The organism is Mycobacterium venezuelense, from assembly GCF_054919535.1.
The window spans coordinates 57222-141406 of the sequence record NZ_JBONDW010000021.1; the positions used below are offsets into that span (position 1 = coordinate 57222).

At 66.2% G+C, this 84185-nt stretch carries 75 protein-coding genes (1 of these 75 only partly in view); 43 read left to right on the top strand and 32 right to left on the bottom strand.

Annotated elements, in window-relative coordinates; all coding sequences use genetic code 11:
- The 3 genes in view from ACRCUN_RS27845 to ACRCUN_RS27855 are tightly spaced (each overlapping or abutting the next) and all read right to left on the bottom strand, a layout consistent with a single transcriptional unit that may run on beyond the window.
- Positions 1 to 724, bottom strand: partial view of a transglutaminase family protein gene (locus ACRCUN_RS27845; RefSeq protein ID WP_462144853.1) — the 5' portion only. The gene continues 197 nt to the left of window position 1, outside the view; 724 of the gene's 921 nt are visible here — the first part of the coding sequence; its start codon is at positions 722 to 724; its stop codon lies beyond the left edge, outside the window.
- Positions 721 to 3402 carry a circularly permuted type 2 ATP-grasp protein gene (locus ACRCUN_RS27850; protein WP_462144854.1) on the bottom strand — a complete coding sequence of 894 codons (2682 nt, stop codon included), beginning with the start codon at positions 3400 to 3402 and terminating at the stop codon, positions 721 to 723. The genes ACRCUN_RS27845 and ACRCUN_RS27850 overlap by 4 nt, the downstream gene beginning before the upstream one ends.
- Entirely contained in the window at positions 3402 to 6764 is a 3363-nt protein-coding gene (locus ACRCUN_RS27855) for a transglutaminase family protein (RefSeq protein ID WP_462144855.1), read from the bottom strand. The genes ACRCUN_RS27850 and ACRCUN_RS27855 overlap by 1 nt, the downstream gene beginning before the upstream one ends.
- Positions 6765 to 6929: 165 nt before the next feature.
- Here ACRCUN_RS27855 and ACRCUN_RS27860 point away from each other — a divergent pair, with 165 nt between their 5' ends.
- A complete protein-coding gene (locus ACRCUN_RS27860; protein ID WP_462144856.1) occupies positions 6930 to 7667 on the top strand; it encodes a GAP family protein in 738 nt (245 codons plus the stop codon).
- Here the strand turns inward: ACRCUN_RS27860 and ACRCUN_RS27865 are convergent.
- Positions 7664 to 8587 (bottom strand): DUF389 domain-containing protein, encoded by a 924-nt coding sequence (locus ACRCUN_RS27865; RefSeq protein ID WP_462144857.1) that lies wholly within the window; start codon positions 8585 to 8587, stop codon positions 7664 to 7666. The two genes, ACRCUN_RS27860 and ACRCUN_RS27865, sit on opposite strands and share 4 nt — an antisense overlap.
- A 23-nt stretch (positions 8588 to 8610) precedes the next feature.
- Here ACRCUN_RS27865 and ACRCUN_RS27870 point away from each other — a divergent pair, with 23 nt between their 5' ends.
- Positions 8611 to 9000 carry an MmcQ/YjbR family DNA-binding protein gene (locus ACRCUN_RS27870; RefSeq protein ID WP_462144858.1) on the top strand — a complete coding sequence of 130 codons (390 nt, stop codon included), beginning with the start codon at positions 8611 to 8613 and terminating at the stop codon, positions 8998 to 9000.
- Here ACRCUN_RS27870 and ACRCUN_RS27875 read toward each other — a convergent pair.
- Positions 8992 to 9471, bottom strand: coding sequence for a winged helix-turn-helix transcriptional regulator (locus ACRCUN_RS27875; RefSeq protein WP_462144859.1), 480 nt, complete (start codon positions 9469 to 9471; stop codon positions 8992 to 8994). The genes ACRCUN_RS27870 and ACRCUN_RS27875 overlap by 9 nt on opposite strands.
- A 95-nt stretch (positions 9472 to 9566) precedes the next feature.
- On the opposite strand from ACRCUN_RS27875, the gene ACRCUN_RS27880 reads away from it, so the two are divergent.
- Positions 9567 to 10751, top strand: coding sequence for a thiolase family protein (locus ACRCUN_RS27880; protein WP_462144860.1), 1185 nt, complete (start codon positions 9567 to 9569; stop codon positions 10749 to 10751).
- A 67-nt stretch (positions 10752 to 10818) separates the two neighbouring features.
- Here the strand turns inward: ACRCUN_RS27880 and ACRCUN_RS27885 are convergent, their stop codons facing one another.
- The 3 genes from ACRCUN_RS27885 to aspS all read right to left on the bottom strand — a co-directional run bounded on the left by ACRCUN_RS27885 (position 10819) and on the right by aspS (position 13529).
- Positions 10819 to 11214, bottom strand: a complete 396-nt coding sequence (locus tag ACRCUN_RS27885) for a nitroreductase family deazaflavin-dependent oxidoreductase (protein WP_462144923.1) — start codon at positions 11212 to 11214, stop codon at positions 10819 to 10821.
- Positions 11215 to 11307: 93 nt separating this feature from the next.
- Entirely contained in the window at positions 11308 to 11757 is a 450-nt protein-coding gene (locus ACRCUN_RS27890) for a nitroreductase family deazaflavin-dependent oxidoreductase (protein ID WP_462144861.1), read from the bottom strand.
- Positions 11754 to 13529: an aspartate--tRNA ligase gene (gene aspS, locus ACRCUN_RS27895; protein WP_462144862.1), complete on the bottom strand. Its 1776-nt coding sequence runs from the start codon at positions 13527 to 13529 to the stop codon at positions 11754 to 11756. Before aspS ends, ACRCUN_RS27890 begins: the two co-directional genes overlap by 4 nt.
- Before the next feature lie 77 nt (positions 13530 to 13606).
- On the opposite strand from aspS, the gene ACRCUN_RS27900 reads away from it, so the two are divergent.
- Both ACRCUN_RS27900 and ACRCUN_RS27905 read left to right on the top strand, forming a co-directional pair.
- A complete protein-coding gene (locus ACRCUN_RS27900; RefSeq protein ID WP_462144863.1) occupies positions 13607 to 14494 on the top strand; it encodes an oxidoreductase in 888 nt (295 codons plus the stop codon).
- 38 nt (positions 14495 to 14532) lie between these two features.
- A complete protein-coding gene (locus tag ACRCUN_RS27905; RefSeq protein WP_462144864.1) occupies positions 14533 to 15045 on the top strand; it encodes an SRPBCC family protein in 513 nt (170 codons plus the stop codon).
- On the opposite strand, the gene ACRCUN_RS27910 is transcribed toward ACRCUN_RS27905, so the two are convergent.
- The gene (locus tag ACRCUN_RS27910) at positions 15039 to 16517 is read right to left on the bottom strand and encodes a carboxylesterase/lipase family protein (protein WP_462144865.1); all 1479 of its coding nucleotides are present in this window, start codon (positions 16515 to 16517) and stop codon (positions 15039 to 15041) included. The two genes, ACRCUN_RS27905 and ACRCUN_RS27910, sit on opposite strands and share 7 nt — an antisense overlap.
- A 74-nt stretch (positions 16518 to 16591) precedes the next feature.
- Between ACRCUN_RS27910 and ypfJ the strand changes: the two genes are divergently transcribed.
- The 8 genes from ypfJ to ACRCUN_RS27950 all read left to right on the top strand — a co-directional run bounded on the left by ypfJ (position 16592) and on the right by ACRCUN_RS27950 (position 24097).
- On the top strand, positions 16592 to 17482 hold the full coding sequence (gene ypfJ, locus ACRCUN_RS27915) for a KPN_02809 family neutral zinc metallopeptidase (protein ID WP_462144866.1): 891 nt from the start codon (positions 16592 to 16594) through the stop codon (positions 17480 to 17482).
- Positions 17475 to 19109, top strand: coding sequence for a DUF885 domain-containing protein (locus ACRCUN_RS27920; protein ID WP_462144924.1), 1635 nt, complete (start codon positions 17475 to 17477; stop codon positions 19107 to 19109). Before ypfJ ends, ACRCUN_RS27920 begins: the two co-directional genes overlap by 8 nt.
- 20 nt (positions 19110 to 19129) lie before the next feature.
- Positions 19130 to 19666, top strand: coding sequence for a DinB family protein (locus tag ACRCUN_RS27925; RefSeq protein WP_462144867.1), 537 nt, complete (start codon positions 19130 to 19132; stop codon positions 19664 to 19666).
- A 98-nt stretch (positions 19667 to 19764) separates the two neighbouring features.
- Complete coding sequence (locus ACRCUN_RS27930; protein ID WP_462144868.1) at positions 19765 to 20619, top strand: RNA polymerase sigma-70 factor; 855 nt, start codon at positions 19765 to 19767, stop codon at positions 20617 to 20619.
- A 10-nt stretch (positions 20620 to 20629) separates the two neighbouring features.
- A complete protein-coding gene (locus ACRCUN_RS27935) occupies positions 20630 to 21091 on the top strand; it encodes an SRPBCC family protein (RefSeq protein WP_462144869.1) in 462 nt (153 codons plus the stop codon).
- Positions 21092 to 21123: 32 nt separating this feature from the next.
- On the top strand, positions 21124 to 21711 hold the full coding sequence (locus ACRCUN_RS27940; protein WP_462144870.1) for a TetR/AcrR family transcriptional regulator: 588 nt from the start codon (positions 21124 to 21126) through the stop codon (positions 21709 to 21711).
- Positions 21708 to 23273: a flavin-containing monooxygenase gene (locus ACRCUN_RS27945; RefSeq protein WP_462144871.1), complete on the top strand. Its 1566-nt coding sequence runs from the start codon at positions 21708 to 21710 to the stop codon at positions 23271 to 23273. The genes ACRCUN_RS27940 and ACRCUN_RS27945 overlap by 4 nt, the downstream gene beginning before the upstream one ends.
- Positions 23270 to 24097 carry a mycofactocin-coupled SDR family oxidoreductase gene (locus ACRCUN_RS27950; protein ID WP_462144872.1) on the top strand — a complete coding sequence of 276 codons (828 nt, stop codon included), beginning with the start codon at positions 23270 to 23272 and terminating at the stop codon, positions 24095 to 24097. Before ACRCUN_RS27945 ends, ACRCUN_RS27950 begins: the two co-directional genes overlap by 4 nt.
- 16 nt (positions 24098 to 24113) lie before the next feature.
- Here the strand turns inward: ACRCUN_RS27950 and ACRCUN_RS27955 are convergent, their stop codons facing one another.
- Positions 24114 to 25010, bottom strand: coding sequence for an acyl-CoA thioesterase (locus tag ACRCUN_RS27955; RefSeq protein WP_462144873.1), 897 nt, complete (start codon positions 25008 to 25010; stop codon positions 24114 to 24116).
- Positions 25011 to 25026: 16 nt separating this feature from the next.
- Positions 25027 to 25872, bottom strand: coding sequence for an LLM class flavin-dependent oxidoreductase (locus ACRCUN_RS27960; RefSeq protein ID WP_462144874.1), 846 nt, complete (start codon positions 25870 to 25872; stop codon positions 25027 to 25029).
- A 110-nt stretch (positions 25873 to 25982) separates the two neighbouring features.
- Between ACRCUN_RS27960 and ACRCUN_RS27965 the strand changes: the two genes are divergently transcribed.
- From ACRCUN_RS27965 to ACRCUN_RS27980, 4 genes are all read left to right on the top strand, one after another.
- A complete protein-coding gene (locus ACRCUN_RS27965; protein ID WP_462144875.1) occupies positions 25983 to 26609 on the top strand; it encodes a TetR/AcrR family transcriptional regulator in 627 nt (208 codons plus the stop codon).
- Positions 26610 to 26729: 120 nt separating this feature from the next.
- Entirely contained in the window at positions 26730 to 27959 is a 1230-nt protein-coding gene (locus ACRCUN_RS27970; RefSeq protein WP_462144876.1) for an amidohydrolase family protein, read from the top strand.
- Positions 27960 to 27993: 34 nt separating this feature from the next.
- Positions 27994 to 29151: an acyl-CoA dehydrogenase family protein gene (locus ACRCUN_RS27975; protein WP_462144877.1), complete on the top strand. Its 1158-nt coding sequence runs from the start codon at positions 27994 to 27996 to the stop codon at positions 29149 to 29151.
- Positions 29148 to 30413, top strand: a complete 1266-nt coding sequence (locus ACRCUN_RS27980) for an acyl-CoA dehydrogenase family protein (protein ID WP_462144878.1) — start codon at positions 29148 to 29150, stop codon at positions 30411 to 30413. Before ACRCUN_RS27975 ends, ACRCUN_RS27980 begins: the two co-directional genes overlap by 4 nt.
- Positions 30414 to 30419: 6 nt before the next feature.
- On the opposite strand, the gene ACRCUN_RS27985 is transcribed toward ACRCUN_RS27980, so the two are convergent.
- Together ACRCUN_RS27985 and ACRCUN_RS27990 are read right to left on the bottom strand one after the other, a co-directional pair.
- On the bottom strand, positions 30420 to 31436 hold the full coding sequence (locus ACRCUN_RS27985) for an Rv2578c family radical SAM protein (protein WP_462144925.1): 1017 nt from the start codon (positions 31434 to 31436) through the stop codon (positions 30420 to 30422).
- Between the two features lie 55 nt (positions 31437 to 31491).
- Positions 31492 to 32508, bottom strand: a complete 1017-nt coding sequence (locus tag ACRCUN_RS27990; protein WP_462144879.1) for a LacI family DNA-binding transcriptional regulator — start codon at positions 32506 to 32508, stop codon at positions 31492 to 31494.
- Between the two features lie 166 nt (positions 32509 to 32674).
- Here ACRCUN_RS27990 and ACRCUN_RS27995 point away from each other — a divergent pair, with 166 nt between their 5' ends.
- Genes ACRCUN_RS27995 through ACRCUN_RS28015 form a run of 5 tightly spaced genes read left to right on the top strand, consistent with a single transcriptional unit; the run spans position 32675 to position 38545 of the window.
- The gene (locus tag ACRCUN_RS27995) at positions 32675 to 33586 is read left to right on the top strand and encodes a nitrilase family protein (protein WP_462144880.1); all 912 of its coding nucleotides are present in this window, start codon (positions 32675 to 32677) and stop codon (positions 33584 to 33586) included.
- 9 nt (positions 33587 to 33595) lie between these two features.
- Positions 33596 to 34729, top strand: coding sequence for a hypothetical protein (locus tag ACRCUN_RS28000; protein WP_462144881.1), 1134 nt, complete (start codon positions 33596 to 33598; stop codon positions 34727 to 34729).
- A 2-nt stretch (positions 34730 to 34731) separates the two neighbouring features.
- Positions 34732 to 36084, top strand: coding sequence for an amidase (locus tag ACRCUN_RS28005; protein ID WP_462144882.1), 1353 nt, complete (start codon positions 34732 to 34734; stop codon positions 36082 to 36084).
- Positions 36081 to 37724 carry a FumA C-terminus/TtdB family hydratase beta subunit gene (locus ACRCUN_RS28010; protein ID WP_462144883.1) on the top strand — a complete coding sequence of 548 codons (1644 nt, stop codon included), beginning with the start codon at positions 36081 to 36083 and terminating at the stop codon, positions 37722 to 37724. Before ACRCUN_RS28005 ends, ACRCUN_RS28010 begins: the two co-directional genes overlap by 4 nt.
- Complete coding sequence (locus ACRCUN_RS28015) at positions 37721 to 38545, top strand: alpha/beta fold hydrolase (RefSeq protein ID WP_462144884.1); 825 nt, start codon at positions 37721 to 37723, stop codon at positions 38543 to 38545. Before ACRCUN_RS28010 ends, ACRCUN_RS28015 begins: the two co-directional genes overlap by 4 nt.
- Positions 38546 to 38805: 260 nt before the next feature.
- On the opposite strand, the gene ACRCUN_RS28020 is transcribed toward ACRCUN_RS28015, so the two are convergent.
- Entirely contained in the window at positions 38806 to 39231 is a 426-nt protein-coding gene (locus ACRCUN_RS28020) for an Rv2576c family protein (RefSeq protein ID WP_462144926.1), read from the bottom strand.
- 268 nt (positions 39232 to 39499) lie between these two features.
- Here ACRCUN_RS28020 and urtA point away from each other — a divergent pair, with 268 nt between their 5' ends.
- From urtA to ACRCUN_RS28055, 7 genes are all read left to right on the top strand, one after another.
- Positions 39500 to 40768, top strand: coding sequence for an urea ABC transporter substrate-binding protein (gene urtA, locus ACRCUN_RS28025; protein ID WP_462144885.1), 1269 nt, complete (start codon positions 39500 to 39502; stop codon positions 40766 to 40768).
- A gap of 7 nt (positions 40769 to 40775) precedes the next feature.
- On the top strand, positions 40776 to 41660 hold the full coding sequence (gene urtB, locus ACRCUN_RS28030; protein WP_067845008.1) for an urea ABC transporter permease subunit UrtB: 885 nt from the start codon (positions 40776 to 40778) through the stop codon (positions 41658 to 41660).
- Positions 41657 to 42766, top strand: a complete 1110-nt coding sequence (gene urtC / locus ACRCUN_RS28035; protein ID WP_462144886.1) for an urea ABC transporter permease subunit UrtC — start codon at positions 41657 to 41659, stop codon at positions 42764 to 42766. Before urtB ends, urtC begins: the two co-directional genes overlap by 4 nt.
- The gene (urtD, locus tag ACRCUN_RS28040) at positions 42763 to 43596 is read left to right on the top strand and encodes an urea ABC transporter ATP-binding protein UrtD (protein WP_462144887.1); all 834 of its coding nucleotides are present in this window, start codon (positions 42763 to 42765) and stop codon (positions 43594 to 43596) included. The genes urtC and urtD overlap by 4 nt, the downstream gene beginning before the upstream one ends.
- The gene (gene urtE / locus ACRCUN_RS28045; RefSeq protein WP_462144888.1) at positions 43596 to 44288 is read left to right on the top strand and encodes an urea ABC transporter ATP-binding subunit UrtE; all 693 of its coding nucleotides are present in this window, start codon (positions 43596 to 43598) and stop codon (positions 44286 to 44288) included. The genes urtD and urtE overlap by 1 nt, the downstream gene beginning before the upstream one ends.
- Positions 44289 to 44404: 116 nt before the next feature.
- Entirely contained in the window at positions 44405 to 44953 is a 549-nt protein-coding gene (locus ACRCUN_RS28050; RefSeq protein WP_462144889.1) for a hypothetical protein, read from the top strand.
- 133 nt (positions 44954 to 45086) lie between these two features.
- The gene (locus ACRCUN_RS28055) at positions 45087 to 46121 is read left to right on the top strand and encodes an MBL fold metallo-hydrolase (protein ID WP_462144890.1); all 1035 of its coding nucleotides are present in this window, start codon (positions 45087 to 45089) and stop codon (positions 46119 to 46121) included.
- 6 nt (positions 46122 to 46127) lie between these two features.
- Here ACRCUN_RS28055 and ACRCUN_RS28060 read toward each other — a convergent pair whose 3' ends face one another.
- The 3 genes from ACRCUN_RS28060 to ACRCUN_RS28070 all read right to left on the bottom strand — a co-directional run bounded on the left by ACRCUN_RS28060 (position 46128) and on the right by ACRCUN_RS28070 (position 49222).
- The gene (locus ACRCUN_RS28060; protein ID WP_462144891.1) at positions 46128 to 47120 is read right to left on the bottom strand and encodes an amidohydrolase family protein; all 993 of its coding nucleotides are present in this window, start codon (positions 47118 to 47120) and stop codon (positions 46128 to 46130) included.
- Positions 47121 to 47243: 123 nt separating this feature from the next.
- The gene (gene hisS, locus ACRCUN_RS28065) at positions 47244 to 48524 is read right to left on the bottom strand and encodes a histidine--tRNA ligase (RefSeq protein WP_462144892.1); all 1281 of its coding nucleotides are present in this window, start codon (positions 48522 to 48524) and stop codon (positions 47244 to 47246) included.
- Positions 48521 to 49222, bottom strand: a complete 702-nt coding sequence (locus tag ACRCUN_RS28070) for an MBL fold metallo-hydrolase (RefSeq protein WP_462144893.1) — start codon at positions 49220 to 49222, stop codon at positions 48521 to 48523. The genes hisS and ACRCUN_RS28070 overlap by 4 nt, the downstream gene beginning before the upstream one ends.
- Positions 49223 to 49356: 134 nt before the next feature.
- Between ACRCUN_RS28070 and ACRCUN_RS28075 the strand changes: the two genes are divergently transcribed.
- From ACRCUN_RS28075 to ehuA, 7 genes are all read left to right on the top strand, one after another.
- Positions 49357 to 50229: a peptidylprolyl isomerase gene (locus tag ACRCUN_RS28075; RefSeq protein WP_462144894.1), complete on the top strand. Its 873-nt coding sequence runs from the start codon at positions 49357 to 49359 to the stop codon at positions 50227 to 50229.
- Between the two features lie 9 nt (positions 50230 to 50238).
- A complete protein-coding gene (locus ACRCUN_RS28080; RefSeq protein ID WP_462144895.1) occupies positions 50239 to 51207 on the top strand; it encodes a peptidylprolyl isomerase in 969 nt (322 codons plus the stop codon).
- Between the two features lie 32 nt (positions 51208 to 51239).
- Positions 51240 to 52313, top strand: coding sequence for a preprotein translocase subunit SecD (locus ACRCUN_RS28085; protein WP_462144896.1), 1074 nt, complete (start codon positions 51240 to 51242; stop codon positions 52311 to 52313).
- 99 nt (positions 52314 to 52412) lie between these two features.
- A complete protein-coding gene (gene ehuB, locus ACRCUN_RS28090; RefSeq protein ID WP_462144897.1) occupies positions 52413 to 53306 on the top strand; it encodes an ectoine/hydroxyectoine ABC transporter substrate-binding protein EhuB in 894 nt (297 codons plus the stop codon).
- Between the two features lie 10 nt (positions 53307 to 53316).
- Positions 53317 to 54051, top strand: coding sequence for an ectoine/hydroxyectoine ABC transporter permease subunit EhuC (ehuC, locus tag ACRCUN_RS28095; RefSeq protein WP_462144898.1), 735 nt, complete (start codon positions 53317 to 53319; stop codon positions 54049 to 54051).
- Positions 54051 to 54710, top strand: a complete 660-nt coding sequence (gene ehuD, locus ACRCUN_RS28100) for an ectoine/hydroxyectoine ABC transporter permease subunit EhuD (protein WP_462144899.1) — start codon at positions 54051 to 54053, stop codon at positions 54708 to 54710. Before ehuC ends, ehuD begins: the two co-directional genes overlap by 1 nt.
- A 1-nt stretch (position 54711) precedes the next feature.
- On the top strand, positions 54712 to 55476 hold the full coding sequence (gene ehuA / locus ACRCUN_RS28105) for an ectoine/hydroxyectoine ABC transporter ATP-binding protein EhuA (RefSeq protein WP_462144927.1): 765 nt from the start codon (positions 54712 to 54714) through the stop codon (positions 55474 to 55476).
- Between the two features lie 11 nt (positions 55477 to 55487).
- Here the strand turns inward: ehuA and ACRCUN_RS28110 are convergent, their stop codons facing one another.
- The 6 genes from ACRCUN_RS28110 to yajC all read right to left on the bottom strand — a co-directional run bounded on the left by ACRCUN_RS28110 (position 55488) and on the right by yajC (position 63705).
- Positions 55488 to 57827 carry a RelA/SpoT family protein gene (locus ACRCUN_RS28110; protein ID WP_462144900.1) on the bottom strand — a complete coding sequence of 780 codons (2340 nt, stop codon included), beginning with the start codon at positions 57825 to 57827 and terminating at the stop codon, positions 55488 to 55490.
- Positions 57828 to 57871: 44 nt separating this feature from the next.
- Complete coding sequence (locus ACRCUN_RS28115) at positions 57872 to 58417, bottom strand: adenine phosphoribosyltransferase (RefSeq protein ID WP_462144901.1); 546 nt, start codon at positions 58415 to 58417, stop codon at positions 57872 to 57874.
- Positions 58414 to 60033, bottom strand: coding sequence for an ABC transporter substrate-binding protein (locus ACRCUN_RS28120; protein WP_462144902.1), 1620 nt, complete (start codon positions 60031 to 60033; stop codon positions 58414 to 58416). Before ACRCUN_RS28120 ends, ACRCUN_RS28115 begins: the two co-directional genes overlap by 4 nt.
- A 53-nt stretch (positions 60034 to 60086) precedes the next feature.
- On the bottom strand, positions 60087 to 61367 hold the full coding sequence (secF, locus tag ACRCUN_RS28125) for a protein translocase subunit SecF (RefSeq protein WP_462144903.1): 1281 nt from the start codon (positions 61365 to 61367) through the stop codon (positions 60087 to 60089).
- A gap of 4 nt (positions 61368 to 61371) precedes the next feature.
- Positions 61372 to 63276 (bottom strand): protein translocase subunit SecD, encoded by a 1905-nt coding sequence (gene secD / locus ACRCUN_RS28130; protein WP_462144904.1) that lies wholly within the window; start codon positions 63274 to 63276, stop codon positions 61372 to 61374.
- Between the two features lie 72 nt (positions 63277 to 63348).
- Positions 63349 to 63705, bottom strand: coding sequence for a preprotein translocase subunit YajC (gene yajC / locus ACRCUN_RS28135; RefSeq protein WP_462144905.1), 357 nt, complete (start codon positions 63703 to 63705; stop codon positions 63349 to 63351).
- A 264-nt stretch (positions 63706 to 63969) separates the two neighbouring features.
- Between yajC and gabT the strand changes: the two genes are divergently transcribed.
- Positions 63970 to 65310: a 4-aminobutyrate--2-oxoglutarate transaminase gene (gabT, locus tag ACRCUN_RS28140; RefSeq protein WP_462144906.1), complete on the top strand. Its 1341-nt coding sequence runs from the start codon at positions 63970 to 63972 to the stop codon at positions 65308 to 65310.
- Here the strand turns inward: gabT and ACRCUN_RS28145 are convergent.
- Positions 65307 to 65939 carry a hypothetical protein gene (locus ACRCUN_RS28145; protein ID WP_462144907.1) on the bottom strand — a complete coding sequence of 211 codons (633 nt, stop codon included), beginning with the start codon at positions 65937 to 65939 and terminating at the stop codon, positions 65307 to 65309. The genes gabT and ACRCUN_RS28145 overlap by 4 nt on opposite strands.
- 68 nt (positions 65940 to 66007) lie before the next feature.
- Between ACRCUN_RS28145 and ACRCUN_RS28150 the strand changes: the two genes are divergently transcribed.
- The 4 genes from ACRCUN_RS28150 (at position 66008) to ACRCUN_RS28165 (ending at position 76529) form a co-directional block, all read left to right on the top strand.
- Positions 66008 to 66643, top strand: a complete 636-nt coding sequence (locus ACRCUN_RS28150; RefSeq protein WP_462144908.1) for a maleylpyruvate isomerase N-terminal domain-containing protein — start codon at positions 66008 to 66010, stop codon at positions 66641 to 66643.
- A gap of 192 nt (positions 66644 to 66835) precedes the next feature.
- Complete coding sequence (car, locus tag ACRCUN_RS28155; RefSeq protein WP_462144909.1) at positions 66836 to 70339, top strand: carboxylic acid reductase; 3504 nt, start codon at positions 66836 to 66838, stop codon at positions 70337 to 70339.
- Between the two features lie 208 nt (positions 70340 to 70547).
- On the top strand, positions 70548 to 74018 hold the full coding sequence (gene car, locus ACRCUN_RS28160; RefSeq protein ID WP_462144910.1) for a carboxylic acid reductase: 3471 nt from the start codon (positions 70548 to 70550) through the stop codon (positions 74016 to 74018).
- Between the two features lie 150 nt (positions 74019 to 74168).
- The gene (locus tag ACRCUN_RS28165) at positions 74169 to 76529 is read left to right on the top strand and encodes an arylsulfatase (RefSeq protein WP_462144911.1); all 2361 of its coding nucleotides are present in this window, start codon (positions 74169 to 74171) and stop codon (positions 76527 to 76529) included.
- Here ACRCUN_RS28165 and ACRCUN_RS28170 read toward each other — a convergent pair.
- The 5 genes from ACRCUN_RS28170 to ACRCUN_RS28190 form a co-directional block, all read right to left on the bottom strand.
- Positions 76526 to 76912: a DUF1304 domain-containing protein gene (locus ACRCUN_RS28170; RefSeq protein WP_462144928.1), complete on the bottom strand. Its 387-nt coding sequence runs from the start codon at positions 76910 to 76912 to the stop codon at positions 76526 to 76528. The two genes, ACRCUN_RS28165 and ACRCUN_RS28170, sit on opposite strands and share 4 nt — an antisense overlap.
- 5 nt (positions 76913 to 76917) lie before the next feature.
- Positions 76918 to 77976 carry a Holliday junction branch migration DNA helicase RuvB gene (ruvB, locus tag ACRCUN_RS28175; RefSeq protein ID WP_462144912.1) on the bottom strand — a complete coding sequence of 353 codons (1059 nt, stop codon included), beginning with the start codon at positions 77974 to 77976 and terminating at the stop codon, positions 76918 to 76920.
- A gap of 3 nt (positions 77977 to 77979) precedes the next feature.
- The gene (gene ruvA, locus ACRCUN_RS28180; RefSeq protein WP_462144913.1) at positions 77980 to 78567 is read right to left on the bottom strand and encodes a Holliday junction branch migration protein RuvA; all 588 of its coding nucleotides are present in this window, start codon (positions 78565 to 78567) and stop codon (positions 77980 to 77982) included.
- The gene (gene ruvC / locus ACRCUN_RS28185; protein ID WP_462144914.1) at positions 78564 to 79118 is read right to left on the bottom strand and encodes a crossover junction endodeoxyribonuclease RuvC; all 555 of its coding nucleotides are present in this window, start codon (positions 79116 to 79118) and stop codon (positions 78564 to 78566) included. The genes ruvA and ruvC overlap by 4 nt, the downstream gene beginning before the upstream one ends.
- 72 nt (positions 79119 to 79190) lie before the next feature.
- Entirely contained in the window at positions 79191 to 79508 is a 318-nt protein-coding gene (locus tag ACRCUN_RS28190; RefSeq protein ID WP_462144915.1) for a hypothetical protein, read from the bottom strand.
- A 79-nt stretch (positions 79509 to 79587) separates the two neighbouring features.
- Here ACRCUN_RS28190 and ACRCUN_RS28195 point away from each other — a divergent pair, with 79 nt between their 5' ends.
- Both ACRCUN_RS28195 and ACRCUN_RS28200 read left to right on the top strand, forming a co-directional pair.
- Positions 79588 to 81129 (top strand): adenylate/guanylate cyclase domain-containing protein, encoded by a 1542-nt coding sequence (locus ACRCUN_RS28195; protein ID WP_462144916.1) that lies wholly within the window; start codon positions 79588 to 79590, stop codon positions 81127 to 81129.
- 66 nt (positions 81130 to 81195) lie between these two features.
- Positions 81196 to 81846: an SDR family oxidoreductase gene (locus ACRCUN_RS28200; protein WP_462144917.1), complete on the top strand. Its 651-nt coding sequence runs from the start codon at positions 81196 to 81198 to the stop codon at positions 81844 to 81846.
- Positions 81847 to 81849: 3 nt separating this feature from the next.
- Here ACRCUN_RS28200 and ACRCUN_RS28205 read toward each other — a convergent pair whose 3' ends face one another.
- The 3 genes from ACRCUN_RS28205 to tesB form a co-directional block, all read right to left on the bottom strand.
- The gene (locus tag ACRCUN_RS28205; RefSeq protein ID WP_462144918.1) at positions 81850 to 82605 is read right to left on the bottom strand and encodes a YebC/PmpR family DNA-binding transcriptional regulator; all 756 of its coding nucleotides are present in this window, start codon (positions 82603 to 82605) and stop codon (positions 81850 to 81852) included.
- A gap of 146 nt (positions 82606 to 82751) precedes the next feature.
- Positions 82752 to 83333: a pyridoxal 5'-phosphate synthase glutaminase subunit PdxT gene (gene pdxT, locus ACRCUN_RS28210; RefSeq protein ID WP_462144919.1), complete on the bottom strand. Its 582-nt coding sequence runs from the start codon at positions 83331 to 83333 to the stop codon at positions 82752 to 82754.
- Positions 83330 to 84175: an acyl-CoA thioesterase II gene (gene tesB / locus ACRCUN_RS28215; protein WP_462144929.1), complete on the bottom strand. Its 846-nt coding sequence runs from the start codon at positions 84173 to 84175 to the stop codon at positions 83330 to 83332. Before tesB ends, pdxT begins: the two co-directional genes overlap by 4 nt.
- Positions 84176 to 84185: the final 10 nt, after the last annotated feature.

The window sequence follows — 84185 nt, forward strand, 5'->3', positions numbered from 1 at the left end:
TCCACACCGATGCCCAGGCATGCGTCGCGTCGACGCCGATCATGCGTTCTTTCCCCGGCGGCGGATCGGTGGCCAGGTAGCCGGACACGTAACTGGCCGCCAAGCCGTTCGCGCGCAGGCACGCAATGGCCAACCGGGCGAAGTCCTGGCACACCCCTTCACGCGCCTGCAGCACCTCGGCGACCTGAGTGGACACCGTCGTCGATCCGGATCGATAAGTGAAATCGGTGTAGATCCGCGACGTCAGCTCCCGAAGTACCTCGATGAGAGGCCGGCCGGCCGCGAAACTCGGTGCGGCGTAATCGCGCACGGCCTCGGTGATCTCCGGAGGTTGCAGGTCCATGGTGAATTCGGCGGCCAGCGCGCCGTCGGCACCTACCGGCCGGGCGAGCTCCCACGGCGCCTTCGCGGACGCACCCGTGTAGTGGTCCGGCGCGAGCGGGTCCACCTCGACCACGGAATGGCTCGTGATGCTGAGCGTGCGGTGGCGCTCGGTGACGTGGAAGTACGAGCTCAGATTGCCGTAGGCGTCACGGCTGGTGGAACTGTCCGCCGCGTCCGGGTCGATCAGCAATTCGTGAAACAGGCAACGTTGCCAGGGCAGATCTCGCGGTGTGAGAAAGCCACGCCCGTAGGAACTGGTGACATCGTCGGAGTATCGGTAGACCGTGCGATGGGTGATCTCGTAGCACCGGGTGGCGCTCCCGGTGTTCGCCGCGGTCATGGGACCATTCTGCGCTCATCGGGCCCCCACAGCGGTTGCATACCGCCCGGCAGCGACAGGTGGGCCGTGGTGATGAGCCCGGACAGGTCACGCAGGGCGGCGTGCATACCGTCGAGGAGGTCGGCGAGTTCGCCCCGAACGCCCCCGGAATCAACCTCTTCCAGATCGGCCGGGTCGAGCCGGCGCAAGCGGGTGGCGATCTCGTCCACCAGCCGCTCCGGACGCGACGACCCTGACGAGCCGGGCAAGGCTTTGAGCTTGGCGCGCAGCCGTTCCAGCTGATAGATCAGCGATCGGGGATTCTCGGCGTCGAACAACACCAGTTCTGCGATCGCGGCGACACTGATCCGCCCGGGATTGCGCCGCCGGTAGATCACCGCCGACTCGCACGCGACGAGCGTCGATTCCGTGACGGCACGCTCGGCAGCCGTGCTCCGCACCGTTGTGAGCGTGGCGCGCAGCAGGGCGGTCAACGCCAGCCCGCGCTCGATCCGCTTGCCGATGTCCATCATCGTCCAGCCGATGTCCTGCACCATCGACTCCGCCGCGACCCCGGACAGCGCGAGCATGCCCGCCAACGTCTGGCTGTGCGCGCTCGCGAGGTAGGCCTCACCGGCGGTCTGGGACTCGGGTGGCGAATCCGACCCACGCAAGACTGCTCGCTCCACCGCGGCCAGGACCATCCAGGTGTCGTTGGACATCTGGTCGCGAACCGCGCGGGCAGCCAATCCGAGCCGTTCGATTGATTGCGCCAGTGAACCCGGCCGCTGCCGGTCGGCGGTGACCGACCACAGCGTGGTCGGTGCGATCGCGATCATCTCGTGGTGGTCGCCGTCGGCACCGGTGTCCGTGCCCGTGATCGCGCCGATCGCCGCGAGCAGCACTGGAACACACTGGCTTTCGTCGAACTCCTGCCGGTACCGGTATTCGTGGTAGCGCTCACGGGTTACGGTCAGGAGCCGCGCCATGTTCTCGGCCCGCTCGGAGTAGCGTCCCATCCAGAACAGGTCCGCCAGCACGCGTGGCGAACTGACCGCACGGGTGGGACTCGGACTCATGGCAGGCGCGGCGAGTTCGACCGGCGCGGGGATGCGTTCGGCTGTCACCCGGGTCGGCGTCCGCACCCAGACGTCTTTCGCGGCAACGGTGTTCATCCGGTAGGCGGCGTTGCCCGGCGCCATCAGGTAGCCCAGCCCACCGATCATCGGCGCATATCCGCCACGCTGCGCAACGGTGAACAGCCGAATGCCGACGCTGCCTGCCGACAGGCCCCCTGACCGATGGTCGGTGGGTGCGGTCGAGAACTGTGGCAGCTCCTGCCCGATCCACTGCCACGGTGTGCTCTCGATCCGCGCCGTGAGAGCTTCGCGTTGGGCGGCCGAAAGCTCCGGCCCGACGATCGGTGCGCCACCGCTGACCGAGCGAATCAGCAGCGTCGGCAGCTTGGTCAGCAGATGTGAACGCTCGAGGTCGATGCCGCCCCAGTACATCGGCGCGGTCTGGAGTTGCAGCGTCTCGTCGAGCAGCAACTCCGCCAGTTTGGGCAGAAAGCGTTGCAGCCCAGGGCTTTCGAGGATTCCGCTGCCCAAGGTGTTGACGACTGTCACCGCACCGCGCCGCAACACCTCGACGAGTCCGGCGACGCCGAGGCGGGAATCCGGGCGCAGATCCAGCGGGTCGACGTAGTCGGCGTCGACGCGCCGCAGCACCACATCGACCCGCTTGAGGGTGCCCAGCGAGCGCATCCACAGTTTGCCGTCGCGGACGACCAGGTCGGCGCTCTCCACCAGCGGAAAACCCAGCAGCCCGGCCAGGTAGGCCTGGTCGAAGGCGGTCTCGGAGTGGATGCCGGGGCTGAGCACCACGACGACCGGTTCCTCAGCGGCTTCTGGCGCGGAGTCGATGAGCGCCAGCCGCAGCGCCTGCGCCCACGGCGAGGCCGGCCGGGGGCTGATGCGCTCGTAGAGGTCGGGCACGGCGTGTGCGATGACGCGACGATCGGCCAAGGCGTATCCGGCGCCCGATGGCGCCTGCGTCCAGTCCGCGTTCACCGAGAACGAGCCATCGGTGCCGCGGCTGACGTCGCAGCCGTGCAGGAACAGCTGGTGCCGTCCGGGCACCACGATTCCGCGGGCGGCCCGAACGTAGCCGGGGTGTGCGAACAACAGCTGCGCGGGCAGGACGCCGCTGGTGATCGAGCGGCGCGGCCCGTACAGGTCGGTGAGGACCGCGTCGAGCACCCGGGAGCGCTGCAGCAGGCCGGCCTCCAGCACATCCCAGTCCTGCGTCGAGATCACGAGCGGAAGCGCGTCCAAGTGCCACGGACCCGGCATCGCTGTGCCGTCCCCGTCGGTGACCACCTCCCCGTGACGGTCGACCTGGATGTAGTCGATGCCGTCGTTGTCGACCAGGCCGCGCACCTCGGCGCGCAGGCGATCCAGCCCGTGGCGGCCTCGCTCGGCGACGCACTCGGCGAGTTCGCGCCAGGCCGGCCGGACGTTGCCCGCGACGTCGACGAACTCGTCATAGCCCGAACCGGCACCAGAGCCGCGAACGTCGAAGAGCGCCTGCTGCGCTCGCGTCCGGCGGTAGGCCGCCAGGACGCCGTCGGCGTCGTCGCCCACGCCGGTGACACCGGTTGCCCGGACGGGATCCGGTGAGCTTGCACGAAGAACCATCAGTGGAGCACGGTACGCACCCGGCGCAGATCCAAGATGCCCGGTGCACCGACATCGGTCGATTGGCGCGCCTGCTTCTCCCTGATGTCGGACATGTCGACCCGGCCGGGGGTGAATCCGGTTGCCTCGAATCGCCTGCTTCGGCGCGACTCGGCCTCGACGGAGTTGACCGGCGGGGTGTCGTAGGACCTGCCGCCAGGGTGTGCGACGTGATAAGTGCAGCCGCCTCGCGACGTCGCTGCGGTGGTGTCGACGAGTTCGAAGCGCAGCGGTCCGTCGACGGTGATGGTCGGGTGCAACGCTGACGGCGGCTGCCAGGCCCGGAACCGCACCCCGCCGACCTGGACGTCGGGGTTGTCGGTGGCCAGCAGTGGGATGGGATGGCCGTTGGCGGTTACGACGTAGCGGTGCCGGTCGGCCCCGATCAGCCGGACCTGGACGCGTTCGACCGATGAGTCGACGTAGCGGGCGGTGCCGCCCGCGGTCGATTCCTCGCCGAGGACGTTCCACGGTTCGATGGCGCCGCGCAGTTCGATCTCCACACCGTCGAACACAGCGGTGCCGATACGCGGGAACCGAAATTCGGTGAACGGGTCGAGCCAGCTGGTGTCGAATTCGATGCCGTGCGCCCGCAGATCTGCGGCCACATCGGCGATGTCGTGAATCAGGAAGTGCGGCAACAGGTAACGCCCGTGCAGATTGGCGCCGTGCCGGATCAGCGGGGCCCGCAGCGGCTCGTCCCAGAACCGCGCCACCAGTGCGCGCACCAGCAGCGACTGCACCATCGCCATCTGGAAGTGGGGCGGCATCTCGAAGCCTCGCAGCTCCAACAGACCGAGCCGTCCGCGCGCGCTGTCGGGGCTGTAGAGCTTGTCGATGCAGAACTCGGCGCGGTGGGTGTTGCCGGTGATGTCGGTGAGTAGGTGGCGGAGGGCCCGGTCGACGACCCACGGAGCGACGCTTGCGGAGCGACCATGATTCGGAGCGACGCTTGCGGAGCGACCATGATTCGGAGCGACGCCACTGCCGCCGGTGAGCCGCGCGATTTCGGCGAACGCGATCTCGAGCTCGTAGAGGGCCTCTGAGCGCCCCTCGTCGACCCGCGGGGCCTGTGACGTGGTGCCGATGAACCGGCCGGCGAACAGATAGGACAGTGCCGGATGGCGCTGCCAGTACGTCAGTAGCGACACCAACAGGTCGGGCCTGCGCAGCAGTGGTGAATCGGCCGGGGTGATGCCGCCGAGCGTGATGTGATTGCCGCCGCCGGTGCCGCCGTGCGTGCCGTCGACATCGAACGATTCGGTGGACAGCCGCGCCAGCCGGGCCTCTTCGTACAGCGTCTCCAGCTGTGCCTGCTGTTCGGCGAAGCTGGCGGTCGGTGCGACGTTGACCTCGATGACGCCCGGATCCGGCGTGATCGTCGTGGACGTGACACGTGGGTCGGGGGGCGGGCCGTAGCCCTCGATGACGACGGGCGTGCCGGTCTCGGCGGCCGCGCCCTCGATCCGCGTGACGAGGTCGACGAAGTCGTCCAGCTCCTCGGTCGGCGGCAGGAACAGGTACAGCAGGCCGCCTCGGATCTCGGCGACGAGGGCCGTCGTCGGCGCGTTGTCGGCGTCCTCGACCACCGCCGCCGCCGGATCGGCCCGCGGCGCTCCGTGCGGCACGAGTGGGTCGGCGTCGTAGGTCGGCCGCGGTGGCTGCCAGCTGATGGAGTTCAGCGGCAGGCGTAGCCCGGCGGGCGAATCGCCCTCAAGCAGGACGATGCGACCACGCCGCAGCTGCCAGTCCGCGCTCGCCCAGCCCGTGCCGTCGTCGCGCCGGTGCAGCGGGAGCACATAGGCGGCCGGCTCGTCGACCGACGCCTCGAGCCGGGCCAGGAGTTGGGCACGCGTAACCGGGGTGTCTTCGGCCAGATCGTCCTTATCACCTACGGGATCACCCGCGGGCTGGCGGACGGCACCGGCCAGCCGGCTCAGCGCGTCCTCGAAGGCGGGTCGCACCTGTGTGTCGGGCAGCCCGAAGTCGGCGGCCAACGCGGACAGGATCTTGAGCCCGGCATCTGCTGCCGCGGTAGGTGTCTCGCCGCTCCACGGGTCGGCGAGCAGCGTGTCGTCGGTCCACAGCGGGCGGCCGTCGGTGCGCCAGAACAAGCTGATCTGCCACCGCGGCAGCGGTTCTCCCGGATACCACTTACCCTGGCTACGCTGAACCAATCCGCCTGGCGCCCAAACCTTTTTGAGTCGTGCGGCCAGGACCGACGCCCGTTCACGTTTGTGCGGGCCGTCGGCTTCGGTGGTCCACTCGGGGTCGACCTGATTGTCGATCGACACGAATGTCGGCTCGCCCCCGACGGTGAGCCGGACGTCGCCGTCGGCCAGGCGCTGATCGACTTCGGCGCCGAGCTTCGTGATCGACGCCCACGCCGACTCGGTGTAGGGCAAGGTCACCCGCGGGTCCTCGTGTACACGGGTGACCAGGTTGGCGAAATCCATCGTGGATTCGCACGGCCCGGTCGCGCCCGTGATCGGCGCGGCCGAATCCGGATGCGGCGTCGCCGACAACGGGATGTGACCCTCACCCGCGAACAAGCCAGAAGTCGGGTCGAGGCCGATCCAGCCGGCACCGGGCACGTACACCTCGGTCCAGGCGTGCAGGTCGGTGAAGTCGGCAGCCGGCCCTGACGGGCCGTCGAGAGCCATCACATCCGACGTGAGCTGCACCAGGTAGCCGGACACGAAACGCGCCGCGAGGCCCAGTTGCCGCAGGACCGACACCAGCAGCCACGCCGAGTCCCGGCAGGAGCCGATGCCGGTACGCAGCGTGAAATCCGGTGTCTGGACGCCAGGTTCCATCCGCACGCTGTAGCCGACATCGGCGTTGACGGCCCGGTTCAGCGCGACCAGGAAGTCGATCGTGCGGGTATCCGGCGGCATCGTGAAATTGCTCACCCAGGACTTGGTCAGCTCGCCTGGCCCGGAGCCCTCGCCCTCCTCGTCCACCGGGCGCAGGTACGGCTTGAGGTCTTCGAGCAGCGCCGCCGGGTATTCGAAGGGAAACGTCTCGGCATATTCCTCGATGAAGAAGTCGAACGGGTTGACGACCTTGAGGTCGGCGATCAGTCCGACCGTGATGGTCAGGTTTCGCGCCCGATTCGGAAAAACCAAGCGCGCCACGAAATTACCGAAGGCGTCCTGCTGCCAGTTGATGAAATGGTCGGACGGTTCAACCGTCAACGAGTACGCCTCGATCGGGGTACGCGAGTGCGGCGCGGGACGCAGCCGGACGACGTGCGGGTGCACCTCGACCAGCCGATCGAACGTGTAGCTGGTGCGGTGCTCCAGCGCCACTTTGATACCCATCCGCAAATCCCACCACAAGGTGACCTCCCCCGCAGTGCGCGGAAATTTCGGCCGGGGCGAATTGAGCCGGCGCGGCGGCAGCGCCGTGCCGATCCGGCTCAACCCGGGACGCGCTGGTTCAATTCACGAAGGAGACGACTGACCGAAGGGATGTGGCAACCCGCCATGTGGAGCACGGTGCTGGTGATGGCCGCGGTGGCCGGAACCGACCCACTGCGGATCGGGGTGGTTGCCTTCATGCTGTCGCGACGACATCCCGCGCGGCTGCTGCTGCCGTTCTTCGTGGTCGGGTTCACCGTGAACGTCGTGGTGGGCGCGGTTGTGGTGTTCGTCCTGCGCGAGACCGCTGCCGGCGGGGGCACCATTCCGCCCGCGGTTGAGATCGGCATCGGCGTGGCAGCGCTCGTGATTGCCGCATTGTCCGCGACTGGCGTGCTGGAGCGCCTGGTCAACCGGATTCGGGGTCGGCGCGCAGCCGTGCCGGCCGCCGTCGGCGATCCGGGCCCCGGTTCGGTGGCGCCGCCGACGCTCGATTCCCTGCCGGTCGTCTCAAAGCTGCCCGAGAGCATCAAGGCGGCACTGCGCGGCGAGGCGGCATGGGCCGCCGGGTTGCTTGGCCTCAGCAACGGCTTCCCCACGCCGTATTACGTGGCCGCGATGGCGGCGGTACTGACATCGAGCGCCAGTGTCGGCCAGCAGCTCGCCGCGTTGGTGGTGTTCAACCTAGTGGGGTTCGGCGCAGCGATCGTTCCGCTCATCAGTTTCTGGCTCGCGCCCGAGCCGACCCGCTCGGCAGTCGAGCGCATCTACGCCGGGATGAGAACCCATCACCGGCTCGTGGTCGCTGTGATCGCCGGACTCGTCGGAGTGTTTTTCGTCGGCCTCGGTATCAGCCATCTCTAGCCTGCGCTCTTGGCGATTCGCGACCGGCGGTACACCGCGAGCACCAGTAGACCCGCGAGCGTGATGCCGACGAGGTTCACCAGGAGCTGCAGCACCGACTGACCGGCGACATCCCACTCCCCGACCGTCGCGGCCACCACCGCGAAACCGGCGGCGGGCACGGTGGTGACGGAGATGAAGACGCCAACCAGCGCTGCCGATTTCGCCGAGACGAGCGACAGCATTCCGGCCGCGCCGGCCAGCAGCGCGACCACGAACGAGAACGGGCCGACCTGGAAGATGAAGTCGACGCCCTCAAGTTCTCGGGTGCTTGTCAGCGTGACCCAGCCGAACGCCTCGAACGCGAGCGTCGCGCCCGCCGTCACGACCATCGCCACCGGGAATCCGATCAACAAAGCCGCCAGGGCACGGCGTGCCAGCGACATCCGGCGCTGCACGAGCGCAACCGCCAGCGCGGCAAGCGGGCCGAACTCCGGGCCGACCACCATCGCACCGACAACGGTGACGGGCGAATCGGTGAGCACGCCCACCGCCGCGAGCATGCACGCGATGCACAGGAACATCACGTATGTGACGTTGAGATGCGATTCCTCACGGGTTCGCGACACCAGTTCGTCCCACACAACCGCGTCGGCCGCATCCCCCTCGGCCTCGTCTTCGGCGTGATAGGCCGCGCTCGACAGCACGGTGTCGAGTGATTCCATCGTGATCGCGCCCTCGTGGTGGATGTCGAGCGACTTCAGCCGCTGCACCACGTCGTTGGCGGCTTCCCTGGCGATGTCGGCCGTGATTTCGTCGCCGGCGGGCTCGACCGCCGCGCCGGGATGAATCACGATGTGGGTCACGCCCGGCTCGCGCTCGAGCACGTTGAGTATCGGATTGCGGAGTTCGACGGGCGCGATCACACGGAGGTGCAGCACGCGCCGAGAGTAACGTTCAGACCGTGGCCGATTGGGGTGACGTGGCGCGCATTGCGGCAGATCTTCCCGAGACGAGCGAGCCGACGCCCCGAACCTGGCGGGTGCGCAAGAAGCTCGTGGCGTGGGAGCGTCCGTTGCGCAAGGCCGACTACGACGCGCTGGGCGCCGACGCGCCCGATGGTGACATTCTCGGCGCCCGGGTTGCCGACGAGGGCGTGAAGTTCGCGCTCATCGCCGACAATCCCGAGGTGTACTTCACCACGCCGCACTTCGACGGCTACCCAGCCGTGCTCGTCCGCCTCGCCGCGATCGACGCCGGCGAGCTGACCGAGTTGATCACCGAGGCCTGGCTGGCGCAGGCGCCCAAAACGTTGGTGAAGGCGTATCTGGCCGACGCCGCGGACTCAAGCTGAATCACGCCGGTCCACCCGGACGACAAGTTCGTCAGGTGGCACGAGATGTCCTTCTTCACAACGTATTTCGACTGTCACACGCGCGCCGCACCCGGCATGGGCCAACCGTAACGGGGAATCGTTGGTCACGTGGTCGCGCCCCCACTCGAACAGCGCCCACACCACGGGCATGAAATCGACGCCGGCCTGGGTCAGCACGTATTCGTCGCGGCTGCGCTGGCCGGGCTCCTGATAGGGCCGACGCTCGAGCAGCCCGGCCTCGACGAGGTCGGACAACCGCGCCGATGCCGCGGCCTTCGTCACGCCGACCCGGCGCCAGAAATCCTCGAACCGCGTCGTGCCGTAATAGGCCTCGCGCATGATCAGCATCGCCGACTTGGTGCCCACGAGTGACATCGTCTTCTCGATCGGGCAACGTCCCACTGCCGACCACGCGTCGCGATCGGCGAGGACGCCCTGCAGCATTCCCACGGAATCAACCTCATCCCTGAGTTGTTCTAACTATACCCAGGTGGTATATCTGGGTTCACATCAGAATACTCAGCGGTGAGCTTCAGGAGGCAGAGATGTCGGGATATGCAGGTCGGGATGCAGTCATCGTGGGTGCGGTCCGCACACCCATCGGTAAGGGCAAGGCCAACGGCGCACTGCACGGCGTGCTGCCCGCCGACCTCCTCGCGCACAGCCTGCGGGAGTTGATCGCGCGCACCGGCGTCGATCCCGCCCAGGTCGACGACGTCATCGCCGGCGCCGTCACCCAGGTCGGCGACCAGGCCGTCAACATCGCCCGCAACGCGCTCCTCGGCGGCGGATTCCCCGAGACCGTGCCGGGCACGACGGTCGACCGCCAGTGCGGCAGCAGCCAGCAGGCCATCAGCTTCGCCGCGCAGGGTGTGCTGGCCGGCGCGTACGACATCGTGATCGCAGCAGGCGTGGAATCGATGTCGCGCGTGCCGATGGGCACGTCGGTGCTGCCGGGAAGCGATCCGTTCGGCCTCGACATGGCCGCCCGCTACCCGGACGGCCTTGTCCCCCAGGGCATCAGCGCTGAGCTGATCGCCGCAAGGTGGAAACTGTCCCGCACCCAGCTCGACGAATTCTCCGCGGCCAGCCACGAGAAGGCGGCCCGCGCCACCAAGGACGGGCTGTTCGAGGCCGAACTCGCGCCGATCGCCGGGTTGAGCACCGATGAGATCATCCGGCCGGGAACCTCGGTCGAGACGCTGGCCGGGTTGAAGCCGGCGTTTTACAACGACGCATACGCCGCGCGCTTCCCGCAGATCAATTGGGAGATCACCCCGGGAAACTCGTCACCGTTGTCGGACGGCAGTGCCGCGGTGATGATCACCAGTGGCGAGACCGCCAAGCGCCTCGGATTGCGTCCACTCGCGCGGATACACACCACGACGGTCGTGGGCTCCGACCCGCTCTACATGCTGACCGGCGTCATCCCGGCCACCGAAAAGGTCCTCGCCCGTTCCGGTTTGACGTTGGCCGACATCGACCTGTTCGAGGTCAACGAGGCGTTCGCACCGGTGGTTCTGGCGTGGGCGGCCGATACCGGAGCAGATCTCGCCAAGACCAACGTCAACGGCGGGGCGATCGCGATCGGGCACCCGTTGGGAGCCAGCGGCGCTCGCATCATGACCACTTTGGTCAACGCGCTTGAGCAGCGTGGCGGTCGCTACGGCCTGCAGACGATGTGTGAGGGCGGCGGCATGGCCAACGCCACCATCATCGAGCGGCTGTAACCACCCTCGAAAGTTGGCTTGTGTGCGACATTCCCGCCAAATCTCGCACACAGGCCAACACTCGGCGCTAAACCCGAGTCAGCTCGAAGAGCGGGATGACGCGTTCGGTCTTGGCCTGGTATTCGCCGAAGCCGGGCGCCGCGGCGACGACCTTGTCGAACAGCGCATCTCGTTCGTCCCGCGGAAGTTCGCGGGCGGTGGCGTCGTAGGAATCGGTGCCGATCTCCACGTGCACGCCGGGGTTGGCCCGCAGATTGTGTACCCACGCCGGATCTTTCGGCGCGCCACCGTATGACCCGACGATCAACAGGCGGCCGTCGATGGTGAACGATGCCAACGGGCTCACACGCCGCTGCCCGGACTTGGCGCCGGTCGTGTGCAGCAGCACGATGTCAGAGCCCTCGAACGGGCCGCCGACCTTGCCGCCGTTCGTCCGGAACTCCTCGACGACGTCGCGATTCATCGTGTCGAGCGCGGCCCGGTTCTTCAGGAGTTCGTCTGAGTTGAATTCAGTCACGAAACGTCAAAGCCGATTCGGCTTGACGCCTATTCCCGCCTAAGCCCGCACGAGTTCGAAGAGCGGGATCCTGCGCGTCGTGTTGGCCTGGTAATCGGCGAACACCGGAGCAAGTTCGACGATCTTCGGGTACGTGGCGTCACGCTCGTCGGACGGCAGTTCGCGAGCGGTGACGTCGTAGGAATCGGTTCCCACCTCGATCCGCGCCTTCGGATTGGTCCGCAGGTTGTGCACCCACGCCGGATTCTTCGGCGCGCCGGCATAGGACCCGACGATCAGCATCTTGCCGTCGACGGTCAGGTAGGCCAACGGCGACAGCCTCGGCTCACCCGACTTGGCCCCGGTCGTGTGCAGCAGAAGCAAAGTGCCACCCTCGAACGGGCCGCCGACCTTGCCGCCGTTGGCCCGGAATTCCTCGACGATGTTGCGGTTGAACTCGTCGAGGGCCGCGGTGTCGGAGTAGAGCTTTTCCTTGTCGATCTCGGTCATGGCTTGTCCAGCTTCTCGGGCTTGGCGTCTATTCCCGATTCCTTGCGCTGCTGCGCGGTGATCGGCGCGGGCGCGTCGGTCAACGGATCGACGCCACCGCCGGACTTGGGGAAGGCGATGACCTCGCGGATCGAGTCCATCCCGGCCAGCAGCGCGGTGATGCGGTCCCAGCCGAACGCGATACCTCCGTGCGGCGGCGCGCCGAATGCGAAGGCGTCCAACAGGAATCCGAACTGCTTCTGGGCTTCGTCGTGGTCGATGCCCATCATCGCGAACACCCGTTCCTGGACGTCGCGGCGGTGGATACGGATCGACCCGCCGCCGATCTCGTTGCCGTTGCACACAATGTCGTAGGCATCGGCCAACGCGGCGCCGGGATCGGTGTCGAAAGTCGCGACGGATTCGGGCTTGGGTGAGGTGAACGCGTGGTGCACGGCCGTCCAGGCACCCGAGCCCACGGCGATGTCGCCGGACGCGGTCGCCTCGTCGGTCGCCTCGAACAACGGCCAGTCCACCACCCAGGTGAACGCCCACGCGTCGGGGTCGATCAGATCGAGGCGCTTGGCGATCTCGATGCGCGTGGCGCCCAGCAGCCCACGCGCGGCCTTGACCGGGCCGGCCGAGAAGAAGATGCAGTCACCGGGATTCGCGCCCACATGTGCGGCCAGACCGTCCCGCTCGGTATCGGTGAGGTTCTTGGCCACCGGTCCCCCGAGCGTGCCGTCTTCGCCCACCAGCACATACGCGAGGCCCTTGTGACCGCGCTGCTTGGCGAATTCCTGCCAGCCGTCGAGCGTGCGCCGCGGCTGCGAGGCGCCGCCCGCCATGACGACCGCGCCCACGTACGGCGCTTGGAACACCCGGAACGTGGTGTCCTTGAAGTACTCGGTGCACTCGACGAGTTCCACACCGAACCGCAGGTCGGGCTTGTCGGAGCCGAACCGCCGCATGGCTTCGGCGTAGCTGATCCGCGGCAGCGGAAGCGGAACGTCGTAACCGATCAGCGCCCAGAGCGCCTTGAGCACCTGCTCGGACACCGCGATGACATCGTCGGCATCGACGAAGCTCATCTCCATGTCGAGCTGGGTGAACTCAGGCTGGCGGTCGGCGCGGAAATCCTCGTCGCGGTAGCAATGCGCGATCTGGTAGTAGCGCTCCATGCCCGCCACCATGAGCAGCTGCTTGAACAGCTGCGGGCTCTGCGGCAGTGCGTAGAAGGAGCCGGGCTGCAGCCGGGCCGGCACCAGGAAGTCTCGCGCACCCTCAGGCGTCGAACGGGTCAGCGTTGGCGTCTCGATCTCGACGAAGTCGTGTTCGGCCAGCACTGCGCGTGCCGCCGCATTCACCTTGGACCGCAAGCGAATTGCGTTGCCCGGACCCTCGCGGCGCAGATCCAGGTAGCGGTACTTGAGCCGCGCTTCCTCGCCCGCGCTCTCGTCGAGCTGGAACGGCAGGGGCGCACTCTCCCCCAACACTGTCAGTGATGTCGCGTTCACCTCGATCTGCCCGGTGGCGATCTCGGGGTTCTCGTTGCCCTCGGGCCGGACCTCGACGGTGCCCTCGACGGCGACGCAGAACTCGGCGCGCAGCCGGTGCGCGGCTTCGAGCACGTCACCTTCCCGGAACACCACCTGCGACACACCCGAAGCGTCGCGCAGGTCGATGAAGATCACGCCGCCGTGGTCACGGCGACGTGCCACCCAGCCCGCCAACGTCACCTTCTGACCCGCGTCGGTGGGCCGCAATGAACCAGCGGCGTGACTGCGCAGCACGAAAACTCCTTGTGAATGAACTTGAGGGATAACTGCCACAGTGTAGTGGGGACCTGATCACCACTAGTTTGGCGATAGTGAACTCCCCAATCGCGGTAATCGGCCCCGGCGCCATCGGATCCACCATCGCTGCATACCTGCATGCCGCGAGCCGACCCGTACTGCTGTGCGGTCGCAGCCCGCGAGACCGTGTCGAGGTGCGACCCGACGGTCGTGATCCGATCGTCGTACCCGGTCCGGTCCACACCGACCCGACCGGCGTCGCCGGTCCGGTCGACGTGGTGTTCCTGGCCGTCAAAGACACCCAGAACGAACAGGCGGGCGGCTGGCTTGCGCGGCTCTGCGATGAGAACACCGTGGTGTGCGCGCTGCAGAACGGCGTCGAACAGGTGGAGCGGGTGGGCGGGTTCTGTCCCGGATCGCAGGTCGTCCCGGCCGCGGTATGGGTTTCGTCGGAGCCTCAACCCGCAGGCTGGATATGGGTGCGCACCGCGACACGCCTCGTGCTGCCCGACACGGCCTCGGCCGCTGTCATCGCCCAGACGTTGCGCGGTACCGAGATCACGGTCGAACTCGACGGCGACTTCAGCACGGCCGCCTGGCGCAAGCTCCTGGTCAACGCCGTTGTCGGGTTGATGGTGCTGACCGGACGGCGCGCGGGCATGTTCCGCCGCGACGATGTGGCGGCGCTGGCGCGTCGCTATCTGAACGAGTGCCTGGCGGTGGCGCGGGCGGACGGCGCGAAACTCGGCGATGGCGTGCCCGACGAGATTCTCACGATGCTGAGCTCCGGGCCCGCCGATGTCACGACGTCGATGCTGACCGACCGCGAGGCGGGCCGGCCGTTGGAGTGGGACATCCGCAACGGCGTCATCGCCCGTAAGGCGGCGGTCTACGGCCTGCCGACGCCGGTCAGTGACGTGGTGGTGCCGCTCCTGGCCGCGGCCAGTGACGGACCCGGATAGCACCCGCCACTAGACACCCTGCCCTAAAGTGTCTACCCATGGCACGGACCTACCAGTGTGAACGCGTCGAACTCGACTTCATCGACCGAGCGCCGTTCCGCTTCGTCAGCACCGTAGATCTCGCGATCACCCCGGAGGAGTTGTTCGAGGTGCTCGCCGACGAGACCTCGTGGCCGCACTGGGCGACCGTCATCACCAACGTGGAGTGGACGAGCCCCGAGCCCCGCGGAATCGGGACCACCCGCACCGTCACGATGCGCGGCAACATCGTCGGCGACGAGGAGTTCTTGGCGTGGGAACCGTTCTCCCACATGGCCTTCCGGTTCAACACCAGTACGTCGAACGCGATCTCGGCCTTCGCCGAGGATTACCGCGTCGTGCCGACGGCGCAAGGTTGCCACCTGACCTGGGTGATGGCGATGGAACCGAGCGGGCTGGCCGGGCAGCTCGGCATGACGCTGGGCAAACCGATCATGGCGTGGTTGTTCCAGCGCTTCCTGCACAATCTGCGTCGCTATACCGACAAGCGGTACGCGACACGCACTCAGTAGATCCCCTCCCACGCCGCGCGCCTCAAGGCATCGGGATCCTCGACGGTCTCGTCGCGAGTGGATCGGATCACCCGGGTGCGGCGCCGGTCGGCGTCGTAGCGAGGCCACTCCGGACCGAGATCGTCGGTCGCGAAGTCCAGCCACGTGCGCTGCATGCGCCTGCCGACCGAAGGCTGCACCCGCCTTCCGAGCGGATGAATCTTGCGGCCCAGATACGACGAATAACTGTGCTGGATATGGACGATCTCGCTGCCATGGGTGGCGCCGAGCCCCAGCGCTCGCAGCGTCCAGGTCGTGTGGTCGAAGCGGTACACGTTCGTCGGTGCGAGTGGGCTGTAGGCGTCGGCGAAGGCCCACGTCGGCGCGCCGAACATGACATCGGATCCGAACGCGATGCGCGCGGCCCGCCGGGGATACGTGGGGTACGCGGACAGGATGCGCTCTCGGTCGTGCGGCGCGGTGCGCTGGAAGTAGCTGTCGACGAGTTCTGGTGTGGTCGGCAGCATCGGCGGCTTGCCCCACGCGAACATCGACGCTTCATGGCTGTTCGTGCCGATGATCAGCGGGACACGCGCCACCGCGCCGGCCCGGGCCGCCTCGATCGGGTGTAGCGGCAACAGGTCGACCCCGTGCGTCAGGCCATACGCCAGTGTCGGCGTCTGTTGCGCGCTCTCAAGCTGCAATTGGCCGGCCGCGCGCCGCAGTTGGCGCTGCGGCAACACCTTGAGCTGCTCGGCTCCGACGCCGAGCAGGTGCATGAACCGGCGCGATTGCCGGGCCCGGATCTCCCGGTCGGCGATCAATGGCAGCGCCGGGCTCTGGGCGATCGCCCTGGCGAAGAGCCCTTCGGCGGCCGGGCTCGCCAACAGCGCCAACACTGACGTCGCACCGGCGGATTCGCCGAACACCGTCACGCGCTCCGGATCGCCCCCGAACGCAGCGATGTTGTCGCGCACCCACCGCAGCGCCGCGATCTGATCGCGCAGGCACAGGTTGTCGTCGAACCCGTCGCCCAGGTCGCCGAGTTCGAAACCGCCGAACACGCCGAGCCGATATGTGACGTTGACGACCACCACATTGCCGTTCGCGGCGAGCCGCGAACCGTTGTACAGCTGGAGCTGGCCCGCCCCGTAGACGAACGCACCACCCGGGATCCACACCATCACCGGGAGCGAGCCGGCCGTATCGGGGGACCACACCGTGACGGTGAGGCAGGCCTCATCCCGGATCTTGGGATCGTCGCGGCCGCCGCCGACGAACGAGCGGCCCTGCGGCGGCAAAGGACCGTGGTCGACAGCGTCTCGCACGCCCGACCACGGCGTCAACGGTTGTGGTGCGACGAAGCGCAGCCGGCCGAGCGGTTGCTGGGCGTAGTCGACACCTCGCCACACGCTGACACCACCCTCGAGGGTGCCGCGCAGCCGCCCGAGCGAGGTGTGGGCGATGGTCGAATGTTCCGCTACGACGGACACGTCTGAATCCTAATGTGGCAAGCTAAACCGAGCTGTCGAGTATGACCTGGGCGCGAATGCGATGGAGCGATGCGATGACCTTCAACGAGGGTATGCAGATCGACACGAGCACCACTTCGAGCAGTGGTGGCGGCCGCGGTCCGGGTCGGGGTATCGCGATCGGCGGTGGCATCGGTGGTCTGCTGATCGTCGTGCTCGCAATGTTCCTCGGCATCGATCCCGGCACAGTCATGCCGCAGCAACAGCAAATGAGCACCGAGGGCGCTGAGGCGCAGGGTTTCGACCTGAGCCAGTGCAAGACGGGCGCGGATGCCAACAACATCGTGCAGTGCCGCGTGGTGGCAACCGGAAACTCCGTCGACGGCGTGTGGCAGCAGCTGCTCAAGGGCTACGAACGTCCGCACGTCCGGCTGTTCACCGGTCAGGTCAACACCGGCTGCGGGCCGGCCACCAGCGATGTCGGGCCGTTCTACTGCCCCGTCGACCAGACCGCCTACTTCGACACCGACTTCTTCCAGACTCTCGTCGACCAGTTCGGTTCCAGCGGTGGGCCGCTCGCACAGGAGTACGTCGTCGCCCACGAATTCGGTCACCACGTGCAGAATCTGCTCGGCGTGCTAGGCCGCGCGCAGCAGGATCCGCAGGGTCCCACCGGCGGCGGCGTGCGCACCGAACTGCAAGCCGACTGCTACGCCGGGGTGTGGGCGCACTACGCCTCGATCACCCGGCAGGAGAGCACCGGCGTGCCGTTCCTGGAACCGCTGAGCGACAAGGACATCGCCGACGCACTTTCGGCCGCGTCATCGGTCGGCGACGACCGCATCCAGCGGGCGGCGACCGGGCGGGTGAACCCCGAGGCCTGGACCCACGGGTCATCCGAACAGCGGCAGAAGTGGTTCACCGAGGGATACCGAACCGGCGACCCGAACAAGTGCGACACGTTCGCGACGAATGACCTTGGGTAGGCCCCAGACCGAGGTCGACGCGGTAGCCGAGCGCTACCTCGAGACCTACGCACAGCTGGACCCTTGCGCGGCAACCGAACTGGGTATCACCGGATTCGACGACGAGGTCACCGACTACTCGCCTGAGGGAGTCGCCGCGAGAGCCGAGGCCGCGCGCTCGGCGCTGCGCGAACTCGACACGGCGAACCCGGCCGACGATGTCGACGTGGTGACCATCGCCGCCATGCGCGAACGCCTCGGCGTGTCCGTCGAATTGCACGACGCAGGCCTGGATCTCGGTGAGCTCAACGTCATCGCCTCACCACTGCAGACCATGCGTGACGTATTCGACTTGATGGCCACCGATACCGCGGACGATTGGGCGCTCATCGGGCGGCGGCTGGCCAAGGTACCCGACCGGGTCGACGGCTACGCGCGTGCGCTGAATGCCGCGGTGGACAACGGACATCCCCCGGCGATCCGTCAGGTCACCCGCGGTATCGCCCAAACTCAGCAGATCGCACAGCTGTTCGCCGATATGGTGGCGCAGGCACCGACCGCCGGCACCGCCCTGCGCGACGAACTGCGCCAGCACGCGACCGCCGCCGCCGCTGCCTACGAGCGGCTGGGCATTGTGTTGCGCGACGACATCGCTCCGCACGCCCGGGAAGTCGACGCATGCGGGCGCGACGCCTACCAGTTGCTGTCGCGGTCGTTTCTGGGCACGAGCGTCGACCTCGACGAGGCCTATGAGTGGGGCCTGGGGCTTCTCGACGCGGTTGTGGCAGAGCAGGAAACGATCGCGCAGCAGCTCTACCCCGGCGCAACGGTCGCCGAGACGCTGCGCCGGCTCGACGAGGAACCCCGCTACCTCGTCAAAGGCACCAATGCGTTGCAGGCCTGGATGCAAGACCTGTCGGACCGCGCCGTCGAATCACTGTCCGGTACGCACTTCGACATCGTGGGCCCACTTCGCAAGCTGGAGTGCCGAATCGCTCCCACTCAAACCGGCGGCATCTACTACACGGGACCGTCCGAGGACTGGAGCAGACCCGGTCGGATGTGGTGGTCGGTGCCGCCCGGCGTCGACGAGTTCCACACCTGGCAGGAAACCACCACCGTCTTCCACGAGGGCGTGCCGGGCCATCATCTGCAAATCGGGCGGGCCGTGGCACTTTCCGATCAGCTCAACAGGTGGCGGCGGCTGGCCTGCTGGGTCTCGGGCCACGGCGAGGGCTGGGCCTTGTACGCCGAGCGGCTGATGGCCGAACTGGGCTGGCTCGACGACGCCGGGAACCGGATGGGAATGCTTGACGCACAGCGCTTCCGGGCCGCACGCGTGGTCATCGACATCGGGGTGCACTGCGGTCTCACCGCGCCGGACGGCGAGGTCTGGGACGCCGAACGTGCGTGGAACTTCCTGACCTCCCACTCGGCCATGACGGAGGAGCATCTGCGGTTCGAGCTCGACCGCTACCTCGGCTGGCCCGGACAAGCTCCCTCGTACGCCATCGGCCAGCGGATCTGGCACCAGCTGCGTGAGGAGAGCCTGCAACGCGGTGCGACGTTGCGGGAGTTCCACAGCACTGCGCTCGATCTCGGCGGCCTGCCGCTCGATGTGTTGCGCTCGGCGTTGTCGTCGGCGTGATCCACGGCGACACTGGTGGCATGAACCGCGATCAACCCGCCATCGAACCCGATACCAAAGACTGGACGTGGGTGATGTCCCGGCCATGCCCAGAATGCGGATTCGATGCGACGACGGTGCACCACACCGAGGTCGCCGCCAGGATTCGTGATGACGCCGCAGCCTGGATGTCGCGACTCGGCCAACCCGATGTCGCCGTCCGGACGCGGCCGGGCATGTGGTCGATACTCGAATACGGCTGCCACATTCGCGATGTGCACCGCATATTCGAACACCGCGTGCGGCTGATGCTCACCGAGGATGATCCGCGCTTCCCGAACTGGGACCAGGACGCCACCGCGATCGCCGACGACTACGCATCACAGGACCCGGCAACTGTTGGCTCCGAGCTCTTCGAGTCGGCCAACGTTGTGGCCGCCACCTACGAGCAGGTACCCGACAACTCGTGGGGGCGTCGGGGGCTGCGAAGCAACGGCAGTGAGTTCACCGTGGCGACGATCGCGATCTACCACCTACATGACATCGTCCACCACGCGTACGACGTCACCACCATGTGACGCACGTCATAACTTCCGGTTGTCACGGTCGGGCTGTCGGGCGGTGTCTAAGAGTGTGACCATCGACAGCGAAGGGGACCGCGCTGGACGCTACTGAGGTGTTCGCAGAACACCGACCGCTCTTGTTCACACTCGCGTACGAGATCCTCGGTAGCGCCGCCGACGCCGAGGACGTCATCCAAGAAAGTTACCTGCGCTGGATCAGGGCCGGCGAGGTCATTCACCCGCACGCATATCTGGTGCAGCTCGCTACGAGGCAAGCCTTGAACGCGCTGCGCACCGCCAAGCGCAGGCGTGAGGACTACGTCGGCAACTGGTTACCCGAACCCATCCGCACCGCACCGGATGTCAGTGAGGACGCGGTGCTGGCCGAGTCGGTGTCTATGGCGATGCTTCTGATCCTCGAGACACTGAGCCCGGAGGAGCGCGTGGTGTTCGTGCTGAGCGAGGTTTTCGCTTACAGCCATCCCGAAATCGCCAGCGTCCTTGGTAAATCGGATACGACTGTGCGCCAAATCGCCCTTCGCGCTCGCCGCCACGTCCAAGCGAGACGTCGTCGATTCACACCGGACGAGCAAACCGGCCGCGACGTTGTCAAAACGTTCCTGCGGGCTGCCAACACCGGGGACGTCGCTGCCCTGGTTGCGGTCATGGCGCCTGACGTAGCTGCGGTGGCTGACGGTGGAGGTAGCGTCAGTGCAGCCCGGCGCCCGATCATCGGTCCGCAGCGCGTCGCCCAATACATGGCCGGGCTGGCTCAGACCGGGATGGCAGCGCTCGCTATCACATTCGGCGTGTACAACGCTTTGCCGGCTGTGCTGTTTCACCGGGGCGACCAGCTCGACTCGATACTGCTGATCGAGATCACCGACGGACTGATATCGGGCCTCTACGCAATCAGGAACCCCGACAAACTTCGCCACAGCACAATTGGCCGAGCCCTGGCGCGATAGGAGAAAAGTTATGCAAACCGTAACAGTTGAGCGCACGATCGCCGCACCACCGGATGTGGTATTCGAATTTCTGTGCACTGCAAGCAACTTCACGCGTTCACCGCTGGTGTTGCACGAAAGGTTGGCCGTTCCCGGCCGCGATGCCGCCTACGGTGTCGGTGCGATCCGAATCCTGGTATGGGTCATCGGCTGGTTCCGGGAGCGCATCACCACCCACGACGCACCTCACTCGTTCGACTACATCGTCGAACGCAGCTTTCCACCGTCTGAGCACCGACACGGCCGAGTAACCTGCACCGAGGTCGCCGCAGGTACCCACGTCAGGTGGATGACTACGTTTCGCGTGAAGCTTCCACTCATCGGCGGACCGCTGACACGCTGGATTGGGCGACCGCTGCTTACGCGAGTCTTCAACGACGTACTCGACGCCGCCACTGCCGACCTCAGCACCGCGCAAACCGGCACGTATTGACCATGTTGAACACACATCGTTAATGTGTTCAAATGCGAGAGCCGGGCGGCAGGCTGTCCCCCGCACTTCTGGCCGCCACCGTCCAGACATTACGACATTCCGGGCCAAGACAATTCAGCCTCACCGCGGTAGCTGACGCCGCGGGCGTATCCCGTGGCACGGTGCACAACGCGTTGGGCAACCGCGACAGGGCGATCGAGATCGCGCTCGAACACCTGACGTCGGAATTCCTCGGTGCGCTCGCGGTCCAGGTGCGCCGTGCGGACAGCCTGGCCGGTCAGGTCGCCGCGGCAGCTGTGGTGATCTGTGCCCATCGCCGACAGTCGGACGCGGTGTCGCCGCGCGGCTTCAACGAGAGCATTCTGGTGCTCCTGCTGCGCAACACCGGCGACGACCTGATGCGGCGTTCGATCGACTTCTGGAAACCACTGGTGCGCGCCGCGCAGGGCCGCGGCGAGGTCCATGCCGGCCTGGCTCCCGCCCGGGCCGGTGAATGGATCGTGCGATTGCTGTTCAGCTTCGAACTGTTGCCGCCTATGGGCGTTAACCTGGACAGCCCACGCGCGGTCAGACGTTTCGTGTCCGATCACATCATCGACGGGCTGAGAGGGTGGCCATGACCGAAGCCCACTACGAGGTGGCCATCATCGGTGCGGGTCCCGGTGGTATCTCCGCCGCATATCTTCTGCGGCAGAAGGGAATACACGACTTCGTCATCGTCGAACGCGGAGCCGATTTCGGCGGCACCTGGCGGGACAATCACTACCCCGGACTGGCCGTCGACATCCCGACGCTGTGGTACCAGCTGTCGTTCGCACCCAACCCGCATTGGACCAGGCTGTTCGCACCCGGACCCGAAATCTACCGCTACCTGAAGGACACCGCGACGGCTCTCGGGCTGTATGACCATCTGGTCGCCAATGCCGACGTGACCCAGCAGCAGTGGGACGAGGAACGTGGACTGTGGCGGCTGCGGATCCGCGGCCGGTCCCCGGTCACCGCACGATTCCTCATCAGCTCGGTGGGCGGATACGTGAACGCCAAGTCCGACGTCGACATCGAAGGTGTCGACGACTTCACCGGCACCATCCTGCGGCCCAACGCCTGGGACGATTCCTACGACACTCGCGGCAAACGGATCGCGGTGATCGGCACCGGTTCGTCGGGCGTTCAGATCGCCGCCGCGCTGGCTGCGCATGCCGCCGAACTCGATGTCTACCAGCGCACCCCGGCTTGGGTGCTTCCGAAGATCGACTTCGACATTCCCCCGTTGATGCGCCGGGCGTTGAGACTGCCCGGGGTATTGCGGGCAGTCGACGCCGCGGGCCGGCTTGCCATGGACGTGTTCCTCGTTGCACCGATCGTGCACGCCTTCTCCCGGCTCCCGGAGACGGCGCTGCGGCGGATCATGCCGCTCTACGACGGTTGGTGCCGACTGCTGTACCGGCTCCTCTTGCGCAGTGTCGTCCACGATCGGTCGACTCGACGAAAACTGGTGCCGCACTATGGCATACTCGCGAAACGTCCGGTGATATCGAGTTCATTCCTTCCGGCACTGAACAATTCGAACACCCATCTGATCACCTCACCCATCGAACGCATCACTGCAACGGGCATCCTGACCACCGACGGCGATGAACGGCCTGTCGACTTGTTGGTGCTGGCCACCGGTTACGAGCTCTGGACCGATCCGGAGACATACCGGGTGGGAACCATTCTCGGCCCCAATGGATTCGATCTCACCCGCTACTACCAGGCACACGGGCTTCGCAGTTACGCCGGCACCGCTCATCCGCGGTTGCCCAATCGGTGGGAGATCGTCGGCCCGCTCGGATTCGTCGGATTCGCCTGGCCCGACTATGTCGAGACGATGGCCGCGCACGCGGTACGCATCATCGACGAGGCCCGCCACCGCGGTGCAGGCGTGGTCGAAGTCAGCCAGGATGCGTTCAACGCATGGAATCAGCGGATGCATCGAGACGGGCGCGTCGCGCACCTGTACTACACCGCCACGTCCGGCCTGAACACCTATTTCGTCAACTCTCAGCACGACACCACGTACTACCGGCCGCAGACCATCACCGGATCACGGCGATTCGCCCGCCACTCCCCGCTGTCGGACTATCGCTTCTCGGGAATCCGCCAACCGTCTGAGCCCGCGCGCGAGGAGCAGCACGCATGAGCACATCCGATACCCCGTTGGCAGGCCGGGTCGCCTATGTGACCGGCGCGGCCCGCGGGCAGGGCCGCTCGCATTGCGTGCGGCTTGCGCGCGCCGGCGCCGACGTCGTGGCGATCGACGCATGCGCGCCGGTGGCCGAGCACAACGGATACCCAGCCTCCAGTCCGGACGACCTGGCCGAGACCGTCCGGCTCGTCGAGGACGAGGGCCGCAAGATTCTCGCCGCTGAGGTCGACGTGCGCGATGCCGCGGGGCAGCGTCGCGTGGTGGCCGACGCCATCGAGCAGTTCGGGCGGCTCGACATCGTGGTCGCCAACGCGGGTGTGCTCAATTGGGGTCGTCTGTGGGAGATCTCGGCTCAGCAGTGGCAGGACATCGTCGACGTCAACCTCACCGGGGTGTTCAACACCGTTCAGGCCGTGGTGCCGCCGATGATCGAGGCAGGCAATGGCGGGTCGATCATCACCATCAGTTCAGCGGCCGGAATCAAGGCCGTGCCTGGCTGTGGCCACTACAGCGCGAGCAAATTCGGTGTCGTCGGCCTGACCAACTCGCTGGCAGTCGAATTGGGCGAGTTCGGGATTCGGGTGAATTCCATCCATCCGTACGGCACCGACACCCCGATGGGCAACGACGTGTCGATGTACCAGGTTTTCGCCGACCATCCCAACTACATCCACAGCTTCTCGCCCGGCGCGCTGCCCACCGACTCACTGGCTCCGCCGGACACGATCTCCGACATCGTGGTGTGGCTGGCCGGCGATGCGTCGTCGTTGGTGACCGCCGCCCAGATCCCGGCCGACAAGGGCTATCTGAAGATCTGAGCGGCGGCAGCCCGCTTTACAACCGCGCGTGCTCCGAGATGTTGGTGTCGGTCGTGCGCAACGGGCGGATCAACGCATCCTGACTGAATGACGCGATGAGCTCACCCTCCTCGGTGTGCACCGCGCCACGCACATACGACATGCCGGAGCCGACCTGGGTGCTCTCGTGGGTGTAGAGGATCCAGCCGTCCCAGCGGACCGGTTCGTGGAAGCTTACGGTGACCGTCATGGGCGCCGTCGACACGGTCAGATGTGCTTGCGCGGTCCCGATGCCTTCATGCGCCCGCATGGTCGTCGAAATACCGAGATGGCCCGTGAAGTACGCGATCAGCGCCTTGGCACGATCATCTCGGGTCGGGATGGGGTCGTAGTGCAACCAGGCGTAGAGCTCGGGCGGTCCGACCTCGTCGGGGCTGTTCACGTCGACGACGTCGACAAGCCTCAGCTGCCGCCCGGTCATCGGCATCGGCGACACGTTGGAGTCGGCGGGGCCTGCGACATCGGGGCGCGGGAGATGATGGCGGATCACGTCACCGGACGGCACATCGGTGAACACGGTGATGGTGATGCACCGCTTGCCGTTCTGTGACGCCGCGACCACCGCGGTGGCCGTGGACCGGCCCTCGCTGATCACATCGATGTCGAGTTCGACGGGCGGCCCCACCATGACGGCACGGGCGAACACGGCGTGTGCGGTGCGCACCGATTTCTCCGGAAACCGTTTCGCGACAGCGACTATGGCCGCGGCCAGAATCTGCGTGCCCTCCACCACCTGCCGCTCGTCGGCTCCGGCGATACCGGTCTGCACGATGAAGCGGTTGTCTGCTGCCGGCTCGGCGTCGAACAGTTCCAGGAGCATCTGCAGCGTCCACGGCGTGGATTCCACTGGCGCCTCCGCGGATTCGGTCGTCATCGAAATTCCCTTTCTGTCAGGCATTGATCACGGTCTCGGCAAATTCGGAAAGAGTCTGTGGGGCCGCGAAGTCCGCGAACCACACGTAGAAACGTTCAACGCCCTGGGTGGTCAACCCGGCGAAATGCTGGGTGATCTCGGCCGCGTCGCCACATACGAGCCCGCTTCCGAGATGGCCGAACAGCCGGTTGCTCCGTTCGGTGACCGCAGCGCGATCGGCGCCACGGCCAACGAATCCGACCATCTGCTGCAGCGACACCCGCGCCGAGCCCACCGTCGGCAGCAGATGCGGCAGGCGGTCGAGCTGGTGCGAGGGAATGTTCCACCAGTCGGCGTACGTCCGCACGAGTTCCATCGTTCGTTTGCCAGTCCCGCCGAGAACCAATGGAATTCGATCAGCCGGCCGCGGCAGCTGAATCGGACCGATGGCACCGTCGCCGTCCCAGTACTGGCGCAGCAACGCGAGGTCATCTCCGAGCCTGCTCACCCGCGCCCCGGCGTCGTCGCCGTCCTCGATCCCGAACTTCTCGAATTCCTGTGGCCAGGAACCCGAACCCAACCCGAGTTCGAAGCGGCCGTCGCACGCAGCGGACAACGTGACGGCTTGCTTGGCCAGCACTGCCGGATGCCGGAACGCGTCGCACAACACCAGGTGTCCGACGCGCAATCGCTCGGTGCGTGCGGCGATCCACGTCGCGACGGTCATTGCCTCCCAGATGCTTTGATTCGTCGCACCGGGCGGCTCGAGGTGGTCGATGAACGCGATGCCGTCGAATCCACCGGCTTCGGCGACGCGCGCCCGCTCGACGATATCGGGGATATCCATGCGCACTTGTGGCAGGAACAAGAACCACTCGGTCATCGGGCCGACCCGCTCGGTCGTCGGAGCACAGTGATCACAACCCGCCTATTGCTTCTACAGAAACGGTAACGTCATTCTCCACAGTGCAGCATGACGGAGGTGGTGCCGCAATGGCTAGGCCGGCCGGACGACCGTCGGGTGGTGCGCGTGCAGACACCGAGGAGCGAGTCGGCCGATTCATGAGATCGGCCCTGGCGATCCTCGGCGAAACAGGCCGCACGGATTTCACGGTGCTGGAAGTCGTCGAACGCTCGAAGACCTCACTGCGGTCGTTTTACCAGCACTTTTCCACCAAGGACGAGCTTCTGCTGGCGCTGATCGACAAGATCATGGCGGAGTCGACGCAGCGCTGGTGCTCCGAAACCGCCGACCTGCCTGGTCCCGAGGCACTCCGAGCACTGATCGAGCGCATCACCGCCCCGGCGGCGTCGACGACCCAGGACAGCATCAACCGCGGCCTGACGTTCTACAACGATCATCTGGCGGAGTCCCTGCCGCGCGAGTACGCGCGCGTTCTGACGCCTTTGCACGACCTCTTCCAGGACATTCTGCGGCGCGGCATCGAATCGGGCGCGTTCCGCGCCGACCTGGAGACGCCGACAGCCGCCGCCCTGATCATGCAGTCGGTGCTGGGCGCCATGCGGTTGCGGTCGCTCGGCGTGGCCCTCAACGGGGCGCCGATCGAAGGCCGCCACATCTACGAGTTCTGCGTCACGGGTTTGTCCAGCTCCGCTTGAGTGCGCTGACCTGCGGTTTCCCGCAATCGCGGCCAATCATCGCCGGGTCTCGTCTGCGCTGGTCACAGCGTGGTAACGTCATTACCAGATTCGATAACAGCACTCTCCCAGGAGGCGAACGTGCCGTCACGCATCCTCGACTATCCGGTGTTCGACGCCGACAACCACTTCTATGAGCCCAAGGAAGCGCTGACGCAGTTCCTTCCCGACAACCGCAAAGGCGTAATCGACTACATCGACGTCCGGGGCCGAACCAAGATCGTCGTTCGCAACCACATCAGCGACTACATTCCCAACCCGACCTTCGAGGTGGTCGCGCGCCCCGGCGCACAGGAGGAGTACTTCCGTCACGGCGGCGGCGGCAAGAGCTTTCGCGAGGTGATGGGCAAGCCGATGAAGGCCATCCCCGCGTTCCGCAATCCGCAGGCACGGCTCGAGGTGCTCGACGGTCTGGGCCTGGACTACACGATCATGTTCCCGACGCTGGCCAGCCTCGTCGAGGAACGATTGAAGGACGACCCCGACCTGATCCTCGACATCATCCACGCCCTCAACCAGTGGATGTACGAGACCTGGCAGTTCAACTACGAGGACCGCATCTTCTCCACGCCGGTGATCAACTTGGGCGTCGTCGACCGCGCACTCGCCGAACTCGAGTGGTGCCTGGAGCGCGGGGCCAAGACCGTCCTGGTCCGGCCGGCCCCGGTACCCGGCTATCGCGGAACCCGTTCGCTCGGCCTACCGGAGTTCGACCCATTCTGGGACGCGTGCGTCAAGGCCGGTATCCCGGTCTGCATGCACGCCTCGGACAGTGGATACGCGCAGTACCTCAACGACTGGGAACCGGCCGACGAGTTCCTGCCGTTCCGCCCGACAGCGTTCCGGATGGTCGCGATGGGTAAGCGCCCGATAGAGGACACCATGGCCGCACTGGTCTGCCACGGCGCGCTCACCCGCAATCCGGATCTGCGGATACTCTCCATCGAGAACGGCGCGTCCTGGGTGCCTTACCTGTTCTACCAATTCAAAGACGTGTATTCGAAAATGCCGCAGGAGTTCCCGGAGGATCCGATCCAGGCGTTCAAGCGTGGGGTGTACGTGGCGCCGTTCTGGGAGGACGACTTCAAGAAGATGGCCGAGCTGTGCGGGATCGACCGCATCATCTTCGGCTCCGACTGGCCGCACCCGGAAGGCTTGGCGGACCCGATCAACCTCGTCGGCGATCTGGAAGCGCAGGGCCTCGACGATGCAGGCATCCGAAAGATCATGGGCGGCAACCTGGTCGACCTGTTCAAGGTGCCGAGCAAGAAGGTCTACAAGCCCGATGTCCCGGCCCTCGTCATCGCCTGATCACATCCATCCACACAGAGGCTGAGCCGAATACATGACAGACGTGGCAAACCCGGAACAGATGCTGTTCACCTCGACGGCGCAGGCGTTCCTGGAGAAAGAAGTCCCACTGAGCCGGGTGCGCCAGCTGCACGCCGATGGCATCGCGTTCGACGCCGAATGGTGGCGCCGGGCAGCCGAACTCGGTTGGGCCAGTCTGCTGGTCCCCGAAGAACTCGGGGGCGGCAGCGTCTCGGGTGACGGCGTCGCCGATCTCGCGCTGCTTGCCGAGCAGTCCGGCCGCAGTGTGGCGCCGGGGCCCCTGCACGCGGTCAGCGTCGTGCTCGCCGGGCTGGTCGAGGCACCCGACGGTCATGAGGACACGATCGAGGCCTTGGTGGCGGGCGAGCTCATCGCGTCGTGGGCCGCATACGAACCGCGCCAACCATTCTCGGCCTTGCGGACTCAATCGATCCGCACCACTGCGACCCGCACGGACTCCGGCTTCCGCCTCGACGGCACCAAGGACCGGGTCGAGGCCGGTGACCGGAGCGGGGTGCTGCTCGTACCCGCCGTCTGCGACGGTCGATTGAGACAGTTCGTCGTACCCGCCGACTCCCCCGGCGTCACCGTGACCCCACAGGCGTCGGTCGACATGGTCAAGCGATACGCGCGCGTGCGATTAGACGGTGTCGAGGTCGACGAAGCCGCGGTGGTGGGCAGCGCCGACCAAACGCCCGCGGTCATCGAGAGGCAGCGCGAGATCGCTCTCGTGCTGCAGTGTGCCGAGATCGTCGGCATCCTCGACGCGGTCCTGACCATGACGAACCAGTGGTTGTTCGACCGGCACAGCTTCGGACGCCCCTTGGCGTCCTATCAGGCGCTCAAGCACCGCGCGGCTGACATGAAGATGTGGTTCGAAGCCTGCCGGGCCACCACCGCCGGCGCCGTCGCCGCGGTGGGGCGCCGCTCACCCGACTCCGAGCTACTGGTCAGCGTCGCGAAAGCCTATGTGGCCGAGAGAGCTCCGGTGATGTTGCAGGACTGCGTCCAGTTGCACGGCGGTATCGGCGTCACCTGGGAACACGACCTGCACCTCTACCTTCGGCGAGTTGCCCTGTACCGCGCGATGTTCGGATCGCCCGAGGATCACCACCGCGCGGTGTACGCGGTGAACCGCAAGAACCGCGCAGTCGAGGAGGTTGTGGCATGACCGAGACCGTGAGCACGAGTGCCACCACCGAGTCTGTCGAGGAATTCGCCCGCCGCGCCCGGCAGTGGCTGGCCGACAATATGCCCTCGATCGATCCGGACAACCCCCCGTTCGCCGTGCGCGCCGAGGCCGAGTCCTGGGACCGGGCAAAGGAATTGCAGAAGCGGCTGTACGAAGGCGGTTTCGCGGGCATCTGCTTCCCGCGGGAGTATGGCGGTCTCGGCCTGGACTACGCATATCAGAAGGCGTTCAACGATGAGTGCGTCCGCTACGAGATGCCACTGATCCTCAACACACCGTCGTTCACGATCTGCGCCGCGACCATCCTCGACATGGGTAGCGAAGCACAGAAGCGCGAACGCATCTCGGCCGCGATTCGTGGCGACGAGATCCTCGTGCAGCTGCTGAGCGAACCGAACGGCGGCTCGGACCTGGCCGGGGTGATCACCCGCGCCGACCGCCGCGACGACGGCACCTGGGTGATCAACGGCGCCAAGACGTGGAGCACCAGTGCGTTCGCCGGGGATTACGGGTTGATGCTGGCCCGCACGGATTGGACGGTCCCCAAACACGAGGGTCTGACGATGTTCCTGGTGCCACTCAACGCACCGGGCATCACGATGCGGCGCATCAAGGAAGTCAACGGAAACGAGGAATTCTGCGAGGAGTTCTTCGACGGCCTCGCGCTGCCCGCGGACGCCGTGGTGGGCGAGGTCAATGACGGATGGACGGTGGCTTCGCGCCAGCTCCACCACGAACGCCGCGCCGTCGGCGGCGGCTCGGAGTTCGCCAGCGGCACCGGCGCCGAGAACGCCAACGAGATGCCGCCCGATCACATCGGTATTGCCGAGGCCACCGGTCAGGGCGACGACGCCCGGGTGCATGATCTCGCCGGACGCGCACTGGTGCGGCGAATCGTCAAGAAGCAGCTCATCGAACATGTGGGCGCCGCCATCGGAAACGGTTCGCTGCCGCCGAATGCGGGCACATTGATCCGGCTGTTCCACGCCGAGACCACCGAACTCGAGGTCGACACCGCGTTGACCATCGCAGGCACCGCGGGTGTCATCGACGAGGGCGACGAGCTCACCGGCATGCTCGACATCGGCGTGCGTTACCTGTCGCGCCAAACCGGGTCGTTGGGCGGCGGTAGCTCGGAGATGGCCCGCAATGTCATCGGCGAACGCATCCTGGGCTTCCCAAGGGAATTCGCCGCCGACCGCGGCGTGCCGTTCAATCAGGTCAAGCGCAACAAGAGCTGATCTTCCTCAGAACAAGGTCTGCTGCACAGGCGCCGCAGCGCAGTCGTCGCCAGCCGTGGCAGGCGCCACTGCACGAGGACCGGCCGCCAATCCGTGTGCGCGGATCAGCGGTTGCACTCGTGCGCGCAGAGCGTCGCGGTACTCGGCAGGCAGATAGGCGCCGCGCCGGTACAACTCGCGGTAACGCCACGTCAGTTCGGGATGCGAGCGCGCGAGCCACGACATGAACCAGCCGCGGGTCGAGCCGCGCAGGTGCAGTCCGAATACCGTCACGCCCGTGGCTCCGGCGGCCGCGATCCGGCCGAGCAAGGCGTCGAGCTGATCGGCCGAGTCGGTGAGATACGGAAGCACCGGCGCCACCATCACGTGGCAGTCCAGACCGGCGTCGCGGATCGCCGTGATCAGGCCAAGGCGGGCCTGGGGTGTCGGCGTACCCGGCTCGACGTCGTGGTGTAGGTCGGCGTCACCGATTGCCAGTGACACCGCGATGCTGACGTCGACGCGGCGCGAGGCCTCGGAAATCAGCCCGAGATCGCGGCGCAGCAGCGTGCCCTTCGTCAAGATCGAGAAGGGCGTGTACGAATCCGCCAGCGCGCCAATGATTCCGGGCATCAGCGCATATCGGCCCTCAGCCCGCTGATAGGGATCGGTGTTCGTGCCAAGGGCCACCGTTTCATGGGTCCACGACGGCCGGCGCAACTCGCGGCGCAGGACGTCGGCGACATTGGTCTTCACGACGATCTGGGAGTCGAAATCCGTGCCGCAATCCAGATCGAGGTACTCGTGGGTCGGCCGCGCAAAGCAGTAGCGGCAGGCATGGCTGCAGCCGCGGTAGCCGTTGACCGTGAAACGGAACGGCAACGCGGACGCCGCGGGCACCTTGTTGAGCGCCGATTTGCACAGCACCTCATGGAACGTGATGCCGTCGAACTGCGGTGATCGGACGCTGCGCACGAATCCGACCCGTTGCAGGCCGGGCAGCGCTCCGTCGTCAACCTTGACGGCCTGTCGATCCCACCGCACATTCTCATCGAACATTCGTTCGATGGGAATGTCAAGATGCGCTTGCGCGTGTGTCTCAGGCCGCTTGGGTCGACTCCCGCGCCACCAGAACCGGTTTCGTACGGAGCTGGTCCGGGTTTTGACCGGATAGCGCCTCGGTCAGCAGTTGCACCGCATCGCGGCCCATGTCGAAAGCATGCGACTCGATCGAGGTGAGCGGGACATGCAACTCGGCGGCGAGCGCGATGTTGTTGAATCCGATCAACGATACGTCGGCGCCGACCCGCAGCCCATGGTTGCGAATGGCCCCCGCCGCGCCGATGGCCGCGAAATCGTTGACCGCGAACAGTGCCGTGGGCGGCGTCGGCCCGTCGAGCAGGCGGTCGGCGGCGTAGTGGCCGCCGTGACTGTCGAGTCCCGAGAACACGATGTTGTCGACGGAGACCTCGATACCCGCCTCGCGGTACCGGTCGACGAATCCGGCGGGCCGGTCGATACCGGTGCTGGCGTGCGCGAGGCCCGCGATCACTCCGACGCGACGGTGCCCGAGCTCCAGCAAGTGCTCGGCCGCCAGCCGCCCGCCCAGATAGTTGTCGCACGTGGCCGCCGGATAGCCGGCCACGCTTCGGTTGACCAACACGAACGGCACTTCGCGCTGTGTGAGCTCTTCGAGAACGGTGTGGTCGTCCGCGCGGGCGTCGCCGAGGATCAACCCGTCGACCCGGCGGTCGAGCATCATCTCGATCCGCTTGCGTTGATCGGCCGGCTCATCTTGCGTGTTTGCCACGAATGCCGTCAGCCCCCTTGCGGACGCGGCGGATTCGATGCCCTCGTAGACGGTGGCCAGCACGACGTCGCTCAGCCGCGGCACGAGTACGCCGATGAGGTTGGTACGGCGGGTGCGCAAGCTCGCGGCATGCGGATTCGGCCGGTAGTTGACTTCCGCGGCCCGCTTGCGGATTCGTTCGGCGGTGGCGCCCGAGGCCGCACGTTCGCCCTGCCGCATGCCGTTGAGCACGCGGGCGACGGTCGACACATGCAGGCCCAGATCGTCCGCTATCGACTGCAATGTCGCCTGTTTCGACTTGACCACTTCCACTTCCCTGTTTGCTGTGTGCCCTCCGCCACACCGACCCTTGACAGCGGTGCGAGTTGGGGAGCAGTATAGCCCGAACGTTCGGCCCGAACGTTCGGGCAAATCGGGTCGGACGTGTCGCACGGCTCTACATCGACCACCTCTCCGACAGAAAAGGACCGTCATGGCAGATCAGGACGTATCGCACGAGACTCATCGGCACAGCCCCGCGCGGGTCGCGGTCGTGCAGTTCAATCCTCAGGTCGGCGTCGAGAACCTCAAGGCGAACTCTGAGGCGGTGTACGAGCGCCTCCATGCAGCAGTTGCTGAAGGCGCCAATCTCATCGTCCTGCCGGAGCTGGCGACCACCGGCTACACCTTCGAATCCCGGGACGAGGCGTACGCCCACGCCGAGCCGGTGCCGTCGGGCGCGACTGTGACCGGCTGGATCGACTTCGCGGCAGCACACGACGTCTACATCGTGGGCTGCCTGCCCGAACTCGACGGAGTCGAGCTGTTCGACACCGCGGTTCTCGTGGGACCCGACGGGTTCGTCGGGAAGTACCGCAAGACCCACCTGTGGAACGAGGAGAAATTGTTCTTCTCCCCCGGCAATCTCGGCTATCCGGTGTTTCACACCAAGATCGGCCGGATCGGCCTGCTGGTGTGCTGGGACATCTGGTTCCCCGAAACAGCGCGCATCGTCGCGCAACAAGGCGCCGACATCATCTGCATCCCGACCGGTTGGGTGTGGACCCCGCCTCCCCTGTATGACGCGAGCGGAACTTGCATGGCCGCATACCTCACCATGACCGCCGCACATGTCAACAACGTCTTCATCGCGACTGCGGACCGGATCGGCACCGAACGCACATCCGGGTTCATGGGCAACTCGCTCATCGCCGGGACCAACGGATGGCCCATCGACCGCATCGCCGGACCGGACGAGGACACCATCCTCTACGCCGACATCGACATCACCGCGTCGCGTGGCGCCCCGATCTGGAATCAGTTCAACGATCTCCACCGCGACCGCCGCACCGATCTCTACGACCAACTGCTTGGATACCGCGGCGGCACGGCACTTCCCCGCTGAGGCACCGACATGGCAACCGCACCGTCAACGCGTCCCCAGAGTGCCGCCCTGCCGCTGTGGCCACTCGTCGCCGCCATCTGCCTGTTCGCCGCCCTGCTCTGGACGGGCAGCCTGCACGTCGTCGCACCGATGCTCGACATGATCGCCGCCGCGGCAAGTGAACCCAACTTCTACGGAAGCGCGCTGGCGGGCGTTGGCCTGCTCGCCGGAGGTGTCGTCGCACACCGGCTGCAGGTGAAACGGCGCCCATGCCAGGGATTCGCCCAAGCCTGCGGATCCGGACTGTGGGTCGCGACGCTCGCGAGTTCGCTGCTCGGAGTTGCCATCAGCAATCTGGCGTGGGGCTGGACCCTGTCCGAGGGCACATGGCAACCGCTGTTCGTCCCGTTCGTCTCGGTATCGCCCACCGTGGTGCTGATGTTCGGTGCCGATGCCAAAACCGTGCTGACCGGGGGCGTGCTCGGTGGCCTGATCACGCCTCCGCTGTCCGTGTTGGGCGCCGACCTCTGCTCGGGAATCGGGCTCGCACCGGTTGTCGGAATCACCGGCGGCATGGCCGTGGGTGCCGCGATCGCCTTCACGGTGTGCCGGCACCTGCCGTGGTTACCCGAGCCCTTGCACCTACAGCGCACGCCCGATCGCCCGATCGTGGCGGCCGTCGGTACGGAAAGGCGCGGTGCGGGTTGGCTTTTGCGCCGCGGGTTGGCCGACTTCTCCGAGGCGCAGTTCTTCGGCAGTGAATGGGCGAGCTTCGGATTGATCGCAGGCGTCGTCCTCGCCTACGTACTGAACCCCGCCGTGGTGGCCTACGGATCCGGTCTGCTTCCGCAGATCCTGGCCGCTCAGGTGATCACCGCGATCGTCGCCGTGACGGTGTGGCGCGGGCAATGGGCCCGAAAACCCTTCTACCCCACGTTCGTGCCCGTCGTGTCGGTCGCCCCGGCGTGTGTCCTGGCCTACGGGGGCACAGCGGTCTCCGTAATCGCCGGGGCGGTGCTGGGCGCATTGTTGAGCCCACCGCTGGCGGCTGCGATCTCCGCCCGGTTACCAGAACATTTCCATCCCTTCATCGGAAATGTCGCGGCCATGGCGATCGCCACCTCCGTGATCATCCCGCCGCTGCAACTACTTCCAGGAATCTGACAATGACCGACCTAGTCGAAACCCCGGCGCTGAGCGGGTACTTCCGCCAGCGCGATATCAGCTCGCTTGCAAAGGATCTCCGTGACGGCCACGCGACCAGCGTGGAACTCGTCGAGGAGAGCCTGGCAGCGATCGCCCGCCTCAATCCGGTCCTCAACGCGTTCACCACCGTCGACGCCGATGGGGCGCTGGCCGCCGCACGGGAAGCTGACGCAGACCTGGCGCGCGGAATGGATCGCGGTCCGCTGCACGGCATCCCGGTATCCGTCAAAGACCTCGTCGATGTAAAAGGCCAGATCACGACCTCCGGGTCGGCAGTCCACCCCGATAGCCCCGCCGGCGCCGACGCCACGTGCGTGGCACGGCTGCGCGCGGCTGGTGCGGTGATCGTGGGAAAAAACGTCCTGCACGAGTTCGCCTACGGTGCCACCGGTGACCGATCGTTGCAGGGTGCATCGCGAAACCCGTGGGATACCGGCAAGATCAGCGGAGGGTCCAGCGGTGGCGGTGCGGTCGCAACGGCGGCAGGCATGGTGCCGCTGGCCGTCGGAACCGATACGGCGGGCTCGGTACGGGTTCCCGCCGCCCTGTGCGGTGTTGTCGGATTCAAGCCGGGGCACGGGGCTATACCCGTCGACGGTGTCCGGCCCCTCGCCGCGTCGCTGGACCATGTCGGCGTATTCGCCCGCACCGCAGCCGACGCGGCGGCCGGATACGCGGCGATGAGTGGTCGTCCGGTCAACCGCGAAAGCTGCAGTCCGCGGGTGGCCTGGCTCGATCCGACGCGCCTCGGCCCCACCGACCCAGCGGTCGTCGCGACCGTGCGGACCGCACTGGACGGGGCCGGTATCGCCACCGACGACACCGCACTTCCATTCGAACCAGGCGAACTGTTCTCGGTGCTGAGTGTGTTGCAGTCGAGTGAGGCGTATACCGAACACGTCGATGACCTCGCCGATCACGACCACGAGATCGATCCTGAGGTCGTCGAACGGCTGATCCGTGGCCGGGACACGCCGGCCTGGGAGTACGTCCGAGCGGACCGTACGCGAAACATGCTGCGCGCCAACACCGCCGAACTGCTCGCCCGGTTCGACGTACTTGCCATGCCGACCGTGCCGACGGTTGCCACTGATGTCGGCCAGCGCACCCACGTCATCGACGGGAAGGGCGTCGAAGTGCGGTCAGCCCTGCTGTCGCTGACCAGCCCGTGGAACCTCACCGGTCATCCGGCGCTGAGCATGCCGGCCGGGACGGTGTCGGGGCTGCCAGTCGGCCTGCAGCTGATCAGCGCCCCGGGCCGGGAGCATTTGATTTTCGCGCTCGCGGACCGCATCGCAAGGGCACAACGATGACGGGTGACTACACCCCTCTGTTGCCCACCGGCCCGGACGAAACGGAGTATCGGCGGCTCGACACCGAATCCGATGCGATCGGCACGGTGCGTGCGGCCGGTCGTACGTTCCTCGAGATCGGTCCACAAGTCCTCGAACAACTCGCGTTCGAGGCGTACCGCGATGTGTCACATCTGTTGCGGACCGGTCACCTTCGCCAGATCGCGGCTATTCTCGACGACCCGGAATCCTCGCCGAACGACCGTTTCGTGGCCACCGAGCTCTTGCGTAACGCCAACATCGCGGCGGGCGGGGTGCTGCCGATGTGCCAGGACACCGGAACCGCCATCGTCCACGCGAGCCGAGGCCGGCACGTACTCACCGACGGGCTTGACGCGCAACACCTTTCGAGCGGCATCGCACGGGCCTACACAACCCTCAATCTCCGCTACTCGCAACTGGCACCGCTGTCGATGTTCGACGAGCGCAACACCGGCACCAACCTGCCCGCACAGATCGAGATACTCGCCGACGGCGACGACACCTATCGATTCCTGTTCATCGCCAAGGGCTGCGGCAGCGCGAACAAGAGTTTCCTGTTCCAGCAGACGCCTGCCCTGCTCAACCGCGACAGCCTCCTGGACTTCGTCGTGGCCAAGGCCGCCGAGATCGGCACGTCCGCCTGCCCGCCCTACCACCTGGCAGTCGTGATCGGCGGCACCAGTGCCGAATTCGCCCTCAAGACGGCGAAACTCGCGTCAGCACACCACCTCGACAACCTGCCCACCGCGGGATCATCGGCGGGCAACGGCTTTCGTGACCGCGAATTCGAGCAGCAGGTCCTCACGGCCACCCAGCGTCTCGGCATCGGCGCACAGTTCGGCGGCAAGTACTTCTGCCACGACGTGCGTGTCATCCGCCTTCCCCGGCACGGCGGCTCGCTGCCCATCGCCTTGGCGGTGTCGTGTGCCGCTGATCGCCACGTGCTCGGCAAGATCACTGCGGACGGGGCGTTTCTCGAACAACTCGAAACCGATCCGGCACAGTTTCTGCCAGATGCCACCGGCACCGATGGGGAGGCCGTACGTATCAACCTCAACGAATCGCTGGCCCATACCCGTGCACAACTCGCGGCTCATCCCGTGGGCACGCGCGTGTCGTTGACCGGCACCCTGGTGGTGGCTCGAGATCTCGCGCACGCCAAGATCCGCGAGCGCCTGGCGGCCGGTGAGCAGATGCCGGATTACCTATGCCGGTACCCGGTGTACTACGCCGGGCCTGCGAAAAGGCCCACCGGCTACGCGTCGGGTTCGTTCGGACCCACCACCGCAGGACGCATGGACTCCTACGTCGAGCAGTTCCAGGCCGCCGGTGGATCGCTCGTGATGCTCGCAAAAGGAAATCGCTCGGAGGCCGTACGTCGCTCGTGCGCCGAATACGGAGGTTTCTACCTGGGCTCGATCGGCGGTCCCGCAGCACGACTCGCACGGGACTGCATCAAGGCGACCGAGGTCCTCGAGTACGGCGAACTGGGCATGGAGGCAGTCATGCGGATCGACGTCGAGGACTTTCCCGCGTTCATCGTCATCGACGACAAGGGCAACGACTTCTATGCCCGCGACAATGCCCCTCTACTCACGATAGGACGTGCACCGCAATGACTTTCACTCACTCAGACGTGCAGGAGCTCGTATTCGACCGCGCAGGAACGACTTTGGCGGCCGCGATACGCCCGGGCATCGGCACACCGATCCTGCTCGTGCCTGGAGTGATGGCCGACGCAGCGACGTGGCGCCCGGTGGCCGACTCGATCGACCTGCCGAACCCGGTGATCACGGTCAATCGTCGCGGCCGGTACCCCAGCGGACCGCTCGGAGCCGACTACTCGGTGCGTGTTGAGGTCGACGATCTGCGCCACATCGTCGACAAGCTCGGCGACGTCCATCTGTTCGGGTGGAGCTACGGTGCGCTCATCGCGCTCGAGACCGCGTTGACGTGCGATCACATCGTCTCGCTGACCGCCTACGAACCCGTCGGCCGGCCATTCGCCGGAGAAGTGGTGCAACCACTACGCGACGCTGTGGCCGCGGGCGACCTCGACCGCGCGGTCACGCTCGTCAACACCGACGTATCCGGATTCTCCGGCGACTACGTGGCCGGCCTGCGCCGCAGCCCGGCCTGGGCCGTGTTGCGCCCGCTCGCCGAACCCCTGGCCGAGGAACTCGCAGCCATCAATGAGCATCACCCAGCTCTGGATCGCTATCGAACGCTCGACATGCCGGTCAGGTTGATGCTCGGCGAACACAACGAGGGCCTCGCCCCCTATGGCACCGCATTCGCTGCGTTTGTCACCGCGCTGCCGCAAGCAGCTGTGATCCGGCTGGCCGGCCAAGGACACCTGGCGCACGTCGAGGCACCGGGCGCGCTGGCAGCGGCTGTCGCGGCTGCCGTCACGGCCGCCGAGCGCGGCTCAACGAGTTAGAACTCGATTTCCGCAAGACTGGGTGCGCCGGTGCCGCGGTTTCGGGTACGGCACCGGCGCCCGCCGTGGGCGTGGCCCAGTCAGACCGTACCCGGATGCCCGCAGAGGCACCGGAGCACGAAGCACGACGAGACGGTGCGGCCGGGACGCATGGCTTGTTCGCGTACCCGGGCACCGTCTCGCATGCCTCTCATCGAACAGTTGTTCGATGCATTTGTCAACCCACCATCACACCGGCGGGCGCGTCGCTCAGCGGCGTGTCACCACTGCCCGAGCTGGCACCTCGGGCTGTACGGATGATCGTTCTGGACCGCGACCTGGCCGTCGACCGCGATTTCGCAATGCGCGTTCGGTGCACCACGCCCGCCGTGCGTGGTGCTGGCGACGGTGAAGATGGCCCACTGCGGGTCGGCCAACGTGGTCTCGAAGACCCAGGGCGCCCCGGGCACCACGTTCACTTCCGCCTTCTGGAGGAAGGCGTACGGGTCCGCGTCATACGCCTGCTTGCTCGGCGGCTGGGTCGCGAGATAGTAGAGATCGAAATCGTAGGGCGCGCCCGTTGTGAGCGTGTAGCGCACCTGATGACCGCCTGCCTCCGGCTCCGCATACGACGTTGCGTTGGAGACCGCCATACCCGCGGCCGCCAGAACGACCGCCGCACCGACCGTGGTTGTCACTTTTCGCATGTTCGTCATATCGAGGCAGGCTACCGGCTTGTTACAGGTGCGACGAATGAGCGCTGAGCCGTCATGAGAATGGTCGCGTTGGCGCGCGAAAACGGCAAACCAACACTCGCCTAGCTAGAGGTTAATTTGTTCGTCACATACAGACATTTCTCAGTAACACCGGCGCTCTAACGTCCCGATTCGACACCCGCACAGTGTGTTTAGCCTCCTGCGGCGCAGCCGATCGCGATCGGCCGAAATGCGCTGCAATCATTGGGAAAGGTTGTTCATGCGAGTACCAGCACGTGCCACGTTCCGCAGATCGGCGTTAGCCACGGGAAGCGTGATCGCAGTTGCCAGTCTCCTACTGGCCGGATGCGGAAGCAGGGCAAGCGAAACCGACGCAGCAAATGCTGAGTCATGCGTGGACACGTCCGGGCCGACGATCAAAGTCGGGTCGTTGAACTCCCTGTCGGGAACGATGGCCATCTCCGAGGTGACCGTCCGCGACGCGATCAAACTCGCGGTCGACGAGATCAACGCGAAGGGCGGTGTGCTGGGCAAGCAGATCGAGCTGATCGGCGAGGACGGCGCGTCCGAGCCGACAGTGTTCGCCGAGAAGGCCGAGAAACTGATCAGCAGCGATTGCGTCGCCGCGGTCTTCGGAGGTTGGACGTCGTCGAGCCGCAAGGCCATGTTGCCGGTGTTCGAAAGCGCCAACTCCCTGCTGTATTACCCGGTCCAGTACGAGGGCCTGGAATCCAGCAAGAACATCTTCTATACCGGCGCCACCACGAACCAGCAGATCGTGCCCGCGCTCGATTACCTCAAGGAGAAGGGCGTCAAATCGCTGTACCTGGTCGGCAGCGACTACGTCTTCCCGCAGACCGCCAACCGCATCATCAAGGCGTACGCGGAGGCCAACGGCATCGAGATCAAGGGTGAGGACTACACGCCGCTCGGCTCGACGGACTTCTCCACGATCGTCAACAAAGTGCGCGGCGCCAACGCCGACGCGGTGTTCAACACCCTCAACGGTGACTCCAACGTGGCGTTCTTCCGCGAGTACAAGAACGTCGGCCTCACCCCGCAGGAGATGCCGGTGGTTTCGGTGTCGATCGCCGAGGAGGAGGTCGGCGGTATCGGCGTGCAGAACATCACCGGCCAGCTGACCGCGTGGAACTACTACGAGACCATCGACACCCCGGTCAACAAGGCGTTCGTCAAGGCGTACAAGGACTTCGTGAAGGATCCCAAGAAGCCGACGTCAGACCCCATGGAAGCCGCTTACGTTTCGGTCTACCTGTGGAAGAACACGGTTGAGAAGGCAAAGTCGTTCGACGTCAAGGCGATCCAGGACAACGCCGACGGCGTGACGTTCGACGCGCCAGAGGGCAAGGTCACGATCGACGGCGAGAACCACCACATCACCAAGACCGCACGCATCGGTGAGATCCGCCCCGACGGCCTCATCTACACAATCTGGGAATCCAAGGGACCGATCGAGCCCGACCCGTACCTGAAGTCCTACCCGTGGGCCGCAGGGCTGTCCGGCTAAGCGGGCCATGGATATTCTGATCGGCCAGCTGGCAACGGGATTGAGCCTCGGCTCAATCCTGTTGCTCGCCGCTCTCGGCCTGTCCCTGACCTTCGGCCAGATGGGCGTCATCAACATGGCGCACGGTGAGTTCATCATGGCCGGCTGCTACACCGCGTACGTGGTTCAGCAGATCATCTCCAATGCCGGTGCCTCACTTCTCATTTCCCTTCTTGTCGGATTCGTGGTCGGCGGTGCGATGGGTGCACTGCTCGAGGTCACGCTCATCCAGCGCATGTACGACCGGCCGCTGGACACCCTGTTGGTGACCTTCGGCGTCGGCCTGATCCTGCAGCAGATCGCCCGTGACATCTTCGGAGCTCCCGCGGTGAACGTGGTGGCACCGTCGTGGCTGTCCGGTGGTGTCGAGATCCTCGGCGCCGTCGTGCCCAAGACGCGCATCTTCATCCTTATCCTCGCGATCGTGTGTGTCGCGGTGCTGGCCACGGTGCTCAAGACCAGCCCGATGGGCAGGCGGATCCGGGCGGTCGTGCAAAACCGCGACCTCGCCGAGACCAGCGGCATATCGTCGCGAAAGACCGACATCACGACGTTCTTCATCGGGTCGGGGCTGGCGGCCGTCGCCGGCGTCGCCTTGACGCTGATCGGCTCCACCAGCCCGACCATCGGGCAGAGCTTCCTCATCGACGCGTTCCTCGTGGTTGTCGTCGGCGGTCTCGGCCAGATCAAGGGCACCGTCATCGCGGCGCTCGCGCTCGGCTTCCTGAACTCGTTCATCGAGTACAGCACCACTGCGTCGCTGGCCAAGGTGATCGTGTTCGTGATCATCGTGATCTTCCTGCAGGTGCGCCCCCAGGGCCTGTTCACCGTTCGGACAAGGAGTCTCGTATGACCATCCTTGGACGCTGGCAAACCTGGGCCGGTTTCGGTGTCGCCGCCGTACTGCTCTTCGGAGTGGCGCCGGCCGTGCTGTCAGACTTCCGGCTGAGCCTGCTCGGCAAGTTCCTGTGCTTTGCGATCGTCGCGGTGGGTATCGGATTGGCTTGGGGCCGTGGCGGAATGCTCGTCCTCGGCCAGGGCGTGTTCTTCGGCCTCGGCGGCTACATGATGGGCATGCACCTCAAGATCGCCGACGCGCAGATCCGCGGCGACGATGTGCCCGACTTCATGCAGATCCAAGGCGTGCGCGAACTTCCCGGCTACTGGACTCCGTTCGCCTCCCCCGCGTTCACGCTGTTCGCCATCCTGGTGATTCCGGCCGGGATCGCCGCACTGCTGGGCTTCGGCGTGTTCAAACGACGCGTCAAGGGTGCCTACTTCGCGATTCTCTCGCAGGCGTTGGCAGCGGCCCTGGCGATCCTGCTGGTCGGCCAGACCAGCATCGGCGGCAGTAACGGACTCACCAACTTCCGCACGTTCTTCGGGTTCACGCTCAACGATCCGGTGAACAAGCAGATGCTCTACTTCATCGCCGCGGCCACCCTGCTGATCGTGGTCGCCGTCGTCCGCCAGCTCATGTACAGCCGCTACGGCGAACTCCTGGTGGCGGTGCGCGACGGTGAAGAGCGCGTGCGGTTCTTGGGATACGACCCGGCCAACATCAAGGTCGTCGCCTACACACTCGCGGCGCTGTTCGCGAGCATCGCCGGTGCACTGTTCGCGCCGATCGTGGGATTCATCGCGCCCTCCCAGGTGGGCATCGTGCCGTCCATCGCGTTCCTGATCGGTGTCGCGATCGGCGGACGCACCACCCTGCTGGGACCGGTGCTCGGCGCGATCGGTGTCGCATGGGCACAAACCCTGTTCTCCGAACGCTTTCCGTCGGAGTGGACGTATGCGCAAGGCCTGCTGTTCATCGTCGTCGTCGGGTTCTTCCCCGCTGGTCTGGCAGGTTTGGGCGTGCTGCTCAAACGCCGGCGCAGAGCCAAAGCCGAATCGCCGCCGGAGAAAGCCGCTGACTCAGACCCTGACACAGAAAAGGTGGGTGTCAGCTCATGACCGAGGTCGACGCGAGCACCGCGGGTAAGGAACCCATCGAAGGCGGCAACGTCGGCATGGGCACCCAGTACCTCGAAGTAAGGGGTTTGACAGTCGAATTCGACGGATTCAAGGCCGTCAGCGACGTCGACCTCACGCTGTTCCAGGGTGACCTGCGCTTTCTGATCGGGCCCAACGGAGCGGGCAAGACGACGGCGATCGACGCGATCACCGGCCTGGTTCCGGCATCCGGTTCGGTGAACAAGTCCGGGGAGGAACTGCTCGGCAAGAAGGTGCACCAGATCGCCCGGCGTGGGGTCGGCCGAACATTCCAGACCGCGAGTGTGTTCGAGCAGCTCACGGTGTTGCAGAATCTCGATATCGCGGCCGGTGCCGGCCGGTCGGTGTGGACGCTCATGCGCAAGCGCAAGGGCGTGCTGCCGGCGATCGAACAAGCGTTGCACACGATCGGATTGACCGATCTGGCCGACAAACCGGCGGGCATCCTCGCCCATGGGCAGAAGCAATGGCTGGAGATCGGCATGCTGCTGGTCCAGAACGCCGACGTTCTGTTGCTCGACGAACCCGTGGCCGGCATGAGCACTGAAGAACGTGAGGAAACCGGAAACCTCTTGCGCCGCATCGGTGCCGAGCGCACAGTAGTCGTCGTCGAGCACGACATGGATTTCATGCGCGCGTTCGCCACCTCGGTGACCGTGCTCGCGCGCGGGCAGGTGATCGCGGAGGGCTCGGTCGCCGAAGTGCAGGCCAACCCGAAGGTCCAGGAGGTCTATCTGGGCACCGCCGCGGCAGGCGCCGATGGAATCGAACTCGCAGAGGAGCACTCCTGATGCTGCAACTCGTCGACGTCCGTACCGGTTACGGCCGTTCCGAAGTCATCCACGGCGCCAGCATCGAGGTGCCGTCCGACGGTGTCGCCGCGGTGATGGGGCACAACGGCGCGGGCAAGACCACACTGTTGCGCGCCGCCGTCGGCCTGCTCAAATGCACTGCGGGCAAGGTCCTTTTCGAAGGTGAGGACATCACCAAATTGCGGCCGAGCGCACGGGTCGCGCGAGGCCTGGCCTATGTTCCCCAGGGCCAGCAGTCGTTCGGGCAGCTGACCACGGCCGAGAATCTGCAAGTGGTGGCCGACGGCCGCAAGAACGGCAAGGCGCTGATCGACGAACAGCTGGATCTGTTCCCGGCGCTGAAGGAGCTGTTGACCCGCCGGGCCGGTCTGCTGTCCGGTGGTCAGCGACAGCAGTTGGCGATTGCCAGGGCGCTCATCACCAACCCCAAGACCCTCATCCTCGACGAGCCGACCGAGGGCATCCAGCCGTCGGTCGTCGCCGAGATCGAACAGGCCATCACGTCGCTGACCGCGCGCGGTGACCTCGGCGTGCTGCTGGTCGAACAGCACATCGGGTTCGCCCTGGAATCCTCGCAGCGCTACTACATCCTGGAGTCGGGCCGCATCACGTCCAGCGGCACCGGCGGTTCGGCCTCCGAGGCCGACGTCCGCGCCGCCATGGCCATTTAGTTCCGCTTCCCGTGCTACACCCCTTGCACCGCGAGCGACCGTGTCTGTCCCCCGACACGCCGTGAATCGTCGGCATTTCACGCACACTCGCGGTGCACGAGGGGCACACTTCGGCCATGAGCACCGTGGGCGAGCCTCGAATCCTCGCCGAAACCGGCGGCCTGGTCGTAGCTGAGGACGGGCCGAATGTGATTGTCGTGGATCGCGGCAACGGCCCGTCGGAGATCTTCGCGTTCGTCCTGTTGATATTGACGCTCGTGTGCGGCGGGTTCGGCGTGGTGTCGATGATCATGGGCGCGGCCGGTTCACTGGCGGCCTCGTCGGTCGTCGTCGGCGCAGTCCTGCTCGGTATCGGCGTGCTGGCAGGGGTGGGACTGTTGGCAACGGGGCGGGCGATGCGCCGCAGCCGGCTCGCTCCGCTGCACACCTTCACCCCGGTCGCGGTGTTCGATCGGAGCCAGCGCGTGTACCGCGACGGCGCCGGGGAGATCATCGCGCCACTGGATCAGGTGCGCTTCGAGCGGCGCATGCAATTGACATCCAGCTCGCCCAAGCTCGTCGCGGTGACGCCGGCGGGTGTGCGAGTGCTCAAGCGCGGCAACCCGTTCGGTGGCGGTGTCGGCAACCTGGACGAAGTGCTGACCACGGTGGTGCACGGCCGATAGAGGCGCGGGCGTACGCGAAGTCGCTCCAGCAAAGCCGAGACCCGCTAGCCTGACGGGCGTGGAATGCGCCTGCGGTGGTCACGACGCACAGAACCCTGGTTCGCTAACCCGTCGCTCCATATTGACGGCCTCGATGTCGGCGGTGATCGGCGGTGCGATTCTCAGCACATCGGCGTGTAGTTCCGCAGAACCGCCGAAGTCAGCCCCCACGATGCCCGAGAACGCGTTGGTCACGCTGGGCGTCCAAGCCGGTCCGCCGCCAGTCCCCAACAAGACCGGGATCTCGTCGGCCATCAAAATCGGCGGTGACGTCTATCAAATCGATTGCGGCTTGGGCTCGATGAACGCGTTCGCCGACGCGGGCTTCACGTTCAACGATCTGAAGAGCATGTTCATCACCCACCTGCACACCGACCACATCGTCGACTACTACAGCTTCTTTCTCTCCGGCGGTTACACGGCGGCACCGGATAAGGCGCCGGTGACCGTCTACGGACCCGGCCCGGCCGGTGGCTTGCCGGCGAGCCAGGTCGGCGATCACGACCCGGCGACGGTCGAACCCGGCAACCCCGCACCCGGTCTGGCCGCCACCAGCAAGGCACTGCTGCAGGCATACGCCTACACGAGCAACATCTTCATCCGGGACATGGGGATCGACGACATTCAAGACCTGATCGAGGTCGTCGAGATCGCGGTGCCGCCCGGGTCGGACTACCGCAACCGGGCACCCAAAACCGCGCCGTTCCCGGTGATGTCGGACGACAACGTCACGGTGACGGCGACCCTGGTCTCCCACTATGACGTGTACCCGGCTTTCGGCTTCCGCTTCGACCTGAAAAACGGTACTTCCGTGACGTTCTCGGGTGACACCACGAAGTCGGACAACCTCATCACTCTCGCCAAGGACACCGACATCCTGGTGCACGAGGCGCAATTCAGTCTCGATGATGCCTACTACCACAACAGGTTTCCGCCGAACTATCTGAAGAGCTCGCACACCTCGGCCGAGCAGGTAGGCGAAGTAGCCGCGGCAGCCAATGCCAAACATGTTGTGCTGAGCCACTACTCGCCGACCGACTTGCCCGACTCCCAATGGCTCGATGCCATCTCCAAGAACTACCCCGGCAAGGTCACCGTCGCCCGCGACGGCCAGGTGTTCGAGCTGTGAGTTCTGCTACGCGCCCAGATGCGCCGGCAGCCGCCCGCCGAAGAGAAGTATCGCGTTCTCGCTACTGACTTTTCGGCGTGAAGCGTCATCCATCGGGTAGTCCGCCAGGAAGCGGGCGCCGTCCACGTTGTCGTCCATCGGATAGTCCACCGAGAACATCACCCGGTCGGCGCCCATGACCTCCAGCGTGCACGCGAAGGCGGGTGGGCAGAAATTGCCGCTCGTGGTGACGTGGAAATTGCTGCGCAGATATTCCGACGGCAGCCGTTGCAGACGTTGCTTCGATCCGCCGTCACCGCCGAGCCCGTAGTACCGGTCGATGCGGTAGGCCGCGAACGGCAGCATCTCGCCGAGGTGGCCGATGATCATCTGCAGGCCGGGGAACTTGTCGAACAGCCCGGAGTAGATGAGCCGCAACACGTGCGTGCCCGTCTCCGCGGCGAAGCCCCACGACGCCAGGTGCAGGCCGTCGCCGACGTACGGGGCAAACCACGCATCCATCACGGCCGGATGCGGCGTCGTGGGATGCAGATAGATCGGCGCACCCAGTTCGTGGGCACGCGCGAACAGTGCCTCGTACTCGGGATCGTCGAGATAGCGTCCCTGGCAGTGGCCGTTGATCAATGCACCCACAAGGCCGAGGTCGGTGACGGCACGCTCCAGTTCAGCCGCCGCGGCCGTGGGATCCTGGGTCGCGAGTGTCGCGAAACCGCCGAATCGCTGCGGGTTTTTGCGCACGGTCTCGGCGAGGTCGTCATTCGCGCGGCGGGCCAGGTCGATCGCGCGTGCGACGTCGGTCTCGTCCTGCACTCCAGGGTCGAACAGCGATAGGATCTGGAAGTCGATCCCTGCGGCGTCCATCTGCTGGAGGCGCAATGTCGACCGGTCGTACAGCCGCTCGTAAGCCACCGGGTTGTTGGAGCGCAGCCAGGTCCCGACGACGTTGCCCGCGCTGGCCGGACCCCAGGCGAAGTGCTCTTCGAGCGCGATCAATGACATGGCACCTCCGCAGTCGAGTCGCTTCACTCTAGGCGCGGAGAGATCGAGCGTGCGCTAAGTGCCGACGATCTACGGCGTGTCGAGCAGCAGACCCGCACGCTCGCGGTGCAGGGTGACGCCGATCTAGCGGGACAGGCGGGAAAGAACCTCGGCGACAACGGAATCGGCGGAGATATCGACCTGGTCGCCGGTCGAGAGGTCCTTGAGGCCGACGGTGCCCGCCTCGATGTCGCGGTCGCCGGCGACGAGCGCATACTTGGCGCCCGACCGGTCGGCGGCTTTCATCGCGCCCTTCAGACCGCGGTCGCCATAGGCCAGATCGACGCGCACCCCGCCGGCCCGCAGGGCGGCCGCGAGCTTGGCCAGTTCGAGCTTGGCGGCGTCGCCGAGCGGGACGCCGAACACCTCTACTCCGCCGACACCTGCGACGGTCTTGCCCTCGGCCTGCAGTGCGAGGAGCGTGCGGTCGACACCGAGGCCGAAGCCGATGCCCGACACGTCTTGACCACCGAGCTGACGCATCAACCCGTCGTAGCGACCGCCGCCGCCGATGCCGGACTGCGCACCCAATCCGTCGTGCACGAACTCGAACGTCGTCTTGGTGTAGTAGTCCAGCCCACGCACCATCCGTGGATTGATCACGTACGGCACCCCGAGCGCGTCGAGGTGGGCCTGCACGGTCGCGAAGTGCTGTTTGGCCGAATCGGACAGGTGGTCGAGCATGAGCGGCGCGTCGGCGGTCATCTCGCGGATGTGTGGCCGTTTGTCGTCGAGTACCCGCAGCGGGTTGATCTCGGCTCGGCGCCGCGTCTCGTCGTCGAGGTCGAGTTTGAACAGGAACTCCTGCAGCAATTCCCGATAGGCCGGCCGGCAGGTGTCATCGCCCAGTGAGGTGATCTCCAGCCGGAAGCCGTCGAGCCCCAGCGAGCGGAACCCGGCGTCGGCCACCGCGATCACCTCGGCGTCGAGCGCGGGATCGTCGACGCCGATCGCCTCCACCCCAACCTGCTGCAGCTGACGGTAACGACCGGCCTGGGGCCGCTCGTAGCGGAAGAACGGTCCCGAATAGCAGAGCTTGATCGGCAGCGCACCGCGGTCGAGCCGGTGCTGGATGACCGCGCGGATGACGCCCGCGGTGCCTTCGGGCCGCAGCGTGACCGACCGGTCGCCGCGGTCGGCGAACGTGTACATCTCCTTGGAGACCACATCGGTCGACTCGCCGACTCCCCGGGCGAACAGCGCGGTGTCCTCGAAGATCGGCAGCTCGATGTCGCCGTACCCGGCGCGGCGGGCCGAGGCCAACAAACCGTCTCGGACCGCGACGAACTGCGCCGACTCCGGCGGCAGGTAGTCGGGAACACCCTTGGGCGCCTGGAACGGCACCGACGAAGAACCTTCAGTCACAGAGTCAAACCTTCGAGAAATGGGTTGGTGCGGCGTTCGTGCCCGATCGTCGAGCGCGGACCGTGTCCCGGTAGTACCACGGTGTCGTCGTCGAGCACCAACAGTTTTGTCACGATAGAACCCAGCAGGTCACGTCCGCTGCCGCCGGGCAGATCGGTGCGTCCGACCGAGGACCGGAACAGCGTATCGCCCGTGAACACGACGTCCGACGGGCCGGCGGTGCCGAAGCCCCGGTCGCTGCGCTCCGGCCAGCCGGCGACGCGAAACACCACCGACCCGCGGGTGTGCCCCGGCGTGTGATCGACGGCGACCGTGATGCCGCCGAGTTCGACCTTGTCGCCGTCCCGGTCCAGCTCGACCAGCTGCTTCGGCTCGGAGAACAACACCCCGAACGCCAACTGAGCCAGCCGTGGCCCGAACCCCTTGATCGGATCGGTCAGCATGAACCGGTCCTCGGGGTGGATGTAGGCCGGGCAGCCGTAGGTGTCGGCCACCTTCTGCGCAGACCAGATGTGATCGACATGCCCGTGTGTGAGCAGGACCGCGGCCGGAGTGAGCCGGTTCTCGTCGAGGATGCGGCGCAACGGGCCCATGGCCCGCTGACCCGGGTCGACGACGATCGCGTCGGCTCCCGGCCGCTCGGCCAGGACATAGCAATTGCACGCCAGCATCCCGGCCGGAAATCCGGTGATGAACACAGTGTCATTTTCCCATGGCCGAGTTCGCACCGGCTGTTCGCGCGGGTCGTTAGGCCTTTGCTCAGCATCGCCTGGCACACTCGTTGCCGACTCGAATTACCCATGACATGCACACGAGGGAGAGGACTGCCGCAGTGCCGACCAACGAACAACGGCGTGCGACGGCCAAGCGCAAGCTGGAACGCCAGCTGGAGCGTCGCGCAGCCCAGGAACGCAAACGGCGCATCTACACGATCGTCGGCTCTGCCGTCGCCGCCGTCGTGGTCATCGGCGCCGTCGTGGCCACGTTCGTGATCACCAGCAAGGACTCGAACAGCACGACCGCGTCCGCTGCCACCACGACGCCCACCGACGCCGCGGCACAGCCCGCCGCCGACGGCCAGCTGCCCGCGTTCGTGGCCCCGGCTGACCTCGGCGCCAACTGCCAGTACCCGGCTGCCGGGCAAGCCAGCAAGCAGGTCAACCCGCCACGAACCGGCAAGGTCCCCACCGACCCGCCCAACGTCAGCGTCAGCATGGTGACCACGCAGGGCAACATCGGCCTGCAGCTCGACAACGCCAAGGCGCCGTGCACGGTCAACAGCTTCGCGAGCCTGGCCGGGCAGAACTACTTCAACGACACCCCGTGCCATCGCCTGACCACGGGCGGGCTCTCGGTCCTGCAGTGCGGCGATCCGACGGGCAGCGGCACGGGCGGCCCGGGCTACCAGTTCGCCAACGAGTACCCCACGAACCAGTACCAGCCCGACAATCCCGCACTTCAGCAGCCGGTGGTCTACCCGCGCGGCACGCTGGCGATGGCCAACGCCGGCCCGGGCACCAACGGCAGCCAGTTCTTCCTCGTATACCAGGATTCGCAGCTGCCGCCCGGCTACACCGTGTTCGGCAAGATCGACGACACCGGCCTGGCGACGCTCGACAAGATCGCCGCGGCGGGCGTCGAAGGCGGTGGACCGGACGGCAAGCCGGCACTCGATGTCCAACTGAAGTCCGTCGCGCTGGACTGATCGATCACCTTGACCGCGCCGCCACCGTACGGCGGATACCCACCGGGCTACCCCGGTTATCCGGCCGGGTATCCGCCGCCGCGCACCAACAGCATGGCCATCGCGTCACTGGTGTGCGCATTCCTGTTCGCGCCCTTGGGCATTGTGTTCGGGCACATCTCGCTGTCGCAGATCAAGCGCAACGGCGAGCAGGGCCGCGGCATGGCCATCGCGGGGCTCGTCATCGGCTATGCGCTGACGGCGCTGTCGATCCTGTTGGTGGCGCTCATGGTGATATTCACCGTGGCGCTAGTGCAGACCGCCGACAATCTGCCCAGGGAGGGCACGCGAAGCGCGTCGCCGGGTAACGCACTCCCGGCGTTCGATCCGCCGCCCAATCTCGGCGCCAACTGCCAATACCCGGCGACCACCGAACCCGCGGTGAAGCCCGCCACGCCGCCGCGTACCGGCACCGTGCCCACCGAGCCGGCCATCGTCACCGCCAGCATCACCACCGATCGCGGCAACATCGGCGTCGACCTCGCCAACGGTCAGGCGCCCTGCACGGTCAACAATTTCGCGAGTCTCGCGCAGCGGGGCTTCTTCGACGACACCCCCTGTCACCGGCTCACCACGGGTGAGCTGTCGGTGCTGCAGTGCGGTGATCCGTCGGGCACCGGTATGGGTGGGCCGGGCTACCAGTTCCCGAACGAATACCCGACGAACCAGTACCGGCTCTCCGATCCCGCGTTGCGCACACCCGTGGTCTATCCGCGTGGCACGGTGGCGTCGGCGAACGCGGGCACCGGCACGAACGGCAGCCAGTTCTTCGTGGTGTACGAGGATTCGCTGCTGCCGCCGACGTACACCGTGTTCGGCACGGTCGACGAGACCGGCCTGGCAACGGTGGACCGGATCGCGGCGGGCGGCATCGAGGGCGGCGGCGACGACGGCAAGCCCGCGACGCCGGTGACCATCACCTCAGCCCTGTTGGACTGATCCGAGCCTCGACGTCGGCATAGGGTTGGACTGTGCGTCGCATAGCACCCAGCGCCTCTCCGCCCGGCCGCGACCCCGCACGCCTGGTCGTGGTGCTCGTGCTCATGGTGGTCCTGGTCGGGTACCTGGTGGTGGTGTTCCTGACGAAGGACATCTGGGCGGCCCGCGACGGAACCCGGTTGACCTTCACGATGCAGTCGCAGGATGGCGGCCCGCCCTCCCCCGACGCGATCACGCGCGTGCCGCAGATCGTCGAGGAAAGGTTGGACGAACTCGGGATGACCGGCGCCCGGGCTGCCGCGTCCGGCGAAAGCGTTGACGTCACGGTGCCCGGGCGGGATATCGACACCGACGAAATACGCAACGTGCTCACGGCGGGGCAGCTCTACGTCCGGCCGGTCATCCACGCGATGGCTGTCGAGGATCCGAAAACGCCCGACCAGACACCACAACCACCTGCACCCGGCAACGCACAGGAGATATCCGACGAGAAGCAACTCCGGCAGAGCACGGATGAGAGCATCCAGATCCTTGCCCTGCAGTTTCAGTCGACCCGATGCGGCGAAGATGACGTGTTGGCCGGCCACGACGACCCGAACCTGCCGCTGGTCACCTGCTCGGCCGACGGCAGGACGGTGTACCTGCTCGACAACTCGGTACTCGGCGGCGATCAAATCCGCCATGCCGAGTCCAATCGCGATTCCGCGAGCGGCGAATACGTCGTGGACGTGGAGTTCGATGAACCCGCAGGCCGCGACTGGGCCGAGTTCACCGCCGCCAACGTCGGCACCCAGACCGCGTTCACGCTCGACACGAAAGTCGTCAGCGCCCCGGAGATCATGGAAGCGATACCGGGCGGACGTACTCAGATCACCGGCAACTTCGATGCCGATTCAGCGCGCGAAGTGGCCAGTCTGTTGACGTCGGGTTCGTTGCCGGTATCGCTGACCTACGAGTCGGCGTCACCTGAAACCCTGTCTCCCACAGTGTTTTTGACGACCGTGCGGGCGGCGGTAATCGCGGCGGGTATCGCCTTGGCGATCCTGGTGCTCGGCGCGGCGGTGTATTTGCTCCGGCGCCGGCCCGGCCCACCCGCGGTCCTCTAGTAGCGCGGCAGGTTTTGACCTGCCCGCACGATTTGCATACGTTCAGATCGAACTGTGGTCGATACGAGTGTGAACGTGTGGATACGACAAGGACTGAGCATGAGCTGGACACGACGAGATTTCTTGCGCGCGGGAGGCGCGGCCGGCGCGTTCGCGCTGGGGGCGCCGGCGCTGCTGGCAGGTTGTTCGAAGGTGCCGGAGGCGGGTGTTGGCGGCACATTACAGCGAATCAAGGATGCCGGCGCCATCAAGATCGGCATCGCCGGCGAAGTTCCCTACGGCTACACCCAGAACGGCACGGTCACCGGCGAGGCGCCTGAGGTCGCCAAGGCGGTGTTCAAGGCGATGGGTATCGATCGGGTCGAGGCCACCCAGGTCGAGTTCGGCCAACTCATACCGGCACTGAACGCCAGCCAATACGACATGGTGGCCGCCGGAATGGCGATCCTGCCCGACCGCTGCCAGAACGCCCAGTTCTCCGCGGTGGATTACGTGACGCCGACGGCATTGCTGGTGCCCAGCGGAAACCCCCAGCGGATCAACAATTTCGACGACGTCAAAGCGCAGGGCGTCGCTCTGGCGGTGCTGTCGGGCACCGTCGAGGAGGCGGTCGCCAAAGATCTGGGCATTCCGCCCGGCAACATTCAGTCCTACCGGGGTCAGCCCGAGATGTTCCAGGCCTTGCGCGACCAGCGGGCCTACTGCGGTGCGCTGACCGATATCTCGCTGCGCCGCATGCTCGCCGACAACCCGGGCGCCGCCCTGGAGGTCACCGAGGGGTTCGTACCGATCGTCAACGGCGAAGAGCAGATCCAGGCCGGCGGATTCGTATTCCGTAGCGGCGACGACGAACTGGTCGCGCAGTTCAACACCGAGCTGAAGAAGCTGCAGGACAGCGGCGCCTGGCTCGACATCGTCGCCCCGTTCGGCTTCACCGCCGACAACCAGGTGCCTGAGGATGTGACCACCGAGAAGCTCTGCGCGGCCGTCTGAGGCCGGCCTCATGTTCGACAATGTCGGTTTCTTCGTCGACACCATTGCCCAGGGCCTGCTTCTGACGGTCGAGGCAACACTCGGCGGCATCGTGATCGCCGCCGTGCTGTCATTCCTCGCCGGCCTGGCGATGCTGTCGAAATCGCGAATAGTGCGCACGATCGCCCGCCTCTATGTCGAGATCTGGCGGGGCACATCGGAAGTCGTTCAGCTGCTGTGGATCTACTTCGTGCTCCCGGTCCTGGTGGGCTACCAGATCGTACCGATGGCCGCCGGCATCGTCGTGCTCGGGCTGAATCACGGTGCCTACGGAGCCGAGATCGTCCGCGGCGCAATCCAAGCTGTGCCCCGGGCCCAGTACGAGGGGTGTGTCGCTCTCAATTTCACCCCCGCACAACGGATGCGGCGGGTCATCCTGCCGCAGGCCCTGGTCGAGATGGTGCCGCCCTTCAACAACCTGTTCATCCAGCTGCTCAAGAGCAGTTCGTTGCTGACGATGATCACCGTGCACGAGATGACCTACCAGGCACGTGAAGTACTGGTCAACAACTACATCTCGGAAGCCGCCACCATCTGGTCGATCGTGCTGTTGTTCTATCTGGCGCTGGCGGTTGCGATCACCGCCGTGATGCGCCTGCTCGAGCGAAAGGCAGCCAGACTCGTCGGCCGACAACCTCCGCGGCGCGGCGTGCTCCCCCGGTTCGGCCGCAGCGGTGCGCCGACCGGCGCGGGACGGGTGGGCTGATGGTCTGGGATTGGGACTACGGGTGGCAGGTACTGCCCACCATTGTCGTCGACGGGCTGCGGATCACCTTGATCGCCACGGTGTTCGGTTCGGTGCTGGCGTATGCCCTGGGGCTGGTGCTCGCGTTGATGCGCCGGGTGGGCAACCGGGCGGTCAGTACGACGGTTTGGGCGTTCATCGAATTCGTCCGCAGCACACCGCTGCTCGTGCAGATCTTCTTCTTCTTTTTCGTACTGCCCAGCGTGGGACTGAAATTCGACCCACTGACCACCGGAATCATCGCGATCGGGCTGCACTACTCGACCTATACCGCCGAGGTGTACCGGGCCGGGATCGAGGCCGTACCCGTCGGGCAGTGGGAAGCGGCCACCGCGCTCAACCTGCCGAGACGGCGTACCTGGACGGCGGTGATCCTGCCGCAGGCAATCCCCCGGGTGTTGCCGGCACTCGGCAATTACACGATCTCGATGCTCAAGGAAACTCCGCTGCTCCTGACCATCGGTGTGCTCGACGTCGTGGGGGTGGCCAATCAGGCCGGCTCGCAAGCGTTCCGGTACGTCGAGCCGATGACGATCGCCGGTGTCCTGTTCCTGGTGCTGAGCTACTCAGCGTCCCTACTCGTTCGATGGTTGGAGAGGCGTGTCCGATACAGCAGTTGAGATGATCCGATTCATCGACGTCGTCAAGCGATTCGGCGACCATACGGTGCTGGACGGGCTCGACTTCTCAGTACAGCCAGGAGAATTCGTCACCCTGATCGGGCCGAGCGGTTCGGGCAAGACCACGATCCTGCGGCTGCTGATGACCTTGGAGCAGGTGAGCGATGGCCGGATCTACGTCGACGGCGAGTGTTTGAGCCACATGGTCCGCCGGGGCCACGAGGTGCCCGCCGACGACAATCACCAACGACAGTTGCGCAGGCGAATCGGCATGGTCTTCCAGCAGTTCAACCTGTTTCCCAACATGTCGGTGCTGCAGAACATCACCGAGGCACCGGTGCACTCCCTGGGCCTTGCCCGCGACGAGGCCGAGGACCGCGCACACCGTCTGCTTGAGCTGGTCGGCATGCCGGAGAAAGCCGGCGCGCACCCGTCGGAACTCTCCGGCGGCCAGCAACAGCGCGTCGCGATCGCCCGGGCGCTCGCGATGAAACCCGACGTGCTGCTGCTTGACGAAGTGACTTCGGCGCTCGATCCCGAACTCGTCGCCGGAGTTCTCGCGCTGCTCAAGGACATCGCCGCCAGCACCGACATCACGTTCCTGTGCGTGACGCACGAGATGGACTTCGCCCGCGAGGTGTCTGATCGGGTGCTGATGTTCGACGCTGGCCGCATCGTCGAGGATGCCCCGCCCGCGAAGTTGTTCGCCGAACCCGAGCACGAGCGGACCCGGACCTTCCTGCGGGCTGTCCTGGAGCGGGGCTGACCGGCGCGGGATCAGGCCGCGCTCGTGACGCGGTACACGTCGTAGACGCCTTCGACGTTGCGCACCACGCTCAGCAGATGCCCGAGGTGTTTGGGGTCGCCCATCTCGAACGTGAACCGGCTGATCGCGACCCGGTCGTTGGACGTGGTGACCGACGCCGACAGGATGTTGACCTTCTCGTCGGCAAGCACGCGCGTCACGTCCGACAGCAGCCGGTGCCGGTCGAGCGCCTCCACCTGGATCGCGACCAGGAACACCGACGACGGCGACGGCGCCCATTCGACTTCGATGATGCGCTCCGACTGCTGCTGCAGGGATTCGGCGTTCGTGCAGTCGGTGCGGTGCACGCTCACTCCCCCGCCGCGCGTGACGAAGCCCATGATGGTGTCGCCAGGGACCGGGGTACAGCACTTGGCCAGCTTGGTCAGGGTGCCTGGCGCGCCGGGCACCGCCACCCCGGTGTCGTCGGTGCTGCGCTGGCGCACGGGCATGGTGGCCGGCGTGGAGCGCTCGGCAAGCTCGTCCTCGGCAGCCTCGTCCCCGCCGAACTGCGCGAGCAGCCGCTGCACGACATGCCGTGCCGAGACATGACCCTCACCGACCGCGGTGTAGAGCGCCGACACGTCGGTGTAGCGCAGTTCGCGGGCCAACGCGCCCATGGTTTCGGCATTCATCAAGCGCTGCAAGGGAAGCCCGCCGCGGCGGACCTCACGCGCGATGGCGTCCTTACCTGATTCAAGGGCTTCTTCGCGACGCTCCTTGGCGAACCACTGCCGGATCTTGGCTTTCGCCCGCGGCGACACGACGAAGGTCTGCCAGTCGCGCGACGGTCCGGCGTTGGGCGCCTTTGACGTGAAAACCTCGACGACTTCGCCGTTTTCGAGCTTGCGCTCCAGCGCGACGAGCCGGCCGTTGACGCGCGCCCCGATGCAGCGGTGGCCGACCTCGGTGTGCACGGCATAGGCGAAGTCCACCGGCGTGGAGCCCGTCGGCAGGGTGATGACGTCGCCCTTCGGGGTGAACACGAAGATCTCCTGCACCGCGAGGTCGTAGCGCAGGGACTCCAGGAACTCGCCAGGGTCGGCGGCCTCCCGCTGCCAGTCGAGAAGCTGGCGCATCCAGGCCATGTCATCGATCTCGGCAGCGGCGTGGCTGTGCAGAACTCCGTTGCGGCCCTTGGCTTCCTTGTAACGCCAGTGCGCGGCGATGCCGTACTCGGCGGTGCGGTGCATGTCGCGGGTGCGGATCTGCACTTCCAGCGGCTTGCCCTCGGGGCCGACGACGGTGGTGTGCAACGACTGGTACACGCCGTAGCGCGGCTGAGCGATGTAGTCCTTGAACCGCCCGGCCATCGGCTGCCACAGCGAATGCACCACGCCAACGGCGGCATAACAGTCGCGGATCTCGTCACACAGGATGCGCACGCCGACCAGATCGTGGATGTCGTCGAAATCCCGGCCCTTGACGATCATCTTCTGATAGATCGACCAGTAGTGCTTGGGCCTGCCCTCGACGACCGCATTGATCTTCATGGCCGACAGCGCCACTCCGATCTCGGCGCGCACCTTGGCCAGGTAGGTATCGCGCGAAGGCGCCCGGTCGGCGACCAGCCGCACGATCTCCTCGTACTTCTTGGGGTGCAGGATCGCGAACGACAGATCCTCCAGCTCCCACTTGACCGTGGCCATGCCCAGCCGATGAGCAAGGGGCGCAATGACTTCGAGCGTCTCGCGGGCCTTGCGCGCCTGCTTCTCAGGCGGCAGGAACCGCATCGTGCGCATGTTGTGCAACCGGTCGGCGACCTTGATCACCAGAACCCGCGGGTCGCGGGCCATCGCGATGATCATCTTGCGGATGGTCTCGCCCTCGGCAGCGGAGCCGAGCACAACCTTGTCGAGCTTGGTGACACCGTCGACCAGGTGGCCCACCTCGGCGCCGAACTCCGCGGTGAGCGCTTCGAGCGTGTAGCCGGTGTCCTCGACCGTGTCGTGCAGCAGCGCGGCCACCAGCGTGGTGGTGTCCATACCGAGCTCGGCCAAGATGTTGGCCACTGCCAGCGGATGGGTGATGTAGGGGTCGCCCGACTTGCGCAACTGGTCGGCGTGCCGTTGCTCGGCGACGTCGTAGGCGCGCTGCAGCAGCTGCAGGTCGGCCTTCGGGTAGATCTCGCGGTGCACCGCTACGAGCGGTTCGAGCACCGGGTTGACGGCGCTGCGCTGGGCAGTCATCCGGCGGGCCAGCCGGGCGCGCACCCGGCGCGACGCACTGGTCTTGGCCGTGTCGGGCGGCATGATCTCGGGCAGCGCGGGAGGAGACTGCACGGCCTGGCCGGTTGCGGGATCGTCGGCCATCGTCGTCACCTCCTGCTGTTCATCTGAGATTTCGAGGATATCCCTCACACCGTATGCAAGCTGCTAACTGCCAGGGGAGCTACTGCGTCGCGACCGCCGAGAGCCGTCAGCTCGAGCACGACCGCCGCATTGGTCACGTTCGCCCCACCTTCGGTGAGCAGGCGCGCCGCGGCTGACAGAGTGCCGCCGGTGGCCAGGACATCGTCGATGATCACAACGTTGCGGCCGGCGATGTCAATTCCTTCGGCGGGGATCTCGAGCGTGGCCTTGCCGTACTCCAACTGGTAGGTCGCACTGTGCACCGGCGGCGGCAGCTTGCCGCCCTTTCGTACCGCGAGGACGCCGGTGCCGAGCCGGGTCGCGACCGCGGCACCGAGCAGGAAGCCCCGGGCATCCAGGCCGGCCACCAGGTCGGCGCCGTTGGCAGTGGCCGCGAGCGCGTCGGTCACCGCCCTCAACCCCTCCGCGCTGGCGAGCAGTGGGGTCAGGTCCTTGAACTGGATACCGGGTTCGGGGAAGTCCGCGACCTCCCGGGTCATCGAAGCGATGAGCTTCGACACCTGTGCGAGTGTTTCCTCGTCCAAACTCATTGCGACAACTTCCAGCGGTCCATGTTCCAGCCGGCGCCCCATCGGGTCGGATTACTGCTCACGGCATACATCTTCGTCGATGTCAGTACGGTGCGCTGTTGGCGGTACAGCGGCAGGGTCGGCACGTCGGCCCACAGGATCGGTGCCCCCTCCCCGACCAAGCGCGCGAGTTCTTTCGGGTCGGACGTGACGGCCTGGGCGTCGATGATGCCGTCGATGCGTTCGTTGTTGTAGGCGGGCAGGTTGTTGCCGTTGCCGAAGTGCAGCGCGTAGGCGTCTATCGCCGACGAGCCCGACGATCCGCTGCCGGCGGCGCCTCCCGTGCCGGCCAGCAGTGCATCGATCTCGTTGTTGCGCAATGCAACAGGGCCTGCCGTCTCCGATCCGGCGTCTTGCACGGTGATACCGGCCGCGGCACAGGATTTCGCGATCGCGCCGACGGTGGCGGCCAGCCGTGCGTTCGGCGTCTGGTACCCGATGCGGACCGTGAGCGGCCGATTGTCGATCGCCTCCCTGGCCGCTTCGGGGTTGGCGACGCCGAACTGGCCTGCTTCGGCAACCCCTTCGGCTGCGCTGAACGCATCCTCGACGGCCGGGCTGAGCCTCGCGTTGGCGATCGGCATCTCGGCGTTGCGGGCGATCACGTCGCGCGGCGTGCACAACGCGACGGCACGCCGGGCCGGCGTCGCGCCCAACGGACCGCCGGGCGCGAAGATCAGTTGTTCGATGCCGGCCGAGGGGGTGTCGGTGCTCACGTAATCGTCGGGCAGGTTGAGCAGGCCGGACGATCCCGTCGCGATGTCGACGACGTCGAACTCGCCTTCGTTGACGCGTTCCTGGATGTCGGCGCCACGCGGCCACACGGTGATCTTGTTGGTGACCGGCGGGGTGCCCCACCACTTGTCATTGGCCACCAGAACTATCGAGCCGTCCTCGGAAACCGACTCGAGCCGATAGGGGCCCGACGACGGGAACCGTTTCAGCTCGAGGTCGGGCTTCAGATCCCACGTGGTATTCCAGGCCTGCGCGATGCGCTCGATCGCGACCAGGTCAGAGGTCTGGATCGCGGTGGTCACGCCGCCGTCACCGACGCCGAGTTCGTCGGCGATGACGTGCGACGGCATGAGCGAAGTCGCCGAGAAGAGATGGCCGTAGTCGAGGAACCCGCGGTCCTGGGCGAACGACACGCGGGCCCGCTTCTGCCCTGGCGCGCAATCCACCGAACCGATGTCGCGGTAGCCGGCGCGACTGGCCGCGTCGAATCCGGGGAATCGACCGGATTGCGCGGCCCAGGCAAGCACCAGGTCGTCACACGTGATCGGCTTGCCGTCGGAGTAGACCGCCTTGTCGCTGATCACGTAGTCGAGTACGAGCGGGGCACGCCCCACCACCGAGACCGAGCCGAAGTCATGATCGGCGACGACCTGTCCGTCGGGGCCGTGGTACGTGAAACCGGTCAGTGCCCGCGCGAAGGCCTGCGGTCCGCCCGACGCCGCTCCCGCAACGGTGTTGGTGTTGTAGGTGGTCAACGTGCCGTCGACCGCGTAGTCGATCTCGTCGGCCGAGCCGCCCGCGCATGCCGACAGGCCGATGCCGGCCAGCAGTGACAGTGTCATCACCGTCGCTGCTGTCCGCACTCGGGCGATGGCCCCGTGATGAGCCATCCGGTTTACCGCCGGGTGGTCCGTTTACCGGACGGACGACCTGTCTTCGACGTCGACGGGCGTGACGGACGTGCCCCGGGGGCGGGCTTGGCCGCGGCAGGCTGACCGGCGCCTGCCGGGACCGTCTCGGTGGCGGAGTCGTCGACCTCGTCGGACTCGGAGCCGGCCGGCTGGGCCGACTTGGCACCGGTCTTGCCCGGCTGCCTGCGGTTGAGCACGCGTCGGGTGTGCTTGCGCACGAGCTCGGTGCGTTCGCGCATCGACACGAGCAGCGGGGTCGCGAAGTAGATCGACGAGTATGTGCCGACGATGACGCCGACGAGCTGCACCAAGGCCAGATCCATCAAGGTGCCGACACCCAGCAACCAGACCGCCACGACGATCAGCGCCACGATGGGCAGCACCGAGATGAGGCTCGTGTTGATCGATCGCATGAACGTCTGGTTGACCGCGAGGTTGGCCTGCTCGGCGAACGTTCGCCGGGTCGTGTGCTCGAACCCGTTGGTGTTCTCCTCGACCTTGTCGAACACGATCACGGTGTCGTACAGGGAGAAACCCAGAATCGTCAGCAGGCCGATGACGGTGGCCGGCGTGACTTCGAATCCGACCAGCGCATAGACCCCGGCGGTGACGACGAGGTCGAACACCAGCGTCGCCAGCGCGGCGATGGCCATGTACCGCTCGTAGCGCCAGGTGATGTAGATGGCCGCGAGGACCAGGAACACCACAAGCGCGATCAACGCCTTCTGGGTGATCTGCCCACCCCACGTCTCCGATACCGCGGAGTCGCTGATCACCTGCTTGCTCGGCTGGCCGTCGCTGCCCTTCGGCTGGAACGCGTCGAAAAGCGCGGTCCGAAGATTCTCGGCTTCCTCGTTGGACAGGGTCTCGGAGCGGATCTGCACGGTGGCCGAGCCACCACTGCCGACCGTCACGACCGATTCGGGCGCGCGGCCCAGCGTCTTGTTGAAGACGTCTTCGACCTGTTGCACGGTGATGGTGCCCTGGGCACCGGCCGTCGGCATCGACACCTTGGTGCCGCCCTCGAAGTCGATGCCGAAGGTGAAGCCGCGCAACAGCATGGCCGCGATCGAGATCGCGACGATGATCCCGCTGACCGTATACCAGAGCTTGCGGCGGCCGATGACCTCGAACGCGCCGGTACCGGTGTAGAGCCGGACGAAGAATCCGTGCTTCGGCAGTGCGGACGACGACTCGATGCCTTGCGCGTCCACGGCGGTTTCGGTGGTGTCGGTTTCGGTTGCTTTTGTGTTCTTTGCGGCCATGTGCCTATCCCCGTCCCGCGGTCGCATGCGAAGCCTCCCGGCGTTCCCGCGCGATCTGCTGCACCGCGCCGAGTCCGTTCAGTCCGGGTTTGGCCATCGTCGGCGACTTGGACGCCAGGTACACCAACGGCCAGGTCACCAGGAACACCACGACAAGGTCGAGGATCGTGGTCAAGCCGAGCGTGAACGCGAAGCCCTTCACCTGACCGATCGCCAGGAAGTACAGCACCGCCGCGGCCAGGAACGTGACCGCGTTACCCGACACGATCGTCTTTCGAGCACGCGCCCAGCCTCGCGGTACCGCGGACCGGAACGAACGCCCTTCGCGTATCTCGTCTTTGATGCGTTCGAAGAACACGACGAACGAGTCCGCCGTCGTACCTATACCGATGATCAGACCGGCGATACCGGCGAGGTCGAGCGTGTAGCCGATGTACCTGCCGAGCAGCACCAGGATGGCGTAAACCACTGCGCCGGAAGCGACAAGCGACAGCGCGACGAGCAGTCCGAGAACGCGGTAGTACAGCAGCGAGTACAGCAACACAGCCGCGAGTCCGATCGCACCGGCGATCAGGCCGGCCCGCAGCGATGACAGGCCAAGCGTCGCCGAAACCGTCTCGGCCTCCGAGGATTCGAAGGACAGCGGCAGCGAGCCGTACTTGAGCACGTTGGCCAGTTCGCGCGCCGAATCGGCGGTGAAGTTACCGGTGATCTGAGTGTTGCCGCCAGGAATGGCTTCGCGGATCTCCGGGGCGCTGACCACCTTGGAGTCGAGCGTGAACGCCGTCTGCGTGCCCACGTTGGCGGCGGTGAAGTCGGCCCAGGTCTTGGCGCCGCCGCTCTTGAACTCCACGTCGACCACGTACTGGCCCTGCTGCTGGTCCAGTCCGGATGTGGCGTTCTGGATCTCTTCACCGCTCATGATCGACTTGTTGAGCAGGTAGACCGTCTGGCCGTCCGTCGAACACGTGATCAACGGCAAGTTGGGGTCGTCGTTACCGGCCAGCACATCGTCATCGCCACAACGGGTGGCCTGGAACTGCAGAGCCAGGATCTGGATCGACGGGTCGGTGCTCTGCCGGAGCTGTTTCTCGTCGGCAATCCGCTGCGCCAGATCGGCTTTCGGTTCGCCAGGCTTGGGCGACCCGGGTGCGGGCGCGCCCGGCGCTGGGGCCGGCGCCGGTGCTTCACCGGGAGCCGGAGCGGGCTCACCGGGGGCAGGAGCCGGGGTCGGCTCGCCAGGGGCGGGTGCCGGCTCGAGCGGGTAAGGGCGGGGTTGCGGCGCGGGCTCACCGGCGGGCGGTGCCGGTTGTTCGCCGACGGGCGGCGCCTCGGCGGGCAGCGAACCCGCGGGCGGCGCCTCCTGAGGGGCTCCTGGCGGCGCCATGCCCGGCAGGCCCGGCAGGCCGGGCATACCCGGCATTCCGGGCAGTCCCGGCATCCCGGGAAGTCCGCCGGGCGCGCCGGGTGCTGCCGGGGCGCCTGGCGCCCCTGCGGGCGGTTGGCCGTTCTCCGCGGCGGGCGGTTTGGCCGCCATCGCGTGGATGACGGGCCGCACATACAACCGAGCGGTCTGTCCGAGGTTGCGCGCCTCGTTGCCGTCGTTGCCCGGCACGGTGATGACCAGGTTGTCGCCATCGATGACGACCTCTGAGCCGGACACACCGAGACCGTCGACGCGGGCGCTGATGATCTGCTGGGCCTGGTTGAGGGCTTCCCGCGTGGGGGCTGAGCCGTCCGGGGTACGCGCGGTGAGCGTGACCCGGGTACCGCCCTGCAGGTCGATGCCGAGTTTGGGTTTGGCCTGCTTGTCACCGGTCAGGAACACCAGTAGGTAGACGCCGACAAGCAGCACCAGAAAGAGCGTCAGGTAGCGGGCAGGGTGCACCGGCGCCGAAGACGATGCCACGTTGCTTAGGTCTCCTTGAGATCAGTTCGTCAGCACCGCAAAGGGTACGTGCTTGTCCTGTGTGGTCTGCTGTCAGTCTTTCTTCAGACCGTCCGTGTCGGTCACGCCGGCGCTTTCGGTCAGCTCGGTAGCCGCGGGCGTCGCGTCATCGTCGTCGTAGGAATCGTCGGCGTCGGACTCGATGCGGTCGCGGACCGCAAGCTTCATCCAGGTGGTGACGACGCCGGGAGCGATCTCCAGATCGATGTTGTCGTCGGTGATGCCGGTGATGGTGCCCTGCAGACCGGACGTGGTGTGGATCCGGTCCCCGATCTGCAGCGAGTTGTGCAGGTCGATCGTGGCTTGCATCGCCTTCTTCTGCCTGCGCGACGCAAAGAACATGAATGCGCCCATGATGATCAGAAGGGGCAGGAAGATGACCAGATCCATGGCAGCACTGTCTTTCGTTTCGAGTCGTGTATGCGGTGACCGGACCGTGCGGGCCCAGCACCTCGTAGTTGTCCAGTCTGCCATTGCCCCAGCGCAGCGCCGAGGGCCCCGTCTCCTTGAGCAGCTGTTAGCGACACTAATCGCCATGCCTGGCCGGTGCCTAATCATGATCGGCGGCAAAACGGATTGATGCCTGACCGTGACGACTAGGCTCGAATCGCGCTCTATCTCACCGCGCCGCCGTTCCGTTCGCAGGAGTCAGTGTTGAGCCATTTAGAACAGAGCCGTCACTTGGCCACCGCCATCCCCGGCCCGAATTCCCAGGCCCTCATCGATCGCAAGACCGCGGCGGTGGCCCGCGGCGTCGGCAACACCATGCCGGTCTATGCCGCGCGGGCCGCCGGCGGCATCGTCGAGGACGTCGACGGCAACCGGCTGATCGACCTTGGTTCCGGTATCGCCGTCACGACCATCGGCAACGCCTCACCGCGGGTGGTGGACGCAGTCGCGGCTCAAGCATCCGAGTTCACGCACACGTGCTTCATGGTGACGCCGTACGAGGAGTATGTGGCGGTCTGCGAGCACCTCAACCGGCTCACGCCCGTGCGCGGCGAAAAACGCTCGGCGTTGTTCAACTCGGGCTCGGAGGCCGTCGAGAACGCCGTCAAGATCGCCCGGTCGCACACCCACAAGCCGGCCGTCGTCGCGTTCGACCATGCCTACCACGGACGGACGAACCTCACGATGGCGCTCACCGCCAAGGTGATGCCCTACAAGCACGGCTTCGGACCGTTCGCGCCCGAGGTGTACCGCGCGCCCTTGTCCTACCCGTTCCGCGACGCGGAGTTCGGCAAGGAGCTCGCCACGGACGGTGAGCTCGCGGCGCGACGAGCGATCAGCGTGATCGACAAGCAGATCGGCGCCGACAATCTCGCCGCGGTCATCATCGAGCCCATCCAGGGCGAGGGCGGTTTCATCGTCCCTGCCGACGGATTCCTGCCTGCGCTGCTCGACTGGTGTCGCCGCAACGATGTCGTGTTCATCGCCGACGAGGTGCAAACCGGGTTCGCCCGTACCGGTGCGATGTTCGCGTGCGAGCACGAAGGCATCGAGCCCGACCTCATCGTCACGGCGAAAGGTATCGCCGACGGATTGCCACTGTCCGCGGTCACCGGATGTGCCGAGATCATGGACTCGCCGCACGTGTCCGGTCTCGGCGGCACGTACGGCGGTAATCCGCTCGCGTGCGCGGCCGCACTGGCGACGATCGAGACCATCGAATCCGACGGGTTGGTCGCGCGGGCGCAGCAGATCGAGCAGCTGATGAAGGACCGACTGGGGCGTCTGCAGGCCGAGGACGACCGGATCGGCGATGTGCGTGGCCGCGGCGCGATGATCGCCATGGAACTCGTCAAGCCCGGCACCACAGAACCGGATGCCGAGCTGACGAAGGCGTTGTGCGCGGGGGCCCACACCGCCGGAGTGATTGTGTTGTCCTGCGGCACTTACGGCAATGTGCTGCGGTTCCTGCCCCCGCTCACGATCAGCGACGAACTGCTCATCGAAGGACTCGACGTGCTCGAGCTGATTCTGCGCGACCTCTAGTGCGCCGGGGTGTGGCGTCCACCGCCGAACCAGCTGCCCAGCCCACGACGCTTCGGCGCGGCGGGCATCGCGGTCGTCGGCGCCGCGTCGGCAGCCGGAACGGCAGCCGCCGGCACCGGCTCCGTCACCATCGGGCGCTGCGCGTACTCGATGTCACGGACACTGCGAATGGACAACCGGCCCAGCGCCATGGCGCCGAGGAAGACGATCAGCGCACCAAGGCCGGAGAAGTACGCCAACTCGAGTGACACCTGCTTGGCTTCGGTGACTGCGACCGGCGTGCCCGCGTCGCCCAGGCCGAGCGGTCCGGCCAGTGCCCGCCCGATCACGAACCAGGCGCCGGCGGCTACGGCCAGCCAGCCGCCGAGCATGGCGGTCGCGCGGTTACCCGAAGCAAGTAGCAGTAAGCCGCCGACAGCGGCTGCGACGCCGGGGAGAACTTCCAGCCAGCCGCGTCCCATCGTCCAGACCCACGGCTGGTCCGGGCTGAAAGCGAAGTCGAAGTACGGTCCGATGAATGGGATCAACGCACCCCAGATTCCCAGCACCAGCAGCAGGAAACCGCTCGCGGCGCCGCGACTGCGCGGCATCCGCATCCTGCCGCCACGACGAGTGTCGAATTCGGTCATGATGCCTCCTTTGTCGTACGGCTGGGTACCCACACCGGACCGAGGCCTAACGCTCTTAGGCTGGAGAAATGCGCCTCGCCGACGTCACACTGCGCGATGTGCTCGCCGACGCCTGGGAACGGTGGGGCAGCCGGTGCGCCGAGCTCACCGACGCGCAGTGGCACACGCCAACCAGGTGCGTCCCGTGGCAGGTCCAGGCGCTCGTGGCGCACGTGTGCCCCGAATCGACGACATTCGAAGTGCTCGCGGCGGGCACCGTGGACGGGCCCGCGGCGGTCACCGACGCGGCCGTGATGTTGCGGATCTTCAACGAGCCGGATGGGGTCGCCAACACCGCGGCCGATCAGATCGCGGACCGAGCGGCATCCGAGGCGCCGGCGTTGACGCCGCAGCTGTCCGCCGCCCGGTTCGGCGAGTGCGCGCGCAGTCTGCGCCGGATGCCCGAGATGTCTGACCCGGATCGCACCGTCATCCGGTATCCGATTGTGGGCAGCACTACGCTCGCGGCGGTCGCTGAGGTCGCGCTCCTGGAGGCGACCGTGCACCTACTGGACTTCGCCGATGCCGTCGGCGGCGTCGAGCCATCGGCAGCTGCGTTAGCAGCCACGCGCGATCTGCTCATCGCAGTGCCCGATCCGAGTGCTGCGGTCGAAGTGCTCGCCGGCCGCCGCAGCCCGGGAACGGTAATTCCGGCAATCCGCTGACGCCGGTCACGTCTTACGAATTCAGCTGCCCAACAATCAATTTGACATCGCGCTCGAGAATGTCCGGAATTCACAGCACATTGACAGCCGCGACGCAGCTGATCTGGAAATAAGTTTAGTTTTACTAACGTAGTAGTCGTTGGGCGCAGCGTCGCGCCGTTCCAGATTTAGCTATTTCAAGAGGACTTTCTTATGTCGACTGATACGAATGAAGAGCGGCTGGCACGCCGCATCGCCGAATTGACCGTCAGCGACCCGCAGTTCGCCGCCGCCACACCCGACGAATCGGTCACCGCGGCAGTCGACAAACCCGGCTTGCGATTGCCCCAGATCGTCCAGACCGTGCTGAAGGGATATTCGGACCGCCCGGCACTCGGTGAACGGGCAGTCGAGTTCGTCGTCGACCCGGCGACGGGCCGTACGACCGCGCAGCTTCTCCCCCGCTTCGACACGATCACCTACGGCGAACTGTGGCAGCGGGTGAGCGCGCTTGCCGGCGCGTTGCACGAGTCGGGCGTCACGCCCGGGGCCCGAGTCGCAATCCTCGGCTTCACCAGTGCCGACTACACCACGATCGACACCGCGCTCGGCCAGGTCGGTGCGGTCTCCGTACCTCTCCAGACGAGTTCGTCGGCCGCCGCACTGGCACCGATCGTCGTCGAAACCGAACCGAGCGTGATCGCCGCGAGCGTCGACTATGTCGCCGACGCCGTCGAGCTGGTACTCACGGCCCACGCGCCGGCCCAGCTCATCGTGTTCGATCATCACCCCGAGGTCGACGACCATCGCGACGCGCTCGCCGCCGCCAGGGCCCGGCTCGCCGCGGCGGGCAGCCCAGTCGTCGTCGACACCCTTGCCGACCTCGAAGCTCGTGGTCGCACCCTGCCCCAGGCACCGGACCCCCGGTCCGACGAAGCCGATCCACTGGCACTGCTGATCTACACCTCTGGCAGCACAGGCGCGCCCAAGGGTGCGATGTACCTGCAGAGCGCAGTCGCGAAGTTCTGGCGCCGCAACAGCAAGGCCTGGTTCGGCCCGACAGCGGCATCGATCAACCTCAGCTTCATGCCGATGAGCCACGTGATGGGGCGCGGCATCCTCTACGCATCGCTTGCGGCCGGTGGCACGTGCTACTTCGCCGCGCGCAGCGACCTCTCGACACTCCTCGAAGACCTGGCGTTGGTCCGGCCCACCGAACTGAACTTCGTCCCCCGCGTCTGGGAGATGATCCACGGCGAGTTCCAAAGCCAGGTGGACTCTCGTCTCAATGACGGCGACCGCGCCGTGATCGAGACCGAGGTAATGGACGATCTGCGGCGCAACCTGCTGGGCGGCCGCTTCATCTCGGCCATGACCGGCTCCGCACCCATCTCACCCGAGCTCAAGGCGTGGCTGGAGACGTTCCTCGAAATCCACCTGCTGGAGGGTTACGGCTCCACCGAGGCGGGCATGGTGTTCCTCGACGACCAGGTGCAGCGCCCGCCGGTGATCGATTACAAGCTCGTCGACGTGCCGGACCTGGGTTACTTCGGCACCGATCAGCCCCATCCACGCGGTGAGCTGCTGGTCAAGACCGACAACATGTTCCCCGGCTACTACAAGCGCCCCGAGATCACCGCCGGGGTCTTCGACGAGGACGGCTTCTACAAGACGGGCGACATCGTGGCCGAAATCGGGACCGATCGGCTCAAGTACGTGGATCGGCGTAACAACGTGCTCAAGCTCGCACAGGGCGAGTTCGTCACGCTGGCCAAGCTTGAGGCGGTGTTCGGCAACAGCCCCCTTGTGCGCCAGGTCTACATCTACGGCAACAGCGCGCGCCCCTACCTGCTTGCGGTCGTCGTGCCGACCGAAACCGCCCTCAACCGCTATGAGGCCGCAGAGCTCAAGAGCCAGATCGCCGAGTCGCTGCAGCAGGTGGCGCGCGACGCCGACCTGCAGTCCTACGAGATCCCGCGTGACTTCATCGTGGAGACAACACCTTTCACGCTCGAGAACGGACTGCTGACCGGCATCCGCAAACTCGCCTGGCCGAAACTGAAGGCACACTACGCCGATCGGCTGGAGCAGCTCTACGCTGAACTCGCCGATGGCCAGGCCAGCGAACTGCGCGCGCTACGCGCGAATGGTGCCGACGCCCCGGTCCTGGAAACCGTGAGCCGCGCCGCCGGCGCCCTGCTCGGCGCGTCGGCGAGCGATCTGCAGCCCGACGCGCACTTCACCGACCTGGGTGGAGATTCGCTGTCGGCGTTGACATTCGGGAATCTGCTGCGGGAGATCTTCGATGTCGACGTGCCGGTGGGCGTGATCGTCAGCCCGGCAAATGATCTCGCCGCGATCGCCGCCTACATCGAGGCGGAACGCCAACCGGGCTCCGAGCGACCCACGTACGCGTCGGTGCACGGCAGGCATACGGCCGAGGTGGCTGCGGCCGACCTCACGCTCGACAAGTTCATCGACGACCAGACGTTGGCCGCCGCACCGTCCCTGCCGAAGGCAGCCGCCGAGGTCCGCACGGTCCTGCTGACGGGCGCGACGGGCTTCTTGGGCCGTTATCTGGCCCTGGACTGGCTCGAGCGCATGGATCTCGTCGACGGCAAGGTGATCTGCCTCGTTCGCGCCAAGTCCGATGAGGATGCTCGGGCGCGCCTGGACGCGACTTTCGATGTCGGCGACGCGAAACTGCTTGCGCACTACCGCAATCTGGCCGCCGACCACCTCGAAGTCATCGCCGGCGACAAGGGTGAGGCCAACCTCGGCCTCGACCAGCAGACGTGGCAGCGGCTTGCCGACACCGTCGACCTCATTGTCGATCCGGCTGCACTCGTCAACCATGTGCTCCCCTACAGCGAGCTGTTCGGCCCCAACGCGCTCGGCACCGCAGAGCTGATCCGCATCGCGTTGACCACCAAGATCAAGCCCTACACCTACGTTTCGACGATCGCCGTCGGCTGGGGCATCGAACCGGGCAGTTTCGTCGAAGACGCCGACGTTCGCGTGATGAGCCCGACTCGTGTCGTCGGCGACAGCTACGCCAACGGGTACGGCAACAGCAAGTGGGCCGGCGAAGTCCTGCTGCGCGAGGCCAATGACCTCTGCGGACTGCCCGTTGCGGTCTTCCGCTGCGACATGATCATGGCTGACACAACCTATTCGGGTCAGCTCAACGTGCCCGACATGTTCACCAGGCTGATGCTGAGCCTGGTCGCGAGCGGCATCGCACCGGGTTCGTTCTACGACTCCGACGGCAACCGGCCACGAGCGCACTACGACGGCCTGCCGGTGGAGTTCATCGCGGAGGCGATCTCGACGCTCGGCGCCCAATCGACGGAGGGTTTCGAGACGTATCACGTGACGAACCCCTACGACGATGGCATCGGCCTCGACGAATTCGTGGACTGGCTGAACGAGGCGGGCTACCCGATCGAGCGCATCGCCGACTACCGCGATTGGTTGCACCGCTTCGAAAGCACTCTGCGGGCGTTACCGGACAAACAGCGCCAAGCGTCGTTGCTGCCGCTGCTGCACAACTATCAGGAACCCGAGCAGCCGCTGCTGGGCGGCACGGCACCGGCCGACCGGTTCCGAACCGCGGTGCAGGACGCCAAGATCGGCCCGGACAAGGACATTCCCCACCTGACACCGGCCGTGATCGTCCAGTACGTGACCAACCTGAAGCAGCTCGGCCTGCTGTGACCATGATCTGCTTCGACTCTGCGGTGAGGGCAGCCCACACTCGGACTCTCCCGCCCTTGCCGCAGAGTCGAGCAGGCGCTCCCGGCGTGACGCATCTCGCACCGTCTGAACTGGCAACTCGAAATATATTTAGTTTTACTAACGTAGTAATTACTAGGCGCCGTCGAGCGCCGACACAAAGAAGTTGATTTGCTCAGGGGACCAAATTATGTCGATCGAAACACGCGAAGAGCGGTACGAACGCCGCCTCGCCGACCTTTACCGCACTGATCAACAGTTCGCCGATGCCAAGCCCAGCGAGGCCGTGACCGCGGCGGCCGACAACCCGGACCTCCGGCTGCCCGCCGTCGTCAAAGAGATCATGGCCGGCTACGCCGACCGCCCCGCGCTCGGCCAGCGCGCCGTCGAACTCGTCACCGAATCCAATGGACGCACCCGGGCCGAACTCCTGCCCACCTTCGAGACCATCACCTACCGCCAGCTCGGCAGCCGGATCCAGGCCGTCACCAACGCGTGGCACAACCATCCGGTCAAGCCCGGCGATCGCGTCGCCATTCTCGGATTCACCAGCGTCGACTACACCACCATCGACGTCGCGCTGATCGAACTCGGCGCGGTATCGGTACCGCTGCAGACCAGCGCACCGGTCGCCCAGCTGCGCCCGATCGTCACCGAAACCGAACCCAAGCTGATCGCGTCCAGTGTCGACTTCCTCGACGATGCGATCGAACTCATCCAATCCGGGCCCGCCCCGGCGCGGCTGGTGGTCTTCGATTACCGGCCCGAGGTCGATGACCAGCGTGAGGCGTTCGAGGCGGCCAAGGCCAAGCTGGCCGGGACTGACATCGTCGTCGAATCGATGGCCGATGTGCTGGACCGCGGACGGTCGCTGGCCGATGCTCCGCTGTACGTGTCCGGTCAGGCCGATCCGTTGACCTTGCTGGTCTACACCTCGGGAAGCACCGGCACGCCGAAGGGCGCCATGTATCCCGAGAGCAAAGTCGCCAACATGTGGCGGATGGCCTCCAAGGCCAGCTGGGACGAGAAGCAGAGCGTCCTACCCGCGATCACGCTGAACTTCCTGCCGATGAGCCACGTGATGGGCCGCGGCATCCTCTACGGCACCATCAGCACCGGCGGCACCGCATACTTCGCCGCGCGCAGTGACCTTTCGACGTTCCTCGAAGATCTCGCCCTGGTCCGTCCCACCCAGCTCAGCTTCGTGCCGCGCATCTGGGACATGCTGTTCGGCGAGTATCAGAGCCGGATCGACCAGCGCGGCGCGGGCTCGGAGGCCGAGGTTCTGGCCGAGGTGCGCGACACCCTGCTCGGCGGTCGTTTCGTGTCCGCCCTCACCGGTTCCGCCCCGATCTCCGCGGAGATGAAGACCTGGGTGGAAACCCTGCTCGACATGCACCTGTTGGAGGGTTACGGCTCGACCGAGGCCGGGTCGGTGTTCGTCGACGGCCACATCCAGCGCCCGCCGGTGATCGACTACAAGCTGGTCGACGTACCCGATCTTGGTTACTTCCGTACCGACCAGCCGCATCCGCGCGGTGAGTTGCTCGTCAAGTCCGAGCAAATGTTCCCCGGCTACTACAAGCGTCCGGACATCACTGCGGAGATGTTCGACGAGGACGGCTATTACCGCACCGGCGACATCGTTGCCGAACTCGGCCCGGATCAGGTCGAGTACCTGGACCGGCGCAACAACGTGCTCAAGCTGTCGCAGGGCGAGTTCGTCACGGTCTCCAAGCTGGAGGCGGTGTTCGGTGACAGCCCGCTGGTCCGCCAGATCTACATCTACGGCAACAGTGCCCGGCCCTATCTGCTGGCCGTCGTGGTGCCGACCGATCCGGCGACGCCGAAGGCCGCGATCAGCGACTCGCTGCAGGACGCGGCTCGTGCCGCCGGTCTGCAGTCGTATGAGATTCCTCGTGATTTCATCGTGGAGGCAACGCCTTTCACGTTGGAGAACGGCCTGCTGACCGGTATCCGGAAGCTGGCTCGGCCGAAACTCAAGGCACACTACGGGGATCGGCTCGAACAGGTCTACACCGATCTCGCCGAAGGGCAGGCCAACGAACTGCGCGAACTGCGCCGAAACGGCGCCACCGGACCGGTCATCGATACCGTGAGCCGGGCCGCCGGCGCCCTGTTGGGCGCGTCGGCCGGTGACCTGCAGCCCGATGCCCACTTCACCGACCTGGGCGGAGATTCGTTGTCGGCGTTGACCTTCTCGAATCTGCTGCACGAGATCTTCGATGTGGACGTGCCGGTCGGCGTGATCGTCAGTCCGGCAACCGATCTCGCCGGTATCGCCGCCTACATCGACGGTGAGCGGCACGGCTCGAAGCGCCCGACCTACGCGTCGGTGCACGGCCGCGACGCGTCCGAGGTACACGCCGCCGACCTCACGCTCGACAAGTTCATCGACGCGGCCACCCTGACCGAAGCGCCGAACCTGCCGAAGGCAAACACCGAGGTACGCACGGTGCTGCTGACCGGCGCCACCGGCTTCCTCGGCCGTTATCTGGCCCTGGAATGGCTGGAACGCATGGACCTCGTCGATGGCAAGCTCGTCTGCCTGGTCCGCGCCCGGAGCAATGAGGAAGCACGCGCACGCCTCGATGCCACGTTCCACACAGGCGATCCGAAGCTGCTCGCGCACTACCGCGAATTGGCCGCCGACCACCTCGAAGTCATCGCGGGCGACAAGGGCGAGGCCAATCTCGGGCTGGACGATGACACATGGCAGCGGCTGGCCGACACCGTCGACCTCATCGTCGACCCGGCCGCGCTCGTCAACCACGTGTTGCCCTACAGCCAGCTGTTCGGACCCAACGCCCTCGGCACCGCCGAGCTGATCCGTATCGCGCTCACCACCAAGATCAAGCCGTTCGTGTACGTCTCGACGATCGGCGTGGGCTGGGGTATCAAGCCCGGTGAGTTCGTCGAGAACGCCGACATCCGGGAGATCAGCCCGACGCGCCAGGTCGACGATTCCTATGCCAACGGGTACGGCAACAGCAAGTGGGCCGGCGAGGTCCTGCTGCGCGAGGCGCACGACCTATGCGGTCTACCCGTCTCGGTCTTCCGCTGCGACATGATCCTGGCCGACACAACGTATTCCGGTCAGCTGAACCTGCCCGACATGTTCACCAGGATGATGCTGAGCCTCGTCGCCACCGGCATCGCGCCCGGTTCGTTCTACGAACTCGACGCTGACGGCAACCGGCAGCGCGCGCATTACGACGGGCTGCCGGTGGAGTTCATCGCCGAAGCCATCTCGACGCTCGGCGTGCACGTGGTCGACGGTTTCGAGACCTACCACGTGATGAACCCGTATGACGACGGCATCGGCCTCGATGAGTTCGTGGACTGGCTGATCGACGCGGGTTACCCCGTGCACCGGATCGACGACTACGCCACGTGGTTGCAGCGGTTCGAGACCGCACTGCGTGCCTTGCCGGACAAGCAACGTCAGGCATCATTGCTGCCATTGCTGCACAACTACCAGCAGCCGTCGCATCCGATGCTGGGTGCCGGTGCGCCGACCGATGTGTTCCGAGCTGCCGTGCAGGAAGCCAAGATCGGGCCCGACAAGGACATCCCGCACATCTCAGCGCCGATCATCGTCCAGTACGTCACCAACCTGCAGCAGCTCGGCCTGCTGTAACAGCCTTCCCCACAAGGGAAGAATCCCCTGAGCGGCCGCGGTCCCACCAGGACCGCGGCCAATCAGTATGTGCGGGTCTGGCATCACGCCGTCTCCGAAAGCCGACGAGGACTCCGCCGTCACCAGTAGGGTTGGCATGGTTCGACGAATATGCCCACTTCGGTAACGAAATATTGGCGGGAGACCCGTATGAACGAGGATTTTGGCGGCGAGATCAAGCTCGATGTGCGCGACTCGAAGGCTGACTGGTCACCGTACGAGCTCAAGCGCGCACCGGAGGGTGCGCCGAATGTGTTGGTGGTGCTCTACGACGACACCGGTATGGCCTCGTGGTCACCGTTCGGCGGACGTATCGACATGCCGGTGATGCAACGGCTGGCCGACAACGGACTGACCTATTCCCAGTGGCACACCACCGCACTGTGCTCGCCGACCCGGTCCTGCTTCCTCACCGGGCGTAACCACCACGTGAACCGCTGCTCGGCAATCACCGAAGCCTCCAACGGTTTTCCCGGCTCGGCGGCACGGCTGCCTGCCGAGTGCGCAACCGTCGGGCAGGTACTCCAGGACAACGGTTACAGCACATTCTGGGTCGGCAAGAACCACAACGTGCCCGAGGAGGACATCGCCAGCGGCGGCAGTCGCTCGGAATGGCCGCTTCAGAAGGGATTCGACCGGTTCTACGGATTCCTCGGCGGCGAGACCAACAACTGGTATCCCGACCTCGTCGAGGACAACCGGTTCATCGAGCAGCCCTACAGCCCAGAAGAGGGTTACCACCTGTCGAAAGACCTTGCCGATCAAGCACTTCGGATGCTCCGCGATCAGCAGGCCACCAACCCGTCCAAACCCTGGTACCTGTGGTTCTGCCCGGGCGCCAACCATGCGCCGCACCACAGCCCGGCCGAATACGCCGAGAAGTACAAGGGAATGTTCGACGACGGCTACGAGGCGTACCGCGAATGGGTGCTGGCCCGCATGATCGAGAAGGGCATTCTTCCCGAAGGTACGGCGTTGACACCCATCAATCCAATGCCCGACGACGTAGCGATGGAGGCCGACTCGGTGCGGCCGTGGGACTCGCTGAGCGACGACGAAAAGCGCCTGTTCTCCCGGATGGCCGAGGTATTCGCCGGCTTCTCCGAATACACTGACGCCCAGGTCGGGCGGATCGTCGACTATCTCGAGCAGACCGGCCAGCTGGACAACACCCTGATCTTCTACTGCGCCGACAACGGCGCATCGGGCGAGGGCTCGCCGAACGGTTCGGTCAACGAGAACAAGTTCTTCAACGGCTACCCCGACGAACTCGCCGAGAACATGAAGTATCTCAACACGCTGGGCAGCCCCGACACCTACAACCACTACCCAACCGGCTGGGCGGTGGCGTTCTCGACGCCGTTCCAGATGTTCAAGCGATATTCGCAGTATTCCGGCGGGACGTGCGACCCGATGGTCATCCATTGGCCCGCGGGCATCAAGGCGAAAGGCGAAGTGCGCCACCAATATCACCACGCCACGGATGTGGTCGCCACGATTCTCGACGCCGCAGGGCTCGAGATGCCCGCCACGTACCGCGGTGTCGAACAGCATCCGCTGGATGGCGTCTCGATGCGCTACAGCTTTGACAGCGCCGACGCGCCCACGACCAAGAAACGCCAGTACTACGCAATGCTGGGCACCCGCGGGATCTGGGAGGACGGTTGGAAGGCCGCCGCGGTTCACGTGCCGCTCAGCTCGCACGGACATTTCGACGAGGACCGGTGGGAGCTCTACCACGTCGACGAAGACAGGTCGGAGTCGAAGAACGTCGCCGACGAGCATCCGGAGAAGCTGAACGCGCTCATCGAGACCTGGTTCCGCGAGGCTGACGCCAACTTCGTTCTGCCCCTCGATGATCGGACGGCGACAGACCTGCTGACGATCGAACGCCCACAGTCCGAGCCGCCGCGCAACCGCTACGTCTACTACCCCGGCACCGCGCCCGTACCGGAAGGCGTGGCGGTCAACGTCCGTGGCCGGTCCTACAAGATCGTCGCCGACGTCGACATCACCGAAGATGCCGAAGGCGTGATCTTCGCCCACGGTTCACGCTTCGGCGGGCATGCGCTGTTCATCAAGGAACGCAAGCTCCATTACGTCTACAACTTCCTGGGCATCAAGCCCGAACAGGAATTCATCTCCGACGAACTGACCCCTGGCAAGCATTCGCTGGGCATGGAGTTCGTCCGCGAGAGCGCCGGCGACTACGGCGAATCACACGGCACGACATCGCTCTACGTCGACGACAAGGTGGCCGCCAAGGGTCCGATGCGTGCCCAGGTCGGCAAGTTCACGCTGGCCGGCGACGGGTTGTGCATCGGGTTCGACAGCGGCGACAACGTGTCGCAGCACTACAAGAATCCGGGCACATTCACCGGCGGCACGATCCTCGGCGTCGCGGTCGACGTCAGCGACGAGGCCTATCTGGATATGGAGAAGGAGGCGGCCGGCGCGTTCGCGCGGGACTAGACGGCCAATCCGACCGCGACGAGGATGACCGCGATCAACGGAAGCGTGCCTTGCGTGATCGCGGCTCGGGCCTTGTCCGGCGAAGTCGTCAGCAGCACGAGCGCTGCGGCCAACATCGACCCGGCGCCGGCGAACACCAGTGCCGCACCAATGGCGCTGTGTCCCAACAGGGCTGCGACGATGCCGATAGCCGTCACGATCGCCAGGAAGAGGTTGTAGAAGCCTTGATTGAAGGCGAGTTCCTTGGTGGCCTCGGCCTCTTCCTGGCTTGTGCCGAACGTCGCCCGTGTCCGCGGCGAGGTCCAGGTCAGCGACTCCATCACGAAGATGTAGACGTGCAGAAGCGCGGCGAGGGCCGCGAACACCAATCCGGCGATGACCATGCTCGTCATTCAAACAGTCCGGCTTGGCCCAGCCCGGTAACCGGTGGCCGCATTCCCAGGTGGGTCCAGGCCAACGGGGTGGCGACGCGGCCGCGGGGCGTACGGGCAACCATCCCCGCACGCACCAGAAACGGCTCACACACTTCCTCCACCGTGGTGGCTTCCTCCCCGACCGCAACGGCCAGCGTCGAAACGCCCACCGGTCCGCCACCGAAACTTTTTGTCAGCGCCGACAATACGGCCCGGTCGAGCCGATCGAGGCCGAGCTCGTCGACGTCGTAGACCTCCAGCGCGGCCTTGGCGATGTCGCGGGTGATGACACCGTCCGCGCGTACCTCGGCATAGTCGCGGACCCGGCGAAGCAACCGGTTGGCGATGCGCGGCGTGCCACGCGAGCGTCGGGCGATCTCCGCCCCGGCCTCGGCCCCGAGCTCGATCCCGAGGATGCCGGCGGACCGGGCCAGCACGCGCTCCAGCTCGACGGGCTCGTAGAAATCCATGTGCGCGGTGAACCCGAAGCGGTCGCGCAACGGGCCGGTCAACGCCCCGGAGCGGGTTGTGGCGCCCACCAGGGTGAACGGGGCGACTTCGAGCGGAATCGACGTGGCGCCAGGCCCCTTCCCCACGACGACATCGACGCGGAAGTCCTCCATCGCCAGGTACAGCATTTCCTCGGCCGGCCGCGCGATGCGGTGTATTTCATCGATGAACAGCACGTCGTGTTCGACAAGGTTGGACAGCATCGCGGCAAGATCACCGGCCCGTTCCAGCGCGGGCCCGGACGTGACGCGAAGCGAGGTGCCCAATTCCGCGGCGATGATCATGGCCAGCGACGTCTTGCCCAAGCCGGGCGGGCCCGACAGCAGGATGTGATCGGGCGTGCCGCCGCGGTTCTTGGCCCCCTCGAGAACGAGCTGCAGCTGTTCGCGCACGCGCGGCTGGCCGATGAACTCCCCCAGTGACCGCGGCCGCAGGCTCGCGTCGATATCGCCTTCGCCGACGGTCAGCGCCGGCGACACCTCGCGGTCCTCGGCGGCGGCATCATCATCCTCGAAGCGACCCATGAGCTATTTCTTACCCAGCATGGACAGCGCGGCGCGCAGCGCAGCAGACGTGGTGGCCTCGGGATCGTTTGCGAGTACCTTGTCGGTGGCCTCCTCGGCCTGCTTGGCCGCAAAACCAAGCCCCACAAGCGCATCGATGACGGGTCCGCGGACCGCATGTCCACCGGATGCCGGGCCGGGCCCCGGCGTCACGGGGCCGATCTTGTCCCGCAGTTCGAGCACCATCCGTTCGGCACCGCGTTTACCGATGCCGGGAACCCGGGTCAGAGCGGTCACGTCGCCGTCGGCCAACGCCTGGCGCAGGGCCTGTGGATCGTGGACCGCGAGCGTCGCGAGCGCGATCTTGGGGCCGACGCCGGAGACCCCCAGCAGCGTGAGGAAAAGGTCTCTGGCGTCGCCGTCGGCGAAGCCGTAAAGCGTCATCGAATCCTCGCGAACGATCATCGCGGTGATCAGCCGGGATTCGGCGCCGCGCCGCAGGGTCGCCAAGGTCGAGGGCGTGGCCATCACCTTGTATCCCACGCCCGCGGCTTCGATCACGGCATGGTCGAGGGCGATGTCGATGACTTCACCGCGCACCGAGGCGATCATCGCGCCGCCTTGAGCTTGGCCTGATATTTGCGCCGTTGTTCGGCGGCCATCGCCTCGGCGGCGGCCATCCGGGCGATCATGGGGGCACGCCAGCAGTGGCAGATCGCAAGGGCGAGGGCGTCAGCGGCGTCAGCGGGCGTCGGCTTCGATTGCAGCGCAAGGATTCTCGTGACCATCTCAGTGACCTGCGCCTTGCCCGCCCGGCCGCTTCCGGTGACAGCCGCTTTGACCTCGGACGGCGTGTGGAAATGGACATCGATATCGCGCTTGGCCGCGGCCAGCGCGATCACGCCGCCAGCCTGCGCCGTACCCATCACCGTCGACACGTTCTGTTGGGAGAACACCCGCTCGACGGCGATCACGTCGGGCCGATGGGTGTCCATCCAGTATTCGGCGGCCTCGCTGATTGTCAGCAGGCGTTTCTGCAGCGGCGCGTCGGCCGGCGTGCGAACCACGTCCACGTCGAGGGCGATGACCTGCCTACCCTTGCCGCTCTCGATCACCGACAGGCCGCAGCGCGTCAGCCCGGGATCGACACCCATCACCCGCACGCGTACCCCTTCGTCAGAACATCTGTTCGAGAGCCTAGCGTGGCCCCGCTACGCCCGACGGCAGGGACACGCTCAGATCGCGTAGTTGCCGGACCGCCAGCCCTGGGCGAGCTGGCCAGACAGCTCGGCGATGCGCGCGTCCGACCGCGCCCAACCGCGTACGAGCTCGGTGTCGACCCGGCTTCCGTTGCGTTCGACCTCGATCGTCCAGCGCGCGCCGAGGAACTTCGTCGCCAACCAGATCGGCCACAACAGCAGGAACGGCAACGCGAAGAGCAGTCCGATCCAGCCGAAGAAGGCCACATCCACGATGTCGAACACATCGGGGAACGGCCACCAGCGCCGATGCACCGACCACTGCGTACCGTTCCGATCCGTCACCACTGCCACGCAGACATCTTGCTGGTTCGTCACGTTCCAGTCTCGCCAAAATCGGTAACGCCACATCGAGGTCAATTACGCTCATGCGGTGGCGGAAACGTCATACGCGTCCTGCGGTGATCTCAGCCTCGCGTATCAGGTGGTCGGTGACGGACCCGTCGAATTCGTCTTCGCGGGGTCGTTCGTCAGCCACGTCGAACTCTTCTGGACCATGCCCGAGTTCGAGGCGTTCATGGAGCACCTCTCGACGTTCTGCCGTGTGCTGTTGTTCGACAAGGCCGGGGTCGGATTGTCCGATCCGGTTCCGCAAGTTCGCACCCTCGACGACCGCGCGGCCGAGATCGAGGCCGTCATGGACGCCGCCGGATTTGGGTGCGCGGTCATCTGCGGGGTGAGCGAGGGCGGCCCGGCCGCGGTCGTCTTCGCCGCGACACGGCCCGAGCGAACCCGCGCCCTGATCTTGACCGGGACGTTTGCGCACCTGGGCTTCGGCGGCTGGGACGACATGGATCGCGACCCAGCCGAGATGCGTATGCGCCTCGTCCCCGAGCTCGGTGAGCAGTACACACCGTCGGTTGAGCAGTACGCCCGTTTTCAGCGGTTCGGCCGCGCCGTCCGCTCCGAATGGGGCAGCGGCGCGGCACTCAAGGGTTTGTTGCCCTCGTCGCGGTCGATACGTCAGCTCGCGATGTTCGAACGCATGGGCGCGAGCCCGGGGATGGCCCGCGCAACGCTCGAAGCAGGGTTCCGCATCGACGTCCGGCCGATTCTGCCGAGCATCACGGTGCCGACGCTCGTACTGCACGCCCGTGAAGACCTCGTTCCGGTCCAGGGCGGCCGGTACATGGCCGACCGCATTCCCGGTGCGCGGTTACTGGAGGTCGACGGAACCGACCATGTCCCATGGTTGTCCGACCCGGACGTGATCACCGACCAAATCGAAGAATTCCTGACGGGCAATCACTCTGCGCCATCGCAGGCGCACCGAGCCCTGCGCACGGTGTTGTTCACCGACATCGTCGCATCGACGCAACAGGCCGCCGCGGTGGGCGACGAGCGATGGCGTGCGGTGCTCCATCGCTTCGGTGAGATCACCGCCGAACGGACGGAGCGGTTCGGCGGCACCATCGTGAAGAGCACGGGCGACGGCCACCTCCTCACGTTCGACGGCCCCACGCAGGCCATCCGCTGCGCCGAAGAATTGCGCGCCGAAGCCGAGAAAGTGGGCATCGAGATCCGCGTGGGCATCCACACGGGTGAATGCGAACTGCTGGGCAGCGACATCGGAGGCATCGCGGTGCACATCGCGGCGCGCATACTCGGCCAGGCCGGCGCAGGCGATATTCTCGTGTCCCGCACGGTCCAAGACCTGGTCGTCGGCTCCGGTACGGGATTCGACGACCGCGGCACCGTCGAGCTGCGAGGCGTACCGGGCACCTGGCAACTTCTCGCGGTCGATCGCCACGGCGCGCGACCGGGATCGGCCGAGGCGCAACTCGTATCGGCGCCCACACCCGGACCCCGCTCCGCCATGCGTCGGTCTGACCGTGCGGTGGCCATGATGGCGCGCCGAACGCCGTGGATCCTCCGCGGAGTCGCCCACCTCGCGCCCGTGACCGAACGGCGGTGAGTCGCCTGCCGTCGGTAAGTTCGAGTGAGAAACGTGGTCGCCGAACCCCATTGGAGGTAATTGACAGTGCGCGTCGTGATTGCGGGTGGGCACGGCAAGATCGCCATGATCCTCGAGCAGCTGCTGGCCGAGCGGGGTGATTCGGTGGCCGGGCTGATCCGGAACCCGGCCCAGGCCGGCGATCTGGAGGCGACAGGCGCACAGGCCATCGTGCTCGATCTCGAGCACTGCTCGGTCGACGAGGTCGCCGAGGCGGTACGTGGCGCCGACGCCGTGGTGTTCGCGGCGGGCGCTGGACCGGGTAGTGGGGTGGCCCGCAAGGAGACCGTCGACCGTGACGCCGCGATCCTGCTGGCCGATGCCGCCGAGGTTGCCGGGGTCCGACGGTATGTGATGGTCTCGGCGATATCCGCCGACGACCGATCGCTCGACGAAAGCTACGACGAGGTGTTCCGGGCGTACATGCAAGCGAAGTCGGACGCCGATGCCGACGTGCGAGCCCGCGCCGGTCTGCAAACCACGATCGTGCGTCCCGGCTCGCTGACCAACGAGCCAGGCACCGGGAAAGTGACGATCGCCGAATCGACCGGACGCGGCAGCATCGCGCGCGAAGACGTCGCGCGGGTGTTGCTCGCGGTTCTTGACACACCGGGCACCGCCGGACGGACGTTCGAGCTCATCGCCGGGGAGACGCCGATCGCCGAGGCCGTCGGCTAGCGGCTACTCCTCGTCGAGCTGGGCCGCGACATCGTCCGGGATGTCGATGTTGGTGTACACGTCCTGGACGTCGTCGCTGTCCTCCAGCGCGTCTACGAGCTTGAGCACCTTGCGCGCGGCTTCGAGGTCGACCGGGACGGTGACCGAGGGCTGGAAGCTGGCCTCCGCCGACTCGTAGTCGATGCCGGCGTCCTGCAATGCCGTTCGCACCGCGACCAGGTCGGTGGGCTCGGAGATGATCTCGAACGAGTCGCCGAGATCGTTGACCTCCTCGGCACCGGCCTCCAGCACCGCCATCAGGACGTCATCCTCGGTGAGACCGTTCTTCTCCAGCGTCACGACGCCCTTGCGGGAGAACAGGTAGGCCACCGAACCGGGATCGGCCATGTTTCCGCCGTTGCGGGTCATGGCGACACGGACCTCGCCTGCGGCGCGGTTGCGGTTGTCGGTAAGGCATTCGATGAGCACCGCGACGCCATTGGGGCCATAGCCCTCGTATGTGATGTTCTGCCAGTCGGCGCCACCGGCCTCCTCACCACCGCCACGCTTGCGGGCCCGCTCGATGTTGTCGTTGGGCACCGACGACTTCTTCGCCTTCTGGATGGCGTCGTACAACGTGGGATTGCCGGCCGGGTCGCTACCACCGACGCGGGCCGCGACCTCGATGTTCTTGATCAGCTTGGCGAACATCTTGCCGCGCTTGGCATCGATGACGGCCTTCTTGTGCTTGGTGGTGGCCCACTTGGAATGGCCGCTCATGCAGGTAATGCTCCTCTTTCTGCTGAAACTCCGGTTGACCAGTCTACGTGGCTGGTCATGCAGGGCCGGGCCCTGACTCGTCGAAACCGACGCACTGGTCGTTCCGGCGGCCGCGGATCGACCAGTGCGTCGGCTTCGGGGAAAACTCAGAGCGAGTCGACGAAGAGTTTGTGAATCCGGCGATCGCCGGTCATCTCCGGGTGGAATGCCGTAGCCATCATCGAGCCGTGGCGCACCGCGACGATGTGGTCGGCCGCGCGCGCGAGCACCTGCACGTCGGGCCCGACGCGCTCGACCCACGGCGCCCGGATGAACACCGCATGCACCGGGGTATCGACCCCGACGAAGTCGATGTCGCCTTCGAAGGAGTCCACCTGACGACCAAAAGCGTTGCGCCGCACCGTCATATCGATACCCTTGAGCGGCAGCGCGGCCCGGCCCTCAACACCGGCATCGGCGATCTCGGTCGCCAGCAGGATCATCCCGGCGCACGACCCGTAGCACGGCAAGCCCTCGGCGATGCGCGCCCGCAGCGGTTCGAGCAGATCGAACTCGCGCAGCAGATGACTCATCGCGGTGGACTCCCCGCCAGGGATCACCAGCGCGTCGACGGCCTCGAGTTCGGAGAGCCGACGAACGGTCGCCGCTTCGGCACCCGCCTCGCGCAGCGCGGCCAGGTGTTCGCGGGTGTCGCCCTGCAGCGCGAGCACCCCGACGTGGGCACTCATGTGGCCTCGGACGTGAAGTCGCGCTTGAAGCGGGTAAGCCCCTCCTGCATGACGGCCGCGACCATCTCGCCGTACTGGTTGAAGATCTTGCCCTGCGTGAGGGAGCGGCCCCCGCAGGCCGAGGGCGAGGACTGGTCGTAGAGCAGCCACTCGTCCGCGCGGAACGGCCGCATGAACCACATGGCGTGATCGAGCGAGGCCACCATCAGGTGCTTGCGCACGTCGAGGTGATTCACCTGCGCCGAGCCGAGCAGCGTGAGATCGCTCATGTACGCCAGCGCGCAGATGTGCAGCACGTGGTCGTCGGGCAGCGGGTCGCGGTGCCGGAACCACACCTGCTGCTGCGACGCCTTGCCCGGCAGCCGCTGCACGCGGTCGCGCGGCACGATACGGACATCCCATTCGGCGAACTGCGCGAACCCGGCGTCGTCGAACGCTCCCCCGGACCGGAAGCCGGGCAGGTCGTCGGGAGCCGGCGCCTGCGGCATCACGTCCTGGTGTTCGATTCCGGTCTGGTCGGTCTGGAACGACGCCGACATCGTGAAGATCGTCTCGCCGTGCTGGATCGCGCTGACCCGGCGCGTGCAGAACGAGCCGCCGTCGCGGATGCGTTCGACGGTGTACACCGATGGCGCCCTGGCATCCCCTGGCCGCAGAAAATAGCCGTGCAGGGAATGCACCTGGAATGTCGGGTCGACCGTCCGCACGGCCGACACCAGCGACTGTCCGGCGACATGGCCGCCGAACGTCCGCTGCAGAAAGCCGGATTCCGGGCTGAACACCCCACCGCGATAGATGTTGACCTCGAGCTGCTCCAGGTCGAGGATCTCTTCGATCGCCACGTGAGTTGTT

Bases quoted from the DNA above. Each gene is read 5' to 3' on its own strand.
- ACRCUN_RS27850 (WP_462144854.1), bottom strand. From the start codon at position 3,402: ATGGTTCTTCGTGCAAGCTCACCGGATCCCGTCCGGGCAACCGGTGTC.
- ACRCUN_RS27855 (WP_462144855.1), bottom strand. From the start codon at position 6,764: ATGGGTATCAAAGTGGCGCTGGAGCACCGCACCAGCTACACGTTCGAT.
- ACRCUN_RS27860 (WP_462144856.1), top strand. From the start codon at position 6,930: ATGTGGAGCACGGTGCTGGTGATGGCCGCGGTGGCCGGAACCGACCCA.
- ACRCUN_RS27880 (WP_462144860.1), top strand. From the start codon at position 9,567: ATGTCGGGATATGCAGGTCGGGATGCAGTCATCGTGGGTGCGGTCCGC.
- ACRCUN_RS27885 (WP_462144923.1), bottom strand. From the start codon at position 11,214: ATGAATCGCGACGTCGTCGAGGAGTTCCGGACGAACGGCGGCAAGGTC.
- ACRCUN_RS27890 (WP_462144861.1), bottom strand. From the start codon at position 11,757: ATGACCGAGATCGACAAGGAAAAGCTCTACTCCGACACCGCGGCCCTC.
- ACRCUN_RS27905 (WP_462144864.1), top strand. From the start codon at position 14,533: ATGGCACGGACCTACCAGTGTGAACGCGTCGAACTCGACTTCATCGAC.
- ypfJ (WP_462144866.1), top strand. From the start codon at position 16,592: ATGACCTTCAACGAGGGTATGCAGATCGACACGAGCACCACTTCGAGC.
- ACRCUN_RS27925 (WP_462144867.1), top strand. From the start codon at position 19,130: ATGAACCGCGATCAACCCGCCATCGAACCCGATACCAAAGACTGGACG.
- ACRCUN_RS27935 (WP_462144869.1), top strand. From the start codon at position 20,630: ATGCAAACCGTAACAGTTGAGCGCACGATCGCCGCACCACCGGATGTG.
- ACRCUN_RS27940 (WP_462144870.1), top strand. From the start codon at position 21,124: ATGCGAGAGCCGGGCGGCAGGCTGTCCCCCGCACTTCTGGCCGCCACC.
- ACRCUN_RS27945 (WP_462144871.1), top strand. From the start codon at position 21,708: ATGACCGAAGCCCACTACGAGGTGGCCATCATCGGTGCGGGTCCCGGT.
- ACRCUN_RS27950 (WP_462144872.1), top strand. From the start codon at position 23,270: ATGAGCACATCCGATACCCCGTTGGCAGGCCGGGTCGCCTATGTGACC.
- ACRCUN_RS27955 (WP_462144873.1), bottom strand. From the start codon at position 25,010: ATGACGACCGAATCCGCGGAGGCGCCAGTGGAATCCACGCCGTGGACG.
- ACRCUN_RS27960 (WP_462144874.1), bottom strand. From the start codon at position 25,872: ATGACCGAGTGGTTCTTGTTCCTGCCACAAGTGCGCATGGATATCCCC.
- ACRCUN_RS27965 (WP_462144875.1), top strand. From the start codon at position 25,983: ATGGCTAGGCCGGCCGGACGACCGTCGGGTGGTGCGCGTGCAGACACC.
- ACRCUN_RS27975 (WP_462144877.1), top strand. From the start codon at position 27,994: ATGACAGACGTGGCAAACCCGGAACAGATGCTGTTCACCTCGACGGCG.
- ACRCUN_RS27980 (WP_462144878.1), top strand. From the start codon at position 29,148: ATGACCGAGACCGTGAGCACGAGTGCCACCACCGAGTCTGTCGAGGAA.
- ACRCUN_RS27995 (WP_462144880.1), top strand. From the start codon at position 32,675: ATGGCAGATCAGGACGTATCGCACGAGACTCATCGGCACAGCCCCGCG.
- ACRCUN_RS28000 (WP_462144881.1), top strand. From the start codon at position 33,596: ATGGCAACCGCACCGTCAACGCGTCCCCAGAGTGCCGCCCTGCCGCTG.
- ACRCUN_RS28005 (WP_462144882.1), top strand. From the start codon at position 34,732: ATGACCGACCTAGTCGAAACCCCGGCGCTGAGCGGGTACTTCCGCCAG.
- ACRCUN_RS28010 (WP_462144883.1), top strand. From the start codon at position 36,081: ATGACGGGTGACTACACCCCTCTGTTGCCCACCGGCCCGGACGAAACG.
- ACRCUN_RS28015 (WP_462144884.1), top strand. From the start codon at position 37,721: ATGACTTTCACTCACTCAGACGTGCAGGAGCTCGTATTCGACCGCGCA.
- ACRCUN_RS28020 (WP_462144926.1), bottom strand. From the start codon at position 39,231: ATGCGAAAAGTGACAACCACGGTCGGTGCGGCGGTCGTTCTGGCGGCC.
- urtA (WP_462144885.1), top strand. From the start codon at position 39,500: ATGCGAGTACCAGCACGTGCCACGTTCCGCAGATCGGCGTTAGCCACG.
- urtB (WP_067845008.1), top strand. From the start codon at position 40,776: ATGGATATTCTGATCGGCCAGCTGGCAACGGGATTGAGCCTCGGCTCA.
- urtC (WP_462144886.1), top strand. From the start codon at position 41,657: ATGACCATCCTTGGACGCTGGCAAACCTGGGCCGGTTTCGGTGTCGCC.
- urtD (WP_462144887.1), top strand. From the start codon at position 42,763: ATGACCGAGGTCGACGCGAGCACCGCGGGTAAGGAACCCATCGAAGGC.
- urtE (WP_462144888.1), top strand. From the start codon at position 43,596: ATGCTGCAACTCGTCGACGTCCGTACCGGTTACGGCCGTTCCGAAGTC.
- ACRCUN_RS28050 (WP_462144889.1), top strand. From the start codon at position 44,405: ATGAGCACCGTGGGCGAGCCTCGAATCCTCGCCGAAACCGGCGGCCTG.
- ACRCUN_RS28055 (WP_462144890.1), top strand. From the start codon at position 45,087: ATGTCGGCGGTGATCGGCGGTGCGATTCTCAGCACATCGGCGTGTAGT.
- ACRCUN_RS28060 (WP_462144891.1), bottom strand. From the start codon at position 47,120: ATGTCATTGATCGCGCTCGAAGAGCACTTCGCCTGGGGTCCGGCCAGC.
- ehuB (WP_462144897.1), top strand. From the start codon at position 52,413: ATGAGCTGGACACGACGAGATTTCTTGCGCGCGGGAGGCGCGGCCGGC.
- ehuC (WP_462144898.1), top strand. From the start codon at position 53,317: ATGTTCGACAATGTCGGTTTCTTCGTCGACACCATTGCCCAGGGCCTG.
- ehuD (WP_462144899.1), top strand. From the start codon at position 54,051: ATGGTCTGGGATTGGGACTACGGGTGGCAGGTACTGCCCACCATTGTC.
- ehuA (WP_462144927.1), top strand. From the start codon at position 54,712: ATGATCCGATTCATCGACGTCGTCAAGCGATTCGGCGACCATACGGTG.
- ACRCUN_RS28110 (WP_462144900.1), bottom strand. From the start codon at position 57,827: ATGGCCGACGATCCCGCAACCGGCCAGGCCGTGCAGTCTCCTCCCGCG.
- ACRCUN_RS28115 (WP_462144901.1), bottom strand. From the start codon at position 58,417: ATGAGTTTGGACGAGGAAACACTCGCACAGGTGTCGAAGCTCATCGCT.
- ACRCUN_RS28120 (WP_462144902.1), bottom strand. From the start codon at position 60,033: ATGACACTGTCACTGCTGGCCGGCATCGGCCTGTCGGCATGCGCGGGC.
- secF (WP_462144903.1), bottom strand. From the start codon at position 61,367: ATGGCCGCAAAGAACACAAAAGCAACCGAAACCGACACCACCGAAACC.
- yajC (WP_462144905.1), bottom strand. From the start codon at position 63,705: ATGGATCTGGTCATCTTCCTGCCCCTTCTGATCATCATGGGCGCATTC.
- ACRCUN_RS28145 (WP_462144907.1), bottom strand. From the start codon at position 65,939: ATGACCGAATTCGACACTCGTCGTGGCGGCAGGATGCGGATGCCGCGC.
- ACRCUN_RS28150 (WP_462144908.1), top strand. From the start codon at position 66,008: ATGCGCCTCGCCGACGTCACACTGCGCGATGTGCTCGCCGACGCCTGG.
- car (WP_462144909.1), top strand. From the start codon at position 66,836: ATGTCGACTGATACGAATGAAGAGCGGCTGGCACGCCGCATCGCCGAA.
- car (WP_462144910.1), top strand. From the start codon at position 70,548: ATGTCGATCGAAACACGCGAAGAGCGGTACGAACGCCGCCTCGCCGAC.
- ACRCUN_RS28165 (WP_462144911.1), top strand. From the start codon at position 74,169: ATGCCCACTTCGGTAACGAAATATTGGCGGGAGACCCGTATGAACGAG.
- ACRCUN_RS28170 (WP_462144928.1), bottom strand. From the start codon at position 76,912: ATGGTCATCGCCGGATTGGTGTTCGCGGCCCTCGCCGCGCTTCTGCAC.
- ruvB (WP_462144912.1), bottom strand. From the start codon at position 77,976: ATGGGTCGCTTCGAGGATGATGATGCCGCCGCCGAGGACCGCGAGGTG.
- ruvA (WP_462144913.1), bottom strand. From the start codon at position 78,567: ATGATCGCCTCGGTGCGCGGTGAAGTCATCGACATCGCCCTCGACCAT.
- ACRCUN_RS28205 (WP_462144918.1), bottom strand. From the start codon at position 82,605: ATGAGCGGCCATTCCAAGTGGGCCACCACCAAGCACAAGAAGGCCGTC.
- pdxT (WP_462144919.1), bottom strand. From the start codon at position 83,333: ATGAGTGCCCACGTCGGGGTGCTCGCGCTGCAGGGCGACACCCGCGAA.